The organism is Micromonospora rubida (assembly GCF_009908295.1).
In the GTDB taxonomy this organism is placed as follows: Bacteria; Actinomycetota; Actinomycetes; order Mycobacteriales; family Micromonosporaceae; genus Micromonospora; species Micromonospora rubida.
On the sequence record NZ_JAAALO010000013.1, the window covers coordinates 1 to 115,343 of the forward strand.

The 115,343-nt window shown below is 73.8% G+C and carries 86 protein-coding genes, 5 tRNA genes and 1 pseudogene (1 of these 92 running past the window's edge); 46 read left to right on the forward strand and 46 right to left on the reverse strand.

Features of this window, described 5'->3' with window-relative positions:
* Positions 1-2 precede the first annotated feature (2 nt).
* The 4 genes from GVV04_RS29270 to msrB all read right to left on the reverse strand — a co-directional run bounded on the left by GVV04_RS29270 (position 3) and on the right by msrB (position 2,710).
* Positions 3-1,100, reverse strand: a complete 1,098-nt coding sequence (locus tag GVV04_RS29270) for a lytic polysaccharide monooxygenase auxiliary activity family 9 protein (RefSeq protein ID WP_161692250.1) — start codon at positions 1,098-1,100, stop codon at positions 3-5.
* A gap of 129 nt (positions 1,101-1,229) precedes the next feature.
* Entirely contained in the window at positions 1,230-1,685 is a 456-nt protein-coding gene (locus GVV04_RS29275; protein ID WP_161692251.1) for a GNAT family N-acetyltransferase, read from the reverse strand.
* Between the two features lie 129 nt (positions 1,686-1,814).
* Positions 1,815-2,075, reverse strand: a complete 261-nt coding sequence (locus GVV04_RS29280) for a Prokaryotic metallothionein (RefSeq protein WP_161692252.1) — start codon at positions 2,073-2,075, stop codon at positions 1,815-1,817.
* Between the two features lie 224 nt (positions 2,076-2,299).
* A complete protein-coding gene (gene msrB, locus GVV04_RS29285; RefSeq protein WP_161692253.1) occupies positions 2,300-2,710 on the reverse strand; it encodes a peptide-methionine (R)-S-oxide reductase MsrB in 411 nt (136 codons plus the stop codon).
* Between the two features lie 47 nt (positions 2,711-2,757).
* On the opposite strand from msrB, the gene ligD reads away from it, so the two are divergent.
* A complete protein-coding gene (gene ligD, locus GVV04_RS29290; protein WP_161692254.1) occupies positions 2,758-3,786 on the forward strand; it encodes a non-homologous end-joining DNA ligase in 1,029 nt (342 codons plus the stop codon).
* 77 nt (positions 3,787-3,863) lie between these two features.
* Here the strand turns inward: ligD and GVV04_RS29295 are convergent, their stop codons facing one another.
* Positions 3,864-4,160, reverse strand: coding sequence for a hypothetical protein (locus GVV04_RS29295; RefSeq protein WP_201754356.1), 297 nt, complete (start codon positions 4,158-4,160; stop codon positions 3,864-3,866).
* Positions 4,161-4,326: 166 nt separating this feature from the next.
* On the opposite strand from GVV04_RS29295, the gene GVV04_RS29300 reads away from it, so the two are divergent.
* The 4 genes from GVV04_RS29300 (at position 4,327) to GVV04_RS29315 (ending at position 12,079) form a co-directional block, all read left to right on the forward strand.
* Positions 4,327-7,515: an ABC transporter permease gene (locus GVV04_RS29300; RefSeq protein WP_161692255.1), complete on the forward strand. Its 3,189-nt coding sequence runs from the start codon at positions 4,327-4,329 to the stop codon at positions 7,513-7,515.
* A 151-nt stretch (positions 7,516-7,666) separates the two neighbouring features.
* A complete protein-coding gene (locus tag GVV04_RS29305; RefSeq protein WP_161692256.1) occupies positions 7,667-10,366 on the forward strand; it encodes an FtsX-like permease family protein in 2,700 nt (899 codons plus the stop codon).
* Position 10,367: 1 nt separating this feature from the next.
* Positions 10,368-11,360: an ABC transporter ATP-binding protein gene (locus GVV04_RS29310; RefSeq protein WP_161692257.1), complete on the forward strand. Its 993-nt coding sequence runs from the start codon at positions 10,368-10,370 to the stop codon at positions 11,358-11,360.
* On the forward strand, positions 11,357-12,079 hold the full coding sequence (locus GVV04_RS29315) for an ABC transporter ATP-binding protein (RefSeq protein WP_161692258.1): 723 nt from the start codon (positions 11,357-11,359) through the stop codon (positions 12,077-12,079). The genes GVV04_RS29310 and GVV04_RS29315 overlap by 4 nt, the downstream gene beginning before the upstream one ends.
* A gap of 141 nt (positions 12,080-12,220) precedes the next feature.
* Here the strand turns inward: GVV04_RS29315 and GVV04_RS29320 are convergent, their stop codons facing one another.
* The 4 genes from GVV04_RS29320 to GVV04_RS29335 form a co-directional block, all read right to left on the reverse strand.
* A complete protein-coding gene (locus tag GVV04_RS29320; RefSeq protein ID WP_161692259.1) occupies positions 12,221-12,625 on the reverse strand; it encodes a hypothetical protein in 405 nt (134 codons plus the stop codon).
* 86 nt (positions 12,626-12,711) lie between these two features.
* Entirely contained in the window at positions 12,712-13,164 is a 453-nt protein-coding gene (locus GVV04_RS29325) for a GNAT family N-acetyltransferase (protein WP_161692260.1), read from the reverse strand.
* A 150-nt stretch (positions 13,165-13,314) separates the two neighbouring features.
* Complete coding sequence (locus GVV04_RS29330; protein ID WP_407938856.1) at positions 13,315-14,877, reverse strand: alpha/beta hydrolase; 1,563 nt, start codon at positions 14,875-14,877, stop codon at positions 13,315-13,317.
* Between the two features lie 56 nt (positions 14,878-14,933).
* Complete coding sequence (locus GVV04_RS29335) at positions 14,934-16,046, reverse strand: ATP-dependent DNA ligase (protein ID WP_161692262.1); 1,113 nt, start codon at positions 16,044-16,046, stop codon at positions 14,934-14,936.
* A 135-nt stretch (positions 16,047-16,181) separates the two neighbouring features.
* Between GVV04_RS29335 and GVV04_RS29340 the strand changes: the two genes are divergently transcribed.
* Positions 16,182-16,400 carry a hypothetical protein gene (locus GVV04_RS29340; protein WP_161692263.1) on the forward strand — a complete coding sequence of 73 codons (219 nt, stop codon included), beginning with the start codon at positions 16,182-16,184 and terminating at the stop codon, positions 16,398-16,400.
* Positions 16,401-16,680: 280 nt separating this feature from the next.
* Positions 16,681-17,103, forward strand: coding sequence for an SRPBCC family protein (locus GVV04_RS29345; RefSeq protein ID WP_161692264.1), 423 nt, complete (start codon positions 16,681-16,683; stop codon positions 17,101-17,103).
* On the opposite strand, the gene GVV04_RS29350 is transcribed toward GVV04_RS29345, so the two are convergent.
* On the reverse strand, positions 17,078-17,572 hold the full coding sequence (locus GVV04_RS29350) for a GNAT family N-acetyltransferase (RefSeq protein WP_161692265.1): 495 nt from the start codon (positions 17,570-17,572) through the stop codon (positions 17,078-17,080). The genes GVV04_RS29345 and GVV04_RS29350 overlap by 26 nt on opposite strands.
* Between GVV04_RS29350 and GVV04_RS29355 the strand changes: the two genes are divergently transcribed.
* Positions 17,560-18,159: a DUF1990 family protein gene (locus GVV04_RS29355; protein WP_328822642.1), complete on the forward strand. Its 600-nt coding sequence runs from the start codon at positions 17,560-17,562 to the stop codon at positions 18,157-18,159. The genes GVV04_RS29350 and GVV04_RS29355 overlap by 13 nt on opposite strands.
* A 129-nt stretch (positions 18,160-18,288) precedes the next feature.
* On the opposite strand, the gene GVV04_RS29360 is transcribed toward GVV04_RS29355, so the two are convergent.
* The 7 genes from GVV04_RS29360 to GVV04_RS29390 form a co-directional block, all read right to left on the reverse strand.
* Positions 18,289-19,206: a DNA-3-methyladenine glycosylase family protein gene (locus GVV04_RS29360; protein WP_161692266.1), complete on the reverse strand. Its 918-nt coding sequence runs from the start codon at positions 19,204-19,206 to the stop codon at positions 18,289-18,291.
* A 127-nt stretch (positions 19,207-19,333) separates the two neighbouring features.
* Entirely contained in the window at positions 19,334-20,191 is an 858-nt protein-coding gene (locus tag GVV04_RS29365; RefSeq protein WP_161692267.1) for a spermidine synthase, read from the reverse strand.
* A 64-nt stretch (positions 20,192-20,255) separates the two neighbouring features.
* On the reverse strand, positions 20,256-21,209 hold the full coding sequence (locus GVV04_RS29370) for a hypothetical protein (RefSeq protein ID WP_161692342.1): 954 nt from the start codon (positions 21,207-21,209) through the stop codon (positions 20,256-20,258).
* A gap of 155 nt (positions 21,210-21,364) precedes the next feature.
* Positions 21,365-23,839: an AAA family ATPase gene (locus GVV04_RS29375; RefSeq protein WP_161692268.1), complete on the reverse strand. Its 2,475-nt coding sequence runs from the start codon at positions 23,837-23,839 to the stop codon at positions 21,365-21,367.
* A complete protein-coding gene (locus GVV04_RS29380) occupies positions 23,839-24,987 on the reverse strand; it encodes an exonuclease SbcCD subunit D (protein ID WP_161692269.1) in 1,149 nt (382 codons plus the stop codon). Before GVV04_RS29380 ends, GVV04_RS29375 begins: the two co-directional genes overlap by 1 nt.
* Positions 24,988-24,999: 12 nt before the next feature.
* Positions 25,000-26,751, reverse strand: a complete 1,752-nt coding sequence (locus tag GVV04_RS29385) for an ATP-binding protein (protein ID WP_161692270.1) — start codon at positions 26,749-26,751, stop codon at positions 25,000-25,002.
* Between the two features lie 1,025 nt (positions 26,752-27,776).
* A complete protein-coding gene (locus tag GVV04_RS29390; RefSeq protein ID WP_161692271.1) occupies positions 27,777-28,556 on the reverse strand; it encodes a pyrimidine reductase family protein in 780 nt (259 codons plus the stop codon).
* Positions 28,557-29,018: 462 nt separating this feature from the next.
* On the opposite strand from GVV04_RS29390, the gene GVV04_RS29395 reads away from it, so the two are divergent.
* From GVV04_RS29395 to GVV04_RS29415, 5 genes are all read left to right on the forward strand, one after another.
* Entirely contained in the window at positions 29,019-30,332 is a 1,314-nt protein-coding gene (locus GVV04_RS29395; protein ID WP_161692272.1) for an ABC transporter substrate-binding protein, read from the forward strand.
* Between the two features lie 151 nt (positions 30,333-30,483).
* A complete protein-coding gene (locus GVV04_RS29400) occupies positions 30,484-31,470 on the forward strand; it encodes a carbohydrate ABC transporter permease (protein ID WP_161692273.1) in 987 nt (328 codons plus the stop codon).
* Between the two features lie 12 nt (positions 31,471-31,482).
* Positions 31,483-32,382 carry a carbohydrate ABC transporter permease gene (locus GVV04_RS29405; protein ID WP_161692274.1) on the forward strand — a complete coding sequence of 300 codons (900 nt, stop codon included), beginning with the start codon at positions 31,483-31,485 and terminating at the stop codon, positions 32,380-32,382.
* The gene (locus tag GVV04_RS29410) at positions 32,379-33,812 is read left to right on the forward strand and encodes a GH1 family beta-glucosidase (RefSeq protein WP_161692275.1); all 1,434 of its coding nucleotides are present in this window, start codon (positions 32,379-32,381) and stop codon (positions 33,810-33,812) included. The genes GVV04_RS29405 and GVV04_RS29410 overlap by 4 nt, the downstream gene beginning before the upstream one ends.
* An 85-nt stretch (positions 33,813-33,897) precedes the next feature.
* Positions 33,898-34,944, forward strand: coding sequence for a LacI family DNA-binding transcriptional regulator (locus tag GVV04_RS29415; RefSeq protein WP_161692276.1), 1,047 nt, complete (start codon positions 33,898-33,900; stop codon positions 34,942-34,944).
* A gap of 49 nt (positions 34,945-34,993) precedes the next feature.
* On the opposite strand, the gene GVV04_RS29420 is transcribed toward GVV04_RS29415, so the two are convergent.
* Together GVV04_RS29420 and GVV04_RS29425 are read right to left on the reverse strand one after the other, a co-directional pair.
* Positions 34,994-36,205 (reverse strand): acyl-CoA dehydrogenase family protein, encoded by a 1,212-nt coding sequence (locus GVV04_RS29420; protein ID WP_161692277.1) that lies wholly within the window; start codon positions 36,203-36,205, stop codon positions 34,994-34,996.
* The gene (locus GVV04_RS29425; RefSeq protein WP_161692278.1) at positions 36,205-37,308 is read right to left on the reverse strand and encodes a phosphotransferase family protein; all 1,104 of its coding nucleotides are present in this window, start codon (positions 37,306-37,308) and stop codon (positions 36,205-36,207) included. Before GVV04_RS29425 ends, GVV04_RS29420 begins: the two co-directional genes overlap by 1 nt.
* A gap of 148 nt (positions 37,309-37,456) precedes the next feature.
* Here GVV04_RS29425 and GVV04_RS29430 point away from each other — a divergent pair, with 148 nt between their 5' ends.
* Complete coding sequence (locus tag GVV04_RS29430) at positions 37,457-38,164, forward strand: ACT domain-containing protein (protein ID WP_161692279.1); 708 nt, start codon at positions 37,457-37,459, stop codon at positions 38,162-38,164.
* A gap of 134 nt (positions 38,165-38,298) precedes the next feature.
* Positions 38,299-39,435, forward strand: coding sequence for a GNAT family N-acetyltransferase (locus GVV04_RS29435; RefSeq protein WP_161692280.1), 1,137 nt, complete (start codon positions 38,299-38,301; stop codon positions 39,433-39,435).
* Positions 39,436-39,572: 137 nt separating this feature from the next.
* Here GVV04_RS29435 and GVV04_RS29440 read toward each other — a convergent pair whose 3' ends face one another.
* The gene (locus GVV04_RS29440; protein WP_161692281.1) at positions 39,573-41,138 is read right to left on the reverse strand and encodes an aldehyde dehydrogenase family protein; all 1,566 of its coding nucleotides are present in this window, start codon (positions 41,136-41,138) and stop codon (positions 39,573-39,575) included.
* Between the two features lie 339 nt (positions 41,139-41,477).
* Between GVV04_RS29440 and GVV04_RS29445 the strand changes: the two genes are divergently transcribed.
* Positions 41,478-44,393, forward strand: a complete 2,916-nt coding sequence (locus GVV04_RS29445; RefSeq protein ID WP_161692282.1) for a glycoside hydrolase family 9 protein — start codon at positions 41,478-41,480, stop codon at positions 44,391-44,393.
* Positions 44,394-44,459: 66 nt separating this feature from the next.
* Here the strand turns inward: GVV04_RS29445 and GVV04_RS29450 are convergent, their stop codons facing one another.
* From GVV04_RS29450 to bioB, 4 genes are all read right to left on the reverse strand, one after another.
* Positions 44,460-45,419: a PDDEXK family nuclease gene (locus GVV04_RS29450; protein ID WP_161692283.1), complete on the reverse strand. Its 960-nt coding sequence runs from the start codon at positions 45,417-45,419 to the stop codon at positions 44,460-44,462.
* Positions 45,420-45,714: 295 nt separating this feature from the next.
* Positions 45,715-46,224 (reverse strand): GNAT family N-acetyltransferase, encoded by a 510-nt coding sequence (locus tag GVV04_RS29455; RefSeq protein ID WP_161692284.1) that lies wholly within the window; start codon positions 46,222-46,224, stop codon positions 45,715-45,717.
* A 4-nt stretch (positions 46,225-46,228) separates the two neighbouring features.
* Positions 46,229-46,420, reverse strand: a complete 192-nt coding sequence (gene bsaP, locus GVV04_RS29460; protein WP_161692285.1) for a biotin synthase auxiliary protein BsaP — start codon at positions 46,418-46,420, stop codon at positions 46,229-46,231.
* Between the two features lie 11 nt (positions 46,421-46,431).
* A complete protein-coding gene (bioB, locus tag GVV04_RS29465; protein WP_161692286.1) occupies positions 46,432-47,427 on the reverse strand; it encodes a biotin synthase BioB in 996 nt (331 codons plus the stop codon).
* A 259-nt stretch (positions 47,428-47,686) separates the two neighbouring features.
* On the opposite strand from bioB, the gene GVV04_RS29470 reads away from it, so the two are divergent.
* From GVV04_RS29470 to GVV04_RS29485, 4 genes are all read left to right on the forward strand, one after another.
* A complete protein-coding gene (locus tag GVV04_RS29470) occupies positions 47,687-48,823 on the forward strand; it encodes an 8-amino-7-oxononanoate synthase (RefSeq protein ID WP_161692287.1) in 1,137 nt (378 codons plus the stop codon).
* A 41-nt stretch (positions 48,824-48,864) separates the two neighbouring features.
* On the forward strand, positions 48,865-49,569 hold the full coding sequence (gene bioD, locus GVV04_RS29475; protein WP_161692343.1) for a dethiobiotin synthase: 705 nt from the start codon (positions 48,865-48,867) through the stop codon (positions 49,567-49,569).
* Positions 49,570-49,658: 89 nt separating this feature from the next.
* On the forward strand, positions 49,659-51,206 hold the full coding sequence (locus GVV04_RS29480; RefSeq protein ID WP_328822643.1) for a sensor histidine kinase: 1,548 nt from the start codon (positions 49,659-49,661) through the stop codon (positions 51,204-51,206).
* Complete coding sequence (locus tag GVV04_RS29485; RefSeq protein WP_161692288.1) at positions 51,203-51,892, forward strand: response regulator transcription factor; 690 nt, start codon at positions 51,203-51,205, stop codon at positions 51,890-51,892. Before GVV04_RS29480 ends, GVV04_RS29485 begins: the two co-directional genes overlap by 4 nt.
* Positions 51,893-51,895: 3 nt before the next feature.
* On the opposite strand, the gene GVV04_RS29490 is transcribed toward GVV04_RS29485, so the two are convergent.
* From GVV04_RS29490 to GVV04_RS29505, 4 genes are all read right to left on the reverse strand, one after another.
* Positions 51,896-52,696, reverse strand: a complete 801-nt coding sequence (locus GVV04_RS29490) for an ABC transporter permease (protein ID WP_161692289.1) — start codon at positions 52,694-52,696, stop codon at positions 51,896-51,898.
* Positions 52,693-53,652, reverse strand: a complete 960-nt coding sequence (locus GVV04_RS29495; RefSeq protein ID WP_161692290.1) for an ABC transporter ATP-binding protein — start codon at positions 53,650-53,652, stop codon at positions 52,693-52,695. The genes GVV04_RS29490 and GVV04_RS29495 overlap by 4 nt, the downstream gene beginning before the upstream one ends.
* 211 nt (positions 53,653-53,863) lie before the next feature.
* Positions 53,864-55,027 (reverse strand): cytochrome P450, encoded by a 1,164-nt coding sequence (locus GVV04_RS29500; RefSeq protein ID WP_161692291.1) that lies wholly within the window; start codon positions 55,025-55,027, stop codon positions 53,864-53,866.
* Between the two features lie 9 nt (positions 55,028-55,036).
* Positions 55,037-55,705 carry a class I SAM-dependent methyltransferase gene (locus tag GVV04_RS29505; protein WP_161692292.1) on the reverse strand — a complete coding sequence of 223 codons (669 nt, stop codon included), beginning with the start codon at positions 55,703-55,705 and terminating at the stop codon, positions 55,037-55,039.
* Positions 55,706-55,902: 197 nt separating this feature from the next.
* On the opposite strand from GVV04_RS29505, the gene GVV04_RS29510 reads away from it, so the two are divergent.
* The gene (locus GVV04_RS29510) at positions 55,903-57,213 is read left to right on the forward strand and encodes a fatty acid desaturase (RefSeq protein ID WP_161692293.1); all 1,311 of its coding nucleotides are present in this window, start codon (positions 55,903-55,905) and stop codon (positions 57,211-57,213) included.
* 424 nt (positions 57,214-57,637) lie between these two features.
* Here the strand turns inward: GVV04_RS29510 and GVV04_RS29515 are convergent, their stop codons facing one another.
* Positions 57,638-58,309, reverse strand: a complete 672-nt coding sequence (locus GVV04_RS29515) for a TetR/AcrR family transcriptional regulator (RefSeq protein ID WP_161692294.1) — start codon at positions 58,307-58,309, stop codon at positions 57,638-57,640.
* 424 nt (positions 58,310-58,733) lie between these two features.
* Between GVV04_RS29515 and GVV04_RS29520 the strand changes: the two genes are divergently transcribed.
* From GVV04_RS29520 to GVV04_RS29545, 6 genes are all read left to right on the forward strand, one after another.
* Positions 58,734-58,806 (forward strand) — tRNA-Gly (locus GVV04_RS29520).
* A gap of 34 nt (positions 58,807-58,840) precedes the next feature.
* A tRNA-Cys gene (locus tag GVV04_RS29525) sits at positions 58,841-58,911 on the forward strand.
* A 14-nt stretch (positions 58,912-58,925) separates the two neighbouring features.
* Positions 58,926-59,000: transfer RNA gene (locus GVV04_RS29530), tRNA-Val, on the forward strand.
* Between the two features lie 634 nt (positions 59,001-59,634).
* Positions 59,635-69,417 carry an RHS repeat-associated core domain-containing protein gene (locus tag GVV04_RS29535; RefSeq protein ID WP_161692295.1) on the forward strand — a complete coding sequence of 3,261 codons (9,783 nt, stop codon included), beginning with the start codon at positions 59,635-59,637 and terminating at the stop codon, positions 69,415-69,417.
* Between the two features lie 35 nt (positions 69,418-69,452).
* Entirely contained in the window at positions 69,453-71,831 is a 2,379-nt protein-coding gene (locus tag GVV04_RS29540; protein WP_161692296.1) for a hypothetical protein, read from the forward strand.
* Positions 71,832-72,192: 361 nt separating this feature from the next.
* Positions 72,193-74,190: a tachylectin-related carbohydrate-binding protein gene (locus tag GVV04_RS29545; protein WP_161692297.1), complete on the forward strand. Its 1,998-nt coding sequence runs from the start codon at positions 72,193-72,195 to the stop codon at positions 74,188-74,190.
* A gap of 49 nt (positions 74,191-74,239) precedes the next feature.
* Here the strand turns inward: GVV04_RS29545 and GVV04_RS29550 are convergent, their stop codons facing one another.
* On the reverse strand, positions 74,240-77,134 hold the full coding sequence (locus GVV04_RS29550) for an AfsR/SARP family transcriptional regulator (RefSeq protein ID WP_161692298.1): 2,895 nt from the start codon (positions 77,132-77,134) through the stop codon (positions 74,240-74,242).
* Positions 77,135-77,398: 264 nt separating this feature from the next.
* On the opposite strand from GVV04_RS29550, the gene GVV04_RS29555 reads away from it, so the two are divergent.
* Both GVV04_RS29555 and GVV04_RS29560 read left to right on the forward strand, forming a co-directional pair.
* On the forward strand, positions 77,399-80,773 hold the full coding sequence (locus GVV04_RS29555) for a BTAD domain-containing putative transcriptional regulator (protein WP_235967211.1): 3,375 nt from the start codon (positions 77,399-77,401) through the stop codon (positions 80,771-80,773).
* Between the two features lie 193 nt (positions 80,774-80,966).
* Positions 80,967-81,986, forward strand: coding sequence for a ParB/RepB/Spo0J family partition protein (locus tag GVV04_RS29560; RefSeq protein WP_161692300.1), 1,020 nt, complete (start codon positions 80,967-80,969; stop codon positions 81,984-81,986).
* A 66-nt stretch (positions 81,987-82,052) separates the two neighbouring features.
* Here the strand turns inward: GVV04_RS29560 and GVV04_RS34635 are convergent, their stop codons facing one another.
* On the reverse strand, positions 82,053-82,292 hold the full coding sequence (locus GVV04_RS34635) for a DUF6458 family protein (RefSeq protein ID WP_161692301.1): 240 nt from the start codon (positions 82,290-82,292) through the stop codon (positions 82,053-82,055).
* 207 nt (positions 82,293-82,499) lie between these two features.
* On the opposite strand from GVV04_RS34635, the gene GVV04_RS29570 reads away from it, so the two are divergent.
* The 3 genes from GVV04_RS29570 (at position 82,500) to recQ (ending at position 84,665) form a co-directional block, all read left to right on the forward strand.
* Positions 82,500-82,572, forward strand: a tRNA-Gly gene (locus GVV04_RS29570).
* Between the two features lie 62 nt (positions 82,573-82,634).
* Positions 82,635-82,709, forward strand: a tRNA-Val gene (locus GVV04_RS29575).
* Between the two features lie 120 nt (positions 82,710-82,829).
* On the forward strand, positions 82,830-84,665 hold the full coding sequence (recQ, locus tag GVV04_RS29580; RefSeq protein WP_161692302.1) for a DNA helicase RecQ: 1,836 nt from the start codon (positions 82,830-82,832) through the stop codon (positions 84,663-84,665).
* 119 nt (positions 84,666-84,784) lie between these two features.
* Here recQ and GVV04_RS29585 read toward each other — a convergent pair whose 3' ends face one another.
* Both GVV04_RS29585 and GVV04_RS29590 read right to left on the reverse strand, forming a co-directional pair.
* The gene (locus GVV04_RS29585; RefSeq protein ID WP_161692303.1) at positions 84,785-85,600 is read right to left on the reverse strand and encodes an alpha/beta fold hydrolase; all 816 of its coding nucleotides are present in this window, start codon (positions 85,598-85,600) and stop codon (positions 84,785-84,787) included.
* 155 nt (positions 85,601-85,755) lie between these two features.
* The gene (locus GVV04_RS29590) at positions 85,756-86,421 is read right to left on the reverse strand and encodes a DUF4097 family beta strand repeat-containing protein (protein WP_161692304.1); all 666 of its coding nucleotides are present in this window, start codon (positions 86,419-86,421) and stop codon (positions 85,756-85,758) included.
* 238 nt (positions 86,422-86,659) lie between these two features.
* On the opposite strand from GVV04_RS29590, the gene GVV04_RS29595 reads away from it, so the two are divergent.
* A complete protein-coding gene (locus tag GVV04_RS29595; protein WP_161692305.1) occupies positions 86,660-87,415 on the forward strand; it encodes a helix-turn-helix domain-containing protein in 756 nt (251 codons plus the stop codon).
* 117 nt (positions 87,416-87,532) lie between these two features.
* Complete coding sequence (locus tag GVV04_RS29600; protein ID WP_161692306.1) at positions 87,533-88,534, forward strand: Rossmann-fold NAD(P)-binding domain-containing protein; 1,002 nt, start codon at positions 87,533-87,535, stop codon at positions 88,532-88,534.
* A 430-nt stretch (positions 88,535-88,964) separates the two neighbouring features.
* Here GVV04_RS29600 and GVV04_RS29605 read toward each other — a convergent pair whose 3' ends face one another.
* On the reverse strand, positions 88,965-89,939 hold the full coding sequence (locus GVV04_RS29605) for an Acg family FMN-binding oxidoreductase (protein WP_161692307.1): 975 nt from the start codon (positions 89,937-89,939) through the stop codon (positions 88,965-88,967).
* A gap of 189 nt (positions 89,940-90,128) precedes the next feature.
* On the opposite strand from GVV04_RS29605, the gene GVV04_RS29610 reads away from it, so the two are divergent.
* Positions 90,129-90,767, forward strand: a complete 639-nt coding sequence (locus GVV04_RS29610) for a response regulator (protein WP_161692308.1) — start codon at positions 90,129-90,131, stop codon at positions 90,765-90,767.
* Positions 90,768-91,509: 742 nt separating this feature from the next.
* Here GVV04_RS29610 and GVV04_RS29615 read toward each other — a convergent pair.
* On the reverse strand, positions 91,510-92,076 hold the full coding sequence (locus GVV04_RS29615) for a TetR/AcrR family transcriptional regulator (RefSeq protein ID WP_161692309.1): 567 nt from the start codon (positions 92,074-92,076) through the stop codon (positions 91,510-91,512).
* A gap of 81 nt (positions 92,077-92,157) precedes the next feature.
* Between GVV04_RS29615 and GVV04_RS29620 the strand changes: the two genes are divergently transcribed.
* Positions 92,158-93,708: an MFS transporter gene (locus GVV04_RS29620; protein WP_201754357.1), complete on the forward strand. Its 1,551-nt coding sequence runs from the start codon at positions 92,158-92,160 to the stop codon at positions 93,706-93,708.
* 182 nt (positions 93,709-93,890) lie between these two features.
* On the opposite strand, the gene GVV04_RS29625 is transcribed toward GVV04_RS29620, so the two are convergent.
* From GVV04_RS29625 to GVV04_RS29635, 3 genes are all read right to left on the reverse strand, one after another.
* The gene (locus GVV04_RS29625; protein ID WP_161692310.1) at positions 93,891-94,490 is read right to left on the reverse strand and encodes a pentapeptide repeat-containing protein; all 600 of its coding nucleotides are present in this window, start codon (positions 94,488-94,490) and stop codon (positions 93,891-93,893) included.
* A 149-nt stretch (positions 94,491-94,639) separates the two neighbouring features.
* Positions 94,640-96,340 carry a sensor histidine kinase gene (locus tag GVV04_RS29630; RefSeq protein ID WP_161692346.1) on the reverse strand — a complete coding sequence of 567 codons (1,701 nt, stop codon included), beginning with the start codon at positions 96,338-96,340 and terminating at the stop codon, positions 94,640-94,642.
* A gap of 88 nt (positions 96,341-96,428) precedes the next feature.
* Complete coding sequence (locus tag GVV04_RS29635) at positions 96,429-97,433, reverse strand: Acg family FMN-binding oxidoreductase (RefSeq protein ID WP_161692311.1); 1,005 nt, start codon at positions 97,431-97,433, stop codon at positions 96,429-96,431.
* A gap of 366 nt (positions 97,434-97,799) precedes the next feature.
* Between GVV04_RS29635 and GVV04_RS34160 the strand changes: the two genes are divergently transcribed.
* Positions 97,800-97,931, forward strand: a complete 132-nt coding sequence (locus tag GVV04_RS34160) for a hypothetical protein (protein ID WP_268926378.1) — start codon at positions 97,800-97,802, stop codon at positions 97,929-97,931.
* Here GVV04_RS34160 and GVV04_RS29640 read toward each other — a convergent pair.
* The 4 genes from GVV04_RS29640 to GVV04_RS29655 form a co-directional block, all read right to left on the reverse strand.
* The gene (locus GVV04_RS29640) at positions 97,910-98,785 is read right to left on the reverse strand and encodes a universal stress protein (RefSeq protein WP_161692312.1); all 876 of its coding nucleotides are present in this window, start codon (positions 98,783-98,785) and stop codon (positions 97,910-97,912) included. The two genes, GVV04_RS34160 and GVV04_RS29640, sit on opposite strands and share 22 nt — an antisense overlap.
* A gap of 39 nt (positions 98,786-98,824) precedes the next feature.
* Positions 98,825-101,245 carry a phosphoketolase family protein gene (locus tag GVV04_RS29645; protein ID WP_161692313.1) on the reverse strand — a complete coding sequence of 807 codons (2,421 nt, stop codon included), beginning with the start codon at positions 101,243-101,245 and terminating at the stop codon, positions 98,825-98,827.
* Positions 101,246-101,366: 121 nt separating this feature from the next.
* On the reverse strand, positions 101,367-102,227 hold the full coding sequence (locus GVV04_RS29650) for a universal stress protein (RefSeq protein WP_161692314.1): 861 nt from the start codon (positions 102,225-102,227) through the stop codon (positions 101,367-101,369).
* 213 nt (positions 102,228-102,440) lie between these two features.
* Complete coding sequence (locus tag GVV04_RS29655) at positions 102,441-102,659, reverse strand: helix-turn-helix transcriptional regulator (RefSeq protein ID WP_201754358.1); 219 nt, start codon at positions 102,657-102,659, stop codon at positions 102,441-102,443.
* 492 nt (positions 102,660-103,151) lie between these two features.
* Between GVV04_RS29655 and GVV04_RS29660 the strand changes: the two are divergent.
* The 7 genes and pseudogenes from GVV04_RS29660 to GVV04_RS29690 all read left to right on the forward strand — a co-directional run.
* Positions 103,152-103,355 (forward strand): annotated as a pseudogene (locus GVV04_RS29660) (hypothetical protein); the annotation flags it as partial.
* A 132-nt stretch (positions 103,356-103,487) separates the two neighbouring features.
* The gene (locus tag GVV04_RS29665) at positions 103,488-103,724 is read left to right on the forward strand and encodes a helix-turn-helix domain-containing protein (RefSeq protein ID WP_161692315.1); all 237 of its coding nucleotides are present in this window, start codon (positions 103,488-103,490) and stop codon (positions 103,722-103,724) included.
* A complete protein-coding gene (locus GVV04_RS29670) occupies positions 103,724-104,302 on the forward strand; it encodes a Clp protease N-terminal domain-containing protein (RefSeq protein WP_161692316.1) in 579 nt (192 codons plus the stop codon). Before GVV04_RS29665 ends, GVV04_RS29670 begins: the two co-directional genes overlap by 1 nt.
* Before the next feature lie 152 nt (positions 104,303-104,454).
* Positions 104,455-105,441 (forward strand): diacylglycerol/lipid kinase family protein, encoded by a 987-nt coding sequence (locus tag GVV04_RS29675; protein ID WP_161692349.1) that lies wholly within the window; start codon positions 104,455-104,457, stop codon positions 105,439-105,441.
* A complete protein-coding gene (locus GVV04_RS29680) occupies positions 105,434-106,435 on the forward strand; it encodes a YihY/virulence factor BrkB family protein (RefSeq protein ID WP_161692317.1) in 1,002 nt (333 codons plus the stop codon). The genes GVV04_RS29675 and GVV04_RS29680 overlap by 8 nt, the downstream gene beginning before the upstream one ends.
* 81 nt (positions 106,436-106,516) lie before the next feature.
* Complete coding sequence (locus GVV04_RS29685) at positions 106,517-108,007, forward strand: phosphatase PAP2 family protein (protein WP_161692318.1); 1,491 nt, start codon at positions 106,517-106,519, stop codon at positions 108,005-108,007.
* 20 nt (positions 108,008-108,027) lie between these two features.
* Positions 108,028-108,819 carry an endonuclease/exonuclease/phosphatase family protein gene (locus tag GVV04_RS29690; RefSeq protein ID WP_407938855.1) on the forward strand — a complete coding sequence of 264 codons (792 nt, stop codon included), beginning with the start codon at positions 108,028-108,030 and terminating at the stop codon, positions 108,817-108,819.
* 821 nt (positions 108,820-109,640) lie between these two features.
* Here the strand turns inward: GVV04_RS29690 and GVV04_RS29700 are convergent.
* On the reverse strand, positions 109,641-109,826 hold the full coding sequence (locus tag GVV04_RS29700) for a hypothetical protein (RefSeq protein WP_201754359.1): 186 nt from the start codon (positions 109,824-109,826) through the stop codon (positions 109,641-109,643).
* Between the two features lie 81 nt (positions 109,827-109,907).
* Positions 109,908-110,870, reverse strand: a complete 963-nt coding sequence (locus tag GVV04_RS29705; RefSeq protein ID WP_161692320.1) for a TIGR03557 family F420-dependent LLM class oxidoreductase — start codon at positions 110,868-110,870, stop codon at positions 109,908-109,910.
* Positions 110,871-111,424: 554 nt separating this feature from the next.
* Here GVV04_RS29705 and GVV04_RS29710 point away from each other — a divergent pair.
* Entirely contained in the window at positions 111,425-112,783 is a 1,359-nt protein-coding gene (locus GVV04_RS29710) for a cellulase family glycosylhydrolase (RefSeq protein WP_161692321.1), read from the forward strand.
* Positions 112,784-112,974: 191 nt separating this feature from the next.
* Here the strand turns inward: GVV04_RS29710 and GVV04_RS29715 are convergent, their stop codons facing one another.
* The gene (locus GVV04_RS29715) at positions 112,975-114,231 is read right to left on the reverse strand and encodes an RNA polymerase sigma factor (RefSeq protein ID WP_161692350.1); all 1,257 of its coding nucleotides are present in this window, start codon (positions 114,229-114,231) and stop codon (positions 112,975-112,977) included.
* 3 nt (positions 114,232-114,234) lie between these two features.
* Positions 114,235-114,636, reverse strand: a complete 402-nt coding sequence (locus tag GVV04_RS29720) for a YciI family protein (RefSeq protein WP_161692322.1) — start codon at positions 114,634-114,636, stop codon at positions 114,235-114,237.
* Between the two features lie 315 nt (positions 114,637-114,951).
* Between GVV04_RS29720 and GVV04_RS29725 the strand changes: the two genes are divergently transcribed.
* A protein-coding gene (locus GVV04_RS29725) for an SDR family NAD(P)-dependent oxidoreductase (RefSeq protein WP_161692323.1) crosses the window boundary here: on the forward strand, positions 114,952-115,343 show its 5' portion. The gene runs 367 nt beyond the window's last position; the window shows 392 of its 759 coding nt (coding positions 1-392); it begins with the start codon at positions 114,952-114,954; its stop codon lies off the right edge, out of view.

Consider the following 115,343-nt stretch of genomic DNA (forward strand, 5'->3'; position numbering starts at 1 on the left):
GGTCAGGTGGTCGCCGTGCAGGTCGGCGTGGGCGCGGTGTTGGTGCCGGTCGAGGAGCCGAGGAAGCCGAAGGCGGTCTTCGCCCCGGCGGGAAGCGTCCCGTTGTACGCGACGTTGCGGGCGGTCACCGTGGGCCCGCTGCTGGTCACGGTGGCGTTCCACGACGAGCTGACCTGCTGGCCGTTGGCGTACGTCCAGGTCACCGTCCAGCTCTTGATCGCCGACGTGCCGGCGGTCACCTCGACCTCGCCCTGGAACCCGCCGGCCCAGGAGTTGGTGACGCGGTAGGTCGCCGTGCACCGACCCGTCGCCGGGGGCGTGGTGGGCGGGGGCGTCGTCGGGGTGGTCGTCGGCGGCGGCGTGGTGGGCGGGGTGGTGGTCGGCGGCGTGGTCGGGCCGCCACCGCCGAAGTCCACGTCGCTGCACAGGTAGTACGACTGGTCCAGGTGGCTGGCCTGCCAGATGGTGTAGACGATGTGCCGGCCGGTGCGGCCCGGCGCGTTCGCCGGCACCTGGATCGACACGCCCTGCGCCTCCGGCGTCCACTGCGACGCCGGGGTGTTGCCGATCTGGCCGGCCAGTTCCAGGTCACTCCAGGCCAGCGGCTTGGTGAGCGCGTTGAAGCCCTGCTTCGTCACGTACACCCGAATGTAGTCGGCGCCGTGGCTGGCCTGGTCGTAGAACTTGATCCGGAAGTTGTTGGTCACCGGTGCGGTCTTCCACGCGCCGACGGTGTCGAGCGCGTTGTACCGGCCGCTGGAGGAGCGGCCGGCGCTGCACAGTTGGCCGTCCGGGATGGCGGCCTGGTGGTTGCCGGCGACGCCCTCGCGGAACAGGCCGTTCCAGTTCCACATGGCGTTCGGGTCGGCCTGCCAGGCCTGCCAGCACATCGGGTCCAGGGTGGCCATGTTCGGGTTCTGGAAGTCGCTGCCCCAGCGCTGCCAGCAGCCGTAGTTGCGGGAAGCGGGGTCGACGACCGAGCCGTGGGCGGACACGGAGTTCGCCAGGGCGGTGGTGAGCAGCAGCGCGACGACCGCGCCGACGGCGAGCAGCCAGGCAGCCAGGCGCGGCGTGGAACGCCTGCGGACGGGGGTGGACATGGGGAGCCTCCGGGTGAGAGGTCGGACTGCGACGACGCCCGGACGGCGGGAGTTGCCCCTCCCGTGCCGGCTCGTGCTGATCCCGCAGCGGCTCCTGCCTGCGCAGATTTCCACACCAATTCGCCTATGTCAATGGATGGCGCTTTCCCGGCGCATCGGGGTGTGCGGGATGCCGTCCTCGACGTACTCGGGCCCGCTGACGGCGAAGCCGTGCCGGGCGTAGAAGCCGGTCAGGTGGGACTGCGCCTCCAGCACGCACGGCCGGTCGCCCACCACGGCCAGGGCCTCGGCCATCAGCCGCCCGGCGTACCCGCCGCGCCGGGCGTCCGAAGCCACCACCACGCGGCCGATCCGCGCCACGCCGTCGGGGTCGGCCAGAATTCGCAGGTACGCCAGGACGGCGCCGTCGCGGGCCAGCCAGAGATGCCGGGTGCCCGGCTCGACGTCCCGGCCGTCCAGTTCCGGGTACGGACACGCCTGCTCCACCACGAACACGTCGATGCGGAGTCGGAGCAGGTCGTGGAAGGTGCGGGCGTCCAGCTCGGCGAAGGAGGCGAGTCGGGCCTCGACGGTCTGCGGCGGCATCCGGCGATGGTAGGCGCCCGCGCCAGCCGGGGCGGGGTGGCCCCTCCCGGCGGCCGGTGTCCTCCGGTGTCAGTGAAGGCGGGCGGTCTCTGTCACCGGTCAGTGAACGCGGGCGGTCTCTGTCACCGGTCAGCGGGGGCGGGCGCCGACGGCGTCGCGGATCTCCGCGCCCCGGTCGCCCTCCTCCTGCCGGGCGCAGTGGGCGCAGCAGAAGAAGCGCCCCGAGACCTCGACCCCGTGGCCGACGATCTTGACCTGGCAGTGCTCGCAGATCGGTGCCAGCCGGTGCGCCGCGCATTCGAAGCAGTCGAAGGTGTGCACGTCGCCGCTGACCGTGCGCACCTCGAACGCCATCCAGTAGTCGTTGCCGCAGACCTCACACGTCGCCATGGCCGGACCCCCCGAGAAAAGGAACATCTGCCCCACAGCGTGCGGCAGCGGCCCGATCCGGATGGCCGGAACGGCCGAAGCCGACCGTCGCGGCGGCGTGTCGGGCCGGCGTGTCGGGCGTTGTGCCTGGTGGAAGCCTCGGAGCGAGCCCGCCGACCGGGTGGACGGGCAGGGCAGCCTGCTGCTGCTCTGACCCGTCCCGACCGGCCTGCGGCATCCGTGCCTCAGCCCCGCGCCGGCTCCAGCCGGACGGAGATCGAGTTCACGCAGTGCCGGGCGTCCTTCGGGGTGAACCCCTCGCCCCGGAAGACGTGGCCGAGGTGACTGTCGCAGCGCGCGCAGCGGATCTCCGTACGCCGCATGCCGTGGCTGTTGTCCTCGATCTCCCGCACCGCGCCCGGGATCGCGTCGTCGAAGCTCGGCCAGCCGCAGTGCGAGTCGAACTTCGTGTCACTGGGGTACAGCTGCGCCCCGCAGGCGCGGCAGTGGTAGACGCCGGGCGTCTTCGTGTCCACGTACTCGCCGGTCCATGCGGGCTCGGTGCCGGCCTCGCGCAGCACCCGGAACTCCTCCGGGCTCAGCCGGACCCGCCACTCGTCCTCGGTTCGGGGCAGTTCGTTCTCGTCAAGACTCACCCGACAACGGTACGTCGGGTGTCGGTGCCGTGGCATATGGTCTCGGGATGGGCGGCACCACGAAGGCAACGGCCACCGAGATCGAGGTGGCCGGCCACATGGTTCGACTGACCAGCCCGGACCGAGTGATCTTCCCGGAGCGGGGCTTCACCAAGGCGCATGTCTTCGGCTACTACGCCGCCGTGGGCGAGGGCATCCTGCGCGCCCTGCGGGACCGCCCGACCACGCTGCAACGCTTCCCCGACGGCATCGCCGGTGAGAGCTTCTTCCAGAAGCGGGTGCCCACCCGGGGCGTGCCGCCGTGGGTGCGCACCGCCCGGATCAGCTTCCCCAGCGGCCGGACGGCCGACGAGCTCTGCCCGGCCAACCTCGCCCATGTGGCCTGGGCCGCCCAGATGGGCACCGTCGTGTTCCACCCGTGGCCGGTGCGCGCCGACCACGTCGACCACCCCGACGAGCTGCGGATCGACCTCGACCCGCAGCCGGGCACCGACTTCGCCGACGCGGCGACGGCCGCCGCCGAGGTGCGGGCCCTGCTCGACGAGCTGGGCGCGACCGGCTGGCCGAAGACCTCCGGCGGCCGGGGCGTGCACGTCTACCTGCGGATTGCGCCCCGGTGGACGTTCACCGAGGTGCGGCGGGCCACCATCGCGCTGGCCCGGGAGCTGGAGCGCCGCCGCCCCGACCTGGTCACCACCGCCTGGTGGAAGGAACAGCGGGGCGAGCGGGTCTTCGTCGACTACAACCAGATGGCCCGGGACCGCACGATCGCCTGCGCGTACTCGCTGCGGGCCAACGCCCGGGCCACCGTGTCCACCCCGGTCACCTGGGACGAGCTGCCCGACGTGGACCCGGACGAGTTCCACCTGGGCAGCGTCCCGGCCCGACTGGCCGAGCGGGGCGACCCGCACGCCGGCATCGACGACGCCCCGTGGGACATCACCCCGCTGCTGGAGTGGGCCGACCGGGACGCCGCCGCGGGCCAGGGCGACATGCCGTACCCGCCGGACCACCCCAAGATGCCGGGCGAGCCGAAGCGGGTCCAGCCCTCAAAGGACCGTGACCGCCCGCGCTGACCGCCCGCGCTGAGCAGACGGGCCGCTCGCGTCGCCGGGCGGTCGCTCGGCGCTCGTGTCGCCCGGCCGTCGCCGGCTCAGCGGCGCGGGCCCATCATCGCCGCCACGGCCTCCGTGGCCGTCCGCAGGTCCACGCCCGTCGCAGCCCGGTACGCCCTGACCGCCTTGACCTTCTCGCCCCGGGCCAGGTGCTCGCGGACTCCGGGCGGCATCGGACACTCGTCCACCACCCCGAGGTGGTTCATCACCAGTTGCAGGCGCCGCTCGATCTCGGCCAGCCGTCGTGGCGTGTTCCGGTCCTGCCGCGGGGCGGCGAGCTGGGCGACCAGCAGCAGCACGACGACGATGGTCAGCACGGTGAGGATGATGTCCATGACCGCCATCCAAGCATGTCGACACCCCGACCGGCGGCCACGGACGGGGTGGGACGGGCCACCCGTCGCGTGGCCGCCATAACGGTCGGATAACGGGCGCGAACCTTTCCGGACCCGCAGCGAGTCATTGTGATCGTCGGCCCGCTGGGCCCAGGAAGGCGGCGCGATGGCGATGGTGTGGAGGCGGGCCCGGGCGGCCCGGGGGCTGCTGCTCGCCGCGGTGGTGGCGGCCCTGGTGGCGATCGCCCTCGTCACCGGGTTGGCCGACTACAACCGGCGGGCCGTCGACGCGGGGCAGCGGGCGGTGTTCGCCGCGTCCCCCGCGCAGGAGCGGAGCCTGCTGGTCAGTGGCTCCGGTGGCGCGGACCGGGCCGCCTACGCCGCCCGGGACCGGGCCGTCCGGGCCCGTTTCGTCGACGGGCTCGGCGGGGCGTCCGTGGCGGTGAGCGGGGCCCGCTACGGCACCGGACGCGAGCTGACCGGCGACCTCGGGGCGGCCCGGGTCGGCACCGATCCGGTCTTCGCCGAGCTGACCACCCTGGAGGACCTGACCGGCCACGCCGAACTGGTCGCCGGGCGGCAGCCCGAGCGCGGGGCCGAGCCGTTGCAGGCGCTGCTGCCCGAACGGGTCGCCGGCCTGCTCGGCCTGACCGTCGGCGAGCGGGTGCCGCTGCGGGACCGGGCCACCGAACGGACCAGCCAGGTGGAGGTGGTCGGGATCTTCCGGCCCCGGGAACCGGCCGGTTCGTACTGGCGGCTCGCGCCGGGCGCCGTCGCCGCCGGCTCCGCCACGTCGTACGGGCCGTTCCTGCTCGACCCGGCCGACTTCGACCGGACCTTCCCCGCCACCACGTCGGCATCCTGGCTGGTCGAACCCGACCTGGTCGCCGTCGAGCCGAGCCGGCTGGGGGCCGTGAAGCGGGCCGTCGCCACCGAGGTCGCGGAGCTGCCCGAGGCGACCGGGCTCGGCTCGTCCGCCCGGAGCGTCACCACGATGGACCGGCTGATCGACCGGCTCAGTCGCGCCGACCTGGTGGGCCGTTCCTCGCTGCTCACCCCGCTGCTGCTCATCCTGGTTCTCGGCGGCTACGCGCTGGTGCTGGTGGCCGCCCTGCTCAACGAGGATCGTCGCGCGCAGACGGCGCTGCTACGCGCCCGGGGCGCGGCCCGGCGACAGATCGCCGGTCTGGCCGCCCGGGAGGCGGCCCTGGTGGTCCTCCCGGCCGCGCTGCTCGGGCCGCCGCTCGCCGCCGAGGCCCTGCGCCACGTCGGCCGGGACCAGACGTGGTCCGACCCGTCGGTTGCGGGCAGCACGCTCACCTGGGCGGTCGCCGCCGCCACTGCCGCCGGTTGCCTGGTGGCCATGGTGCTGCCGGCGATGCGCCGGGCCGGCACGTACGTCGCCGACCTGGCGGCCCGGTCCCGGCCGAGCCGGGCCGCCACGGCCCAGCGGGCCAGCGCCGACCTGGCCCTGGTCGGCCTGGCCGTGCTCGCCTGGGTCCAGCTGCGGCAGTACTCCTCCCCGCTGGCCGGCGCGGGCGGTCGGCTCGGCATCGACCCGCTGCTGGTGGCGGCGCCGACGCTGGGCGTGCTGGCCGGTGCCGTGCTCGCGTTGCGCCTGCTACCGCCGGCCACCCGGTTCGCCGAGCGGTTCGTGGACGCCCGCCCCTGGACCGCCACGATGCTGGGCATGTGGCAGGCCGGCCGGCGTCCGCACGCCGGCCCGGTGCTGCTCCTCGCGCTCGCCGTGGGCGGCAGCACCCTGGCCTGGTCGCTGGTCACCACCGGGGAACGGTCGCACGTCGACCAGGCCGACCACAGCGTCGGCGCCGACCTGCGGCTGGTCGAGCGCTCCGGGGCCGCACCGGCCGATCGGGCGGGCCGGCTGGTCGGGGCACCCGGCGTCGACCGGGCGCTGCCCGCCTGGCGCGACGACATCCGGGTGGGGCGCGAGGACCTGCCGGTCAGCGTGCTGAGCATCGACGCGGCGGCGGCGCCGGGCGTGGTCCGGCTCAACGACCGGCTCCTCGACGAGCCGGGCCGGGCACTGTTCGACCGTCAGGTACGCGGCCGGGTCGCGCCCACCGGCGTCGAGCTGCCCGCCGGCACCCGACGGCTCACCGGCACCGTCCGTACCCCGGTCACCGGCGCCCTGCGCCCGCACCGGGTCGCGGTGTCCGTGCTGCTCACCACCGCCGACGGCACCGCCTGGACGCTGCCGCTGGCCACCGGGGGCAGCGACGGTCGGCCGGTCCCGGCGGCGGTGGAGCTGCCCGACACCGGTGGCCGGGCCTACCGGCTGGCCGGCTTCGAGGCCACCGGCGGCCCGCTGTCGGGCTCCAACTACGGGCTGGAGGTGACCGGGCTGCGCGCGGTGGATGCCGCCGGGACGACGAGCCCGGTGCGGCTCACCGGCGACTGGGTGACCCTGGTGGACGAGCCGAAGCAGGCGGAGCCCGTCCGGCTCGACGACGACGGCGGGCTGCGCACCGGCCGGTGGGGCGCGATCATCGAGGGCGGCCGGTTCGCGTCGCAGCCGTCCAGCCGCTTCGCCGTCGTGCCGGCCGGGGACAATCCGCCGGTGCCGGCGTTGATCACCCCGCAGGTGGCCCGGGCGCTGAGCGTCGGCCGGGGCGACACGATGCAGGTCAGCCTCTCCGGGGCCACCCTGTCGGTCCAGGTGGTGGGCGAGGTCGAGGCGGTGCCGGCCACCGGATCGGCCGCCGGCATGCTGCTGGACCTGCCCGCCGCGGTCGACTGGCTGATCCGCGCCAAGGGGGCGGTCCGGCCGGTCTCGGAGTGGTGGGTGCGCACCGACCCCGGCGGGTATCCGGAGGCGGCACGGGCGGTCGCCGACCTGCCCGGGGTCACCGTGCTGGACCGGCGGGCGACGGCGGCGGAGGCCGACCGCGACCCGTACTGGCTCGGCACCCGCACCGGCCTGCTCGCGGCGGCGCTGGGCTCCCTCCTGCTCGCCCTGGTCGGGCTGGGCGTGGACGTCTGGGCCACCGCGCGTCGGCGGATCGGGGAGCTGACCGTCCTGCACACGCTGGGCGCCACGCCACGGCTGCTGGCCCGCGCCCTGCTCGCCGAACAGGCCTTCCTGGCCGGGATCGGCGTCGCCGTCGGGCTGCTGGTCGGCGCCGGGGTGAGCGCCACCATGGCCCCGCTCGTGGTGCTCACCCGGGCGGCGGACCGACCGGTGCCGGAGGCGGCCTTCGCGCTGCCCTGGCTGCCGGTCGTCGGCACCGCCCTCGGCCTGCTGTTGGCGGCGCTCGCGTTCAGCACGGCGATCGCCACGGGCATCCGCCAGCGGCTGGCGGCGGCGCAACTGCGGCTCGGCGGTGACCAGTGAGGAGCGTCGGCAGGATCGCCGGCCGGCGGGGATCAGTCAACGGCGTCGGCGCGGTCGCGGTCCGGCGCGGGCCGGTGGGCCGCGGCGGCGCGGCCACGGATCGGGGGAGAGCAGTGAGTGCAGTGACCGTGCGTCCCGGGGCGGGCAGCCGATGATCGGGGCCGCCCGCCGGGTGCGGGCCTTCGGCGGGCAGTTCCTGCTGCTGGGCGTGCTGGCCCTGGTGGCCGTGCTGCTGGTCACCGGGATTCCCCGCGTCGCCGACCGACTCGTGCAGCAGGGCCTTCGGGAGTACGTGGCCGGCCGCCCGGCCGCCGAGCGGGACCTGACCCGGAGCACCGAGGAGGTGCCGGTCGAGGAGGGCCAGGGGTCGATCAGCGCGACGCGGGGCCGCGACCTCGACGCGTTCGAGGCTGCCATGCCGCCCCCGGTCCGGGCCGCCGTCCAGAGCCGCTGGTACGTCGCGGAGACCGCGTTCGGCGGGCTGACCGGGCCGGACCTGGCGGCGAAGAATCTCTTCGTCAAATCCCGGCTGCGCGTGATGCCCGGCGTCGCGGAGGCGGCCACCCTGGTCGAGGGACGCTGGCCGGCCGAGGCGACCGGGCCGGGCCGGCCGGTCGAGGTCGCGCTGGGCGCCGACACGGCGCGGAAGGTGAACCTGCGGGCCGGCAGCCGCCTGGGCTGGGCTGAGAACAAGGGGGACGCACCGCTGTCGCTGCTCGTGGTCGGGGTCTTCGAGCCGACCCGACCGGCGGACGGGATCTGGGACACGCTGCCGCCGGTCCTGCGGGTGACCGAACCGGCCGGCGACGGGCAGCCGTACGAGATTGTGGTGGTGACCGGCGGCGCCGGCCTGGACGCGGTGGCCGCCACCGGCGGGCCGGTCCGGTTCTCCTGGCGGTACCGGCTGGGCGGCGACGGCATGGACGTCGCCGACGTGCGCGGCGTCATCGACGGCGTGCGGCGGCTGGTCCGCGACTCCCCGCCAGGGCTGAGCGTCACCCAGGCGATGGACGTCCCGTTGCAGCAGTTCCTCGACGCCGTCTCCGCCGCGCGGACGCTGCTCGCGGTGATCTCCGCGGGGGTGCTCGCCACGCTGGCCGGGTTGATCGGGCTCGCCGCCCGGCTCGCGGCCCGCCGCCGGGAGACCGAGTTCGCCCTGCTGGTCGCCCGGGGCGGCGCACCGGCCGGTGGCGCGCTGCGCAGCCTCGCCGAGTCGCTGCTGGTCGTCCCGCCGGCCGCGGCGATGGGCTGGCTGCTCGGCCGGCTGCTGCCCGGCTCCGGCGGCGGGGCGGTCTGGGTGGCCCTGGTCACGGCAGCCCTGGCCACCCTGGCCCTGCCGCTGGCCACGCTGGCCGTCTCGGCGGTCTCGGCAGCCCCGGGCGGCCGGCGCGACCTGGTGACCGCCCGCCCGGGTGGCCGCCGGCTGACCGTGGAACTGCTGGTCGTGGTGCTGGCCGTGCTGGCCGTCGTGCTGCTGCGGCGCCGGGGCCTGACCCCGGGGTCGGTCGATCCGCTGCTGATCTCCGTGCCGGTGCTGCTGGCCGTCGCGGCGGCGGTGCTCACGCTGCGGATCTATCCCTGGCCGCTGCGGCTGCTGAGCCGGGTCGCCGCCCGGTTGCGGGGCAGCGTGACGTTCCTCGGCGCCGCCCGGGCGAGCCGGTCGGCCGCCACCGCGCCGGTGGTCGTCGTGGTGGTGGCGATCGCCACGGCGGCGTTCTGCGCCGTCGTGGCCACCGGCATCGAGGCCGGTCGGGACCGGACGGCGACGCTGGCCGTGCCGGCGTCCGCGCTGGTCGACGGCGAGCGGCTCGCCCCCGACACCGGTGCCGCGCTCCGGGCCCTGCCCGGCGTCCGGCAAGCCACCCCGGTCGTGCGGGACACCGCGCTGCGGATCGCCCAGCCGCGCGGCGCCGACGCGGGGCTCGCCGCCGTCACCGTGCTGCTGGTCGACGGGCCCGGGCTCGCCGAGGCGGCCCGGGACGCCGGGCTGGCGGTGTCGGTGCCCCCGCAACTTCGGGGCGGCCCAGCCCAGGGGCCGGCACCCGCGCTGGTCTCCCCGGCGCTCGCCGCCGACCTGGCCCGCAAGGGTCTAGACGGCTCGGCCCTGGTGTCCGTGCAGGGACGCGGCTACCTGTTCCGGGTGGCCGGCACGGCGGACGGCTTCCCGCTCGTCCCGTCCGCCACCGACCGGTTCGTGGTGCTGCCCTGGCAGGCGCTGCCCGGCGCGGACCCGACCGGCCCGGTGCCGACGGCCTTCCTGGTCTCCGGCGACGGGTTCGACGTGGAGGCGCTGCGGCAGGCGGGCGACGAGGGGCAGCGTCGCTACCAGACCGGCGGCACCGTCGTCGCGGGGGAGCGACCGCGCGGCGCCGAGGTGACCACCTGGCGGGGCGCCCGCGACTCCCTCGGCGAGGGCGGCGCGAACGGACTGCTGTTCTTCGGTTTCGCCGCCGGGGCGGGCGGCGGGGCCGTCCTCGGCCTGCTGGCGATCGCCTTCGCGGTGCTCGCCGGGGCGCGGGCCCGGGGGCAGGTGCTGTCCCGGCTGCGCACCCTCGGCCTGTCCCGCCGCCAGTGGCGCGCGTTGCTGCTGGTCGAGCTGACGCCGCTGGTCGCCGCCGCGCTGCTCACCGGCGCGGTGACGGGCGCGCTGCTGCCCCTGCTGCTCACCCCGGTGCTCGGGCTGGCCGCGTTCACCGGGGGCACACCGGTCCGGGTCGCGTTCTCACCCGGGCTGGTCGCCGCCGTGCTAGTGGTCGGCGCGGTGGCGCTGGCCCTCGCGGTGACCGTGGAGACGCTGAACAACCGCCGGCTGCGCCTCGGTGAGGTGCTGCGGCTCGGAGAGGAGAGCTGAGATGACAGCCACCGTGGAGGCGTCCGCCGTACCGGACCTGGCCGCCCTGCAGCAGCGGGCCGCGCAACGCGCGGCCGAGCGGGCCGGCGGACAGGACCGGCTGCGCGGGCACATCGTCTGCGACGGCCTGGTGCGGATCTTCAAGTCCGACGGCATCGAGGTGGTCGCGTTGCAGGGCCTCGACCTGGTCATCGACCGGGGCGAGCTGGTCGCGATCGTCGGGGCGTCCGGGTCGGGCAAGTCGACCCTGTTGAACATCCTGTCCGGGCTGGACACCCCGACCGCCGGCATCGCCCGGGTCGCCGAGTACGACCTGCTCGCCCTCTCCGCGCGCCGCAGGCTCAGCTACCGGCGGGAGATGGCCGGCTTCGTCTGGCAGCAGACCGGGCGCAACCTGCTGCCCTACCTGACCGCCTTGGAGAACGTCGAGCTGCCGATGAAGCTGGCCGGGCGGCGCGGGCGGCGGGTCCGCCGGGACCGGGCCCGGGAGCTGCTCGACACGGTCGGCGTGGGCCACCTCGCCGACCGGCGGCCGGGGCAGCTCAGCGGCGGGGAGCAGCAGCGCTGCGCGATCGCGGTGGCGGTGGCCAACGACCCGGAGGTGCTCTTCGCCGACGAGCCGACCGGCGAGCTGGACGAGGCCACCGGCGCCGAGGTCTTCGCCGCGCTGCGGCAGATCAACGCGGAGCTGGGGGTGACGGTGGTGGTGGTGACCCACGACCACGCCGTGGCCACCCAGGTCCGCCGGACCGTCGCGATCCGCGACGGCCGGACCTCCTCCGAGGTACGCCGCACCGCCCGGATCGGCGCGGACGGCGCCACCGAGCTGGTCAGCGAGGAGTACGCGGTGCTCGACCGCGCCGGCCGGATGCAGCTTCCGGCGTCCTTCGTGGACACGCTGGCCCTGCGCGACCGGGTACGACTCAGCCTGGAACCCGACCACATCGAGGTGCGGCCGGGCGACCGGGCCGACGCCGAACGGAGTGACGCATGACCGAGCAGCCGTTTTCACGTCCGACGGCCACCGTCACCACCATCGAGGAGGTGGTGCGGGTGACCGGTTTGAGCCGTACTTTCGGCCGGGGCGAGCGTGCCGTGCACGCCGTCCGGGACGTCTCGTTCACCGCCGGCAAGGGCGAGCTGGTCGCCGTGCAGGGGCGGTCGGGTGCCGGCAAGACCACCCTGCTGAACCTGGTCGGCGGCCTGGACCGGCCGGACTCCGGGCAGGTCCGGGTGGCCGGGCACGACCTCGGCGCGGCCGGCGAGCGGGAGTTGCTGCGGCTGCGCCGGGGCACCATCGGCTTCGTCTTCCAGACCTTCGGGCTGATTCCGATCCTCTCCGCCGCCGAGAACGTCGGGGTGCCGCTGCGGCTGGCGAAGGTGCCCGCCGCCGAGCGGGAGGAGCGGGTGTCGGTGCTGCTGGAGCTGGTCGGGTTGGGCGGGCACGCCGCGCAGCGCCCGTACGAGCTCTCCGGCGGGCAGCAGCAGCGGGTGGCGCTGGCCCGGGCCCTGGCCAACGAGCCGGACCTGCTGATCGCCGACGAGCCCACCGGCCAGCTCGACTCGGAGACCGGCCGGTCGATCATGGATCTGCTCCGGGCGGTGGTGCACGCGCGCGGGATGACCGCGCTGGTCGCCACGCACGACCCGGCCCTCATCGAGCTGGCCGACCGCACCCTGACCCTCCGCGACGGCCACCTCCTCCCCACCTGACCCAACTCCACCCCCCGGCCCTCACCCTCACCCTCGCCCTCGCCCTCGCCCTCACGATCTTGCGCTTGCGGCCCTCAGGATGGGTGTTTCGCCCCATGTGTCGGGGCCGCAAGTGCAAGATCGCGGCGGGAGGGGGCGGGGTCAGTGGGCAGTGGGGCTGGGCGGGAGCGAGCCGGTCAGCGGGACCAGCAGGCAGCCGAGCAGGGCGAGGAACAGCCCCGCACCGGGACCGGAGGACACCACGCCGTGCTCCGGGGCGTACGGGTCGGTGGCCGTGAGGAGCCAGCCCACCCCCGTGAGGCTGCCGCAGCTCAGCGCGTTGCCGAGCAGGAACCCCCGGCTGGCCTGCCGCCAGGCGGACCGCGCGGGGAGAGCCAGCGACGCCACCGAGGCGAGGCCGCCGCCCAGCGCCAGGGGCAGCACGACGAACGACAGCTCGAAGCCGAGTCGCAGCGTCACCTGGTCCGGGTGGACCGTGCGCCAGAAGGGCAGCACCATCGCGGCGCCCACCGCGCCCCAGCCCCCGAGGAGCAGGACCCCGCCCACAGGGCGGTAGTCGAGGCTGGCCGGAGACGCATGAAGGTCAATGTATCGGGTGGGGCGTCCGGTCGCGGTCCGCCGACGGTGGACCGTCAGAGGGCGAGCTTCATGCCCTCGTGGCTGGCGACGAAGCCGAGGTTGCGGTAGAAGCGGTGGGCGTCCGCGCGGGTCTTGTCCGTGGTGAGCTGCACCAGCGCACAGCCGCGCCGCTCGGCCTGGTCGATCGCCCAGCGCATCATCTCCCGCCCCAGCCCCTGTCCGCGGCGGTCCGCGCGCACCCGCACCGCCTCGATGAGCGATCGCTCGGCCCCGTGCCGGCCGAGCCCGGGGATGTAGGTGATCTGCATGCAGCCCACCAGTGCTCCGTCGTCGTCGGCCACCACGAGGTGGTTGCGGGGGTCGGCGGAGATGTCCGCGAACGCGCTCTCGTACGCCTCGTCGACCTCGGTGAAGTCGCGGGCCTTGCCCAGCACGTCGTCGGCCAGCAGGGCGATGATGGCCGGCAGGTCGGCCCGGACCGCCTCCCGGAAGATCACGGTATGCATGTCGTCAGCCTGGCACAGCGACCCGGGGCGATGCCCCGGCGGCCTGGTTGCCGGCAGGGGCAGCATGAGGAAAGCCGACGTGCGATGGATGCGGGCGCTGCTGAAGGAGCGACAGGATGACCTTGCCGTAGTCGGACTGCTTGCGAGCCGTCAGCGGGCCGGGCAGCGCAGCCCCTCCCGGGGCACCGTCAGCGAGATCAGGTACGCGTCCACCGCATCGGTCACGCAGCTCGTCTGCGGGTACGCCGTGTGCCCCTCGCCCTCCCAGGTCAGCACCCGGCCCACGCCCAGCATCGAGGCCAGCTTCGGGGTCTGCTCGTACGGCGTCGCCGGGTCGCCGGTCGTGCCCACCACCACGATGGGCGGCGCGCCGACGGCCTTGCCGGTCGGGTACGGGTCCCGCCCACCCGGCCACTCGACGCAGCCGAGCATGCCCACGGCCAACGCCGGGCCGAACAGCGGGTACTTCTCCCGCCACTGCGACTGGAGCTCACGGACCCGCTGCAGGGTCGGCTTCTCCGACTCGTCGGTGCAGTTGACCGCGAGGTTGGCGTCGAACAGGTTCGAGTAGCGCCCGTCGTCCTCCCGCCCCGCGTACGCGTCGGCCAGCTGGAACACCTCGGTCGGGTCGCCGCCGTCGAGCCGGTCGATCGCCTGGGCCAACTCCTGCCAGCCCGACTCGGTGTAGAGCGAGGAGATGACCGCGTAGAAGACCCAGCCCGCGGTGGCCTCCCGGCCGTCCGCCGCCTTAACCGGGGAGGCCTTGGCCTTGTCGATCGCCGAGGTCACCGCGGCCCGGGCGTCCGGGGCGAGAGGGCAGCGCCCGGTGTTGGCCGTGCACCACCGGGTGAAGTTGTCGAACGCTCGCTCGAAGCCCTTCGCCTGGCTCTCCGAGCCGGCCACCAGATCCTGCGTCGGGTCCACCGCCCCGTCGAGCACCAGGGCCCGGACCCGGGACGGGTAGAGCTGGGCGTACGTCGCCCCGAGCAGGGTGCCGTAGGAGTAGCCGAGGTAGGTCAGCTTGTCGTCGCCGACCGCCGCGCGCACCGCGTCCATGTCCCGGGCGGCCTGCTCGGTGCCGTAGAGCGGGAGCTGGTCGCCGTACTTGTCGCCACAGCCGCGCCCGATCCGCTGGTTCAGCGCGACGAACCCGTCGAAGGACGCCTGGGACTCCGGGTCCGGGTCGTAGCCGAAGCTGGCGTCCAGGTCGGCGTCGGGGATGCACTTCACCGGGCTGGACCGGGCCACCCCACGCGGGTCGAACCCGACGATGTCGAACCGCTCGGTGACCGACGGGGGCAGCCCCCCGAACGCCGAGCCGAAGGAGAGGTAGACGGCCGTGTCCACTCCGGAGCCACCGGGGCCGCCCGGGTTGATCACGAGCGAGCCGATCCGGTCCCGCTGCTTCGTGGACCGGGCCCGCAGCAGGGCGATCTCGAAGGTCTCCCCGGTGCCCGGGCCGGCCGTGGCGCCGGTGCCGGAGCCCCAGTTGCGCGGCACGGCGATCCGCGTGCACTCGTACCGCATGTCGGGTGCGCCCCGGCCCACCAACTCGTCGGCCACCTCCGGGCAGGCCCGCCAGGTCGGCGCGACACCCGTCGGCGCGGCCTCGCCCTCGGTCTCGGTGCGCGGTGCGAACGCCGGCATCGTGCAGCCGGCGGCGACCACCGCCGCCGAGACGAGCCCGGCGAGGGTCAGCCGGACTCGGCGGATCCGGTCGGGAAAGCGGGTCACCGGCGCGCCTCTCGTGGTCGGGTCGACGGCTCAGGCTACGCCCGGCCCGGGACGGCCTCGGCGGTTGCCGCCGGATCGCCGCGCAGGACCTGGTCCACGTCGTACCTGATCGGGCGGTCGAGCTGGTCGTAGCCGCAGGACCGGGGGTCGCGGTCGGGCCGCCAGCGGACGAACCGGGCGGTGTGCCGGAGCCGGTCACCCTCCATCGCGTCGTAGCCCACCTCGGCCACCAGCTCCGGGCGCAGCGGCTCCCACTCCAGGTTCTTCGCCCCCGTCCACCGGCTCACCCCGCCGGGGATGCGCTGGCCGCGCTCGTGGTCGCCATGCGCCCAGGGGTGCTCGTCGCCGACCTCCCGGTAGGGGGCCAGCTCGTCCAGCAGCTCCGCGCGACGGGCCGCCGTGAACGAGGAGCTGACCCCGATGTGGTGCAGGACGCCGGCCTCGTCGTAGAGGCCGAGCAGCAGCGAGCCGACCACCGGCCCGGTCTTGTGCCAGCGGAATCCGGCCACCACCACGTCGGCCGTGCGGGCGTGCTTGACCTTGAACATCAACCGCTTGCCCGGCTCGTACGGCAGGTCGGCCGGCTTGACGATGAGCCCGTCGAGCCCCGCGCCCTCGAACACGTCGAACCAGCGGCGGGCCGTCTCCGGATCTGTGGTGACCTGGGTGACGTGCACCGGCGGGCGGACCCCGGCCAGGGCCTGCTCCAGCCGGGCCCGGCGCTGCGGATACGGCTGGTCGGTCAGCAGCTCGTCGTCGAGGGCGAGCAGGTCGAAGGCGACGAAGTCGGCCGGGGTGGTCTCGGCCAGCAGCCTCACCCGGGACGCGGCGGGGTGGATGCGCTGGGCGAGCAGCTCGAAGTCGAGCCGGGGCTGGCCGTCCGGGCCGTCGCGCCGGATCACGATCAGCTCGCCGTCGACGGCGCAGCGCTCGGGGAGCTGCCGCAGCGCCTGCTCGACCACCTCGGGGAAGTAGCGGGTCATCGTCTTGCCGCCCCGGCTGGCCAGCTCCACCTCGTCGCCGTCGCGGAACACGATGCAGCGGAAGCCGTCCCACTTCGGCTCGTACGTCGTGCCGGGGTCGGTGGGCAGCCGCGACACGGCCTTGGCCAGCATCGGTTCGACCGGCGGGTTGATCGGCAGGTCCACGGCGACAGTCAACCAGACGCCACCGACAGTCGTGAGGCGGATCACCGGGGGTGAGGGGGTGGCCTGTCCCGGCCCGTCCCGATCGTGCCCCGGGGACCGGATGGTGTTTTCGCAGCTCGGAGCTAGTTTCGCCGGATGCGGGAGTGGATCTGCGGGTGCTGCGGACGCTGGCGGGTCAGCGTCGAGCTGATCCACGGCCGGTACCGCTACCGCCTGGTGCGCCGCTACCCGGCCCGGTTCGGCGGCGGCAAGGACGTGCTCGGCGAGGTCGGCACGGTCGTCGAGCTGGACGACCTGCTGCGCCGCCATACCCCGCTCACCCTCGCCGACCTGCACGAGACCGAGGCGGCCTGACCCGCCCCACGCCGCTCCCCACCGGGCTCCGCTCCGTTGCGCCGCGCGGCCCTGCCGGGTTGCCCCACGCCGTCCTGGGTGCACCGGCTCGCCGTCGTGCCGGCGACGCACCGCGTCGTAGAGGCGCGGTGCCCACGGGCGCGGGACCACACCGATCCGGTGAAGCTGTGCGGCGCGTCGGTGGCCGAAGGAACGGACACCAGTCGTCGTGGTGGTGCGGGCCGCCGGGGTCGCCGACGAGGATCATCGAGCGGTAGGTTCCGACGACAGGGGAGGGACCATGCGCTTCGATGCAGTCACGGAGATCGACGCCGACGCCGAGCGGGTCTGGAGGGTGCAGTCCGACATCGACAGGTGGCCGGAGTGGACCGCCTCGGTGTCCCGCGCCCGGCGGCTGGAACCGGGGCCGTTGGCGGTCGGCTCGACCGCGCGGCTGGAGCAGCCGCGGCTGCGTCCCGCGGTGTGGCGGGTCGTCGAGGTCGAGGCCCCGTACCGCTTCGTCTGGGTGTCGAACGCCCCGGGCGTCCGAAGCCGGGGCGACCACCGGATCGTCCCGCTGCCGGACGGCCGGGCCCGGGTCGAGCTGACGCTGGAGCAGTCCGGCCCGCTCGCCGCCGTCGTGGGTTGGCTCTACGGCGGACTGACCCGCCGGTACCTCCGGCTGGAGGCCGACGGCCTCAGGCGTCGCTGTGAGCGGCCTTGACCAGCCGCTTCTCCAGCACGGCGAGGGAGATCCCGTTGGCGTCCGGCCGGTTGCCGACGATCTCGTAGCCGTGCCGCCGGTACAGCCGCAGGTTCCGTTCGCTGGCGGCCCCGGTGAACAGCACGAAGCGGGATACCCGATCGGCGCAGGCCGCCTCCACCGCCCGCAGCAGCAGGGGCCCGATCCCCCGGCCCTGCTGGTCCGGGGCCACGGCCAGCCGACCGACGTGGGCGGTGTCGTCGGCGACCCGCGCCCGGACCGAGCCGATCAGCCGGTGCCCGGCCCGGGCGACCAGCACCGTCTCCGGGCCGGCCAGCGCGGCCAGGATCTCTTCGAGAGTCTCGGTGAGCGGCGGCAGCAACGGGTCGGCGTATTGCTGGGCCTCGGTCACGTAGGCGGCCCGCTGCACGGTGAGGATCTCGCCTGCGTCGGCGAGGGAGGCCGGGGCGATCAGTGGTGGCGTGGTCACGGCCCCAGCTCACCACACCGCCGGTGCGCGGCGCGCAGGGCCGTACCCTGGCGGTGTCGCGGACCCCAGGAGAGGCGGCGATCGTGCCCGAGCTGACCTACCCGCACGTCGGAGCCACCGACGCCGGCGAGCTGCCCGCGGGCTGGCGGCACGTCCGGCACCGGGTGCGGCTGCCGGACGGCTGCTTCGCCACGGCCGGCGCGGCGGTGCTCGGCTGGCGGCTGCACCGGGCCGCCGGGATCCGGATCGACGCCGACGCGCCCCGGGCCGCGCCCGGGGTCACCGTCGTCTCCCGGTTGGGCGTCGGCCCGCTGCGGCTGGCCGCGCCGTGCGCGGTGGTGTGGGCCGCCGACGACACCCACCGGGCCGGCTTCGGGTACGGCACGCTGCCCGGCCATCCGGCCCGGGGCGAGGAGGCGTTCGTGGTGAGCCGGGACGACACCGGCGCCGTCTGGTTCGAGGTGCGCGCGTTCAGCCGGCCGGACCGCTGGTTCATGCGCGCGGCCGGGCCGGCGGGCCGGGCCTTCCAACGCGGGTACGCCTGGTGGCTCGGCCGGACCCTGCGCCGGCTCTGCGCCCGGCCCTGACCCGGATCTGCCGCTCGCCCGTCCCTGCACCCGGCCCCGGCCTCCGCGTCAGGGCTGGGCGTTTCCGGCCCTGACCCGCCCGCCGGACGCGCAGCACGCGCCGACCGGGGCGGCGGGCCGGGGGAGGGTTCAGTACCGGGCGAAGGAGCGGATCGGCATCCTCGGCCCGTACCTCGGGGCGTGCACGCCCTCGGCGGTGAGCAGCAGGCAGACCCGGCCGCGGTGGCCCCGGAACGGCTCCAGCAGCGCGAGCATCCGGGCGTCGTCGCCGCGCGGCTCCCCGGCCAGGGCCCAGGCCACCGTGTTCGGCACGTGGTAGTCGCCGACGCTGACCGCGTCCGGGTCCCCGAACGAGATCCGCACCACCTCGGCGGCGGTCCACGGGCCGATCCCCGGGATCGCGGTGAGGCGGCGGGTGGCCTCGGCGGAGTCGACACAGCGTTCCAGCCGGTCGGCCTCGGCAGCGGCCCGGCGCAGCGTGTCGGCCCGCTTCTGCTCCACCCCGAACGGGTGGAAGACCCAGTACGGCGCGGCGGCCACCGCCGCCGGCTCCGGGGGCAGCAGCAGCGGCTGCAACGGCCCCGGCGCCGGCTCGCCGAAGTGGCGCACGGTCGCCGAGTACGCCCGGTACGCCTCCGTGCCGGTGACCTTCTGCTCCAGGATCGCCCGCAGCACGCGCGGGAAGAGCTGGCCGGTGGCTGGCATCCGCAGCCCGGCGTGCCGCGCGGCCAGCCGGGCCACCAGCGGGTGCGCGTTGGCCAGCTCGGCGAAGCCGGTGAGGTCGTCGCGCAGCCCGGCGACCGCCTCGGCCCGCTGGACCGCCCAGTCGGCGCCGGGGCCGTACCCCTCGGCGATCAGGTCACCGCCGCCGCTCGGGCGCAGCGCCAGGGTTGCCGGGCCGGCGGGGGTGCGGGTGGCCCACCAGAACGTGCCGGCGGCGATCCGGGCACACGGGTCGTACGTGCTGAACGTGAGCGACCGGACCGACGCGGCCAGCCGGTAGCCGGCCGGCGGGCGCAGCGTCCGGCGGGCGGCGGGTTCGGTCACCCCGACACTCTGCCACGACACCCGGCCGGGACGGACCCCACCGCAGGCCCGCGGGCCTCCGGGTGTCCGACGACACCAGCCCGTCCCCTCTTGAAGCCCGGTCGCCCGGTGGTGCGGAGCCACCGGATCAGCGGCGGACGGAGAAGATTCCCGGCGGCGGCGGGGTGGAGTCGGTGGCATCGGCGTCGCGCACCACGGCGGCCCCGCCGGCGAACCGGTCGAGCTCGTCCCCGGCCACCACCCGGCCGGGGAACCAGTCCCCGGCCGCCCGGCGGGTCAGCTCCGGCACGGGCGGCTCGACCCGGCCCGCGACCAGCACCAGGTTGCCGTAGCGCCGGCCGCGCAGCACCGCCGCGTCGCCGATCAGGCAGGCCCGGGGCAGCACCGCGCGGACCGTGGCGACCTGGGCGCGGGCGTGCCGCAGCGGCGGGCCGTCGGCGATGTTGGCCAGGTACCAGCCGCCGGGGTGCAGCACCCGGGCCACCTCCGCCGCGTATTCCACGCTGGTCAGGTGGGCCGGGGTGCGGGCGCCCGCGAAGACGTCCGCGACCACCACGTCGTAGCTGCCGTCCCTGGCGGATTCCAGGGTGGCCCGGGCGTCGGCGACGCGGACCTTCAGCCGGGGGTCGGCCGGCCAGGGCAGCTCCCGGCGGACCAGGTCGACCAGGGCGGCGTCCACCTCGGCCACCCGCTGGGTCGAGCCGGGGCGGGTGGTTTGCACGTACCGGGGCAGGGTCAGCGCGCCGCCGCCCAGGTGCAGCACCCGCAGCGGCGCACCCGCCGGTGCGACCAGGTCGAGGGCGGCGGCCAGCCGCCGGACGTACTCGAACTCCAGGTGGGTGGGGTCGGCGAGGTCCACGTGGGACTGCGGGGCGCCGTCGAGCAGCAGGGTGAACGAGCGCGGCCGGTCCGCGTTCGGGACCAGTTCGGCCTCGCCGGTGTCCACCCGCGCGACGATGCGGTCCGCACCCCGGCGGCGGCCCATCAGCGGCGCCCCGTCCGGATGGGGACTTGGCGGCGGCTCCGCAGCCGGGTGGTGAGGCGGCCCATCAGCGGAGGGGGCCGCGGCCCCGGGCCGCGGCGGTCAGCGCCCGGTGCAGCAGGCGGGCGTCGCCGAGCAGCGCCCGCAGGCGGCGCTCCAAACCGGCGATCGGGATCAGGTTCTGCGGGGCCCTCGGGTCCTTGTACGGGGTGGACGCGAACCGGGGGAGGGTGACCAGCGACAGGTCGGCCAGCGCGATCGCCTCGGCCTCGGCCAGCTCGGCCGAGCACTCCACCCGGACGATGCCGGCCCACGGCGCGCCGCTGGAGATCGGCAGCCGTAGGTACCAGGAGTATCCGCCCCAGGCGGTGACGAGCCGGAACACGGGGGAGCGCTGGCCGGCCCGCAGCTTGGTCACCACGGCGGTCAGCCGGGCGTCGAGGTACTGGCTGTGCTGGGTCTTGACGTAGCCGAGGGTGCGGGGGAGCTGCCGGCGGCTGCGCAGCGGGCCGTCGACCACCAGCAGGTCCCCGTCGATCCGGGCCGCCCCGGAGACCTCCACCTCCAGCGCGGTCAGCGGTCCCTGCACGGCGGCCTGGAGCTTGTTCAGCTCGCCGGTGCCGCTCACCCGGTGCACCGGGTAGCGGACCGTCCCGGCCCGCACCTCCCGGGCCGACGGGCTGGCGGTGAACAGCCCCCGCCGCACCTGCGTCCCGGCGAGCCGCGCCGCGCCGCGCTCCAGGTCGCAGCGGACCACCCCGGCGGCGTACGAGGCGGCCACGCCGGGGAACGACGCCCCGTCGGACTCGGCCGTCCACACGCTGGCGTCGATCCGGCGGACCCCGTCGACCAGCAGCACCACGTCCGGCGCCTGGACCCCGGGCCGGACGTCGATGGCCCGCCAGTCCACCGCGGGCAGCTCCACCTCGGCGTCAACCTGCTGGCGGCTCGGCGCGGCCGGCCCGCCCGGCACCGCCTCGAAGGACGCGCCGTAGCCCGGGTCCCAGGCGTCGACGAACAGCTCCGGGGCCGGGCCCTGGGCCGCCGTCCCGCCCGGTCCCGTTCCGGCCGTCCCCGTCCCGCCCGGTCCCGTCCCGCCCGGTCCCGTCCCGCCCGGTCCCGTCCCGCCCGGTCCCGTCCCGCCCGGTCCCGTCCCGCCCGGTCCCGTCGGCCCCGTCACAGGCCGGTCCGTTCCACGCGGGCGGAGCGGGCGTCCTTGCGGACCTCGTACCGGACCGGGATGCGCTCGGCGAGGGCCGGCACGTGGGTGACCACCCCGACCATCCGGTCCCCCCGGGCGGCCAGGCTCTCCAGGGTGGCCGCCACCGTGTCCAGGGTGGCCGCGTCCAGGGTGCCGAATCCCTCGTCCAGCACGATCGACTCCAGGCTCGCCGCCGTGGTGGACATCCCGGCGAGCTGCTCCGACAGCGCCAGCGCCAGGGCCAGCGACGCCTGGAACGTCTCCCCACCGGACAGCGTGCGCACCCCGCGCCGCAGCCCCGCGTCGTGGTGGTCGATCACGAAGAACTCGCCCTTGTCGTGCACCAGGTCGTACTGGCCGCCGGACAGCTCGCGCAGGATCCCCGACGCGCCGTCGACCAGCAGGTCCAGCGCCTCGGCCAGCAGCCAGCGCTCGAAGTTGTTGGCCCGCAGGTGCCCGGCGAGGGCCCGGGCCACCCGGGCCTGCTGCTCGTGGCCGGCCCGCTGCCCGCGCAGCTCGGCGGCCTGCTCGCGGCGCTCCACCAGCCGTCGGTGGGCCGCCTCGGCGCGCTCCACCGCGACGGTGGCCGCCCGCACCGGATCGTCCCCGGCGGCCAGCCCGGCGGCGGCGAAGACCCCGCCGATCCGCTCCTCCACGGCCGCGGCGGCGGCCTCCGCCCCGGCGACCGCCTCGGCCAGCCCCACCCGGTCCGCCCGACGCCGCAGCGCCTCCGCGTCGGCCCACCCGGTCAGCGTCGTCCAGGCCCCGGCCACGTCGTCGCGGTCGGCGGCCGGCGGGCCGAACCGGGCCAGCCCGTCCCGGGTCGCGTCGAAGTCCCGCCACGCGGCGCGCAGCCGCTCCTCGGCTGCCTCCAGCGCGGCCCGGGCCCGCCGGGCGGCGTCCCGGCCGCCCCGCACCCCGCCCGCGGCCTCGTCCAGCTCCCGGCGCAGCCGGGTGTGCTCGGCCAGGTCGTGTCGCAGCGCCTCCGGGGCTGCGGCCCCGGTGAGCTGGTCGTCCAGCTCGGTCAGCCGGCCCCGGAGCTGGTCGTGCTGGGCCCGGGCGCGCAGCAGCACCCGCTCCAGGTCCCGGGCCGCCGCGTCGCGCTCCTGCACCGCCTGCTGCGCCTGCTGGGTCGCCGCCCGGGCCGCCTTCCCGGCGGCAGTGGCCCTGGCCACCGCCGACCCGGCCGGCACCGCCGGCACCCGGGGCACGACCTGCTCGCAGACCGGGCAGGCCGCCCCGTCGACCAGGTGCGCCCGCAGCGCCACCGCCTGGTCGGTGGCCTTCGCCTCCTCGTGCGCCCGGAACGCGGCGTCCAGCTCGACCTCGGCCCGCCCGGCCGCCGCCCGCGCCGCGGCCAGCGCGGCCACCGCCGCGTCGTGCTCGCGCTGCGCCCCGGTCACGGCCGTGGCCACCGACCCGACCTCGCCGGCCAGCCGGTCCCGGTCGGCGTGCGCCTTGAGCAGCAGCCGCAGGGCGCTCTCGTCGCCCGCGCCCGCCAGCTCCCCGCGCAGCTTCTCCTCGCGCTCCTCGGCCAGCGCCACCCCGGCCGCAGCCTCGTCGGCGCCGGACCGCGCGGCGGCCACCGCCCGGGCCACCTCGGCCACCCCGTCGGGCGCCCGCACCGCGCCGAGCCCGGCCAGCTCGGCGTCGAGGGCGGCCAGCGCCGCGTGCGCGTCCCGCGCCGCCGCCCGGGCCCGCTCCCGCTCCGGTACGGCCGCCGCGACCGCTTCGGCCAGCTCCTGCGCCCGGCCGACCTGGGCCTGCGCGTCGGCCAGCGCCGCGTCGTCGACGTCGGCGAGCCCGCCGAGCATCCGGTCGACCGCCTCCAGCTTCGCCTCGGCCTGACCGGCCCGCTCGGTGGCCCGCTTCTGCACGTTCTCGTAGACGCCGAGGCCGAGCAGGTTGACCAGGATCTGCTGCCGGGTCGCCGGCCGGGCGTGCAGGAAGTCGGCGAACTGCCCCTGCGGCAGCACCACGCAGCTGGTGAACTGCTCGTACGGCAGCCCGACCGCCTCCAGCACCGCCCGGTCCATCTCGGCCGGGGTGCCGGCCACCACCTCGCCGAGGTCCTCCGGGCTGAGCCCGGTGTCCAGCTTGGTGACGTCGAACCCGGCCGGCATGAGCTGCAACCCGGCGTTGGCCGTCTTGACGTTGCCCCGGCCGTCCCGGCGGACCACCCGGGTCGCCACGTAGCGGTCCCCGGCCGACTCGAAGACCAGCCGGACCCGGGCCTCGGTGGCCGACGGGGCGAGCGCGTTGGCCAGCCCCCGCGTCCCGCCCCACCGGGGCACCGTGCCGTAGAGGGCGAAGCAGATCGCGTCCAGCACCGTCGACTTGCCGGAGCCGGTCGGGCCGACCAGGGCGAAGAAGTCGGCGTCGGTGAAGTCCACGGTCGTCTCGTCGCGGAAGACGGTGAAGCCCGCCATGTCCAGCCGCATCGGGCGCATCAGCGATCCGCCTCCTCGAACAGCTCGTCGAACAGCTCCCGGACGTCGGAGTCGGCGTGCCCCTTGCTGTCCAGGTAGTCGGCGAACAGATCACGGGGCGACCGACCGGCCCGCTGGGCGGTGCGCGTCCCGCTGCCGGGGGCCGGCACCAGCTCCGGGTCGATCCGGATCTCCAAGGCCTGGGGGAGCAGCTCCTGCACCTCCTCGCGCAGCCCCGCCCGGGGCTGCTCCCGGACGAACACCCGCAGCCAACCCTCCGGCGGGGCGGCCTCGGCGAGCTGGGCCAGGGTGCCGCGCACCGTGCGCAGCGGCACGGCCGCCGTGACCGGCACCTCGCGGATGCGCGCCGCGCTCGTCGCCGTCACCTCGACCATGGTGACCGACGGGACGTTCTCCTGCTCGCCGAAGTCCACGGCGAGAGGGCTGCCGCTGTAGCGGATGGGGCAGGGGCCGGACACCCGCTGCGACCGGTGCAGGTGGCCCAGCGCCACGTAGTGCGCGGTGCCCGGGAACACCGTCGCCGGTACGGCGTACCCGAGGACGGTGTGCGCGTCCCGCTCGCCGCCGCCGGTGGTCGCCCCGACCACGGTGAGGTGGGCGGTGACCAGGTGCACCCGGTCCGGCTCGGCGAAGCCCTCGGTCAGCCGGCCGAGCACCCGGCCGAGGTGGTCGGCGTACGTCTGGGTGGCCTCGGCGGCGGTCAGCTCGTACATCTCCACGGCGCGGATGGCGTACCGCTGGGACAGGAACGGCAGGGCGGCCACCCGCCACCGCTCGCCGCCCGCGGTGACCCCGTCGATCACGTGCTCGTCCGGGTTTTCCCGGACCCCGCCGCGCAGGGTGATGCCGGCCGCCTCGGCCCACGGCCGCAGCGCGTCGAGGGCCTGGCCGTTGTCGTGGTTGCCGCCGATGGCCACCACGTCCGCGCCGGTGCGGCGCAGCGCGGTCAGCGCCCGGGTGACCAGCCGGGTCGCCTCCGGGGTGGGGGCGGCCGTCTCGTACAGGTCCCCGGCGACGATCACCAGGTCCGGCTGCTCCTGCCGGGCGACGTCGATCACCCCGGCGAGGACCTGCTTGTGCTCCTCGGCCCGGGACTGCCCCTTGAGCACCTTGCCGACGTGCCAGTCCGAGGTGTGCAGGATCTTCACGGGTTCAGCTCCCTAGAACGGGATGTCGTCGTCGGCGCCGCCGCCCGAGCCGACCACCGCGAACGGGTCGGCCGCTCCGGTGATTGACCGTAGCGTCTCCGAGGGTGCCCGGCCGGCCTCGGAGACGCGGGTGGCCCACGCCGGGAACGGGAACTCCAGGCAGAGCGGGACCGGGATGTCCGGCTGGTTGACGAACATGGTGCCCGGCTTGGCCAGCAGCGCCCGCTGCCGCTGGGCGGGCGGGAGGAAGCCGTACTCCGGGCGGGACGCCTCGGCCGGGTCGAGCCGGCCGACCACCCGGATCGCCGAGTTGGTGACGATCCGGCGTTCCACCTCGCTCGCCGTCTGCTGCGCCCCGATCAGGATCACCCCGAGCGAGCGGCCCCGCTCGGCGATGTCCAGCAGCACCTCCTTGATCGGGGAGGAGCCCTCCCGGGGCGCGTACTTGTTCAGCTCGTCGAGGACGACGAAGAGCAGCGGCTTGGCCGTGCCGGCCTTCTCCTTGCGCTCGAACTCGCTCTTGAGCGTCACGCCGACCACGAACCGTTGCGCCCGGTCGGGCAGGTTGTGCAGGTCGACGACGGTGACCTGGGCGCTCTCGGTGGTGTTGATCGAGTGCGGGCGGCGGGTGGCCAGGTCGCCCCGGATCAGCCGGCCCAGGTCCTTCTTGCTGCCGATCAGCCGCCGGGCGAACGCGTTGACCGTGCCCAGGCCGACCGCGCTGCCCGCCCAGTCGCCCCGGGTCTCGTCGTCGTTGAGCTGCTCGACGATGTGGTCGACCAGGTCGGTGTACGAGCCGAGCCGGACCCCGTCGACGCTCACCCCGCCGTCGGCGGGCTGGGCGTAGCGGGCCAGGTGGGCGGCGACCGAGTGGACCACCATCGTGTACTGCTGGCGCTCGTCGTCGGCGTCGGCGAAGACGTACGGCAGGAGGCGGTCGGCGCAGAACTCGCTCAGCGTCCAGTAGAAGCTGTCCACCCCGGTCAGCCGGCTGCTCACGTCCGGCGTGCCGGAGGAGTCGCCGGCCCGGGGCGGAGCGTAGACCCGCACGTCGGGGAAGGCCCCGGCGTCCAGCCCGAGCCTCGCGTAACCGGCCCGGGTGGCGTCGTCGAGGCGGGTGTTGGGGTGGTCGAGGAACAGCAGGTCCTCGCCCTTGACGTTGAAGATCAGCGCCTTGGCGTTGACGGCGTCGCCGCCGAGCACCCCGGAGCGGAAGACCGAGTAGAGCAGGAAGGTGGCGAAGCTGGTCTTGGTGGCCACCCCGGAGATGCCGGAGATGGAGACGTGCGCGCCCCGGCTGCCGTCGAGGAAGTCGGCGTTGAGGTAGACCGGCACCCCGTCGCGGCCCATCCCCATCGGGATCCGTCGTTCCATCCGGTCGAAGTGCAGCGCCCGGTCCCGGGCCTCGCCCTCGGCCCGGTGCACCACCGCGCCCGGGGTCGGCGGCACGTAGAGCTCCGGGTCGACCCGGGTGGTGGTGATCTCGGCCGCCTCCTGCACCATCGCCGGCAGGGTGCCGTCGGCGATGGCGAAGACGTCCGAGTCGAACTGGGCGCCCTCGTGCCGGGCCCGCACCTGGGTCACCACCCCGGCGATGGTCACCGGCTCCCGGTCGGGCAGCTCCCGGCGGGTCACCACCACGTCGTCGAGCTGGAGGTAGCTGCCGGGGGCCACGGCCGTCCAGAACGTCAGCGGGGTGGCGTCGGCGGTGCCGAGCACCCGACCGACCCCCTCGCCGGGGCCGTCGAACTCGTCGTCGGTCATCCGCGCGCTCCGGTCAGCTGGTCGTCTCGGTCAGGGCCCACGGGGTGCATCCTGCCCGAGGGATGCGACAGGTTGCCACGCGACGCGGCGGACGCCACCCGCCGCGCCCGACATCATGGCGCAGCGCGTCCGTCCAGGCACGGACGGTGGCGAGCGGGCCGTCCGCCGCCGGGTTGGCCGCGATACCTGCCGCTGCCAGTTGCGCTGTCCACGCGTCCACGCGTCGACTGTGGGAGCAGGCAGGTGGGCCAGGCCCCGGAGCGGCATCCACCGCATGGGGGTAAGCGCGGTAGCTGCGGCTTGATCGATGGATTGCGGCGAAGATCCTGTTCATGTTGTGGGTCCTGGCCGTTGTGGGTGGGCGGGTGAGGTGGGACAGGGGGCCGGCCGTCCGGCGGTCCGAGCGGCTGGGGTGTCGGGCGGGTGGTGCCACCTCGCCTCCTTTGCTCTGCTGCCGCCACCGCAACACCAGCACCGCCGTGCAACGACCAGCACCGCCGTGCAGCACCAGCACCGGCACCGGCGTCGCGTAGCCGCTTCGCGTCGGGTGCCGGCACGAGAGGCCGGCACGAGAGGTCGGCAGAATCGTCACGCTCCGCGAGCGTTGCACCGGGGGCAGCAGAGCAAAGGGGGCGCTGTGGGGTTGCCCGCCGGTCAGCGACGACATCAGCGGCGGTGTTCCCACCCCGCCCCCTGGGGTGGGATTTCACGATCGTCTGCTGATTTTGGGGAACTCGCCCGGCGTGTCGTCTCACAAATCAGCAGACGATCACGCCACGACAGGCTGCCCTGCACCCCGACGCCACCCGTGCACATCGTCGCCACCAGAGGGGGCGTCGATGACTCCGACACAGGCCCTGAGGGGGCCGGAGGGTGAACCCGCCCGACCGGGCCCACCCCCGCCCAGCGTGGCCGCCGACCCGTCAACCAGCGCCCGGGCTGAGGCACCACGCCGCCCGGGCTGAGGCACCACGCCGCCCGGGCTGAGGCACCACGCCGCCCGGGCACCGGGGACACCGCCGGGGCTACGCGCCGGGCTGCGCGCCCGGGGCGGGTGCCCCGTCCCGGGCGTACCGGAGCATCAGCGTGCCGTCCGTGGCGGCCAGCACGTGCCGCAGCGGCAGCTCCCGGTGCGGGCCGGGGTCCCCGGCGGTGATCCGGCCCGGGCCCGCACCGGCGAGCAGCGGCGCGACGGTGAGGCAGACCTCGTCGACCAGGTCGGCGGCGGTGAGCGCGCCGAACAGGTGCGGCCCGCCCTCGCAGAGGAGCTGGCCGAGGCCCCGCCGGCGCAGCTCGGCGAGACCGGCGGCCAGGTCCACCCGGTCGGTCCCGCAGCGCACCAACTCGGCCACCTCGGCCAGGCCGGGGGGCGCCTCGGCGGCGGCATGGGTGAGCACGACCGGCCGCACCGGCGCGTCGGCGAACGCGGTCTGCGCCGGGTCCAGGTCCAGTGAGCCGGAGACCACGACCAGGGTCGGGTACTCGGCCAGCCCCTGCGCGCGACGCCAGGCCCGGCGGGGCCCGCTGAGCCGTACCGCGTTGTAGCCCTCGTGCCGCAGGGTGCCGGCGGCCACCAGCAGGCCGTCGCAGAGCATCCGCAGCAGGCCGAACACCCGCTTGTCCGGCTCGCCGGAGAGTCCGGCGGAGTAGCCGTCCACGGTGACCGCGCCGTCGACGCTGGTCACGAAGTTCACCCGCAGGTGGGGACCGGCGGCCCGGCCGTAGAGGGCGGTCAGCTCCGTGTCGTCCAGCGGCGTCGGCGACGGGGCCGGCCACAGCCGGGAGATCGGGCTTCCGGCGCTCATTCGCCGGCCGGACCGGTGACCGGAGGGGTGGGCTCGGGGGTGCGGTGCTGGCAGTCGCACCATTTCCGGCCCGGGCAGGCGTCGTGCCGCCGCTCCCGGCAGGCTCGGCAGATCATGCCGGCAGCCTATGCCGGGGAAGGACCGGGCAGCGCCTGGCCCGGCAGATCCTCCCACCGTCCCAGTAGGTGGACGAAGGGGCGGCACCGACAACCGGGCAGGGCGTGCCGGCGACCCGGCGGTGGGGGTTCGATACACGGCGGTAACGATATGGGAACGCTCCCATAGGGTTATTGACACCTCTGAGGCTCGCCGGCAATCTCATGGGAGCGCTCCCGGCATGTGTCGCGGATCTCCTTCCCGAGCACGCCGGGTGTCCTCCGCGGGCCCAGTCCCCCGGCGGCGCGCGAGTGCACAGCACCCCCACCACACGACACAGCCTCACCACTGAAAGAGGGGTCTCGGATGAGCGTCCCAATCCGTCGTCGGCGGCTCGCGGCCATCGCGCTCGCGTCCGTCGCGGTGATCGCCACCGCCTCCGCCTGCGGCGACGACTCGTCGGAAACGAGCAGCGGCGACGGCCCGGTCACCCTGATCGTCGACGTCTTCGGCGACCAGGGCTTCGGCTACGACGAGCTCTACAAGCAGTACGAAGCGGAGCACCCGAACGTCAAGATCCAGGAGCGCGGCAAGGGCCTCGGCCTCGGTGACTACAACACCCGGCTGACCCAGCAGATCACGGCGGGCTCCGGCGCGGGCGACGTGGTCGCGCTCGAAGAGGGCACGATCGTGCAGTTCTACGCGCAGTCCGACAAGTTCGTGAACCTGGCCGACCACGGCGCGAACGACCTCAAGGCCAACTTCCTGCCGTGGAAGTGGGAGCAGGGCACCACCCCGGACGGCAAGGTCCTCGGCCTCGGCACCGACGTCGGCTCGATGGCGCTGTGCTACCGCAGCGACCTGTTCAAGGCCGCCGGCCTGCCGACCGACCGCGAGCAGGTCGCCACCCTCTGGCCGACCTGGGACGAGTTCATCGCCACCGGCCAGAAGTTCGCCGCCGCCGACAAGAAGCACAAGTTCGTCGACTCGGCGACCAACTTCTACAACGTCGTGCTGATGCAGATCGCCGGCTCCGGCACCGGCTACACCTACTACGACAAGAGCAACAAGCTGGTCGTCGGCGAGAACGCGGACGTCAGGACCGCGTACGACCTGACCACCAAGATGATCTCCGCCGGCCTGTCGAACAACCTCCAGTCGTTCTCGAACGAGTGGAACGCCGGCTTCAAGAACGGCACCTTCGCCACCATCGCCTGCCCCGCCTGGATGACCGGTGTCATCAAGGGCCAGGCCGGTGACGCGGCGGCCGGCAAGTGGGACGTCGCCAAGGCCCCGGGCAACGGCGGCAACTGGGGCGGCTCCTTCCTGGGTGTGCCGAAGTCCAGCAAGCACGCCAAGGAGGCCGCCGAGCTGGCGAAGTTCCTGACCAGCGCCAAGGGCCAGACCGAGGCGTTCAAGAAGGTCGGCAACCTGCCCTCGTCGCCGCAGGCCCTGACCGACCCGGCCGTGGCCGACTCGGTCAACGAGTACTTCAGCAAGGCCCCGGTCGGCAAGATCTTCGCCGCCGGCGCGACCGACCTGAAGCCGGTCTACCTCGGTCCGAAGAACAACGCGGTCCGCACGGCCGTGGAGAACACCCTGCGCGCCGTCGAGCAGGGCAAGTCCGCCGGCGAGCAGTGGCAGTCGGCGCTCAAGAACGGCGCGGCCGCCGGTAAGTGACCGGCCGAACCGACCCGGGTGGCGTCGACAGTGCGACTGTCGGCGCCGCCCGCGGTGTCCGGTAAGCCCCGGCGCCGCCCGCGCGGCCGGCCGGTAAGCCCCCGGCGTCGCCCGCGCGACGGGTCACGCCGACCGACGAGAAGGACCGTCGATGAGCTTGGACCTCCACACCGCAGCGCCCCCCGGCGGGGGTGGTGACCCCGCCCGCCCGGCCCGTGCCGCGCACCGTCGCCCGGCCTCCCTCACCCGGCTGGACCTGAAGTACTCCCCGTACCTGTACGTCCTGCCGTTCTTCGCGATCTTCGCCGTCTTCAGCGCGTACCCGATCGGCTACACCATCTGGATCGCGCTCACCGACCGGTCGCCGCTGAACGCCACGATCAGCTTCGTCGGCCTGGACAACTTCGTCGAGCTGTTGACCGAGGACCCGCAGTTCTGGAACGCGGTGGTCAACACGTTCGGCATGTTCCTGCTCTCCACCGTGCCGCAGCTGCTGCTGGCGCTGGTGCTGGCCAACGCGCTGAACCGGAAGCTACGCGCGCAGACGTTCTTCCGGATGGCCATCGCGATGCCGATCATCACCTCCACCGCCGTGGTGGCGCTGATCTTCTCGATGCTCTACGCGAAGGAATTCGGCCTGGTCAACTGGCTGCTCGACCTGGTCGGCCTCGGCCCGATCGACTGGCGGGCGAACCGCCTCGCCTCCTGGTTCGCCATCTCGACCATGGTCGACTGGCGCTGGGTCGGCTACAACGCCCTGATCTACCTGGCCGCCATGCAGTCGATCAGCAAGGACATGTACGAGGCCGCGGCGCTGGACGGCGCTTCCCGCCGCCGCCAGTTCTGGTCGATCACCATCCCGCAGCTCCGCCCGACGATCATCTTCACGCTGATCGTCTCGACCATCGGCGGGTTGCAGCTCTTCACCGAGCCGCTGCTGTTCACCAGCGGCTCCGGGGGGATCTCCGGCGGCTCCGAGGGGCAGTTCCAGACGATCACCATGTACCTGCTCGACGTGATGAACACCCGGTTCCGCTGGGGGTACGCCGGCGCCGTGGCGCTCGTGCTGTTCCTGCTCATCGCGCTGGTGTCGCTGGTGAACTACCTGCTCGCCCGTCGCATCAGTTCCGACAAGTGAGGGTTGCGCCAGATGACGACCACGACGCTCCGCCCACCCGTACGCCGGACCCCGAAGGCGCCGCGCGACACCCACAAGGCCGACCGGCTCTGGAAGGCCACCCCGCTGACCTGGGTCGGGCTGGTCCTCGGCGTGATCCTCTCCCTGTTCCCGTTCTACTGGATGATCGTCATCGCGTCCCGGACGAACGACGCCGCCAACTCCTGGCCCCCGCCGTTCCTGCCCGGCGGCAAGCTCGGCGAGAACATCGCGCGGGTGCTGGAGAACGGTGACGCCAACATCGTCAAGGGGCTGATGAACTCGTTCCTGGTCTCCGGGACGATCACCATCGCCACGGTCTTCTTCGGCTCCCTGGCCGGCTTCGCGTTCGCCAAGCTGCGCTTCCGCGGCAAGAACGCGATGCTGCTGGTCATCCTCGCCTCGATGATGGTGCCGATCCAGCTCGGCGTGCTGCCGCTGTACATCCTGATGGCGAAGCTCGAATGGCTGAACACCATGCCGTCGGTCACCGTGCCGTTCCTCATCGGCGGCTTCGGCATCTTCATGATGCGCCAGTACGCCGAGCAGGCCGTCCCGAACGAGCTGATCGAGGCGGCCCGGGTGGACGGCTGTTCGACCTGGCGGGTCTACTGGCACGTCGTCGTCCCCGCGCTGCGGCCGGCGGCGGCCGTGCTCGGCCTGCTCACGTTCATGGAGCAGTGGAACCAGTTCTTCTGGCCGTTCGTGGTGCTCGCCGACCCCGCCAACCCGACCGTGCAGATCTCGCTGCGCAGCCTCAACACGGCGTACTTCGCCGACAACTCGCAGATCTTCGCGGGTACGTTGATCGCCACGCTCCCGCTGTTCATCGTGTTCGTCCTGTTCGGCCGCCAGATCATCGGCGGGATCATGGAAGGTGCCGTCAAATCGTGAACGATCCGATCCGTCCGCCCGCCGTCGGCGTCCTCGACCACGGCCCGGCGCCGATCTTCCCGCCCGGCTTCCTGTGGGGGGCCGCGACCGCCGCCTACCAGATCGAGGGCGCGGCCACCGAGGGCGGACGCGCCCCGTCGATCTGGGACACCTTCAGCCACACCCAGGGGCGGACCGTCGCCGGGCACACCGGCGACGTCGCCTGCGACCACTACCACCGGATGCCCGACGACGTGCGCCTGATGGCCGACCTCGGCCTGAAGTCGTACCGGTTCTCGGTGTCCTGGCCCCGGGTGCAGCCCGGCGGCTCGGGGGCGGCCAACCCCGAGGGGCTGGACTTCTACCGGCGGCTGGTCGACGAGCTGCTGGGCCACGGCATCGAGCCCTGGCTGACCCTCTACCACTGGGACCTGCCCCAGCCGCTGGAGGACGCCGGCGGCTGGCCGGCCCGGGACACCGCGGCCCGGTTCGCCGACTACACGGGGCTCGTCGCGGACGCGCTCGGCGACCGGGTGCGCTACTGGACCACGCTCAACGAGCCGTGGTGCTCGGCGTTCCTCGGGTACGGCTCGGGCGCGCACGCGCCCGGGCGCACCGACGGGGCGGACGCGGTCCGGGCCGGGCACCACCTGATGCTCGGGCACGGCCTGGCCGTCCAGGCGCTGCGGGCGGCCCGCCCCGACGCCCAGCTCGGCATCACGGTGAACCTCTACCCGGTCGACCCCGCCAGCGCCGCGCCCGCCGACGTGGAAGCGGCCCGGCGGATCGACGGGCTGGCCAACCGGTTCTTCCTCGACCCGGTGCTGCGCGGCGCGTACCCCGACGACCTGCGGGCGGACCTGGCGGCGGTCACCGACTTCGGGCACGTGCGAGACGGCGACCTGGAGACCATCTCGACCCCGCTCGACCTGGTCGGGATCAACTACTACAGCCGCCACGTGGTGGCCGCCCCGGTCGAGGGGGAGCCGCCGCAGGACTACTGGCGGGCGTCGACCTGCTGGCCGGGCAGCGAGGACGTCCGGTTCGTCACCCGGGGAGTGCCGGTGACCGACATGGACTGGGAGATCGACGCCCCCGGGCTGCTGGAGACCCTGGAGCGGGTGCACCGCGAGTACACCGACCTGCCGCTCTACGTGACCGAGAACGGGTCGGCGTTCGTCGACGCGGTGGTCGACGGTCGGGTCGACGACGCCGACCGGTTGGCGTACTTCGACTCCCACCTGCGGGCGGCGCACGCCGCGATCGCCGCCGGGGTGCCCCTACGGGGCTACTTCGCCTGGTCGCTGTTGGATAATTTCGAGTGGTCCTGGGGGTACACCAAGCGCTTCGGCATGGTGTACGTGGACTACGACAGCCAGACCCGCATTCCCAAGTCAAGCGCCAGGTGGTACGCCGAGGTGATCCGACGCAACGGTCTGGCCGCACAATAGGCGGGGCCAGCCAGTGACGGGCGGACCCGGCGCACCCCCCCGACGGCGGGGGCGCGTCGGGTCGTCCGATGTCGGAGGAGCAGAAATGACAACGCAGCGCACGCGGTCGCTCGGACGTCCGACCCTGGACGCGGTGGCCGCCCGCGCCGGCGTCGGGCGCGGCACGGTCTCCCGGGTGGTGAACGGCTCGCCCCAGGTGAGCCCCGAGGCCCGGGCCGCGGTGCAGCAGGCCATCGCGGAACTGGGGTACGTGCCCAACCGGGCGGCCCGGGCACTGGTCACCCAGCGGACCGACTCGGTGGCGCTGGTCGTCTCCGAGTCCGGTGACCGGGTCTTCACCGAGCCCTTCTTCGCCGGAATCGTCCGGGGGGTCAGCTCCGGCCTGCTGGAGACGCCCCTGCAGCTCTGGCTGGCCATGGTGCAGTCCCCGATCGAGCGGGAGCGGGTCGAGCACCACCTGACCAACCAGCACGTCGACGGCGTACTGCTGCTCTCCCTGCACGACGCCGACCCGCTGCCGACCCTGCTGGAGGAGCGCGGCCTGCCGACCGTGCTCGGCGGCCGGCCGGCCCGGATGCTGCAACCGGGGGCGCAGCCGGCGCACTACGTCGACGTGGACAACGTCGGCGGCGCCCGGCACGCCGTGGAGTACCTCTTCGCCTGTGGGCGGCGGCGGATCGCCACCATCGCCGGCACCCAGGACATGGGCGCCGGCGTGGCCCGCCTGACCGGTTACCGGGAGGCGGTCCAGGCCACCGGGGCCGGGCTCAACCCCGACCTGATCTCGTACGGCGACTTCAGCGAGGGCAGCGGGGCGGCCTGCATGCGCCGGCTGCTGGAGGTCTGCCCCGACCTCGACGCGGTCTTCGTCGCCTCCGACCTGATGGCCTTCGGCGCGCTGCGGACGCTGCGCGAGGCCGGCCGGCGGGTGCCGGAGGACGTGGCGGTGGTCGGCTTCGACGACGCCCCGGTGGCCCGGCAGGCCGACCCGCCGCTGACCACGGTCTTCCAGCCGGTCGAGGAGATGGGCCGGCAGATGGCCCGCCTGCTGGTGGCCCGCATCCGCGGCGACGACCTGCCGGCCAACCACATCCTCCTCGACACCCACATGGTGCGCCGCGCCTCGGCCTGACCCCCTCGCGCCTCGCCGCCCACCGTCCCCGGGCGACGGTGGTGGGGGTTCAGAGCCAGCGGCGGAGTTCGCGCTTGGCCAGGGACGAGCGGTGGACCTCGTCGGGGCCGTCGGCCAGGCGCAGGGTGCGGGCCTGGGCCCAGAGGGCGGCGAGCGGGGTGTCCTGGCTGACGCCCGCGCCGCCGTGCCCCTGGATGGCCTTGTCGATCACCCACTCCGCCATCGTCGGGGTGGCGATCTTGATGGCCTGGATCTCGGTGTGCGCGCCCTTGTTGCCGACGGTGTCCATCAGCCAGGCGGTCTTGAGCACCAGCAGCCGGGCCTGCTCGATGCGAACCCGGGACTCGGCGATCCACTCCCGGACCACGCCCTGCTCGGCCAGCGGCCGGCCGAACGCGATCCGCTGGTTGGCCCGGCGGCACAGCAGCTCCAGGGCCCGTTCGGCCATGCCGATCAGCCGCATGCAGTGGTGGATGCGGCCCGGGCCGAGCCGGGCCTGGGCGATGGCGAAGCCGGTGCCCTCGGCCCCGACCAGGTTCTCCGCCGGCACCCGGACGCCCGTGAAGTCGACCTCCGCGTGCCCGCCGTGCGACGCGTCGCTGTAGCCGAACACCGTCATCCCGCGCCGCACGGTCACCCCCGGGGTGCCCCGGGGCACCAGGATCATGCTCTGCTGGCGGTGCCGGTCGGCGTCGGGGTCGGTCTTGCCCATCACGATGAGGAGCTCGCAGCGCGGGTCCATCGCCCCGGACGACCACCACTTGCGGCCGTCGACCACGTACTCCTCGCCGTCGCGGGTGATCCGGGTGGCGATGTTGGTGGCGTCGGAAGAGGCCACCTCCGGCTCGGTCATGCAGAACGCCGAGCGGATCTCGCCGTCGAGCAGCGGCTTCAGCCAGCGCTCCCGCTGCGCCTCGGAGCCGAACTCCGCCAGCAGCTCCATGTTGCCGGTGTCCGGGGCGGCGCAGTTGACCGCCTCCGGGGCCAGGTGCGGGCTGCGCCCGGTCAGCTCCGCCAGCGGCGCGTACTGGAGGTTGGTCAGCCCGGCGCCGTAGCGCGGGTCGGGGAGGAAGAGGTTCCACAGGTCGCGCCGACGCGCCTCGGCCTTCAGCTCCTCCAGCACGGGCGACCGCGACCACGGGTCGCCGGCCGCCGCGACCTGCTCGGCGTGCACCGCCTCGGCCGGGTAGACGCACTCGTCGAGGAACGCGGTCAGCCGCGCGCGCAGCTTCTCGGTGCGGGCGTCGAACTGGAAGTCCATCACTTCTCCCTGACTGCGCGCAGCCCGTGCTCGACCAGCGGCGCCACCAACTCGCCGATCCGGTCGAAGCCCCCGCCGAGCGTCTGCCCGAGGGTGTGCCGGTAGTGGATGCCCTCGCAGATCACCGCGAGCTTGAAGCAGCCCAGGGCGATGTGCCAGTGCAGCGGGCCGACGTCGACGTCGCTGCGGCCGGCGTACCGGTCGATCAGCTCGGCCCCCGAGGGGAAGCCGGCGCGCGGGCCGAGCCCGTCGGCGATCGGATTGCCGACGGCCGCGTCGCTGTCGCCGAGCACGGACCAGTACGTCAGCAGGAGCCCGAGGTCGGCCAGCGGGTCGCCGAGGGTGGCCATCTCCCAGTCCAGCACGGCCCGCACCGACACCGGGCCGGGTGCGGTCGGGCCGGTTCCGACGGTGGCGAGGAGATTGTCCAGCCGGTAGTCGCCGTGCACGATCCGGCCCGCGTTCGCGCCGCCCTCGGGGACGGAGCCGGCGAGCGCGTCGCGCAGCTCGTCGACGCCCGGCAGCGGACGGCTGCGGGACTGGTCGAGCTGGCCGGCCCAGCGCCGGACCTGCCGGCCCAGGAAGCCCTCGGGGCGGCCGAAGTCGGCCAGCCCTACCGAGGCGGGCTCGACCGCGTGCAGGGCGGCCAGGGTGTCCATCATCGCCGTCGCCAGGTCGCGCCGCTGCCCGTCGGTCAGCGGGTCGGTCTGCGACCGGCCGCGGAACACCTCGCCGTCGACCTTCTCCATCAGGTAGAAGGGCGCGCCGATCACGTCGGTGTCGGGGCAGAACAGCAGCGCCTCGGGGACCGGCACGGCGGTCGGGGCGAGCGCGGAGATGATCCGGTGTTCCCGGGCCATGTCGTGCGCGGTGGCCAGCACGTGCCCGAGCGGGGGCCGGCGCAGCACCACCTCGTGCCCGCCGGAGCGGAGCAGGTAGGTCAGGTTGGACTTGCCGCCGGCGATCAGCCGGGCCCGCAACGGCGCGGCGGCCAGCTCGGGGCGACGCGCGCCCAGGTAGGCGGCGAGCCGGTCGAGGTCAAGCCCTCTCGGAGCACCCGCGCCGGCACCGCCGCCCGTGTCGGCTACGGCCGAATCGGTCATCCGAATAGTTGATGGCACCTCAGCCGTCCTGTCAAGGCGGGTTTTTCCCCGGGGACATCCCACGGCAACGGGGGTGAAATGGTCAACCGGCAGGCTGTGCCCAGCCTGCCGGCCGTCAGGGGTCGGCCCGTCCAACGGAGGGACGACCATGTTGCTGAGAGTTCGGGTGACCCTGCCGGACCGTCCCGGCACCCTCGGCCAGGTGGCCCGCACACTCGGGGTCTCCGGTGCCGACATCGTCCAGGTCGTCGTCCTGGAGCGGCTCGGCGGGCGGGCGGTCGACGACTTCACCGTGGTCTGGCCGGGGGCCGCCCGGGTGGAGCGGCTGCTGGCCGGCCTGGCCGCCATCCCGGGGGTCCGGGTCGACGGCGTCTGGCGGGCGATCGGCGCGCCGACCACCACCGGGCAGGACGCCGAGCTGCTGGCCCAGGTCGCAGGCAACCCGGCCGACGGGCTGGCCACCCTGGTCGACGCCGGGCCCGGGCTGCTCGCCGCGGACTGGGCGGTGGCGGCGGTGGTCCCGCTGGACTGGGCGTCGCGCACGGGCGCTGCCGGCGGCGACGCCACCGTGGCGTACGCGAGCTGGCGGACGCCCGTTCCGCCCGCGCTGCCCGAGGTCACCCCGTTGCGGGCCCGCGCGCTGACCGGCACCGACGGCACTCACTACGCGATCGCGCCGTTCGGCCGGGCCGGCCTGGTGCTCGTGGTGGCCCGGGACCAGACCGGGATGCTGACCCCCGCCGCGTTCCACTCCACCGAGGTGGACCGCCTCGCCCAACTGGTCCGGGCCAGCGCGGTGATCCTCGGCGACCGGCTGGACCTGGTGGCTGCCCCGCCGGTGGTGGCCGGCGGTTGAGCGACCGGCCCGCGCCCGTGGCGGTGGTCACGGCCTGTGGTGAGGGTCATGCGGCGGTTCCCCGGTCGTCACCGCCGGGCAACGGCCCGGCAACAGCGGCCCGGCATCGTCGTGGACGGGGAAGGGAGACAATCATGGCGCTGTGGCGGATTCGTGCCACCGTGGACGACCGGCCGGGTTACCTGTCGGTGCTCACGGCGAGCCTCGCGTTGCGCGGGGTCAACATCCTCACCGTGCAGGTGCACACCACCGAGGTGGGCGCGGTCGACGACTTCCTCGTCGACGCACCCGACTCGCTCGACGAGGCGGAGCTGGTCGCCGCCGTGGAACGGGGCCGGGGGCGGGACTGCTGGGTGGCGCGCAGCGAGGCGCGGGGCCTCGCCGACCAGCCCACCCGGGTGCTCGGCCTGGCCACCCGGCTGGTCCGGGACCCGGACGCGACGGGGGAGGTGCTGCGCACCCTGCTCGGCGCCGACGAGGTCACCTGGCGACCCACCCCGGTCCGCGGCGGTGTCACCGGCACCACGATGGCGCTGCCCGACCCGACCGGTGGGTCGTACGAGCTGAGCCGGGTCGCGCCGATCTTCACCCCGGCCGAGTACGCCCGGGCCCAGGCGCTCGCCGAACTCGCGGCGACCGCGGCCCGCCGGACCGCCGACCAGGTCACCCTGGTCCTGCCCGACGGCGCCGAGCTGGTCGTCCGTCCGTCCGGCGCCGACGACCTGGCCGGCGTGCTGGAGCTGCACGAGCGCTGCTCGGCGCGGACCCGGCAGCGCCGGTACCTCAGCGGGGCGGCACTTCCCGCGCCGGCCCGGCTGCGCCGGCTGCTGGAGCCGACCCAGGGCCTGACCCTCGTCGCGACCGCGACCGCGACCGGCTCCGGCGCGACCGCGACCGGCTCCGGCGCGACCACGACCGGCTCCGGCGGTGCGGTGATCGGCTCCGGCGGGGCGGCGGAGCCGGTCGTCGCGATGGCGAACCTGCTCGCCGAGGGGGACGAGGCCGAGGTGGCGCTGCTGGTCCGCGACGACTGGCAGCGGCGAGGGCTCGGCACGGCCCTGCTGCGCCGGCTGGTGGGCCACGCCGAGCGGGCCGGTCTCGTGGCCCTGCAACTGCACGTCCAGGCGGAGAACGTGCCGATGCTGCGCACGCTGGCCCGACTCGCCCGCCCGACGGCGGCGGAGCGGGACGGCTCCGTGGTCACCGTCACCGTGCCGCTCGCCGCCGCCCCGGTGCCGGTGCCCCCGGTGCTGCCCGCCCAGCGTCGCTGACCGGCCAGCGCCCGGGGCCAGCGTCCCGGGGCCAGCGTCCCGGGGTCAGCGTCCCGGGGCCAGCGTCCCGGGGTGAGCTGTCGGCGGGCGGGCCCCTGCCGCGCCCCGGAGGCGGTCGGCAGGGGCCCTGCCGCAGCTCAGGTGGCGGGGTAGCTGTTGTAGTCGGGGAAGTTGCCGTACAGGCGGTCGTCGCCGCCGACCGTGACGGCCTGCACCAGCAGGTCCCCGCCGACGAAGGCGCCCTTCCAGGAGGCGCCCCGGCCGCCGAACGACTCGTCCCGGTCGCCGCGCGAGCGCGGCTTGTTGATGCCGACCTTGAACGCCTGGAGGTCGACCGCGAGCTTGCCGGCCAGCTCCTCGTCGTCGCAGGCGAGGCTGGCGACCAGCGCGCCGTTGGAGGCGTTCATCGCGGCCAGCAGCTCGTCGGTGGTGTCCACCACCACGATCGTGTCGACCGGCCCGAACGGCTCGGCGTGCATCAGCCGGGACCGGCCGGGCGGGGCGAGCAGCACCGCCGGGGCCACGTACGCCGAGGTGTCCTGGCCGGCGAGGAACGGCGCCCCGGTCAGCTTGCCCCGGTGCAGCGGGACCGCGCCGCCGCGGACCGCCTCGTCGACCTTGCGGCGCAGCTCCTCGGCCTTGGCCCCGCTGATCAGGGGGCCGAAGTCCAGCTCGGGCAGCGGGTCGCCGGCCCGCCAGTCCTCGTCCACCGCGAGTGGATGGCCGAACCGGATCGAGCGGACCACCGGCAGGTACATGTCGAGGAACTCGTCGACCAGGTCGCGCTGGACCACGAACCGGGGGTACGCGGTGCAGCGCTGCTTGCCGTACTCGAAGCCCTTCCTCAGGTGCCCGGCGAGCAGGTCCCACCGGGAGAAGTCCCAGATCCCCCAGGCGTTGAGGCCCTCCTGCTCGATGAAGTGCCGCTTGTCGGAGTCGAGCAGCGCGGCGGCGACCTTCCCGCCGTTGGACCGCCCGCCGACGAACGCCACCGCGCCGATCTCCGGGGCGCGCACCAGCACCTCGGACAGCTCCTCGCCGCCGCCGGAGACCAGGGTGGCGGGGAGCCCGGCGCGGCGCATCAGCGCGTGCGCGACGGTGAGGCACACCGCGCCGCCCTGGGAGGGGGTCTTCGCGATCACCGCGTTGCCGGCGAGCAGCTGCACCAGCTCGGCGTGCACCAGCACGCTCATCGGGTAGTTCCAGCTGGCGATGTTGCTGACCGGGCCGGGCAGCGGCTCCCGGCCGTCGGCCAGCATGCGGTCGATCTCACCGGCGTACCAGCGGACCCCGTCGAGGGCCCGGTCCACGTCGGCGCAGGCCAGCCGCCACGGCTTGCCGATCTCCCAGACGAGCAGCAGGGCGAGCAGGTCGCGGTGGGCGGTGAGGGCGTCCAGGGCGTCGGTGACCCGGGACTTCCGCTCGGCCAGGGGGGTCTGTGTCCAGTCGCGGTGCGCGACGGCGGCGAAGGCGACCGCGGCGCGGGCGGCGTCGGCGTCCAGCCGGGGCAGGTTGACCAGGACCGTGTTGTCGACCGGGGTGCGAACGGGGTGCGGCACACCGCCCGCCCGCCAGTCGCCCTCGACGAGGTTGCGCAGGGTGGTCACGCCGTCCGCCTCGGGCCCGAAGGCCTCGGGCGCGGCGGCCACGGCGCGGGCGAGGGTGTCGGTCCAGGCGGTTCCGTCGGCGAGTCGTAGAGCCATCGGGTCTCCTCAGGGTGCACCGGGGGAGCGGCGGCGTCGATGGCACCGCTGGTGGCCGTACTGTCCCGTGCCGATGTGCAAACGGCAACAGTACGTTCGTATCCCAGGACGCGAGTCGCCGCGTGAGCCGCCCGCTCCGCACCCGCCGATCGGTCGTCCCAGTCCGCGGGTCTTCCCAACGGCGCGATCCGCTCGATACATTGTCGAGCATCCATGGGAGCGCTCCCGCGCCTCCTTGGCCCCCCACCACCACCCGCCGTCGGCGGCGCCGACCCGAGCCCGACGCCCGTTCCGCGTCCGGTCGGCGCCGCCGTGGCACCATCCGTCAGGAGCCCGCACATGCGTCACCCGATCCGGCCCTCCCGGCCGCCGTCGCCCGCCGGGGACCCGCCGCGGCCCGCCCGCCGCAGTCGCCCCTGGCTGCGTCGACTGCTCGCTTCCGCCGCCGCCCTGGTCGGCGGCCTCGCCGTGGGGGTCGCCGCGCCCCAGGCCGCCCCCGTCGCCGCCGCGCCCGCCTTCAACTACGCCGAGGCGTTGCAGAAGTCGCTGTTCTTCTACGAGGCCCAGCAGTCCGGGAGGAAGCCGGCCTGGAACCGGGTCTCCTGGCGCGGCGACTCCGCGCTCACCGACGGCTCCGACGTCGGCGTGGACCTCACCGGCGGCTGGTACGACGCCGGCGACCACGTGAAGTTCGGCTTCCCGATGGCGTTCAGCACCACCATGCTGGCCTGGGGCGCGGTCGAGTACCGCGCCGGGTACGTCGCCTCCGGGCAACTCAGCTACCTGCTCGACAACCTGCGCTTCGTCAACGACTACCTCGTCCGGGCGCACCCCGCGCCGAACGTCCTCTACGGGCAGGTCGGCAAGGGCGACGACGACCACAAGTGGTGGGGCCCGGCCGAGGTCATGCCGATGGCGCGGCCCGCGTACAAGATCGACTCTAGCTGCGGCGGCGCGGACCTGGCGGGGGAGACGGCGGCCGCGCTGGCCGCGTCGTCGATGGTGTTCCGGCCCACCGACGCCGCCTACGCCGACAAGCTGCTCGGGCACGCCAAGCAGCTCTACACGTTCGCCGACACGGTGCGTAAGAGTTACCACGAGTGCATCACCGACGCGACCAGCTTCTACCGCTCGTGGAGCGGCTACCAGGACGAGCTGGTCTGGGGCGCGATCTGGCTGCACCGGGCCACCGGCGACGCCAGCTACCTCGCCAAGGCCGAGAGCGAGTACGACAAGCTCGGCACCGAGAACCAGACCACCACCCGGTCCTACAAGTGGACCATCGCCTGGGACAACAAGCAGTTCGGGGCGTACGTGCTGCTGGCCAACCTGACCGGCAAGCAGAAGTACGTCGACGACGCCAACCGCTGGCTGGACTGGTGGACCGTCGGGGTGAACGGGTCAAAGGTCAACTACTCGCCCGGCGGGATGGCGGTGCTCGACTCCTGGGGCGCGCTGCGGTACGCCGCGAACACCTCGTTCGCCGCGCTGGTCTACAGCGACAGGACCACCGACGCCACCCGCAGGGCGCGCTACCACGACTTCGCCGTACGGCAGATCAACTACGCGCTCGGCGACAACCCGCGCAGCTCCAGCTACGTGATCGGGTTCGGGGCCAACCCGCCGCGCAACCCGCACCACCGCACCGCGCACGGCTCCTGGTGGGACAGCCAGACCGTGCCGACCGAGACCCGGCACACCCTCTACGGCGCGCTGGTCGGCGGCCCGTCGACGGCCAACGACGCGTATACCGACAGCCGGTCCGACTACGTGATGAACGAGGTCGCCACCGACTACAACGCCGGCTTCACCTCCGCGCTGGCCCGGCTCTCCTCCGAGTACGGCGGCAGCCCGCTCGCCGGCTTCCCGGGCACCGCGACGCCCGACCTCGACGAGCTGACCGTGGAGACCACGGTGATGCAGGCCGAGCCCCGCGCCACCGGGCTGAAGGCGATCATCTACAACAAGTCGGCGTTCCCGGCCCGGGCGCTGACCAACGGCAGGTTCCGCTACTACTTCCGCCCCGACGGCACCGGCCCGGTGCAGGTCACCCCCGGCTACACCCAGGGCTGCCCGTCGCCGGCCACGGCCAAGCAGTACAGCGGCGACATCTGGTACGTCGAGGTGGACTGCACCGGGCACACCATCGCCCCGGCCGGCCAGTCGCAGCACCGGATGGAGGTCCAGTTCAAGGTCGGTGTGCCGGAGGGCGGCACCTGGGACCCGACCAACGACCCGTCGTACCAGGCGACCGCCGGGCCGAACCGCAAGGTGCCGCTGTACGCCGGAACCGCCCGGGTCTGGGGCGAGGAGCCGACGTCGACGCCCACCGACACCACCCCGCCCACCGCGCCCGGCGCCCCGGTCGCGTCCGCGCTCACCCCCACCTCGGTCACGCTGACCTGGCCCGCGTCCACCGACACCGGGGGCAGCGGCCTGGCCGGCTACGAGATCACCCAGGAGACCGTCGGCAGTGACGCGCTGGTGCTGCACCGCAGCACCACCAACAGCCTGACCGTCCCGTCGCTCGCCCCGGCCCGGAACTACCGGTTCTGGGTGAACGCCCGCGACGGCGCCGGCAACCGCTCGACGTCCTCGCCGACGGTCGCGGTGGCGACCCCGGCCGGGGGTGGCCCCGACACCACCCCGCCTACCGCGCCCGGCACCCCGACCGCGTCGGCCGTCGGCCCGACCGGGCTCACCCTCACCTGGGGGCCGTCCACGGACGACGTCGGGGTCACCGGCTACCGCGTCTACCAGAAGACGTGGCCGGTGGACACCGCTCTCGCCACGGTCACCGGCACCACGTATGCGGTCACCGGGCTGGCCCCCGCCACCGCGTACGGGTTCTACGTCGTCGCGCTGGACGCCGCCGGCAACCCGTCGACCCCGTCGCCCGCCGTCACGGTGACCACCGGGACGCCCACGCCCACCGGTTCCTGCAGGGTCGGGTACGCGACCAGCGACTGGAGCACCGGGTTCACCGCCAACATCACGATCACCAACACCGGCACGACGGCGCTCACCGGCTGGACCCTGGCGTTCGCCTTCCCCAACGCCGGGCAGCAGGCTGGCCAGGCATGGTCGGCGAACGTCACCCAGACCGGCACCGCCGTGACCGCCTCGAACCTGTCCTACAACGGGGCGCTCGCACCGGGGGCCTCCACCAGCTTCGGCTTCAACGGCACCCACCCCGGCACCAACCCGAAGCCCACCGCGTTCACCCTGAACGGCTCCCCCTGCACGATCGCCTGACGCCACTCCCGCCCCATTGAGACCTTGGACGGTTACCGTCCCCACGGGACGGTAACCGTCCAAGATTCATGTTGCGGGGCGCCAGCCCGCCGCCAGGAGGGCGCGGCGGAGGGTGGATGCGACCTCGTCGGGGCGGGCGCGGACGAGCCAGGCGGGGAAGCGCAGGATCCGGTCGCCCGCCGTCCACACGTCGTTCTGCCGCCGCATGTCGGCCGCCCACTCGCGTACGTCCATGTGGTGCGAGCCGTCGATCTCCACGTGCACCCCCCACTCCCGCCAGTACGCGTCCAGCCAGCGGGCCCGCCCGCTCGCGTCGGTGCGCCGGTGCTGGAGACTCGGGCGGGGCAGGCCGTGCCGCCGGCACAGCCCCAGAAAGCTGATCTCCGACAGGGCCTCCGCGCCCCCGGCGATGTCGTCGACGGTCCGGCGGACGAGGTGACGCCGGTGTGCCCGGGGGAGCGCGTCGATCACCGCCCGGATCTCCTCCGGCGACACCCGCCGCTGCTGACAGCCGGCGGCCAGCATCGCCCGGGCCTCGTCGACGGTGCGCGCCCAGCCGGCGGCGTCGACCAGGGCACGGGCCGTCGTCGTCCGGGGTGGCCGGGCGAGCTGGAGATGTGCCTGCGGCAGCACCGACGTGCGGTGCACCACCACCGCCGCCATGTCGACCGGCAGCCGCCGCAGCACCGTCCGGCCGGCCCGACGGGTCGCCGGCACCAGGACGTGCAGCGGCTCCCGTCGCAGCCCCCTGACACCGGCCTCGGCCGCCGCGGTGGCCCCGGCCAGCACCGAGCGGGGACCGGTGGCGAGCACCGCCACCCACAGTTGCTGGTCCCGGGTCAGCAGGCCGTTGCCGGTGAGCAGGACGCCCCGGCAGACCGAGCGCCACCGGCCGGATCGGACCCGCCTCCGGACGACGCCGGGGCCGAGTAGGCCCGTCGCCTGGGCGGTGGTGAGGACGCCGGACTGCGCGAACGCCAGCCAGCCAAGCGGGTCCTCGCCGTCGTCGGGAATCGTGAGCACCATCCCGTGACCCTGCCCGCCCCACGCCGACCACGTCCGCCCCGTCCGGCCCTGCGGGGTGTTCCCGTCCAAATCTTGGACACCTGCCGTCGTCAGGGAACAGCAGGTGTCCAAGAACCGGCGTGTTCCCGGAGGCGGCGCGACGGGTCCTGCCGCCACCGGGGTTTGGTCGGGCGCTCCGTCGCGCCAGCGACCGGCCTCGGCCGTCGGCTACCGGCGCAGGTGTCGGCTACCGGCGCAGGTGTCGGCTACCGGCCCCGGTGGCGGGACCGGTGGCGGGACGAACGGCGGCCGGACGTCAGTCGGCCAGGTCGTCGGCGAGGAGGTCCATCAGCAGGCCGTCGTGCCAGCGGCCGTCCTCGCCGCGCTCGTAGCGGCGCAGCACCCCGACCGGGCGGAAGCCCACCTTCGCGTACGCGCGGATCGCGGGGGTGTTGGCCGCCGCCGGGTCGATGGTGAGCCGGTGGTGGCCGTGCTCGTCGATCAGGTGCCGGGCCAGGGTGCGGACGGCGTCCCCGCCCAGCCCGCTGCCGCGTACCCCCGGGTCGAGGAAGAGGTCGAGGCTGGCGTGCCGGTAGTCGGGGTCGCTCTCGGCGTACCACTGGATGGCGCCGACGACCCGGCCGTCGTGCTCGATCGCGTACACGGTCAGCACGTCGTCGGCCAGGTCGGCGCGCACGGCCCCGGTCAGGTCGTCGCCGCCGCGCCACCAGCGCCGCACCTCGGGCGTGGACCGGATCGCCGCGAGGAGCGGCACGTCGGCGTCCGTCGCCGGTCGAAGCGTGACCGCCCTGCCCTGTAGCTTCACCGGCTCAACCCCGTAGCTCGCCGTGCTCGACGCAGGCCGCGGCCCAACCCACCGGCAGCACCTGCACCTTCATCCGCCGCCGGCAGTGCGCGCAGAACCGGGGTGGCTCCAGCTCCCGCGCCGCCCGGCACGCCGGGTGGCCCCCGGCGTCCGCCGGCTCCCCGCACCGGTCGCACCACACCCGCGTCGTGGTCATCGGCGTCGGCGTCACAGCGTCGCGGAGAGCGCCTTGACCGGCATCTTCAGGTCGTCCAGCAGCGCCAGGTCGTCGGTCGCCGGCCGGCCCAGCGTGGTCAGGTAGTTGCCGACGATGACCGCGTTGATGCCGCCGAGCAGGCCTTCCCGGGTGCCCAGGTCACCGAGGGTGAGCTCCCGGCCGCCCGCGTACCGCAGGATGGTGCGCGGCATGGCCAGCCGGAACGCGGCGATGGCGCGCAGCGCGTCCTTGCCCTCGACCACCGGACGGTCGCCCAGCGGGGTGCCCGGGCGCGGGTTGAGGAAGTTCAGCGGGACCTCGTGCGGGTCCAGCGAGGCGAGCTGCGCGGCGAACTCCGCGCGCTGCTCCACCGTCTCGCCGAGGCCGAGGATGCCGCCGCAGCAGACCTCCATGCCGGACTCGCGGACCATCCTCAGCGTCTCCCACCGCTCCTCCCAGGAGTGGGTGGTGACGACGTTCGGGAAGTAGGAGCGGCAGGTCTCCAGGTTGTGGTTGTAGCGGTGCACGCCCATGTCGACCAGCTCGTCGACCTGCTCCTGGCTCAGCATGCCGAGCGACGCGGCGATCTGGATGTCGACCTCCGCCCTGATCGCGGCGACGCCCTCGCGCAGCTGCTTCATCAGCCGGGCGTCGGGGCCGCGCACGGCGGCCACGATGCAGAACTCGGTCGCCCCGGTCGCCGCGGTCTGCTTCGCCGCCTTCACCAGGGAGGGGATGTCCAGCAGGACCGAGCGGACCGGCGAGGTGAACAGCCCGGACTGCGAGCAGAAGTGGCAGTCCTCCGGGCAGCCGCCGGTCTTCAGCGAGACGATGCCCTCGACCTCGACCTCCGGCCCGCACCAGCGCATCCGCACCTCGTGCGCGAGCTGTAGGGCGGCGGGGAGGTGCTCGTCGGGCAGGTTCAGCACGGCGAGGACACCGGCCTCGTCGAGGCCGACGCCGTTCTCCAGCACCTGTTTCCGGGCCTGGTCGAGGATCTCTGGCATGGCTCGTACCCTACAAGGCCACCCCGGCCCGGAGAAGCGCCCGATCCCGCCCGCCCGGATGGCCCGACCAGCCCCTGCCCGTTCCCGGGTCCCCCGGCACCCGCCCCCGTACATGCTCCGGATCCACCCCGCGCGGGACCACCGGCGGTCCCGCGTGCCGGGCCGCGCCACGCCGGGCCGCGGGCCACGGGTGGTAACTTCGCCCGGGCGTGAGCGGCCGTGGCGGACGGCCGGGGTCGACGGACGTGGGGAGCGTGGCGTGGCGGACTGGCTGGCGGCGCTGCACCGCCGTGCCGAGCTGCGGGCGAAGGCGGGACTGACCCGCAGGCTGCGCCCCCGGTCCGCCGGCGAAGCCGTGGTCGACCTCGCCGGCAACGACTACCTCGGCCTGGCCACCCACCCGGAGGTCACCGCCGCGGCCGGGCGGGCCCTCGCGGCGTACGGGCTGGGGGCGACCGGCTCCCGGCTGGTACGCGGGTCCACCGACGTGCACCACGGGCTGGAGGCCGCCCTCGCGGACTGGCTCGGCACCGACGGCAGCCTGGTCTTCTCCTCCGGCTACCTGGCCAACCTCGGCGCGGTCCGGGCGCTGGCGCAGCCGCGTACCCTGCTCGTCTCGGACGCCCACAACCACGCCTCGCTGATCGACGGCTGCCGGATCTCCGGCGCGGAGACCGTGGTCACCCCGCACGCCGACCCGGCGGCGGTGGCCGCCGCGCTGGCCGCCGCGCCCGGCCGCCCGGCCGTGGTGGTCACCGAGTCGGTCTTCTCCGTCGACGGCGACCTCGCCCCGCTGGCGGAGCTGCACGCCGTGGCCCGTCGGCACGGCGCCCTGCTGCTGGTCGACGACGCGCACGCGCTCGGCGTCACCGGCCCGGCCGGCGCGGGCGGGGTGGCCGCCGCCGGGCTCGCCGGCGAGCCGGACGTGGTGGTCACCGCGACCCTGTCCAAGGCGCTGGGCGGCGCGGGGGGCGTGGTCGCCGGGCCGGCCGAGTTCGTGCGGCACCTGGTGGAGACCGGCCGGACCTTCATCTTCGACACCGCCCTGCCGCCGGCCGTGGCCGCCGGGGTCCGCGCCGCGCTGGACCTGGCCCGCGCCGGCGACGACCTGCGCGCCGAGCTGGCCGAGCGGGCCGCGGAGACCGTACGCCGGCTGCGTGCCGCCGGGCTGACCGTCTCCGCGCCGGACGCCGCCGTGGTGTCGGTGACCGCCCCGGGCCCGGAGGCGGCGACCGCCTGGGCCGCCGGCTGCGCCGACCGGGGGGTGGCCGTCGGCTGCTTCCGCCCGCCGTCCACCCCGGACAGCCGGTCCCGGCTGCGGCTGACGATCAGCGCCGGGGTGCCCCGGGCGGACTTCGAGCGGGCCCTCGACGTGATCGTGGAGTGCGCCCCGTGACGGGTAGAGGTGACGTCGTGAGCGGGGCGTGGACCGGGCCGGTGCTGGTCACCGGCACCGACACCGAGGTCGGCAAGACGGTGGTGACCGCAGCGGTGACGGCCGCCGCGCAGGCCGCCGGCCTGCGGGTCGCCGTGGTCAAGCCCGGTCAGACGGGCACGGCCACCGGCGACCCGGGCGACATCGACTCGGTGACCCGGCTGGCTGCCCCGCTCACCGGCCGGACCCTGGCCAGCTACCCCGACCCGCTCGCCCCGCTCGCCGCCGCCCGGGTGGCCCGGTTGGAGCCGCTGGAGCTGTACGACGTCGTCGACGCCGTCCGCGAGGAGGCCGACAAGCACGACCTGGTGCTGATCGAGGGGGCGGGTGGGCTGCTCGTACCGATGGGGCTGCGCCCCTCGGGGGAGCCCTGGACGGTGGCGGACCTGGCGGTGGCGCTCGGCGCCCCCGCCGTGGTGGTGGCCCGCGCCGGGCTGGGCACCCTCAACCACACCGCGCTGACCCTTGAGGCGCTCCAGCGGCGCGCGGTGCCGGCCGGAGTGGTGATCGGCGCCTGGCCGGCGACGCCGGAGCTGGTGCACTGGGCGAACCTGACCGACCTGGTGCCCAACCTGTTCGGCGCGCTTCCGGCGGGCGCCGGGGCGATGGACCCGGGGGTGTTCCGCCGGTCCGCCCCGGGCTGGCTCACCCCGGCGCTGTACGGGGTGCTCGACGACTGGCGGGCCTGGGCCGAGGACAGCAGCTGACCACCGTTTGACCGGCACGCACGCCGGCCGGGCAACCACCTGACTTTCGTCGGTGCCGGGGCCCGACCACCGTCGGTAGCCTGGCCGACGTGCGGTGGGAGCGGTGGGAGTGGTGGCGTGGCGGCGTCCGGGGCGGGTTGCTGCGGGACGGGCTGCTCTGGGCGGTGGTCGCGGCGCCGATCGGCTTCGCCCTGCTCACGCCGCCGTACGACGGGAACTCCGTCCCGCTCGGGCTCGGCGCCCTGCTGCTGCTCGCCGCCGCCGTCCGGCTGGGCCACCGCCGACCGCTGACCGCGCTGGTGCTGGTGGTGCTCGGTTCCCTGCTCGACGGCAACTTCGTCTTCGCCATCCCGGTGTTCAGCTACCTGGCCGGCCGGCGCAGCCCCGGGACGGCCCCCGCCACGGCCGTGTTCGGGGTGATCGCCGTCGGGGGCACCATCCTGAACCTGGCACTGCTCGGCACCGACGCCACCACCTGGTTCCTGCTCGCCTCGGTGCTGTCCTTCGCCGGGGTGTTCCCCTGGCTGGCCGGCCGGTACTGGCGGCAGCAGCGGGAGCTGGTGGTGGCGGGGGACCGGCACGCCGAGGCGGTGGCCCGGGAGCGGCGCGGCGAGGCCGAGCGGATCCGGCTGCGGGAGCGGGCCCGGATCGCCCAGGAGATGCACGACTCCCTCGGCCACGAGCTGAGCCTGATCGCGCTGCGCGCCGCCGCCCTCGAACTCGCCGGCGACCTGCCGGCCCGGCACCGGACGGCGGCCGGTGAACTGCGCGTCAGCGTCGCCGGGGCCACCGAGAGGCTGCACGAGATCATCGGGGTGCTCCGGGAGGAGGTCGGCGGCCCGGCGTCCACCCTGCCGGCCGGGGAGAACGTCGCGGAGCTGGTCGACCGGGCCCGGGAGGCGGGAATGGCGGTGCGGCTGGACGGCGACCCGCTCGACCTGCCCGCGTTGGCCGGGCACGCGGCGCACCGGGTGGTCCGGGAGGCGCTGACCAACGCCGCCCGGTACGCCCCCGGCGCCCCGGTCACCGTCACCCTGGCCCGCCTCGGTGGCCGGGTCGAGGTCGGCGTGGCCAACGCCCCGCCGCCGGCCGGCCCGCTGCCCGGTCCGCCGTCCAGCGGCTCGGGCCTGCTCGCCCTCCGGGAGCGGGTACGCCTGGCCGGCGGCACGCTGACCGCCGGCCCGGGGGCGGCGGGCGGCTTCACCGTGCTGGCCCGCCTCCCACTCACGCCCACCCCGCCGCTCGACCCCCCACCGGCACAGCCGGTCGAGGGACAGCCTGTCGACGGACAGCCGGTGGAGGCGGAGCGGCGGCTGCGCGAGGCCCGTCGCCGGGTCCGGCGCAGCCTGGCCGCGGCGCTCGGCGCCCCGCTGGTCCTCGGGCTGGTGCTGACCCTGGTCTACTACCCGTTCGCCACGGCGGGCGCGGTCCTCGACGCCGTGACCTTCGACCGGCTGCCGCTGGGCGCCGCCCGGCAGGAGCTGACCGGCCTGCCGCGCCGCCAGGCGGAGCCGCCGGCCGGGGCGCGCTCCGGCTGCGAGTACTACACCGACGGCAACTTCCCGCTCGCGCAGGCCACCTGGCGGCTCTGCTTCTCGGACGGGCGACTCGTGGGCAAGGAGCGGATCGACCGATGACGGACCGATGGGACGACGGGCCGGGGGACGCCCGGCCGGTGCGGGTGGTGCTCGCCGACGACGAGGCGTTGATCCGGGCCGGGATCCGGGCGATCCTCGGCGCGGACCCGGGCATCGAGGTGGTCGGCGAGGCCGGTGACGGCGTGGCGGCCGTCGACCTGGTCCGGGCGCACCGGCCGGACGTGGCGCTGCTGGACATTCGAATGCCCCGCCTGGACGGGCTGGCCGCCGCCGCCGAGATCCGCCGGCTGGCACCGGGCACGGCAACGGTCATGCTCACCACGTTCGGCGAGGACGACCACGTGGCCCGGGCGCTCGGGCACGGCGCGAGCGGCTTCCTGCTCAAGGCCGGCGACCCGCGGGAGCTGATCGCCGGGGTGCGGGCGGTGGCCGGCGGCGGGGCGTACCTGTCGCCTCGGATCGCCCGGCGGGTGATCGAACTGAACGGCGCCCGGCTGGCCCGCCGCCCGGCGGCGCGGGACCGCACCGCCGGGCTGACCGACCGGGAGCGGGAGGTGCTGGCCCTGGTCGGCGCGGGCCTGTCCAACGCCGAGATCGCCCGCCGCCTGCACCTGGTCGAGGGCACCGTGAAGAGCTATCTGACCAGCATCTTCACCCGCCTGGAGGTGCGCAACCGGGTGCAGGCGGCGATCCTCGCCCACGAGGCCGGCCTCGTCGGGACGTGATCGTCAGGCGTCGCGGTGGCGCAGGGCGACCCGGCCGGCGGCCAGCGCGGCGGCGGCCCAGCCGGCGAGCAGCAGCAGCCCCACCACCGGCGGGTACGGGTCGGCGTCCCCGGCGAGGAAGTGGCCCCCGGCGACGCCCGGGAAGCCGTCGGCGATCCGGGTCAGCACGGCGATGCCCGGCTCCTGGAGCGACAGCGGCACGACCATCAGCACCGCGATCAGGACGATCACCGTCAGCACCGCGCTGCGCAGCACCGCGCCGAGGCCGAGCGCCAGCACCCCGACCAGCGCCAGGTAGGCCGCCGACGCCAGCACGTCGCGGACCGTGCCGCCGAGCGGGGCGTGGCCCCACTCGCCGAGCACCGCGCCGGCCACCAGCGCGCCGACCCCGCCGAGCAGCAGCCCCGACCCGAAGGTCACCGCCCCGGTCACCGCGGCCTTCGCCAGCAGTACGCGACCGCGCGACGGCGTGCAGCGCAGGGTGGTCCGCAGCGTGCCGGTGCCGAACTCGGCGGTGACCGCGAGCAGGCCGATGGCCAGCACGGCGTACTGGGTGAGTTCCAGGGAGCCGATGACGACGCTGCCGAGGGTGACCATCCCCCGGTCGTCGGCCGGGTCGTCGTTGGTGTTGTCGTTGGCGGCGTAGATGGCGAGCTGGCCGGCGGCGGCGGCCGTCAGCAGCACCGCCGACAGCAGCGTCCACCAGGTGGACCGCACCGACCACAGCTTGGTCCACTCGGCGGCGACCGCCCCGGCGAGCGGGCCGGCGGTCGGTGCGGTGCGGGTGGCGGGCTGGGCGTTCATCGGGCCTCGATCCGGTGGTGGGTGGTGGGGGAGTCGGCCGGGGCGGCGGCGTACTCGACGCTGCCGTCGGTCAACGCCATGAACGCCTGCTCCAGCGACGCGGCCACCGGGGTCAGCTCGTGCAGGGCCACCCCCAGCTCGTACGCGAGGTCGCCGACCCGGTCGACGGTCAGCCCGGTGACGGTCAGCCCGTGCGGTCCGTCGGCCTCGACGACGCCCCCGTCGCCGGCCAGCCGCCGGGCCAGTTCCGCCAGGCCGGCGGGCTGCGGGCCGCGTACCCGCACCGAGGCGGCGGCGGAGCCGCCCGCGATCACCTCGGCGGTGGGCGCGTCGGCGATGAGCCGGCCCCGGCCGATCACCACGAGGTGGTCGGCGGTCTGCTGCATCTCGCTCATCAGGTGGCTGGAGACCAGCACCGTCCGGCCCTGCGCGGCGAGCGAGCGGGTGAGCTGTCGGATCCAGCGCACCCCGTCCGGGTCGAGGCCGTTGACCGGCTCGTCGAACAGCAGGACCGGTGGGTCGCCGAGCAGCGCCCCGGCGATGCCGAGCCGCTGGCCCATGCCGAGGGAGAGGGTCCGGCCGGGCTTCGCGGCGGCCCGGTCGTCCAGGCCGACCAGGGCCAGCACCTCGTCGACCCGGCGGCGGTCGATGCCGTTGCTGCGCGCGGTGGCCAGCAGGTGGGCCCGCCCGGGCCGGGCCGGGTGGATCGCCCCGGCGTCCAGCAGCGCGCCGACGGTGTGCAGCGGGTGCCGCAGCTCCCGGTACGGCCGGCCGTCGACCAGGGCGCGGCCGGCGGTGGGCCGGTCCAGGCCGAGGATCATTCGCATGGTGGTGGACTTGCCCGCGCCGTTCGGGCCGAGGAACCCGGTGACCCGTCCGGGTGCGATGTCGACGGTCAGGTCGTCGACGGCGGTCGTCGGGCCGAACCGTTTCGTCAGGCCACGTAGTGTGATCATGGGTCGACGGTAGGGATCAGGGTGGCCCGCCCGCTGCTGCCGATCGGCGACGAACCACCCCCACCTTCGTCAGGTCCACCCGCCCACCCGACCTCGACGAGGTCCGCCCGCCCCGCCCCGCCCCGCCCCGCCCCGGTGTCCGGCCCGCCGACGCTTCGCCTACCTGGCGACTGGCCGGCATCCAGTTCAGTCCGCTCGACTCAACCTGAGGTCAGGGGCGGGCGATCACGAAGGCGTCCGGCATCCGGAAGGTCAGGTTGTCCGGGTACCAGGGCGGGCGGACGACGCGTACCCCGTCGAGCAGCGGCGCGGCCTCGGAGACCACCACGGCGGCCTCCAGCCGGGCCAGCTGGGCGCCGACGCAGCGGTGCGCCCCCGCCCCGAACGCCAGGTGCCGGCGGGAGCCGCGCTGCCCCGGGCGGAACTCGCCCGGGGCGGGCACCACGTCCGGGTCCCGGCCGGCGCGGGCCAGCCAGAGCACCACACCGGTCCCCGCCGGCACCGCCGTCCCGCCCAGCGTGGCGTCCACGGCGGCCACCCGCCGCCAGGTGACGATGGGCGGCTCCAGCCGCAGCCCCTCCTCGACCACGTCGGCGACCGCGACGCTGCCGTCGTGCAGCCCGGCGCGCACCGTCGGCTCGCCGGTCAGCCGGTGCAGCAGCAGGGTGAGGAACTGCGAGGTGGTCTCCTGGCCGGCGACCAGCAGGAAGAACAACGCCCCGACGACCACGTCGGGCGAGTGCCCGGCGGCCCGCAGCCGGGCGGCGAGGCCGCCCCCGGTGGCGGCGAAGCCGCGCAGCACGGTGTGGAAGCGGCCCACCTCGGCGGCGAGCGCCCGCTGCCGCGCCTCGTCGAGCGGGGCCCAGAACAGCTCCAGCGCCGCGCGGGCGAACTCCTTCACCGCGCTGACGGGGGCGTCCGGCAGCTCGACCAGCCGGGCCAGCACCAGCAGCGGCAGGTCCGCGGCGAAATCGGCGTGCAGGTCGACCGGTACGCCGGCGTCGAGCGCCGCGCGCAGCTTGGCCACCCGCTCGCGGACCAGCCCGGTCAGCCAGGGCCGCTGCGCGGCGACCCGGGTCGGGTGCAGCGCGTCGGCGACGATGCCACGGATTTGCGGGTGGCTCGCCCCGCCGTTGTTCGCCAGGGTCGGCGGCAGCCTGAACCGGTGCCCGGCGAGCAGCCGCAGGGCGGCCACCGGCAGCGGGGTGACCGCGTCCAGGGCGTTGTCGGGCCGGAAGGTCACCGGGTCGGCGAGCACCTGCCGGACCAGCGCGTGCCGCGTCACCACCAGGTGTACGACGCCGACGTGGTCGACGGCCGTCGCCACGTCCGGCCACCGCCCGCCGAGGGCGTCCCCCCATCCCCGGAACAGCACGGCGTCAACCTAGCGGGCGGCTCCCGGCGGGGCCGGGTCCAGCTCCCACACGGTGGTGCGCTTCACCCGCACGCTCTCCAGCGCCTCCGGCACCGGCACGTCGTAGGCGGCCAGCTCGCGGAACCGCTCCCGGGGCAGGAACGCCCGGCCCGGGTCGCCGACCAGCACCAGGGCGCCGGCCCGGGCGGCCCGGAGCAGGAAGCGCAGCATCCGCCGGGCCATCGCCTCGCTGTAGAAGACGTCCCCGGCGAGCACCACCTCGGCGTCGGCGGCGTCGCCGTCGAGGATGTCGCCCAGCTCGGCGTCGACGCGTACCCCGTTGGCGCTGGCGTTGAGGGCGACCGCGGCCACCGCGCGCTCGTCGACCTCGACGGCGCGCACGGCCGCCGCGCCCGCACGGGCGGCGGCGATGGCGACCAGGCCGGAGCCGGACGCGAGGTCGAGCACCCGGCGGCCGGCCACCAGCTCGGGGTGGTCGGTGACGTACCGGGCGAGGCCCTGCCCGCCGGCCCAGGCGAACGCCCAGAACGGCGGCGGTTGGGAGCTGCGGAACTCGCCCTCGGTGAGCTCCCACAGCCCGATCGGCTCGTCGGCCTGGTGCAGGCGGACCTCGGGGACGAAGGTCACCGGGGTGAGCCGCGCGTGCAGCTTCACGAAGGCCGTGGAGAGTTCGGACACGCGCCGATTCTCCCCGGTCGCCCCGACCGCCGCCGGTCGGGGCCGGCAGCCGCGCGGCGGTCATCGGAAGCCCCGCCGAGGCGGGGGCAGCGGCCGGGCCATAAATCTACAGCAATCTATTTTACAAAAACTCGTCACTTGTAAAACATCTTGACCCGTGCCACAGTCGGGGCGTATCCGGAGATCGGAGGTCGCCGATGGCCGCGCGTGCCGAATCGACAGTCCCGCCCGCAGCGCCAGCCCCCTCCGGCGCCTGGCGCGACCCGCGCAGGCGGCTCTGGCCGCTCGCCCTGCTGGTGCCGGCGCTGCCCTTCCTGGCTTGGCTGACCTGGCGGGGCGGGGTGGGATCGTGGGCCTGGTGGCTCACCCCGGTGGCGGTCTTCGGCATGATCCCCGTGGTCGACCTGCTGATCGGCGACGACCGGCGCAACCCGCCGGAGGAGGCGGTGCCGGCCCTGGCCCGGGACGGCTACTACCGCTGGCTCACCTACCTCTACCTTCCCGCCCAGTACGCCGGACTGGTTCTCGGCTGCGCGCTCTGGGTGTCGGGCGACCTGCATCCGTTGGGCGCGGCCGGGCTGGTCGCCACCCTCGGCGTGGTCGACGGCATCGCCATCAACACCGCGCACGAGTTGGGTCACAAGCGGGAGCGGCTGGAGCGCTGGCTGTCCAAGGTGGCCCTCGCCCCGACCGGGTACGGGCACTTCTACGTCGAACACAACCGGGGCCACCACGTCCGGGTCGCGACCCCGCCGGACCCGGCCAGCTCCCGGCTCGGGGAGAGCTTCTACGCGTTCTGGCCGCGTACCGTCTGGGGCAGCCTGCGGTCGGCCTGGCGGCTGGAGACGGCCCGGTTCCGCATCCGGGGCCGCAGCCCGTGGACGTACCGCAACGACATCCTCAACGCCTGGGCGATGACCGCCGTCCTGTTCGCCGTCCTGGTCGCCGCGTTCGGGTCGGGCGTGCTGCCCTTCCTGCTGCTCCAGGGCGTCCTCGGGTTCTCCCTGCTGGAGGTGGTCAACTACCTGGAGCACTACGGCCTGGCCCGGCAGCAGACCCGGGCCGGCCGGTACGAGAAGGTCGACCCCCGGCACAGCTGGAACAGTGACCGGACGGTCACCAACGTCTTCCTCTTCCAGCTTCAGCGGCACAGCGACCACCACGCCAACCCGCTGCGCCGCTACCAGACGCTGCGCAGCTTCGGCTCCTCGCCGCAGCTTCCCGCCGGGTACGCCACCATGGTCGTCGCCGCCCTGGTGCCGCCCGTGTGGCGGCGGGTGATGGACCGCCGGGTGCTCGCCCACTACGGCGGCGAACTGGACCTGGCCAACGTTCACCCACCGGCCAGGGCCCGGCTACGGAAGCGCCTGGGCCAGCCGGCTCCCGGCCTTCCCGATGCTCCCGGCGCCCCCGGCGTTCCTGGCGCTCCCGATGCTCCTGGCGCTCCCGATGCCCCTGATGCTTCCGGCGCTCCTGGCGACCTCGGGCCCGCGCCGACCTCCCGCTGACCGCCGCGTGGCGCCGCCCGGGCGGGCTGCGCCCAGTCGGGTCCGAAGGCCTCCTGGTACGACCGGTGACCGCCACGGGACGGGCCCGGTAGCCCCGGGCGACGCGGCCGGTCGGTCCGGTGGTCTCGTCGGCGGTCGGGCACTGGCCGTCGGGCAGCGGCGTACGGTCGTTCTCGGCGGTCGGGCTGCGGCGTATGTTCAGTCTCGGCCGTCGGGCTGCGGGCGGTGCGGTCAGCGCACGCGGTCGGGCTGCGGGCGGTGCGGTCAGCGCACGCGGTCGGGCTGCGGGCGGTGCGGTCAGCGCACGCGGTCGGGCTGCGGCGTACGGTCAGTCTCGACCGTCGGGCAGCGGGCGGTGCGGTCAGCGCACGCGGTCGGGCTGCGGCGTACGGTCAGTCTCGACCGTCGGGCAGCGGGCGTGTGGTCAGCCCACGCCGTCGGGCTGCGGTTGGGGCTGCTCGGCCCGGCGGGAACGCTCCTGCGCCGGGGCGGACCAGTCGAGCTGGGCCGGGTCCAGCCCCAGCTCGCGGGAGGTCACCAGCCGGATCCACTCGGCGAACTGGCGGCGGGAGATCACCCGCTCGTGGACCGCGAGCTGAACGGCGAGGCCGTCCATCACGGCGTTGATCCGCCAGGCGGCGCCGGCCGGGTCGGCGCACTCGAAGATGCCCTCGCGCACCCCGTCGCTGATCACCGCCGCGAGATCCTCCCGCCAGCGCAGATCCAGCCGGCGGGAGAGCTTCTCCAACTCCGGGGCCCGCAGTGACTCCGACCAGCCGTCGATCCACATCGGCCAGGAGGTCGACCGGCCCGTCGGGGTGTAGAGCTTGAGCATCCTGCGGAGCTTGACCAGGGGGGAGCCGGACGACCGGACCACAGCGTCGAGCCGGGCGAGGTCCTGTTCCACCGCGTACTCGAAGGCCTGGGCGAGGAGCCGTTCCTTGGTGGCGAAGTGGTAGAACACGAGTGCCTGGCTGACCCCGGCGGCCTGCGCCACGTCGGCCGTGCGGGTGTTGGCCAGCCCTCGTTCCGTGATCACGTCACAGGCCGTGCGCAACAGGGCATCCAGGCGGATCTCGGCGGCACGTCTCGTCACGCCGCTACCGTAACCTATCCGTTCGTACACAAACAGTTACCGCTGCGGTTGATTCACACCAAGAGAGTCGGAAATCGGACAGTTTTCCCCTCTTGCCAGGCATGCCCCAAGTGCTCCCACCCAGGCTCCTAGGAAGCTCCCACGCCGAGACCACCGCCTCACCCCCGCGCTGCCCCTGATGGGCCGGGGTGGCGAGCGCAAATTCCGGGAATTAGTGGCCTTGCAGCTGGCCGAGGCCACTAATTCCCGGAATTTGCGCGGGGGCGTTCGGGTGGGGCGTTCGGGTGGGGTGGGGTGGGGTGTGGGGGGTTGGGGGCGTGGGGGTGGGCGGGGGGTGCGGGGCGCGCCGGGTGGCCCCCGAGTTGGCAACCGTTCCCGGACTCGGCTAAAGTTCTCATCCGTCACCGGTTAACGCCGGAGACAAGCGGACGTAGCGCAGCTGGTAGCGCATCACCTTGCCAAGGTGAGGGTCGCGGGTTCGAATCCCGTCGTCCGCTCGGAGCTGCCGCCATGCATGTCGGAGGCAACCTCGGTGGAGTGGCCGAGAGGCGAGGCAACGGCCTGCAAAGCCGTGTACACGGGTTCAAATCCCGTCTCCACCTCGGCAAGTTGACGAGGGCGATTGGCGCAGTGGGAGCGCGCTTCCTTGACACGGAAGAGGTCACTGGTTCAAACCCAGTATCGCCCACCAGTAGTTGACAGGCTGTGCGACCCGTTACCGGAGTTTCGGTAGCGGGTCGTTTGCTGTTCGGGTCGGTACGCGGGGGCGTGGCCCCAGGGCTCGCGGTCGTTTCCTGGGGATGAGCGCCTCCGGGCGTCCCGCTTCCGCTCCAGTGGAGCGTTTCTGGCCGCCGACGGTTGTCGCCGTGCTGTCGGTGGAGCGGGCGCGTAGACGGGGCAGCTCCACAGGGGCCGAAGGGCATGTCCCCGACCCGGGAATGGGGCGGCGACCTCCCGGGGCATTCGCGGGAGAGGGGACACAGCGCAAGACCGAGGCCCTGCCCCCGGATCTCGGGTCAGCCTCAAGGAGCGGAGCGGGATTCCCAGAGGGTGGATGAACTTCGGGCGGGATCGGACGCTCCGCGACTGTGCCGGGGCCCAGGGCCAGGAGAAACCGTGCCGGCCGGGAGAAACCGTGCCGGCCGGGAGAAACCGTGCCGGCCGGGAGCGCGGCCGTTCAGCCGGATACCGGCAGCGGTTGAACGGTCGCTGTGGATAACGGTTCCATATAGCTGGCGATGTGCCGCAGTGTGCCGCGATATCCATCTGGCGGCATCGCGGAGCCGCGATGCGGGGTAGCAACTCGCGCGTCACGGAGGTCTGCGATGCACGACGGCAACATGAGCGCGTCAGGTGGCCGGACCGTGGACCTGCTCCGTGCGCGCCCGCCACTGCGTCGAACACTGGTCGGGGCGCTGGCCGCGACGATGGCGCTCGTCGTCCTGGTGAGCGGGACGGGGGATCTGCCACGGCCGCTCGAAGGCCAGAATGCGGCGTCGCGTACGGGAGCCGAGTCGGCCCGGGGCGACGGTGGCGGCGCGGCGGACGCAGCCGCGCCGGAGCAGCGGTGGGACGGCCCGTCGAAGGCCGGCGCGGCCGCGCAGCAGCGGGTGAACCGGAAGATCCCCGCCTCCCAACGATCGCGCTATCCGCAGCACTCGCTGCCGCAGCAGTCAACCGCCCCGGCCAACACCGCCTCGCTGGGGCAGCCGTCGAAGGCGCCGGTGCGTGGCTACCAGCCGACCAGCAGCCGGGAGTTGGCGCAGCAGCGCGACGCCTACCAGCAGGTGTACGACAACGCCGACGGCACCCAGACCACCGTGTTCTCCACCGCGCCGATCAACTATCGGACCCCCGGCGGCGGTTGGGCGCCGATCGACCCGAAGCTGACCGCCGACACCGCTTCGGGCTGGCGCAACGCGGCCGACGCGGTGGGGGTCCGGCTCGCCGCACGGGCCGACGCCCCGGCCCTGGCCCGCTTCGCCCTCCCCGACGGCAAGGCCGTGTCGTACGGGTTGGCCGGCGCCGCGCCGGTGTCCGGACGGGCCGACGGGTCGCTGGTCGTCTACCGCGGGGTGCTGCCCCACGTGGACCTGGAACTGGAGTCGCGCCCCGGGGCACTGAAGGAGACCCTGGTGCTGCGCTCGGCGAATGCGCCGCGGGTGTACGACTTCCCGCTGCGCCTCGAAGGGCTCACCGCGGCGGTGCACGACGGCGCGGTGCGGCTCTCCGACGCCGCCGGCACGGTGCGGGCCGTCTTCCCGCCGGGCTACGTCGTCGACGCCGCACCCGTTCCGGTGACCTCGACGGCCGTCAGGTACCAGCTGCTCGGCGTCGGTGGCAGGCCGACGCTGCGGGTTTCCGTGGACGACGGGTGGCTGCGCGACCAGGCCCGGGTCTACCCGGTGCGGCTGGACCCGACGGTGGAGCTGCCGGTGGCGGAGGGCGCCGCTGATTCGGCCATGTACGTGCACGGCTCCGGCTCCGCCGCGGGCGGCACCGAGCTGCGGGTCGGCACGGTGAGTGGCACCAACGCCGCGTCGTACGTCAAGTTCGGTGGTCTGGTGGACCGGCTGCGCTACCACACGATCTTCGGCGCGCAGCTACAGGTGGTCAACTACGACTCCGACTCCTGCCAGGCGCGGGAGGTGACCGTGCACCCGGTGACGGCCGGGTGGTCGGCCGGCGGCGGCTACTCCTATCCCGGCCCGGCGGTCGGCGCGGCGTTGGCCGGCGAGTCGTTCGCGCACGGCTACGTCGCGTTCGGTCAGAGCCAATCGGCCTGCCCGGCCGCGGCCGAGGCGTTCGACCTGGGCGGCGCCGGTGCCGAGCTGGTGCAGCGGTGGGTCAACGGGGAGCAGGCCAACAACGGCCTGTCGCTGCGTGCCTCGGCCGATCCGCTCAGCGGGAAGCGGTTCGCCGGCAACGGAACGGCGAACCCGCCGAGGTTGTACGTGACGCACAGCCCGTACAACGCCTCGTACCAGATCCCGAAGCCGGTGCCCAACCCGCCGGTGTTGCAGAACCAGGACGGCCGGGTCGCCGTGACGGTGACCAACCTCAGCGCCGAGGCCTGGGCGGTGGGCAGCTACTACCTGGCCTACCGCGCCTACAACGCCCTGACCGGCGCGGCGGTCTCCCAGCAGCGCGCGGCCAACCTGACCGCCCCGGTGGCCCGTGGTGCCCAGGTGACCCTCGACGCGACCATCAAGGCCATGCCGCCGGGCAGGTACTTTCTCGACTTCACCATGGTTCGTACCGGCGGCGTGGTCTTCACCGACCACCAGGTGCCGCCCGCCCGGATGGTGCTCGAGGTCATCGACATCCCACCGGTCGTGCAGGAGCTCTACCCGCCGAACGGTTACCCCGCACCGACCCTGTCCCCGCAGCTGTGGGCGCGCGCGGTGGACATCGACGCGCCCCCGGGATCGTCGCTCACCTACAAGTTCGAGGTGTGCGAGCAGACGGCGTCGGGTGGCACCACCGGCTGCTTCGACTCGGGTTTCCAGGCGAAGACCGCCTGGACGGTGCCGGCCGGCCGGCTGTCCTGGAGCAAGGCCTACCAGTGGCGGGTGATCGTCAAGGACGGCGGCAACGAGGTGTCGTCGCCGGGCTCGACGCTGCTCACCTCCGTGCCGCAGCCGGAGATCACCTCGCGGATCGCGGGCGCGACGACTGCGGCGCGTGAGCGCGAGTTCGACGCGCAGACCGGCAACGTCTCCACCACCGCGATGGACGCCACGGTCACCACGGTCGGTCCGGAGCTGAATCTGGTCCGCACCTACAACAGCCTCGACCCGCGGCGCGACGGCGCGTTCGGGGCCGGCTGGTCGACCCGGTACGACATGCGTCTCGTCGCCGACGCGGACGGCTCCGGCAACGTGCTGGTCACCTACCCGGACGGGCAGCAGGTGCGCTTCGGCAGGAACCCGGACGGCACCTTCGCCGCGCCGTCCGGCCGCACCGCGTCGCTGACCTGGAACGGCACCGTCTGGACGCTGGTGGACAAGGCGAAGATGGCCTACCAGTTCTCCGCCGCCGGCCGGCTGACGAAGATCACCGATGCCGCCCTGCGGTCGATCGTGCTGACCTACAGCACCGCCGACGGGAAGCTGGCCCGGGCCCGGGTCTCCAACAGCCAGACCAACACCGCCGGCCGGTCGTTGGCCTTCACCTGGTCCGGCGCGCACGTGGTCAGCGTCGCCGCGGACCCGGTCAACGGCACGGCGCCGACGTGGACCTACACCTACAGCGGTGACCTGCTCACCTCGGTCTGCGCCCCGGGCAACGTCTGCACCCGGTACGGCCACGCCGCCGGGTCGCACTACCGCACCGGGGTGCTCGACGCGAAGCCGGAGTCGTACTGGCGCCTGGGTGAGGCGCAGGGCACCGCCGCCGGCAGCGAGGTCGCGGTCAACCTCGGCAAGGACGCCGGCACCCACGCGAGCGTCACCCTCGGCGCGGCCGGCGCGCTGACCGGCACCGGCAACACCGCGGCCGGCTTCAACGGCACCTCCTCCGTGGTCGAACTGCCCAAGGGGGCGGTGAAGAAGCCCCGCGACGGCGCGGTCGAGCTCTGGTTCAAGAACAGCGTCACCGGCAGCGGCGGCCCGCTGCTGGGCTACCAGGACAAGGCGCTCGGCGCCGAGTCCACCACCGGGGTGCCGGTGCTGTACGTGGGCACCGACGGCAGGCTTCGCGGCCAGTTCGGCGGCCCCACGATCGCGCCGCTGACCTCGACCGCCGCCGTCAACGACGGGCGCTGGCACCACGTCGTGCTGTCGGCCATGGGCGACGTGCAGACGCTCTACCTCGACGGTGCCAAGGCGGCCGAGCGCACCGGCGCCACGGTCGAGCATTCGCTGCTGACCTTCAACCAGCTCGGCGCGGCGTACGCGACCTCGCCGGCCTCCTGGCCGGCCTGGGGCACCACGGCGCGGCGGTACTTCACCGGCGCGATCGACGAGGTGGCCGTCTACTCCCACCCGCTGGGCCAGGCGGCGGTCACGGAGCACTACCGGTACGCCGCCGGCGCCAACCAGTTGACCACGGTGACCCTGCCCAGCGGCAAGGTCGCGGCGCAGTTCACGTACGACACCGCGGCCGACCGGGTCACCAGGCACACCGACCGGCAGGGCGGCACGTGGAGCATCGGCGCGCCGCTGGTGTACGGCGGCGACACCGACCTGCGCCGCAGCGTGCAGGTGCTGGACCCGGCCAACCGGCCGCACCTGTACGAGTACGACGCGCTCACCGGGCAACTGCTGCGCTCGGGCACCCCGCTCGGCCTGGAGACCCGCGAGGAGGACCGGCCCGGCTCGCCCACACCGTCGCCGTCGCCGTCGCCGCCGACCAAGGTGTGCTCCACCCCCGACCCGGGCGACCCGGCGTTCTGCACGATCATCCCGGGTGACGCGGGCGGTCCGGTGTTCGTGCGGCACCCGCTGGACGGGATGGCGATCCGCACGTTCGAGTACGACGATCGCGGCAACCAGAACGTGGTCACGAACGAGAACGGCGACGCCGTACGGATGACCTACGACGAGCGCGGCAACGTCACGTCGAAGCGGACCTGCCGCACCACGAGCGTCTGCAGCACCACCTACACGACCTATCCGGCGACCGTGACGGACCCGCTCGACCCGCGTAACGACCGGCCGACCGAGTCGCGGGACGGACGCTCGGCCAGCGCCACCGACAACACCTACCGCACCACCTACACCCACACCTCGGCCGGTGAGCTGGCGACGCAGGTCAACCCGGACGGCAGCACGGTCAGCCACACGTACACCACCGGCGGCGAGGCCGCGTACGGCGGCGGCAACGTGCCGGCCGGACTGCCGCTGAGCAGCACCGACGCGCGCGGCAAGGTCACTCGCTACGCCTACTACCAGAACGGCGACCTGTACCGGGCCACGCAGCCGTCGGGCGCGGTCACCAGCTACACCTACGACGCGCTCGGTCGCACGCTCACCACCACGGAGACCTCGAACGCCTACCCGGCCGGGGTGGTCACCAGCTCCGCCTACGACGCGCTGTCGCGGCTGGTCGGCACCACCGGGCCGGTCACGACCGACAAGGTGACCGGCCAGGCGCACCAGAAGCGTTCCACGACCGTCTACGACGTGGACGGCAACGTGACGCGCATCGACGTCGACGACGTGCGCGGCGACGACGAGACCCGCACCACCACGTGGGAGTACGACCAGCACAACCGGCCGACCAAGGTCACGGATGCGGAGGGCAACGAGACCGTCAAGAACTACGACCGGTTCGGCAACGAGACCACGGTCGTGGACGCCAACGGCAACCGGTACGACTACGCCTACACCGCGCGCAACGCGTTGGCCGAGGTCCGGCTGCGGGCGTACGCCGGTGACGGGGGCCCCAGCACCGGCGACTACCTGGTGCTGCACACCTACTCGTACGACTACGCCGGGCGGATGGTCAGCGACACCGACGCGATGGGTCGGCGGTTGGAGTACCAGTACCAGGGCGACGACCAGCTGCACCGCATCGTGCTGAAGAACTTCCGCAACCCCGACGGCACCACGCGCGACTACGTCGTGGAGGAGAACACCTACGACGGCGCCGGCAACCTCACCCGGCAGGCAGCGGCCAACGGCACCTCGGTCACCCAGCAGACGTTCACCCGGACGGGCCAGGTCGCCAGCGTCGTGGTCAACCCCGGTGGCGCCGCGCTGACCACGTCGTACACGTACGACGCGATGGGCAACGCCACCCGGGTGATGCGCACCGGCCGGGCGTCCAACGTGCCGTGGACCATGTCCACCGCCCCGGAGCAGGTCGACTACGCCTACGACGACAGCGGCAACCCGATCCGCCAGACGGTCACCGCCGGCTCGGTCGCCCGGGTCACCACCAGCGCCTACGACCAGCGCGGCCTGCTGACCGCCAGCACCGACCCGGCGGGGCGGACCACCAGCTACGACTACGACGAGTTGGGCCGCCAGGTCAGGGCGACGGTTCCGGCGGTGGCCGCCGAGGAGAACGGCGGCGCGCCGACCACGGTCGCGCCGACCACGGTCACCGGCTACAACACCTTCGACGAGACGGTGCACGTGGCCGACGCCCGGGGCAACGTCAGCAGCTATGCCTACAACCGGTTGGGCCGCCAGGTCGGCCGCGCCGCCCCGACGTACTGGCCGCCGGCGGGGGTGAGCGCGCTGCAACCGACCACGACGGCCCGCTACGACGCCGGGGGCAACGTGGTCGAGACCGTCGACGCCCGGGGCAACGCCACCCGGTACCGGTACGACCAGCTCGGACGGCTGGTCAGCCGGGACGAGCCGACCGGCGTCACGGATCGGGCCGTGACCCGGTACAGCTACACCCGTACCGGCCAGATGCTGTCGGCGACCGGCCCCACCGGAGACCGGACCGAGGCGACCTACGACGACCTCGACCGGCAGCTCACCACGACGGTGTTGGAGCGGTATCCCACGGCCCGCACCCTCACCACGCGGTACCGCTACGACGACGCCGGCAACATCACGTCGATGGCGTCGCCCGGCGGCGCCACCACCTCCAACGTGTACGACACGCTCGGTCAGGTCACCCGCGTGGTCGACCCCGCCGGGGTGTCCACCAGCTACGGGTACGACTACGCCGGCCGGCAGGTGCGCGCCAGCGACGGGTTGGGCCGCACCGAGCGGGTCGACTACGACCCGCTGGGGCTGATCACCGCCGAGTCGGACGTGGCACCGGACGGGTCGGTCCTGCGTACCCAGACCTACGGCTACGACGCCGTGGGCAACATGGTCTCGGCGACCAGCCCGGGCGGCGTGACCACGACCTACGAGTACGACGCGCTCGACCGGCCGACCCGGCAGGTGGAGCCCGTCACCGCCACCACCTCGGTCACCACCAGCTTCGGTTACGACGCGGCCGGCAACCGCACCCGCTACACCGACGGGCGCGGCAACCGCACCATTTCCACCTTCAACAGCTGGGGGCTGTTGGAGTCGCAGGTCGAGCCGGCCACCACCGCGCACCCGAACGCGACCGACCGCACCTGGACGGTGGCGTACAACATCGCCGGGCAGCCGGGCCGGCTCACCGCGCCGGGCGGGGTGACCCGGATCCGCAGCTACGACGCGGCGGGCCGGTTGACCGGTGAGACCGGCGGCGGCGCCGGCACCCCCGAGCGCACCCTCGGCTACGACCTGACCGGCCGGCTGACCCGGGCCACCGCGCCGGTCGGCACGGACACGTTCAGCTACGACGACCGCGGCAACCTGCTCACGTCGACCGGCCGGGCCGGCACCGCCACCTTCGGCTACGACGCCGACGGCCAGCTGACCAGCCGGGCCGACGCCGCCGGGGCGTCCGCCTACACCTACAACCGGGGCCAGCTCACCGCGATCCGCGACGGCATCGCCGACGTGACCCAGAGCTACACCTACGACGCCGCCGGGCAGGTGACCGGCATCGACTACGGCTCCGGGCGCGTCCGCGCCTTCACCTACGACGATCTGGCGCGCGTCACCAGCGACGTCACCCGCAACTCGGCCGGGCAGTCGGTCAGTTCGATCGGCTACACCTACAACCTCGAGGACAAGCTGGTCGGCAAGAAGACGACCGGAACGGTCGGGGCGGGTAACCACACCTACGCCTACGACCTGGCCGGGCGCCTGGTCTCGTGGACCGGCCCGCAGGGCGCGGTGGCATACGCCTGGGACGCGTCCGGCAACCGGACCCGGGCGGGCGCGAAGACCGCCACGTACGACGAGCGCAACCGCCTGGTGTCCGACTCGGACTACACGTACACCTACACCGCGCGGGGCACGCTCGCCTCGCGGACCAGCTCCGGCCTGACCGAGACGTACGCGTTCGACGCGTTCGACCGGCTCACCGCCGCCGGCTCGGTGGGCTACACGTACGACGCGTTGGACCGGGTGGCGACTCGCGGCGGGGTCTCGTTCGGCTACGCGGGCACGGCGGACGACGTCGTCACCGACGGCGCGGGTCGCTACTCCCGGGGGCCGGCCGGCGAGGTCGTCGCTGTCGGAACCGGTGACCAGGAGCTGCTGGCCGTCACCGACGGGCACGGCGACGTGGTGGCCGGCATCGACCCGGCCGACACCGCCCTGACCGACGTCACCGACTCGAAGGCGTACGACCCCTTCGGCGAGGTCGTCGCCACCGAGGGTGACACGGGTGACCTGGGCTTCCAGGGCGACTGGACCGACCCGGCCACCGGCCAGGTCGACATGGGCGCGCGCTGGTACGAGCCGGGCACCGGGGCGTTCGTCTCCCGCGACACGGTCGGATACCGCAGCGGCGACGCGATCCTGGCCAACCGGTACACCTACGCGGCGGGCGATCCACTGGCGCACACCGACCCGGACGGGCACTGGCCGTCCTGCGGTTGGTGCAAGTCGGTGATCAACAAGGTCAAGAAGACCGCCTCCAGCGTCTGGTCCGGGGTGAAGAAGGCCGCCAGCTCCGCCTGGTCGGGGGTGAAGCGGGTGGCCAGCGCGGTCTGGTCCGGGGTGAAGTCCGTGGCCAGTTGGGTCGGCTCGGCGATCAAGAGGGCGGCCAACGCGATCTCCAGCGCGGCGAAGGCGCTCTACAACAAGGCCCGGGCGGCCGTCAGCTGGGTCAGCGGGAAGATCAGATCCGCGGCCACCTGGGTGGCCGGCAAGGTGTCCCGCGCGATCAAGGCGGTGAGCAAGGCCACCGCCGGCGCGGTGAACTGGGCCAAGCAGAAGGCCGCGCAGGCGCGGCAGGCGATCTACGTGGCGAAGCAGAGGATCACCGAGACCGCGCGACGGGCCATCGAGTACGCGGTCCAGCACAACCCGATCAGGGCTTTGGCCGCCGTGCTGAAGCCGGTGATCTCCACCATCAAGACGGTGGTGTCGGTCGCGGCGCACATCCCGGCCGCGGTGGTCGCCGTCGTCCGGGACGTCGTCGTCGACACGGTCCAGGCCACCAAGGTCATCTACGAGGCGGCTGTCGAGGCGGCCGGCGTGGTCGTCGAGGCGGTGTCGAAGGCGACCGAGGCGGTGGTGGACTTCGCCCAGGCGGCGGCGCCGTACGTGCAGAGCGCGTTGAGCGTCGTCGCCGACGCCGTCGGCGTCACCGACCTGGTCAGCTGCGTGACCAAGGGCGACCTCGAGGCGTGTGCCTGGACTGCGGCGACGATCGCCGGCTACGCCCTCGGTGGCGCCGGCGGCGGCGCGGTGCGCGCGGCGCGGGTGGGGAGCCTGGCCGTCAGGCACGCCGACGAGATCGCCGACGTCGCCCGGGGCGGATCGAAGCTGGTCAAGGACGCCAAGCACAGCATGGACAACGTCGCCGACGTGGCCTCCTGCGCCACCGGCAACAGCTTCAGCGGCGAAACCCTGGTCCGGATGGCCGATGGCTCGACCAAGCCGATCAGCAAGATCAAGGTTGGCGAGAAGGTGCTCGCCACCGACCCCACCACCGGCCGCACCGGCGCCTTCGCGGTCAACGCCGTCATCGTCGGCGAGGGTCAGAAGGAGCTCGTCGAGGTCGAGGTGGACACCGACGGCGCGGCGGGCACGGCGAGCGGCACGGTCACCGCGACGCAGGGTCACCCGTTCTGGTCGCCGGAGGGCCGGCGCTGGGTCGAGGCCGGTGACCTGGCGCCCGGCGACCAGCTGCGGACGTCCACCGGCGGCACGGCGACCGCGCTGGCCACCAGGGAGTGGACCGAACGCAAGCGGGTGTACAACCTCTCCGTCGACACGCTGCACACGTTCTTCGTGATCGTCGGCGGCCTGGACATGTTGGTGCACAACACCGACCCGGCCTGCCCGGTCCACGGCCCGGCCAACCTGTCCGCCGTGCTCGACAAGGCACCCAGCCCGTGCACCTGCCCGGGGGGCAGGGGCGACATCGTGAACGACGGCACCGACATCATCAGCGGCACCCTGGAGCGTCGGGACCGGTTCAGCAACGCGGTCGACGCGGTGGAAACCGCCCAGGGCGTCGGCGACAACTTCGTCCCCGGCGAGACCGTCCTCGACCCTCTCCTCTCCGTGACCCTGAGCGTCGGCGCACTCGGTCACACGGGACGGCTGGTTGTCAGGACGCTCGCCGGCCGGAGACCTCGGTGATCTCGCGCATCGCCTTCAATCCGACAAGGAGTCAAATGTCCACAAAATACAGCCCCAGATCGCTCGGGGTGCGGCTGTTGGCGGTGCTGGGGCTGCTGCTGGCGGCGTCCGCGGTGGCGGTCGTCCGGCCGGCGCCGGCGTCGGCGGACGCGGCCGGGCTGGGCGGCGACTACGTCGCGCTGCCCAGCAACGCCGCGCTGCTCGACACCCGTTTCGGCATCGGCGGGCACACCGGCGCCGTCGGGACCGGCGGCGTGGTGACGTTCCCGGTCCTGGGTGTCGACGGCATTCCGTCCTCCGGGGTCAGCGCGGTCCTGGTCCGGCTGCTGGCTCCGGGCGGCACCGGCAACACCTACCTGCAGGCATATCCCGACGGCACCACCCCGAACGGGATCTCGATGGTCAACATCCAGCCCGGGGAGCAGATCTCCAACACCGCGGTCGTCCGCCCCGGCGGCAACGGCCGGATCGCCGTGCGCAACTTCGCCGGCGACTCGCACATCATCGCCACCGCGCAGGGCTACTTCCGCTCCACCGCCGGCGGCGGGGGCGGCGGGTTCGTCCCCGTCGCGCAGGACAAGCTGGTCGACACCCGGGACGGCACGGGGACGGCCCTGGCGAAGATCCCCGCGCAGGGCACCCGCACGGTGACGCTGACCGGTGCCGTGATCCCGAGCACCGCGACCGCCGTGCTGGCCGACGTCGTCGCGGTCAACGTGACCGTGTCCGGCTGGCTCGGTGTGACGCCGGCCGGTGGCGGCGCCCCGGGGCACTCGGCGCTCAACTTCGAGGCGACCGGGAACCACTCGCACGTCGTCTCGCTGCCGCTCTCCGCGGCCGGCCAGGTCACGTTCACCAACAGGAGCGGTGGCGCCGTCGACCTGATCGTCGCGCCGTACGGCTACATCACCGGCAGCGCCGGCGAGGGGGCCGGCTTCCGGCACCTTCCGGCGACCCGGCTGTACGACAGCGGAACCCCGGTCGCGGCCGGCGGCGTGGTCGACGTGCAGGTGGCCGGCAGGCTCGGGCTGCCGACCCGGGGGGTGGCCGGGGTGGTGCTCAGTGTGATCGCCTCCGCCCCGAGCGCCGCCGGCGGCGTCAAGGTGTGGCCGACCGGCGGCGCCGAGCCCAACGTCAGCCAGGTGCACGCACGCGCCTCCCGCGACACGGCCGCCCTGGTGATCGTCCGACCCGGCACCAACGGCCACGTCCGGCTCAAGAACAACACGGGCGGAACCGTCCGCCTCGTGGTGGACATTCAGGGGTTCTTCACCGATCCGATTCCGTCGGCGCCGGTGGAGTCGTACGCGGCGTCGGTGGGTGCGCAGGCCGGCCCGGCGGCGGGCGCGTCGTTGGGGATGGTGGAGTACGCGTACACGGACAACATCGGCCGGGTGCTGATCGGCCACCAGCCCGATGTGGACAACTTCGGCACGGTGCAGTGGACCGTGGTGTCGGGTAGCGAGGCGTTCTCGGGTCGACCGTCGCTGGGTGTGTCGGGCGACGGCCGGGTGCAGGTGGCGGCCCGTTACTCGGACTCGGACGTGTGGGCGCGCACGCAGACCGCGGTGGGTTCGGCGACGTGGGCCCCCTGGGCTGACTTCGGCGGTTCGATGGCCGCGGCCCCGGCGCTGGCGCTGCTGCCGTCCGGGACGATGGCGGTCTTCGCCGTGGACGTCGACGGCAAGCTGTGGGTCTACCAGCAGACCGGCACCGTTCCGGGCTGGCAGGCTCTGATCGACCGGGACTTCGTCGGCACCCCGGTCGTCGCGCAGACCCGCACCGGTGTGCGGTTGTTCCTTCGTACCGTGTCCGGCACGGTGGAGACGGCCGAGTACGTCGACGGCACCCTGTCCGGGTGGACGAACCTGGGTGGGACCGGCACCGGCGTGCCGGCGGTGGTGGTGTACCCGGGGTACCGGATGCGGGTGTTCGTGCGGTCCCTGAACGGGACGATCGCGACGAAGTACCAGGACGCGGCGGGGACGTTCCCGGCGGCCTGGACGTCGCTGGGGTCGTACGTGTCGGCGGGCGCGCCGGCGGCGGTGCTGGATCCCGTGCTGGGTCGTACGGCGGTGGTCACGCGTAGCCCGTCGGGCGAGGTGATGCTGTCGTGGGAGACGACGCAGGGTTCGGGGGCGTTCGGCGGTTGGTCGGCGGCGATTCCGGATCTGTTCGAGTCGACGGCGACGGATCCGACGATCGTGCCGGTGAACAACAGCGCGGGACAGACCTGGCTGATCCTGTTCCGCAACGCGAACAACGCGAGCCGGGTCTACGAGCGGCAGCCGGTGGCGGGCCTGGCCGCGGCGACCGGTCGGGACCGGGCGACCTCGGTGGGGATCGCGGGTCTCGGCGCGTCGGTCGCGCGTGGCGTCTTCGCCGCGCGCACCCTTCCGGCCCCGCCGGCGTAGCGCACCCACCGGGTGGGCGCGGCGTCGTCGCGCCCACCCGGTCGGCGTGGGCCGGAGTACGGGTCCGAGTACGGGATGTGCGGCGTCGCCGATGTCCCACCGGTACTGGTTAGCGTCACCCCGACGCCGTGACACGGCGGCGCGGAAGGGGCGCACATGCGATTCACAGCGGGCTCCGGAGTCCCACGATCGGTGGTCGGCTGCGGCATCGGTGACAGGAAGTGGGATCTGCTCGCCGTCAGCGAGGCCGGCACCACCAACTCCTCGTATTGAACAGTCGACCATATATCGGGTCGTCGCCGGCACCGTCCACCTGTGACGGGCGACGACCCGCATCGTCGGCATGATCGAAAGGATTGCCATGAATCCGTCACGATGGCGTGCCGGGCTGGCCGCCGCGCAGGTCGCGGCGCTGGCCGCGACCCTGCTGGCGATGGCCCAGCCGGCACCCGCGCGGGCCGCCGACACCGTGAGCTGCGTCGCCCAGACGTCGGTCTTCGGAGCGGACGCCGGCGGCACGATCTGGCGCTACGCCCTCAACGCGCCCGGCAGCGGGAACTCCACCTTCTCGGCCCCCTACTCCGGCGGTACGGGCTGGCAGACCTTCGGCCGGGTCATCGGCGGCCCGGGTGGCCGGGTCTACGGCATCAACGCCAGTGGCCTGTACCGCTACCGCTGGACCAGCAGCGGCTGGGAGATGACCAACGGCGTCGGCGGTCAGCTGATCAGCACCAGCTTCACCCAATATGCCACCGCCGGGTTCCGGGACAAGATCACCGTCGACGAGCGGGGCGACTTCTACCTCGTCGACGGCGAGGGAAGGCTGCGCGTCCACCGGTACGACGAGGCGGCGGGCAAGTGGATCTTCTCCGGCCGGCTGCTCGACACCGGCTGGGGTCGTTTCGACCTTGTCGTCGCCGCCGGCCCGGGTGTGCTGTACGCCCGGGACGCCACCGACGGCAGGCTCTTCCGCTACCGCTACGAGCCGGACAGCCAGCGTTGGCTCGAGTACCAGGAGGCCGTCGGCACCGGCTGGGACGTGTTCGGCAGGGGCATCTTCTCGGCCGGCGGCGACACCCTGTTCGGCCTCGACAACGGCGGGATCCTGTCGCAGTACCGCTTCCGCGAGGACGATCGCACCTGGGCGATCCACCGGCGGACCGTCGGCAACGGCTGGAACATCTTCAGCAACGTGGCCGCCATCACCGACGCCTGCACGCTGACCGCGTCGCACGTGCCGGCCCGGCCGGCGGTGCCGGTGGTCCCGCACGCGCCCGCGGCCGTGACGCAGGCCACCTCCAACAGCATCGAGCTCGCCCACTCCGACAACATCGGCCGGCTGTTGCACGGGCGGATGAATCCGGACAACTTCAGCTCGCTGCAGCTCACCGCGGTCTCCGGCAGCGAGGGGTTCAGCGGGGTGCCGGCGCTGTCCGAGACCACGCAGAACCTGGTGCGGGTCACGGCTCGCAACATCAACAGCGATGTCTGGACCCGCACCCAGTCCGTCGCCGGCAGCCCCGGCTGGGTCGCCTGGACCAACCTGGGTGGCCGGATGGCCTCCGGTCCCGCCGTGGTGCGACTGTCCGACGATCGTGAGGTGGTGTTCGCGGTGGACGCGGGCGGCTCCCTGTGGGCCCGCTGGCAGGACCCGGCGCACCCGGACCTGCTGGCCTGGCGCAAGCTCGGCGGCACCGGCCTGACCGGCACCCCGCTGGCGGTGCCGCTGGACGACGCGAGCGCTCTGGTCGTCGTCGCGGACAGCACCGGCACGCTGCGGGCGGCCCGGTACGCGGGCGGAACGCTGCAGGCGTGGGCCAGCCTCGGCGGCAGCGGCTTCACCGGCACCCCGGCCGTGGTGGTGCTGCCCGGCTACCGGATGCGGATCTTCGCCCGGAACGGCGCGGGCCGGATCATGGCCACGGAACGCCGCGTCGACGGCACCTTCACCGGGGCGTGGACGCCGGTCGGCGGCTCCGGCCCCGTTGCGGCGGGTGCGCCGAGCGCGGTGCTGAGCCCGGCCACCGGCCGGATCGGGGTCTTCGTGCGCGGCTCCGACGGCTACATCCACTACGCAGCCGAGACGACGCAGGGCAGCGGCGCCTGGAGCGACTGGATCCCGGCCCAGGACGCGTTCGAGACCTACGCCGCCGATCCGACGGCATTTAGCTTCATCAACGCCAACGGTCCGAATCTGGCCTACCTGACCCGGACCGCCGGCGGCACGCTGCGGCTGTACACCGTCCAGGAGCCGCTCGCCCGGGTGGGCGACGCCGGTCGGGCCCGTGGGGCCACCGGTTCCGTCCCGCGCCCGGTCTTCCTCCGGCACGTACTTCCCGATCCGCCTGCCCCCCGCTGATCGGCGGCCGGAGAGGGGGCGTGGGCGCCCCCTCTCCGGCGCACGGGGGTCATCGACCGAAGAAGCTCTCGTACATCGGCGAGCGGTAACCCGACAGCCGTCGCGGGTCCGCCGCTGACCCGGTGTCCGGCCGGTGTCCGGCCGGCGATTCCCCCTCGGCCGTGGTGGCCGCCACCATCGCGCGGGCGGCGACGGCCCGCAGATAGCGGTCGCCGATCCGGCTGGCGAGGTCGCGGGCCGAGACGGCGTCGTCGAGCGCCCGCCGAGGCCACCCACCGGCCAGCCGCGTGGCGCACCGAGCCAGCGCGGCCTCGCACTGGGTGGGCAGATCGCCGGTGGCGGCGGTGCGGGCGATGGCCTCGGTCAGCGTCCGCTCGGCTGCGTCATGGTCGCCGGCCCGGCACTCGAGCTGGCCCAACATGGCCAGAGCGGCGCCCTCCAGGCCGGTGGCACCGATGCGGCGGGCGATGAGCAGCGCCTCGCGAGCGCCGGCGAGCGCCTGCTCCGGCTGCCCGGCATCGAACTGCGCGTCGGCCATGTTGCTCAGGCTGCCGCCGACGTGAAGCGGTGTCCCGTGCTGTCGCCGCAGCGTCAGGGCCTGTTCGTGGCGGCGCAGCGCCCGGACCGGGTCGCCGGTGAGGTAGTGCAGGTTGCCCAGCGCGTCGAGGCAGGCCGACAGGCGCAGGTGATCCTGGAGACCCTCGGCCACCTTCGCGCCGGCGAGCAGATCCGCCTCGGCGCCGGCCGGGTCACCGTCGGCCTGCCGCAGCTTCGCCCGGTAGTAGAGGGTCACCGCGTACTCGGTGTGCAGCGCGAGCGCGGCGGTCAGGGCCAGGCCGCGATCGATCAGCGCGAGCGCCTCGGCGGGGTAGCCGCTGCGCCAGAACAGCGCGTAGCTCAGCCACGCCAGGCGCACCGCCAGGCGGGCCGGCTCGCCGCCGGTCTCGCTGGCCCGGGCCACCGCCGCCGCGATGTTGAGATGCTCGGTGTCCAGCCAGCCGCTGACCTGCACCGCGGTCTCCGGCCAGGTCTGCCACGGCCCGACGGCGTCGGGCAGCGGGTCGGTGGGGGTCCAACCGGCGTTGGCCAGGGCGGTGGCGCGCTCGGCCGCCACGATGTAGGTCTCGACCAGCCGCCGTAGCGCGGCGGCGCGATCGGCCCCGCTCTCGTGCGCCCGCGCCTGTTCGTACGCGAGCAGGCGCAGCAGGTCGTGCATCTCGTACCGGCCGGGCTGCCGGGGCTCCAACAGCCGTTGGTCGGCGAGGGTCTCCACCACCGCGTGCGCCTCCTCGGGCCCCCGGCCGAGCAGGGCCGCGACCGCGCCGACGCTGATCACGGCCAGCGGCACGGCGCCGATGAGCCGGAACGCGCGGGCGCACAGCCGCTCGTGTGCGTCCCCCTCGGACAGCGCCTCGTACGCCAGGCGCAGGGTGCGCCGGACGCCGAGGTCGTCGTAGGACAACTCGTCGAGGCGTCGGGCGGGGTCGGCGAGCCGGTCGGCGAACGCCGCCAGCGGCCAGCCGGGCCGGCTCGCCAGCCGGGCCGCGGCGACCCGCAGCGCCAGCGGCAGGTTGCCGCACAGCAGGGCCAGGCGGTGCGCGGAGGCGGGGTCGGCGGCGATCCGTTCGCCCGCACCGGCTCGGCCCAGCAGGTCGACCGCGTCAGGAACGGGCAGCACGTCGATCGGCAGGTGCCGCCCGCGGGGCAGGGTGGCCAGGTGTCGGCGGCTGGTGATGACGGCGGCGCTGGGCGGGCCCGCCGGCAGCAGCGCCGCGACCTGGGCCGCGGTGTGCGCGTTGTCGAGGATCACCAGGATCCGCCGGCCGGCGACGTACCGGCGGTAGACGGCGGTCGCCTCGGCCTCGTCGACGGGCGCCGCGCCGCCGGGTACGCCGAGCGCCCGCAGCAGGCGGCCGAGGGCGTCGATCGGGGGCGCGGCGGGTGCCGCGCCGCGCAGGTCCAGGTAGAGCACGCCGTCGGGGAAGTGTTCGGCGCTCAGGTGGGCCAGGTGCACCGCGAGCGCGGACTTGCCGACCCCGCCCGGACCGTGCAGCGCGATGACAGCCCCGGTGCCGGCCTCCAACTCCGCCCGTCCGGCCGCGATCTCGGTCGTGCGCCCGACGAAGGGCTCCACCGCCGGCGGCAGGTCGTGGACGGTCGAGCTGGTCGCCCGGGGCGGAGCCATCACCGGGCCGCTCGGATCGCGGCTGTGCAGGATGTCCTCGTGCAGCCGCCGCAACCGCGGCCCCGGGTCCAGCCCGGTCTGCTCGGCCAGCGTCCGCCGGGCAGCGCGAAACGCGTCGAGGGCACCGTTGATGTCGCCGAGGCGATACAGGCCCAGCATCAGCTGCTCCCAGGCGCGCTGGCGCTGGGGATGACGCTCGAGCAGGGCGCGCAGCCGCCGCACCGTCTCGGCCGGGGTGCCGAGCTGCAACGTCGCCTCCGCCAGGTCCTCCTCGGCCAGCAGGTGTCGCTCGGTCAGCGCGGCGACCCGACCCGCTGTCAGCGGGGACAGCGGCACGTCGGCCAGCGGGTCACCGCGCCACATGTCGACCGCCACGGTCAGCTCGGCCTGTGCCATCGCGGCGTCTCCGACGGCCAGGCAGGACCGTCCCCGGGAGACGGCGGCATCGAACCGATCCACGTCGCGCTCCTGCTGGCGCACCCGCAGCAGGTAACCGCCCGCGTCGGCGACGATCCGCGGTGGCGTGTCGGGGGCGTCCAACAGGCGGCGTAGGCCGAGCACGTAGGTGCGTAGGTTGGCCAGGGCGGAGGCCGGCGGCTCGTCGCCCCACAGTGCCCCGATCAGCTGCGCCGCCCCGACGACCTCGTTGGGCATCAGCAGCAGGGTGGCCAGCAGTTGTCGCTGTTTTCCGGAGCCGAGCGGCACCGCCCGGTCGGCGGCGCTCTCGACGGTCAACGGGCCGAGCAGGTTGAACCGCATGTGACACGATCACCTTTCGCGCCTGTGGCCGTTGCGCAGCGGTCTCGGCGGCGGTGCGCGGCATACCGTCCACCTCTGGATCACCGTACCGTCCTTCCGCCGCCCACGGGTTGCTGCCAGCGCACGCCCGGGCGACGGCCCGCCGTACCACCCGAAGGTGCCGTAGCGGCCGGGTATGGGGAGAGCCAGATTGAAGTACCGTCTGCACTGTGATCGATGAGACCTTCCATCCGGCCTGGCACAGACGCTGATCCGGTGTCCGACATGGCCGGTCAGGGGAGCGGCGACGCGTCCGAGCCCGTTTCGGCGCAGCTGCGCCGGCTACGCGAGCAACTCGGCCTCACCCAGCGGGACCTGGCGGTGTCCGCGAACGTCAGCATCGCGGCGATCCGCGACCTGGAGCAGGGGCGCACCCGGGTGCCCCGCGCCGCCACCCTGCACGCGCTCGCCCGCTACCTCAGCGCGGCGGGGGCGGACGACGCCGCCATGCTGATGCAGGTGGCTCCGGCGGCGCGGTCCCGGCGGGCGCACCCCCCACCACCGGCCGGTGCCCGGCCTCTGACCGTGGCGGTGCTCGGCCCGCTGATCCTTCGGCGCGGCGGCATCGAGCTGCGGCTCGGTTCGGCGAGACACCGCTGTCTACTGGCCCGGCTGGCCCTGGCCGGGGGCGAGGTGGTGGGGCGCGACGAGTTGATGGGTTTGCTGTGGGGCGAGGATCGCCCGCCGTCCGCGCTGAACCTGCTGCACAGCTACGTCGGCCGGCTGCGCCGCCTGTGGGGGGCGGAGGGGGCAGGCGTCCTGGTCGCTGCCGGCAGCGGATACCGGCTGGCGCTCGACGCCGACCATCTTGACCTGCTGCGCTTCCGTGAGCTGGCCGAGGCCGGCCACACCGCCGACGACCCCGCGCGGGCGCTGGGGCAGCTGCTCGCGGCGGCCCGGTTGTGGCGCGGCGAAACCGACGTGGAGCAGTTGCGGGGAACCCCGCTGGTCGCCGCCCTGTTCGAGCAGTACGCGACGCTGCTGTGCCAGGCCGCCGCGCTCGGCCGCCAACTGGGCGAGCAGGAGCAGGTGTTGCCGCTGCTGCGAGAGCTGGCGGAGCGGCTGGAGCTGTACGAGCCGCTGCACGCTGAACTGATCATGGCGGCGGCGGCGTCCGGACGGCAGGCCGAGGCGCTGGCCGCGTACGACCGGGTCCGCCGGGCACTGATCGAACAGCTTGGCGTCGATCCGGGGCCGCAGCTCCGCTACGCGTACGAGGCGGTGCTCCGGCAGCAGTGGCCGCCGGCCGTCACCCCGTCGCCCCGGGGGACCCCGATCCGGCAGGTGCCGGCGGGGCCGTCCGATTTCGTCGGCCGCGAGCGGGAACTGGATCGGATCGGCGCGGCGCTGGCCCGTTCCGGCCCGGCGTCGATGCGGGTGGTGCTGATCAGCGGTTCGGCCGGGGTCGGCAAGACAGCGCTGGCCCTGACCCTGGCGCATCGGCTGCGGGGCGAGTACCCGGACGGTCAGCTGTACGCCGACCTGCGCAGCGGCACCAGCGGGCCGGCGACGCCGATGGAGGTGCTGGGACGCTTCCTGCGCGCGCTCGGGGTGCCGGCCGGCCGGATAGGGCCGGACGAGGAGGAGGCGTCGGCGCTGCTGCGCAGCGCCCTGGCCGATCGCCGGATGCTGCTGGTGTTGGACAACGCCCGCGATGCGGCGCAGGTGCGGGCGCTCCTGCCGGGCCCGGGCGGCAGTGACGCGCTGGTGACGAGCCGGCGCAGGCTGCCCGACCTGTCGCCCTGGCTGATCGTCGACCTGGCGACCCTGTCCGCTGCGGACGCCGTCCGGCTGATGGATTCGACCGTGGGCGCGGGCCGGGTGTCGGCCGATCCGGAGTCCGCCCGGGAGCTGGCGGCCGCCTGCGGCCAGTTGCCCCTGGCGCTGCGCATCGCCGCCGGAAGGCTGGCCAGCCGACCGGCCTGGACCACGGCGGAGCTGGCCCACCGGCTGCGCGACGAGAACCACCGGCTGACCCAGCTGAGTGCGGGCGACACCAGCGTGCTGGCCAGCTTCCAGCTCAGCTACCAGGACCTGAGCGAGTCGGTCCGTCGGGCGTTCCGGCTGTGTGCGCTGCATCCCGGGGACGACTTCGGCGTCGAAGCCACCGCGGAGCTGCTCGGCGTGGGCCAGGTGGAGGCAGACCTGGTGCTGGGCGAGCTGCTGGACGCCAACATGCTGTTGCAGTACACCGCCGAGCGGTTCCGCTTCCACGACCTCCTCGGGCTGTACGCGGCGCGGCTGCTGGGCGAGGAGGACCCGGTCGACGCCGACGCCGCCCGGAACCGGCTGCACTCCTGGTCGCTGCGGACGGCCACGGAAGCGGTCGAACTGCTCAACCCGGGCATGGTGCGGCTGGTCGCCAGTTCCGGCGGCGGACCCTTCGCCGACCAGGAGGCGGCGCTGCGCTGGTTGGACGCGGAGGCCGGGGCGCTGCTGGCGCTGGTCGAGCGGGCGGCGGACGGCGCTCGGCCGCAGTTGAGCTGGCTGCTCGCCGACCAGCTACGCGGGTACTTCCTGATCCGCCGACACGTCGACCGCTGGCTGCGTACCGCCGAAGCCGGGCTGCGGGCCGCCACCGCGGCGGCCGACCGGGCCGGCCGGGCGGCGATGCTGCTCAGCCGTGGTCAGGCGATGTGGGCGTTGGGCCGGCACGCGCAGGCGCTGGCCGACTACCGGGCCGGCGAGCGGCTGTCCCAGGGCTCGGACTGGCCGGCTGCGGCCCCGTACCTGTGGCACAACATCGGCGTGGTGCGGGCCGAGCAGGGGCGCCTGGACGAGGCGGAACGCGGGTACCGGGAGGCGCTGCGGCTGTGCGGCGACCGTACCGAACTGGCGGCGGTGCGGGCGCTGGCGCTCAACGGGCTCGGCGCCATGTACGCCGATCAGGGCCAGCTGGCGGAGGCGGCGGAGTGCCTGCGCGACGCCCTGCGGATCAACGCGGCCGCCGGTCGGACGGCGTCGGTGCTGTCCACCCGGGGCAACCTGGGCATGGTGTTGCGCCAGCTCGGTCAGGAACGCGCGGCCGAGAAGCACCTGACGGCTGCGCTGGCCGGCTACCGGCGGCGGTCCAACATGCACGGAGAGCTGTCCACCCTGGACGAGCTGAGCCAGCTCCACGCGCAGCGCGGTGACGCGGCGCGGGCACTGAGCGCCGCCCAGCAGGGGTACGACCTCGCGGTGATCGTCCGGGACCAGCGGGCGCAGGCGGCGCTGTTGTGCACGCTGGGGGAGGCGCGTCGGGCCGGCGGCGACCCCGCCGGGGCGCTGCGCTTCCTGCGACAGGCGCTGGACATGGCACGCCAGAACGGCTATCCCTACTTCGCCGCGCGCGCACAGGTGGGGCTGGCCGTCGTACACCTGGGCCTGGGAGCGCACGGGCTCGCCCGAGGCTGCGCGGCGGAGGCCCGTGAGCTGGCGACGACGCACGACTTCCGGATGGTCGAGGCGGATGCGCTGGCGGCGCTCGCCCGCTGCCTGGCCGCCACGGACGCCGACGAGGCGCCGGCGACGGTCGAGGCGGCCGTCGCCGCGTACCGTGCGGCCGGCGCGCAGGTGCTGGCCGACCGCCTCCGGGACCTGCTGGCGGCAGGCCGCTGACCGTCGTCCTGGCCCGCCGGATCGGCGGAACGTCTCTCGGCGGCGCAGCCGGGCACGGCCGGGCCTGTGAGGGGCCTGTACTGACCTTGTACGGAGTTTGTATCTACCCGCGGCGATGTCGCGATAGCTTCTGCCTGCCCACCTGAGCTGGGCGGATGTTCGGGTGGCTGTCGTCCGATGGGGAGCAGAAGCGATGGGTCCTGCACCGGTGGCAACGATCGACGTCGTGGCGCAGCCCGCCGTGCTGGCGCAGAGGCGGATCGAGGACGTGCTCGAGCGTGTCCGCAGCGAGATCGAATGGGTGGATGTCACCCTGCTGCGGGATGGGCTGTCTCCCCGGCTCGGCGGGATCGACGGCCCGTACGTCCGGCACCTGACCGGGCTGATGGAGGAACTGCCGCCGCTGGTGGTGCACCGGGACACGATGCGCGTGATGGACGGGTTGCACCGGCTGGCCGCGGCGCGCGGCCTCGGTCAGCGGCAGGTGCCCGTGATGTACTTCGAGGGAACCGGCGAAGAGGCCTTCGTCGTCGCGGTGCGGCTCAACGCGGTCCACGGCAAGACGCTGCGCGCGGGGGACCGCGCGGCGGCGGTACGGCGCATCCTCGGCACGTACCCCCACTGTTCGGACCGCTGGATCGCCTCGGTGTGCGGGGTCGCGCCGCGCACGGTCGCCACGTTGCGGCAGGAATCGGCCGACGGCCGCCAGCAGTTGGACACCCGGATCGGCCGCGACGGCCGACGCCACCCGATCTCCGCCCAGGAGGGGCGCCGCGCGGCCGAGCAGATCATGCGCGAGGAGCCGGGGGCGAGCCTGCGTGTGGTGGCCCGCCGCGCCGGCGTGTCCGTCGGCACCGCGCTGGACGTACAGCGGCGCATGCTGGCCGCAGGCCCCGAGGGGGTCCGGCGCACCGACGCCGGGGCGCGGCAGTGGGTCGCGGGGGACGCCGGGCAGCCCGCCGTGCCGAGGATTCGCGAGCAGTTGGAATGGTTGACCCGGGAGCCGGCACTGCGCTACACGGATCAGGGCCGGGCGCTGCTGAGAATGGTGTCAGCCACGCTGGCCTTCCTCGACCGCTCCGGCCCGACGGCGGACGCGCTGCCGGCGCACTGCCGGCGCTCGCTGGACGCGGTGGCGCGGGCCTGCGCCGGCGGCTGGCTCGACTTCGCCGACCAGCTCGGCGACGAGGAGGCCCCGCCGCAGGCAGCCTGAACGTCGCCGAGCGAACGCCGTCGTCCACGCCGCGATGATCCATCGGAGGGCGGGGCCAGTCGCCACCTACAGCGGCGGGGTGACGTCCCGGCGCTCCTCGACCCGGCGGTACTCCACCGGCTCCGTGGTGGTGACCACCTCGCGGCGGCGGCCCCAGACCAGCGTGGTCATGACGAGGCCGAGCACGCCGGCGGCCATCAGGATCCAGCCGACGACGTCCAGGTTGACGCCGCCGAGGTTGGCGTCGAGCGCGAACGTGAGGATCGCGCCGACCGCGATCAGGAAGATGCTTGTGCCGATACCCACGACAGCCTCCTTCGGGGGATGCAGTGTGCTGTCGATGGAAGGAAGTACCCCGTGGGCGAACCGGGTAATCGGCCCACTCGGAGGTGGGCCGCGCACGCTCCCCCCGGCGGTGTCTTGCGGTGGCAGCCGGCCGCCGGTGGGCCGGTGCCGTCGGCGATCTTGTCGTCGGGTACAGTTCACCCCGTCGCCGAGAGTGTTCGGCGACACGCGGACGTAGCGCAGCTGGTAGCGCATCACCTTGCCAAGGTGAGGGTCGCGGGTTCGAATCCCGTCGTCCGCTCGCGATCCGCCCCGTCGGGGCCGACCGCCGCCGGCCCCGACATGTCCGGGCCGGCTGCCCGCGGGCGATTGGCGCAGTGGGAGCGCGCTTCCTTGACACGGAAGAGGTCACTGGTTCAAACCCAGTATCGCCCACCAGAACGCACGGTCCTTATTCCTCTCTCTCGGCCACCGGCCGGCCGCACCCGTCACAAGGGCGGCCACGCCCAGGTCGGCGTGGGGCGGGACGGTGTCGGGGAGTCCTCGTAGACTCGCCCGATGACTTCCCCCAGCGACACGCTCACCGAGACTCCGCTGGGCGTGCTCCGCCGGGTCTTCGGCTACGACGCCTTCCGCGGCGAGCAGCAGGAGATCATCGACCACGTGGTCGGCGGCGGCGACGCCCTGGTCCTGATGCCGACCGGCGGCGGCAAGTCGCTGTGCTACCAGATCCCCGCGCTGGTGCGCGACGGCGTCGCGGTGGTCGTCTCCCCGCTGATCGCCCTCATGCAGGACCAGGTCGACGCACTCACCGCCGTCGGGGTGCGGGCCGGCTTCCTCAACTCGACCCTCGACTTCGACGCCCGGCGGCGGGTCGAGGCGGCGTTCCTCGCCGGCGAGCTGGACCTGCTCTACCTCGCCCCGGAGGCGCTGGGCAGCCGCGCCACCGTCGGGCTGCTGGAGCGCGGCCGGATCGGGCTGTTCGCCATCGACGAGGCGCACTGCGTGGCGCAGTGGGGCCACGACTTCCGCCCCGACTACCTGGCGCTGTCGATGCTGCACGAGCGCTGGCCCGCCGTGCCCCGGATCGCGCTGACCGCCACGGCCACCGCCGCGACCGCCGCCGAGATCGCCATCCGGCTCGACCTCACCGGGGCCCGGCACTTCGTGGCCAGCTTCGACCGGCCCAACATCCAGTACCGGATCGCCCCCAAGCGCGAGCCCCGCAAGCAGCTGCTCGACCTGCTCCGGACCGAGCACCCCGGCGACGCCGGCATCGTCTACTGCCTGTCCCGGGCCTCGGTCGACAAGACGGCCGACTTCCTGGTCGCCAACGGCGTCTCCGCGCTGCCGTACCACGCGGGCCTGGACGCGGCCACCCGGGCGGCGAACCAGAAGCGGTTCCTGCGCGAGGACGGCCTCGTCATGGTCGCCACCATCGCCTTCGGGATGGGCATCGACAAGCCGGACGTGCGGTTCGTCGCCCACCTCGACCTGCCCCGCTCGGTGGAGGGCTACTACCAGGAGACCGGCCGCGCCGGCCGGGACGGCCTGCCGTCGACCGCCTGGCTGGCGTACGGGCTCCAGGACGTGGTGCAGCAGCGCAAGATGATCGACTCCTCGGAGGGCGACCTCGCCCACCGGCGGGTGCTCGCCGCCCACCTCGACGCGATGCTGGCCCTCTGCGAGACCGTGGAGTGTCGCCGGGTGCGGCTGCTGAGCTACTTCGGCCAGGACAGCGGGCCGTGCGGCAACTGCGACACCTGCCTGGAGCCGCCCGAGTCCTGGGACGGCACGGTCGCCGCGCAGAAGCTGCTGTCGACGGTGCTGCGGCTGCACCGGGAACGCAACCAGAAGTTCGGCGCGGGGCAGTGCATCGACATCCTGCTCGGCCGGCGCACCGAGAAGGTGACCCAGCACCGCCACGACACGCTGACCGTGTTCGGCATCGGCGAGGAGCTGAGCGAGGCCGAGTGGCGGGGAGTCGTCCGGCAACTGCTCGCCCAGGGCCTGCTCGCCGTCGAGGGCGACTACGGCACCCTGGTCCTCACCGACACCAGCGCCGAGGTGCTGGGCCGGCGCCGGCCGGTGCCGATGCGCCGCGAGGCGGCCCGGCCGGCGCGGACCAGGTCGTCGAAGACCCGCCCCGGCGTGGCAGCCGTGGTCGAGCTGTCCCCGGCGGCCGAGCCGGTGTTCGAGCGGCTGCGCGCCTGGCGGGCGGCGACCGCCAAGGAGCAGGGGGTGCCCGCGTACGTGGTGTTCCACGACGCGACGCTGCGCCAGATCGCCGCCGAACCACCGTCGACGCTGGCCGACCTGGCCCGGTTCAGCGGGGTGGGGGAGGCCAAGCTCGCCCGGTACGGCGAGCAGCTCCTCGCCGCCCTGGCCGGCTGACCCGACCCGCCCGCCCTGGGCCGGGCGCACGCTGGGCTCCGTGGCCCCGGCGCGACCAGACGCGGTCGAGCTGGACGATGACGACGGCGTGTGTTGTCGTCAGTCCGCTGGTCGTGTCTTCAGCGCCTCCCGCGGTCGAGGGCGGCGACCTCGCGCACGGCCTCGGCGATGGCCGGGAAGTCCTTCTTGAGGATCGCGCCGTGGTTGCTGGCGACCTTCGCGCCGATCCGGATGTTCGGGTTACGGGCGGTCACCGCATCGAGGCTGGTGCGTATCCGTTCCTGCTCGTCACCGCGGCTTCCGAGGGACGTCCCCGAGGCGACCACGTACCGCACCGGGACGGTGATGGTGTCCAGCACGGGGCCCAGCTCGCGCTCGCGGGAGAGCCTGCCGAGCTCGATGTTGCTGTTCGCCTGCTGTTCGGCGGTCATCCGCGGGGCCAGGCCCGTCGGGCGCAGCAGCGGCAGGAACCAGCTCATCCGCCGGAACAGCGTCCGGATCCGCTGCTCCATGGCCTCGTCGAGCCAGTCGTACGGGAACGCGCCGTCGACCAGGACCGCGCCCAAGGCCCGCTCCGGATTCCGGCTGGCCCAGTGCGCCCCGACGACCGCCCCGTAGGACCAGCCCACCACCAGCGCCCGGTCCACGCCCCTGGCCGCGAGAACGGCATCGACATCCCGGACGGCTGCCTCGAAGGAGTAGTCCGCCGAACGCTTCGACTTGCCGCGGGCCCGCTCGTCGTAGGTGATGTGCCGCCACCCCGTCCCCAGCTCAGCCATGACCCGCCGCCAGTACCCCTGGGTGGCGAACTGGCCGTTGAGGTAGACAACAGGGGTGCCGGGACCGCCGGTGTCGGTGACGGCCAGGGCCGTGTCGTCAACCGGCATCATGCCGGTCCACTTCGACATGGCCGAGGAAGTGCTGTTCTTCGTCATGAGTTCCACCTGTTCGTGTTAGGCGTCTTGGGCGACTTCTCCGGGCCCTGCACGTGGCTCGCGGGCCCCTCGGGACGGACGGCCGCGTCGTCGGCGACGACCGACAGGGTCTCGATCGCGGGTAGTCCCGGCCGGGTTGTCCCGGTTCTGCTCCTTCAGAGGCTGTGGGCGGTGATGTCGCCGTGGGAGGTGGTGGCGCGGATGTCGAGTTCGGCGGTGCCATCGTTCTTGAGGGCGTTGCTGATGCGGCCGTAACCGGTGCCGGCGTCCAGGGCGGCCGAGATGCCGGCGGCGGCCGAGACCGAGATGTCGCCGGACTGGGTGTGGAGCACGACCGTGCCGCGCACGGCCTCGGTGATCCGGATGTCGCCCCTTGCGGTGCTGATCTCCGCGGGGCCGTTGAGCCGATCGACCTCGACGTCGCCGTCGATCGCAGTGAGTCGGACGCTCGCGGCCTCGTCGATCTTGATCTGGCGGTACGCGCCTTCGACGGCGACGTCGCCGAGGCGTCCGACGCCGCGGAACTCGGTGCTGGCGGCCTTGGCCTCGATGTGGGAGCCGGCGGGCAGTTGGACGGTGACCTCCAAGGATCCGGAGGGGCCGAAGAGCTGGTTGTCGGGGGCCGAGGTGGTGATCCGCAGGACGCCGTCGGCGTAGGCGACGGTGGTCTGCTCAGCGGCCCTGGTGTCGCGGCTCTTGGCGGGGTCGGCGGGCCGGACCTCGACGGTGGTGTCGGCGCGGTCGGCGGCGATGACCTGGATGCGTCCGGCCGGGACGTCCAGGACGGCGGAGACCGGGGCGGGGGTGTCGAACTTCTGCATCGTGCTCTCCCGTGCTCGCTCGTTGTTTCTGATACCGGAAACGCTACGTTGCTTTCCAGAACGAGGCAACATCTTCGTTGCGCAGAACCAGCATATTGCCGGGTCAAAGCACTAAAGCTGTTGCAATGATCCTGATAACAACGCAACGACGACCGCGCTGATCATTGCAATGAATGAGAAGTGAACGCTATAGTTGGGGGATCAGGGACCGCCATGAGGGATCACCGAGGAGATCGCGATGCCGGGAGGCAGACTCACCCAGCAGGAACGCCAGCAGATCGCGCTGGGGCTGGCCGACAGCCTCCCCTACGCCGAGATCGCCCGACGCCTCGACCGTCCGACGTCGACGATCACGCGTGAGGTGATGCGCAACGGCGGCCCCACCGCCTACCGCGCCGACCTGGCCCACCGCGCCGCCGAACGCCGCGCCCGCCGGCGCAGGCCCCCCTCGGGACGAGGGGCGGAGTCGGTCCCCCAGCCACACGGGCGCGACGCCGAGGCTGTGGCCGAATACGAGGAGACGTTCACCACCGTCCTCATGGCTTCGGGCCTGGCCAAGATGGCGGCCCGGGTGCTGACCTGCCTGTTCACCACCGACGAGGGCAGCCTCACCGCGTCCCAACTCGCCCAGCGCCTCCAGGTCAGCCCGGCGTCCATCTCCAAGGCGATCGCCTTCCTGGAGAGCCAGAGCCTCGTCCGCCGAGAACGCGACGAACGCCGCCGCGACCGCTACGTCGTCGACGACGAACTCTTCTACCAGGCGACGATCGCCAGCGCCCGAGCCAACGACCAGCTCGTCGAAACCGCCCGCCAAGGCGTCGCCATCCTCGGCTCCCAAACCCGCGCCGCCACCCGCCTGGAGAACATCGCCCGCTTCCTCGACTTCATCAGCGAGAGCATCACCCGTGCCGCCGAGCAGGCCCGTGAACTCCTCCACACCGAACCCGAGACAACCTCAAACGACACCGCCCAGCCAGGTCCGGACCACGGATAGGCAACCGGCTGGCTCCGCGCCGCGCGACCCGGCGGGCCCGGTCGGCTTCTGCCGTCGGCAGATCCGCTGCCGGTGAACATCGTCGACGCCGCGCCCCGGCGGCGGCAGGCTGGGCCGATGAGACTTCTGGTGCTGGGCGGGACGGGCTTCGTGGGCGGCGCGACGGTCGGCGAGGCGGTACGGCGCGGCTGGTCGGTGACGGTCTTCAACCGAGGGGTCAGCGGCGGCATGCTGCCGGCGGGCGTGCGCCGGTTGCGGGGTGACCGGACGGTGCCCGACGGCCTGGCCGCGCTGGCCGGCGGCGAGTGGGACCTGGTGGTCGACACCTGGGACGGCGCGCCGCGCGCGGTGCGGGACGCGGCCCGGGCGCTGCACGGCTCGGTGGGCTGGTACGGCTACGTCTCCAGCGGCTCCGTCTACGCGCCGCCGTTCTCGCTCGGTGCGGCCGAGGACGCGCCCGTCGTGGCCGCCGAGCCGGACGCCACCGGCGGCGGGTACCCGGAGCTGAAGGCCGGCGGCGAGCGGGCCGCGGTGGAGGTGTTCGGCGACCGGGCGCTGCTGGCCCGGGCCGGGTTGATCCTCGGGCCGGGCGAGGACATCGGGCGGCTGCCCTGGTGGCTGACCCGGATCGCCCGGGGCGGCGACGTGCTCGCCCCCGGCCCCACCGACCTGCCGGTGCAGTACGTCGACGTCCGTGACCTGGCGATCTGGCTGCTGGACCGGGGCGTGGCGGGCGACGGCGGGGCGTACAACGTGGTGTCGCGGACCGGGCACGCGACCATGGGTGAGCTGCTCGACGCCTGCGTCGCGGCCACCGGGTCGGCGGCCCGGCTGCGCTGGACCACGCCGGAGCCGATCCTCGCCGCCGGCGTGGAGCCCTGGAACGACCTGCCGATCTGGGTCCCCGTCGGGCACGAGTACCGCATGCTGCACGAGCGGGCCGTCGAGCGGGCGTACGCGACGGGGCTGACCTGCCGGCCGGCGGCCGAGACCATCGCCGACACCTGGGCCTGGCTGTGCGAGGTGGGGACGGTGCCGCCGCGCGCCGGCCGCCCGCCCCGGCAGGCCGTGGGCCTGGACCCGCAGCGGGAGGCGGCCCTGCTCGCCGCCGCCCGCTGATCGGTACATGCGAGCTCTCATCTCGCGGCTTCTTGAGGAATCTCCTCTGGCCTCGGAGAATGTGATAGCCGGCGTTCGCCGAGGGGAGAGGTCGGGCGATGAATAGCATTGGTTGGACCGTGCTCATCGTGTTACTGCTTACCGCTTTCGCTCTGTTCCGGGTCCGGAGGGCGTCGGCACGTCGACGTGACGAGGCGGTGGAAGGCCGACTAGCCATCAAGCGACTGGCGGATGAAAGAAAGAAGCGCGACCGTGGGACGATCCGGGGCGCGGGCAGTGAGGGAGACCGCAACCTGCCCTATCAGGCTTGGCTCGGCTCGGACACGAGCAGCGGCACCTGAACGGTGTTGATTTTCAAGCGACCCTCCGGAAATTTCGCCGACCCGTTACCAGGCCGTTGTCCGACGGTGAACAGCGGCGGCCGGGCGGCTCAGGCCCGGGCTACCGGCAGGTCGAGCACCTCGTCGACGCTGCGGCGCGGCGTCGGGGAGCCCGGCTGGCCGTACCCGATGCGCATCACCATCTGCGGGGTGCCGAACCGGCCCAGGGACAGCCGCAGCGCCTCCCGTGCCCCCGGCACCTCGATCGGCTGGGAGAGCATCGACACGCCCAGCCCGGCGTCGGTGGCGGTGAGCAGCACCCGTTGCAGGGCCTGGCCGGCGATCACCTGGTCGGTGGTGGTGTTGCCCGTCGCGCCGAGCACGGCGACCAGCGGCTCCGGCTCGAAGTCCCGCCCCGGGGCCCGGTCGCGCCCACCGAAGCCGCGGCTGGGCAGCAGGTCCTGCGGTTCGCCCAGCGGGCCGCCGGCGGCGGCCGGGATTCCGTCGGGGGCGGGCGCGGTGCGTACCCAGTCGGCCAGTTCGGCGCGGTAGGCGGGGTCGCGCTCCAGGACCCGGTTGGCGCTGCGGGCGATCTCGGCGAACGCGTTGACGGCGCTGACCCCGATCACCAGTTCCAGCCAGCCCTGCTCGGCGCGGGCCGCCTCGCCGAGCCGCCAGCGGGCGTCGGCGGGCACCGGGTCGGGCCAGAACGGGGTGCGGTGGCTGAACCGGTGCGGGATGGCCGCGTACAGGCTCCGCTCCGCCGGGGTCGGGTGGCGTGGCACGTCGGGGGTGAGCCGGGCGAGCACGTCGGTCTCCGTCGGGTACGGACGCAGCCGGACCTTCGCCGGGGTGCCCGCCACGGCCAGCGACAGCCGCAGGTTGAACAGGGCCGCCCCGCAGGCGATCCGGGCACCCCAGCCGCTCGGGTCGGTGGCCGGCAGCCGGCGCTCGCGGTCCACCGCCACCTCGATTCCGCCGTCGCGCAGGCGGAACCGCCATGGCTGGGTGTTGTGCAGCGACGGCGCCCGGACGGCGTCCGCCGCGGCGGCCCTGAGCTGCTCGACGGTGAAGTCGGTCTCCATGGTGGTGCTCCTTCCCGTGGCAGTTCCTGCCGCCCCGTTTCGGTCCACCTCCACGGTGCGTGATAGGGGCGGTGTGCGGGCAGGGCCGGATGTCCCCTCTGCCCCGGGACCCCCTGCCCAGGCGGCCCCCGGTCGGCGTCGGGACCTTCGGCCCGTGCGAGGGGCGGCGCGAGGGGGTAGAAATGGGGGATGATCCGGGTGTTCCTTCTCGACGACCACGAGGTCGTCCGTCGTGGCCTTGCCGACCTGCTCACCAGCAGCGGCGACATCGAGGTGGTGGGTGAGTCGGGCTCCGCCCAGGAGGCGGCCCGTCGCATCCCCTCGCTGCGGCCCGACGTGGCGATCCTCGACGCCCGGCTGCCAGACGGCAACGGCATCGACGTGTGCCGGGACGTCCGCGCCGTGGACTCGTCGATCAAAGGGCTGATCCTCACCTCGTACGAGGACGACGAGGCGCTGTTCGCGGCGATCATGGCCGGCGCGTCCGGCTACGTGCTCAAGCAGATCCGCGGCACCGACCTGGTCGACGCGGTGCACCGGGTGGCCGCCGGGCAGTCGCTGCTCGACCCGGCGATCACGACCCGGGTGCTGGATCGCATTCGCAGCGGCGTGGAGCAGCCCAACGAGCTGAAGGCCCTCACCGAGCAGGAGCGCCGCATCCTGGAGTACGTCGCCGAGGGGCTGACCAATCGGGAGATCGCCGGCAAGATGTTCCTGGCCGAGAAGACGGTGAAGAACTACGTCTCCAGCGTGCTGGCCAAGCTGGGCCTGGAGCGCCGTACCCAGGCCGCCGTCCTGGCCACCCGCCTCCTGGGCCCCCGCCACTAGCTAGGGCCCCGGAGCGGCATCCACCGCATGGGGGTAAGTGCGGTAGCTGCGGCTTGATCGATGGATTGCGGCGAAGATCCTGTTCATGTTGTGGGTCCTGGCCGTTGTGGGTGGGCGGGTGAGGTGGGACAGGGGGCCGGCCGTCCGGCGGTCCGAGCGGCTGGGGTGTCGGGCGGGTGGTGCCACCTCGCCTCCTTTGCTCTGCTGCCGCCACCGCAACACCAGCACCGCCGTGCAACGACCAGCACCGCCGTGCAGCACCAGCACCGGCACCGGCGTCGCGTAGCCGCTTCGCGTCGGGTGCCGGCACGAGAGGCCGGCACGAGAGGTCGGCAGAATCGTCACGCTCCGCGAGCGTTGCACCGGGGGCAGCAGAGCAAAGGGGGCGCTGTGGGGTTGCCCGCCGGTCAGCGACGACATCAGCGGCGGTGTTCCCACCCCGCCCCCTGGGGTGGGATTTCACGATCGTCTGCTGATTTTGGGGAACTCGCCCGGCGTGTCGTCTCACAAATCAGCAGACGATCACGCCACGACAGGCTGCCCTGCACCCCGACGCCACCGTGCACATCGTCGCCACCAAAGGGTGGCTGCGTCGACACACGCCAGGCACGCCCGGGGTGAGTGTCGTCAGGTCAGGCCAGCGGCCAGCGGCCAGCGGCCGTAGGCGGTCAGGGACCGGGCGACGGCTGGGCGGTGGTCCGGCTGCGCCGGATGACGACGGTCATCGCGGCGAGGTGCTCCGTCACGCACTGGCAAGGAAGGCGTGGGCCAGTGTGTGGCCGAGCAGTTGACCGGCTTCCTCGGCGGTTCTGCGCCCGACAAGAACTTCCTCGTTGGCGGCGCGGCCGAGGCCGTGGATCATCGCGTACACCCACTCGGGTGGGAGGTCGGTGCGGAGTTCACCCCGGTCGGCGGCGTCGGTCAACCACACCAGTAGCGGCTCGTCGGCCGCAGGGCGGCGCAGCGGCGCGTCGGTAGCCGCGCCACGACGGTTGTCGAGGAAGCGGTAGCGTTCGCCGACTCGGATGATCCCGGGGCCAAGACGGTGGAAGACCGTCGCGGCCGTGGCCCCCGGTGTGATCGCGGTCGTGACGACGGCCCTCTCCTCGTCGACGACGAGGTGGATGAGCGCCTGAATGAGGTGCTCCCGCGTAGGAAAGTGCCGGTAGACGGTGATTCGCGCCACGCCGGAGGCCTCGGCGATCTGCCGCATGCTCGCCTCGGGGTCGGCCGCGAGCAACCGGATGGCCGCGGCGATCACGGCGTCCCGGTTGCGTCGAGCGTCCTGCCGCATCCCATGGTCGGCCACGTTGAGCTCAGTAGCGTCACCCACCCAATAAATGATACAACCTGTCGCAACTGATACAGCGTGTTTCACTTGGAGGGCTGCGTGGGCGTGATCGAGGCAGTAGACCCGGGCCTGTCGAGGCGGAAGCGACGGTTGACCCTCGTCGCGGTGGCGTTGGGCGTGGTGATGGTCAGCCTGGACGGAACCGTCGTCCACATAGCCAACCCGACGATCGCCCGCGAACTCGGCTCGTCGATGACCGGTCTGCAGTGGGTGACCAACGGCTACCTTCTCGCCCTGGCGGTGACGTTGATCGTCGGCGGCAAGCTCGGCGACAGGTTCGGCCGGCGCCGGATCTTCGTGATCGGAGTCGTCGGTTTCGCCCTCGCCTCTCTCGGGTGCGGTCTGTCGCTGTCGACCCCGGCACTGATCGCCTTCCGGGTGTTGCAGGGATTCGCCGGGGCGTTGCTGGTGCCGAACACCCTTGCGATCCTGAGGTCGGCGTTCCCGCCGGCCGAGCTGGGCCGTGCCATCGGAACGTGGGGTGCGGCATCGGCGTTCGCCGCAGCCGCCGGACCGATCGTCGGTGGGCTGCTGGTGGAGTACCTGTCCTGGCCGGCGATCTTCCTGCTGAACGTGCCGATCGGAATGCTCGCCGCCGTGCTCGCGGTTCGCTGGATCGACGAGAGCCGCGCCCCGGGCCGCGCTGACCGCTTCGACATCGTCGGTGCCAGCATGCTGGCTGCGGCGTTGTTCGTGCTGGTCTGGGCGCTGACCGGCGCGCACGGCCGAGGGTGGGGGTACGGGGCCGCGAGCGTGGCCACGGCCCTGATTCTTCTCCTGGGGTTCGTGGCTCGACAGCGCAGCGCTCCCGCTCCGCTCCTTCCGCTGTCGCTGTTTCGTTCCCGCGCTCTGTCGGTCGGTGTCGTCCTGCTCGTAACGGGCAACCTCGCGCTGTACGGGGTGCTGTTCTCCATCGGCCTCTATCTGCAGAACGTGCACGGCTACACGCCGCTGGAGACCGGTGTTCGCCTGCTGCCGCTGATGGCGGTGTTCATGGTCAGCTCGCCGCTGGGGGGACGCCTGACCGAGAGGCTCGGGGCGCGCTGGCCGTTGGTGCTCGGGATGGCGCTGCTCGCGGCCAGCTTCTTCGGGCTGGTCGGCCTGTCGGCGGACTCCCCCTACAGCCAGCAGTGGCCATGGTTGATCCTGCTGGGGTCCGGCATGGGAATCGTCGTGGTCGCCGGGACCGAGACCGTCATCGGGACGGCGCCCGCCCGACACAGCGGGGTGGCGGGCGGTTTGCAAACCACCGCGAACCAGCTCGGTGGTGTGCTCGGCACCACGGTTTTCGGGACGGTGATCGCGACGATCGTCGCACGGACGCTACAGTCCGAACTGCATCGCGCAGATGTCCCTGACGCGATCGCCGAACAGGTCGTCGCGCACACCGGCCTGGCCGAGCAGGGAATCGCTCCACTCGCCGCGCGGACGAACGAGCTGGCCGCGGCGGCGATCACGACGGCAACGGAACGCGCGTTCATGTCCGGCATGCACGCGGTCATGTGGATCGGCGCCGGCATCGCGCTCCTCAGCGCACTGCTGGCGCTGCTGATCCCAGCACCCCGCTCGGGCAGGAACGGCGGCACCTGAGCCGATCGAGGTCGACTGGCGGGAACCGCGGCACCTGAGCCGACCGAGGTCGACTGGCGGGGACGCGGCCGATGGCTTTCGGCCGCCACGTCCACCTGCCCGACTGCCCGAGCGCGGCGGGCGGGGCGGGCGGGGCGGGCGGGGCGACCGCCGAGCGCCCCGGGGACAGCGCCGGCAGGGCGTCAGTCGACGACCGCGCCATGGGCCTCGGCCAGTACGACCGCACCCGTCAGGTCCAGCTTGGTGTTGCGCAGTCGTGCCGCCCCCAGGTCGACGCCCGCCAGGTTCGCGCCGCGGAGGTCCGCCTCGTGGAGGTTGGCGTTGCGCAGGGTCGCGCCCGAGAGGTCACAACCCCGTAGGCAGGCGTGGCTCAGGTCCGCTTCCGACAGGTCGGCATCCTGTAGCGGCACGCCGGTGAGGTCCTGCCTGGCGAGTTCGGCGCCACGCATGACGACCCCTCGCCACTGGCCGCCGGTCACCGAGATCGGACGCAGCTTGCATTCGACGAAGGTGCTGCCGCTGAGCTTGCAGCCGGTGAGGGTGGCGGTGAACAGTGAGGTGCGCCGGAACTCGCAGGTCACGAAGGCTGATGCGGTGTGGGTGGAGGCGTTCAGCCGGCAGTTGGCGAAGACGCACGACTCGAACTGCGCCCCGGTGCTGGTCGACTCGGTGAGGTCGACCTCACGGAAGACGCACCTGCGGTAGCGATGCCCCGACAGGTCGCGGCCGTACCAGTCCAGACCGACGAACTCTTCCTCGGTCCACGTCTCCGCATGGCGCATCGGTGGCTCCTCCGCTGGCGGCAGTCCGGATAAGTGATACAGACCGTATCACTTCATCGCGACGCCATCGGAGGCGTCGCGACAGCCGGCGCGATCGCGGAGCCGAGGGGCACGGGCCGAGGGGCAGGTCACGGGCCGAGGGGCGGGGGTCAGTCGCGGAGCGGGACCGACCAGCGCAGTTCCGTGCCGTGCGGGATCGCCGGGCGTACCTCGAAGTCGCCGGCGTGGCGCTCGGCGCGCTCGCGGAGGTTGACCAGGCCGCCCCGGGCGGCGGCCGGGTCGCAGCCCCGGCCGTCGTCGGTGACGGTGACCGTGACCCAGCCGCCGTCGACCCGGACCGCCACCGCGACGCGGCTGGCCTCGGCGTGGCGGACCGCGTTGGACAGCGCCTCGCGCAGCACGGCGGTCAGGTCGGGCCGGATCGGCTCGGGGACGGCGCTGTCGATCGGCCCGGTCAGCTCCAGCGTCGGCCGGAAGCCCAGCGACCCGGCGGCCACGTCGACCGCCTCGCGGATCTCGGTGCGCAGCGCCGCGCTCATCGGGGTACGCAGCTCGAAGATGGTCCGCCGGATGTCCCGGATGGTGGCGTCCAGGTCGTCGACGGCCGCGTTGATCCGCTTGGCCACCTCGGGGCGGGCGTTCATCGCGCCGCTCTGCAACTGCAGGCCGGTGGCGAACAGCCGCTGGATCACCACGTCGTGCAGGTCACGGGCGATACGCTCGCGGTCCTCCAGGACCACCAGCAGCTCCCGCTCCTCCTGCCCCCGGGCCCGCTCCATGGCCAGCGCGGCCTGCCCGGCGAAGCTGCCCAGCAGCGCCACGTCGTCGTCGGTGGCCCCGCCCCGGTCCGGCCCGTACGCGATCACCAGGACGCCGTGCAGGGTGTCGGCGGCGGCCAGCGGGGACACCACCGCCGGCCCGGCGGTCACCGGGGCCGGCCAGGGGGCCGCCTCGGCCAGGTTCTCCACCAGCTCGTGCCGCCGCCCGGTGACCGACCCGGCGAAGGCGGTCTCGGCGGCCGGCAGCACCGCCCCGACCAGCTCCCGGGCCCGCTCGTCGGCGCCGTCGACCACCTCCACGGTGAACTCGCCGGCGTCCTCGTCGTAGAGCAGCACCACGGCCAGCTCCGCCTCGGCGACCTCCCGGGACCGGCGGGCCACCAGGGTCAGCGCGTCGGTGCGCCGCACCTCGCCGAGCAGCACCGAGGTGATCTCGGCGGTGGCGGCCAGCCAGCGCTCCCGCCGGTGGGCCAGCGCGTACAGCCGGGCGTTCTCGATCGCCACGCCGGCCGCGGCGGCCAGCGCCACCACGATCTCCTCGTCGTCCTCGGTGAACTCGGCGGCGCCCTGCTTCTCGGCCAGGTAGAGGTTGCCGAACACCTGGTCGCGGATGCGCACCGGCACGCCGAGGAAGCTGTGCATCGGCGGGTGGTTCGGTGGGAAGCCGTACGACTGCGGGTGCTTGGTGATGTCCGGCATCCGCACCGGGTGCGGGTCGTCGATGAGCAGCCCGAGCACGCCCCGGCCGTGCGGCAGCTCGCCGATGCTCGCGTGCAGCTCGGGGTCGATGCCGTGCACGACGAAGTCGTGCAGCAGCCGGTCGGAGCCGATCACCCCGAGCGCGCCGTACCGGGCGCCGGCCAGATCGCAGGCGGACTGCACGATCCGTTGCAGGGTGCTGCGCAGGTCCAGGTCGGTGCCGATGCCGACCACCGCGTCGAGCAGCGCGCGCAGCCGTTCCCGGCTGGTGACCACCTCGCCCACCCGGTCCAGCATTTCCTGGAGCAGCTCGTCGAGCCGGACCCGCGACAGCGGGCTCAGCCCCAGCGACGGGGTGACGTGATCGTGCATCGGGTTCGGTGTGCTGCTGGCCACCGACCGATGCTATCGCCCGTGGCCTCGCGGCTCATGGCCCCGGTGGCCGGGCGGGGCCTGGCCCTCACGCGTCCGTGGAGCGCACCGCGGAGGTGTCCACGACCTGCTCGGTGGGCAGCCGCGGGGTGTGCGGCGGGCCGGCGTGCGCCGGGTCCGCGATCCCCATCCGGAGCACCAGGTACGGGTACGCCATCCCGGCGAGCACCTGGCGCAGGGCCTGCCGGGTGCCCTCCACCTCCACCACGCCGGACAGCGGCACCATCGACACGCCCAGCCGGGTGGCGGTCAGCCACGCCGCGGAGAGCGCCTCACCGGCCCGAAGCCAGCTGTCCCGCTCGTCCTCGTCGCCGAAGAGCAGCCCGTACACCGCCGTCCGGTCGTGGCCCTGGCCGACCGGCAGGCTGCCGGGACGGCCGAAGTCCCGACCCGGCACGGTGGTCTGCGGCGCCTGGTCGGGCAGCACCTCGGGGGGCAGACCGGTGCCGGTGCCCGTACGGCTCGTCCAGTAGGCCAGCTCATCGCGCAGCTGCGGGTCCTCCGCCTCGACCGACCCGGCGCGCGACGCAGCGGCGGCCAGCTCCATCACCTGGTCGGCGTTGAGGATCTGCAACTGGGCGCCCTCGGCGGCGGCTGCCTTCGTGATGTCGTCGACAACCGGGGTCGGCACGGGCTCGTCGCTGACCGGCCGCCGGTCGGTGTGCCGGACCTGCATGCACTGCACCGTGTGCATGGCGTCCGGGTCCGCCCCGGCGCGCTTGAGGCCGGTGACCCGGGCCAACAGCTCCGGATCGGTCGGGTCGGAGATCCGCTCGACCACGAAGGCCCAGCCCTCGGCCGCCAGTGCCACCCGGGCGTGGTGCAGGGCCGCGCCGCAGCTCAGCGCGACCAGCCGGCCCTCCGGGTCGGCGGCGCTCAGCTGGCGTTCCCGCACGACGCGCAGCTCCAGGGCGTCGGGCAGGACCCGCCAGCGCCACGGCTGCGTGTTGTGCACCGAGGGGGCGTGACCGGCCATCGCGGCGGCCTCCGCGAGGGCGGTGGTCAACGCACGGTCCGGCGTCTCGTGGCTCATCGTCACGACCTTTCGTCTCTGCCCATCGTGCCCCAGCCCGGCGGTGCTCCGGGCGGGGTTGCCGCTCCATCCTGCGGCACGGGCTGCCCGGACGCACGGGACGCGGGCCTCGTCCCGTGCGGGCGCTTCGCCTCCGCCGATCATGGCAGGTCGGACGGATGATTCGTCCGTTGGCATCCTCGCCGGTACCCGTCGTTGAGAGGATCCGCAGGTGGGCACCGAGGCGCGGGAGTGCGTGCCGGAGCAGCCGGTGCGGCGGCACTGGGCGCGGGGGCGCGAGTGGGGGCCGCTGACCGCGCTGACCGTGGGCGTGCTGGCCGGGGCGGGGCTGTGGCTCGCCGGCCGACGCACCGCGGCGGACTGGCTGTGGGCGGCGGCGACGGTGGCCGCGCTGGCCCCGGCCGCCTGGGCCGTGGGCACGTGGAGATCCGCCGCCTGGTCGACGGGATCGGCGGGCACCTGGCGCAGGAGGAGGACTACTTCTCGCTGCGCGACTGACGGCGCTCGCGGATCACCGCGACCGGGCAGTAGGCGTGCTGGATGAGCTGTTGGCCGACTGAGCCGAGCAGCATGCCGCGCAGCCCGCCCCGGCCCCGGGTGCCGACCACCACGAGCTGGGCGTCCCGGCTCGCCTCGATCAGCGCGCGGGCCGGGCGGCCGGTCACCACGTCGACGGTCACCTCGACCTCGGGGAACGTCCTGCGCCACTCGGCCAGCGGCTCACCCAGCGCCGCCCGCTCCGCCGCCACCGCGTCGTCGGGGGCGGGGCCGCCGTCCGCCGTCGGCTCCCAGGCCCGCACCACGTGCAGCGGTACGTGCCGTTGGGCCGCCCGCTCGACGGCGAACCCGAGGGCCAGCAGCGACGTCGGCGACCCGTCGACCCCGACCACCACCCGCCCGGCGCGGCCTGCGGCGGCGGCGTCACGGACCACCACCACCGGGCAGTGGGCGTGTGCGGTCACCGACACGGCGGTGGAACCGACGAGCAGCCCGCCGAATCCGCCGTGACCCCGGCTGCCGAGCACGAGCAGGCCGGCCTCGGCGGAGCGTTCCTCCAGCACGAGCGCCGGGGGCCCGTCGAACACCTCGCCGTGCACCGTCACCCCGGGCCGCGCGGCGGTGGCGTCGGCGGCGGCCTTGCGGACCAGCTCCTCCACCTGCCGCCGGGCGGTCTCGTCGGGCCAGATGCCGGGGGCCACCCCGGGGCCGATCCACCCGGCCACGGTCACCCACTCGAAGACGTACGCCAGGCGGACCGGCCGTCCGGTGCGCTCCGCCTCGTCCAGCGCCCAGTTCAGGGCGACGGTGGCGTCGGCGGAACCGTCGTAGCCGACCAGGATCTCGTCACTCATCGGGTCCGCCTTTCGTTCGCGACTGCGGGGCTCGCAAGCTCACTCCTCGCGCTCACCGGGTCCGCCTTTCGTTGCCTCGGGGGCCGTCTCCCGGATCCAGCGCCACTCGGCGACCCGCGGGTCGTCCTCGCCGAAGCGGCGGGTGTGGTCGCGGCAGGCCTGCCGGGCGTCCACCATCTCCTGGCGCAGGCGCGCGGCCCGGGAGGCCAGGCCCGGCGTCCGGTCGATCACGTCGATCACCAGGTGGAACCGGTCCAGGTCGTTGAGCATCACCATGTCGAACGGCGTGGTGGTGGTGCCCTCCTCCTTGTACCCGCGCACGTGCAGGTTGTCGTGGTTAGCCCGGCGGTAGGTGAGCCGGTGGATCAGCCACGGGTAGCCGTGGTACGCGAAGATGATCGGCTTGTCGCGGGTGAAGATGGTGTCGAACTCGTTGTCCGGCAGGCCGTGCGGGTGCTCCGACGGCGGCTGGAGGCGCATCAGGTCGACCACGTTGACCACCCGCACCTTCAACCCGGGCAGGTGCTGGCGGAGCAGCTCGGCGGCGGCCAGGGTCTCCAGCGTCGGCACGTCCCCGGCGCAGCCGAGCACCACGTCCGGTTCGTCGCCGTCGTCGGTGCTGGCCCAGTCCCAGATGCCCAGGCCGCGCCGGCAGTGCTGGACCGCCTCGTCCATGGTCAGCCAGTTGGGCGCGGGCTGCTTGCCGGCCACCACCACGTTGATGTAGTGCCGGCTGCGCAGGCAGTGGTCCATCGTGGACAGCAGGGTGTTGCCGTCCGGCGGCAGGTAGACCCGGACCACCTCGGCCTTCTTGTTCATCACGTGGTCGATGAAGCCCGGGTCCTGGTGGGAGAACCCGTTGTGGTCCTGCCGCCAGACGTGGCTGGAGAGCAGGTAGTTCAGCGAGGCCACCGGCTGCCGCCACGGGATGGCCCGGGTCACCTTCAGCCACTTGGCGTGCTGGTTGACCATCGAGTCGACGATGTGGATGAACGCCTCGTAGCTGGTGAAGATGCCGTGCCGGCCGGTCAGCAGGTAGCCCTCCAGCCAGCCCTGGCACAGGTGCTCGGAGAGCACCTCCATCACCCGGCCGTCGGGGGAGAGGTGGTCGTCGTCGGCCGTGGTCTCGCCGACGAACGCCCGGTCGGTGACCTCGAAGGCCGCGCCGAGCCGGTTGGAGGCCACCTCGTCGGGGCCGAACAGGCGGAACGTCTGCGGGTTGGCGGCGATCACGTCGCGGACCCAGTTGCCGAGCACGCCGGTGGCCCCGGCCGTCGGCTCGCCGGGCCGCTCGACGTCGACCGCGTACTCCCGGAAGTCCGGCAGGGTCAGGTCGCGCAGCACCGTACCGCCGTTGGTGACCGGGTTGGCGCTCATCCGCAGGTCGCCCTTCGGGGGGAGCGCGGCCAGCTCGGCGACCGGTGCGCCGGTGGCGTCGAACAGCTCCTCCGGCCGGTAGCTGCGCAGCCAGCGCTCCAGCTCGGCCAGGTGCTCCGGGTTGTCACGCACCTCGGCGATCGGCACCTGGTGGGCGTGGAACGTCCCCTGCACCTGCTTGCCGTCGACCTTGTCCGGGCCGGTCCAGCCCTTCGGCGTACGCAGGATGATCATCGGCCAGCGGGGGCGCTCGACCGCGCCGCCGGAGCGGGCCCGGCGTTGGATGTCGGCGATCTCGTCGACCGCCCGGTCCAGGGTCGAGGCGAGGAGCTGGTGCACGGTCGCCGGGTCGTCACCGGCGACGACGTACGGCTGGTAGCCGAAGCCGCGCATCATGTTCAGCAGGTCGTCGGTGGGGATCCGGTCCAGCACCGCCGGGTTGGCGATCTTGTAGCCGTTCAGGTGCAGGATGGGCAGCACCGCCCCGTCCCGGGCCGGGTTGAGGAAGACGTTGGACAGCCAGCTCCCCGCGAGCGGGCCGGTCTCCGCCTCGCCGTCGCCGATCACGCAGGCGACCAGCAGGTCCGGGTTGTCGAACGCGGCACCGTACGCGTGGCTCAGCGCGTATCCCAGCTCGCCGCCCTCGTGGATCGAACCCGGCACCTCCGGTGCGACGTGGCTCGGGATGCCACCGGGGAAGGAGAACTGGCGGAACAGCCGCTGCATGCCCGCCTCGTCGCGGGTGACCGAGTGGTACAGCTCGCTGTAGGTGCCCTCCAGCCAGGTGTTCGCCACCAGGGCGGGGCCGCCGTGCCCGGGGCCGGTGATGAAGATCGTCGGCAGCTTCCGGTCGACGATGACCCGGTTGAGGTGGGCGTAGAGCAGGTTCAAGCCGGGGCTGGTGCCCCAGTGGCCGAGCAGCCGCGGCTTGACGTGCTCGGGCCGCAACGGCTCCCGCAGCAGCGGGTTGTCCAGCAGGTAGATCTGCCCGACGGTCAGGTAGTTGGCCGCCCGCCAGTACGCGTCCAGCCGGCGCAGCTCGTCATCGGTCAGGGGACTGTGCAGGTCTACAGCGGTGTCCATGCTGCGTTACCCTCTCGCGAATCGGGGATTTTCGCATCCGGTGTCCCGGCTACCCGGCGCATTCAGCCTCGTCGCCCAACCGGGGAGCGGGCAGGGCCGTTGGTCCCGGGACCTGCGGGCGTCATGCCCCGTCCGGCGTGGTGGGAACGAGTCCACGGACGACGATGACCGGGGCGGGGGAGTGGTATAGCAGCGACTGGCTGACCGCGCCGAGCATCCCGCGCAGCGGTTCGTCCCCCCTGCCGGCCACGATCGCGAGCTGCGCCGAGCGGGACCGGTCGACCAGGACGTTCCCGGGGTCGCCGAGGACGCTGTGGCACTCGACCGGCACCGAGGGGTGCCGCCGTCCGTACCGGGCCACCGCCTCGACCAGTTCGGCGCGGGCGTCCTCGGCGGACCCGGCCGGGTCGCCGCCCCCGACCGTTCGCGCCGGCTCGGTGACCTGGACGGCGAGCAGCGGGGCCGACCGGCGGGCGGCGCAGTCGAAGGCGAACCCCAGCGCCGCCCGGGAGCTCGCCGACCCGTCGACGCCGACCAGCACCGGGCCCGGCGGCGGCGGCTCGGGGCGCACCACGAGCACCGGGCAGCCGGCCTGGGCGGCGAGCTGCACCGCCAGCGCGTCGGCGGGGATGCAGTCCTCGCAGCGGGACATTCCACCGTCACCGACGGCGACCAGGAACGCCGACTCGGAGCGACGGATCAGCGCGCCCAGCGGGGAGCCCTCGACGATCTCCCCGCTCACGGGCAGCGCCGGTTCCACCTCGCCGGCTGCGGCGGCGGCCCGTTCGAGCAGGTCCTCGGCCTCGGTGCGTGGGCCGGCCTCGGAGGGGGCCTCCAGGGCCGCCGCCCAGTTGAAAGCGTGCAGCAGGCTGAGCGGGCGGTTGCGGCTCGCGGCCTCGCGGGCCGCCAGCCGGACGACCTGGAGGGTGTCGTCCGACGAACCGATCGCGGCCACCACCGGCGCGTCGGCGGTTGCGGCCATCCGGCCTCACCTCCCCGCGCCACGATGCCTCTGTGACCGAGCGTAGTGGCGTGGATGAGCGCGCGGGGCCGGATCGGTGGGGTCACCGGGGGCGCGAGCTCATGGCCGTCTGTGTCGTAGTGATGGTCCTGATCGTCGGCGTGCTGGTATCTCTCCCCGAGCCATCTGAGCCGCGGAGCCTGAAGCCGTCGCCTCCCGTATGGGGGGCGTTGGTCAGCCCGGGGTGTCCTCGTCCGCTGGCGGCTGGGGCTGGCGGTACTTCTTGATCCACGCCTCGACGTCCTCGGCCAACCAGACCTTCATGCCGCGCAGTTCCCGGTACGGCCTGGGGAAGGTGGGCCGGTTCACGATCTGCTGAAACCGGGACCGGGAGACGCCCAGACGTTGGGCGATCTCGTAAGGGCCCATCAGGTCGCCCGGTCCAGCAGCCATGGTCTGAACGTATGCACGGTCTGATCTCCCCGAACGGCGATCCCGGATTGGGGGTCCCCAATTTGACACCTGGGCAACTGGCGGTGTGTGAGTACCCCCGCCCTGGTGGAGCTGGGCTCGGCGGGGCGGGGTGCCGCAGAAACCGGACCCCGTGGGAGGCACCGATGGCGCTGCAAGACGCCCGACACCTCGAACTCGTGAAGCTGCGCCAGGACTTTCGGTGGGACTCCTGCGTCTCGTGGATCTGGAGGGGTCGGGACCGGCTTGACCTCGCCCGGGCGGCAGGCACGTCCGGTGCGGCCGGATCGGTCGTACGCCGGGCCAGGGCGCGGTGACTGCGCGTCGGCTGCCCCTGTTGATCCTGGATGCCTGGCGTGCCCTCGACTGGCATAAGCACCGGCGGTGTGCCGCTTGTCGCCCGAGCGGCGGGTGTCCCCTGGTCGAGGTGGCCAAGGCCCGGATCAGGGCATGGCGACGCTACTGCCCTCGCCGATGATCGAACTCAAGGCCGGCGACGTCCTTCACGTAACCGCCGCGTGCAGCGTGCAGTTCACCAAGCCGATCATGTTCCGCCTGATCAAAGTTCGGCACGACCTGGTCACCTACGACCACTGGATCTGGCTCGACGGCTACCAGCTCGACGCCAAAGGCGAGGCCGTGGCCCGCCGGGAGATCTTCGTCCAGCCGGCGGGGGTGACGGTCCAACGATGAACCGCCCCGGCGCAACCAGGGCGGTCCAGATCGAACGTGAGGGCCTGGCAGGGCGCGGGGGTGCACCGAGTGTCAACTTTTGTTGACACACTGGCGCTGTCAATGTAAGTTGACGACATGAGTCAGGCAACGGAACTCGCGGCGGCAGCCGGCAGCACCGATCCCCGGGTCGGTCTGCGCGCCGTGCGCGCCCTGCGCCGGCTCCTCGAACGGCTGGAGGTGGTCCAGGTGGACAACGCCCGACGGCAGGGCTGGTCCTGGCAGGAGATCGCCGACGTCCTAGAGGTCAGCCGGCAGGCGGTCCACAAGAAGCACGCCGGGCGACCGGCGACCCCGAGCTCTTGGGAGGCGTGATGTTCGAACGGTTCACCGACCGGGCCCGCGAGGTGGTTCGCGCGGCCCGCGACGAGACGCGGGCCGCGGGCCAGCGCCAGATCGACACCGAGCACCTGCTGCTCGCCGTCCTCGCCGACGCCGACAGCCTCGCGGCACGGTTGCTGCGCGACGTCGGCATCCGCGCCGACGACCTACGCTCCGCCGTCGCCCGGCACACCGCCGACGGCGGGGCTGGGCTCGCCGAGGTCGACGTCGCCGCGCTTCGCGAGATCGGCATCGACCTCTCCGCCGTCGTCGCCCGGGTCGAGGAGTCCTTCGGCCCCGACGCGCTGCGCGAGGCCACCCCCGGCCCACGCCGCCGCTGGCTCCGCCGGCAGCAGCCCGGCGGAGTGTTCTCGCCACGGGCGAAAAAGGTGCTGGAGCTGGCGGTGCGGGAGGCGCTCGGGCTGAAGCACCGGCACATCGGCACCGAGCACATCCTGCTCGGCCTGCTCCGCGAGGCCGGCGGGACGGCCGCCCTGGTGCTCACCGAGGCCGGTCTCGACCTGGCCGACCTGCGTCGCCGGGTGGAGAACGCCCTGCGGATGGCGGCCTAAAAAGGGAGGGAGGAGCCTTCTCGGCCGCCAGGTGGGCAGAAGCGGCACCTCCCTCCCGCAAACCTGATTTCGGTGCGCGCAACCTCACCGGTTGCCGGGTCGCCGCCCGGTCGGAGTTGCTGCACACTAGCGCCGTGGATGCTGAGCAGGACATGCGTTCGACCCCCACCGACGGCGGGTTGCGCTCCGCGGTGGTGGTCAACCCGGTGAAGGTGACCGATCTCGACGAGCTACGCGAGACCGTCGACGCCGCCCTCACCGCCGCCGGCTGGCCCGAGCCGCTGTGGTTCGAGACCACCCCCGACGACCCGGGCCGAGGTCAGACCGAGGAGGCCGTCAAGGCGGGCGTCGACGTGGTCTTCGCCTGCGGCGGGGACGGCACCGTGATGTCCTGCGTCAGCGGCCTGGTCGGCACCGACGTGGCCCTGGCCGTCCTGCCCCAGGGCACCGGCAACCTGCTCGCCGCCAACCTCGGCCTCTCCACCGACCTGGCCGCCGGGCTGGAGGTGGCCGTCGAGCGGGGGCGCCGGCAGCTCGACGTCGGCGAGGTCGAGGACAACTACTTCACCGTCATGGCCGGGATGGGCTTCGACGCGCAGATGCTCGACGCCACCTCGGAGACCACCAAGGCCCGCATCGGCTGGCCCGCGTACGTCGTGGGGGCCGCCCGGCACCTGCGGGACCGGCCGATGAAGGTCTCCATCCGCATCGACGACCGGCCGCGGTTGCGCCGCCGGGCCCGCTCGGTGCTGGTCGCCAACGTCGGCCGGCTCCAGGGCGGGGTCACCCTGCTCCCCGGCGCCGAACCGGACGACGGCTGGCTCGACGTCGCCGTGCTCACCCCGCGCACGCTGCGGCACTGGCTGGCCATGGGCTGGGCGCTGGCCCGCCGCCAGGGCAGCGTGCCCCGGATGGAGGTCTTCCGCGCCCGCCGGGTGGAGATCACCAGCAACCGGGCCCAGCCGCGCGAGCTCGACGGCGACCTTATCTCCCCCGGGCGGCGGCTCGTGGCCGAGATCCGTCCCCGCGCCCTGTGGCTCTGCGTGCCGCAGCCCGAGGAGACGCCCGACCTGGCCGTCGACGCCTCCGCAGCCGGAGAGCGGGGCGAGGAGCTGGTCGAGGAGGCCCGACGTGAGTAGCACCAGGATGGTGCCGGAGACCCGGCTCATGACCGACGAGGAGCTGTCGGCCGACGACGCCTGGCACACCCTGCGCCGGCAGGGCGGCTGGTGCCTGCTGCGGGACGCGTTCGTCCGGTTCCGCTACGGCGACGGGTTCAGCCACTCCCGGGCGTTCGCGTTGCAGCTCTGTCTCGCCGTGGTGCCGTTCCTGATCGCCCTCACCGGCCTGATCACCGACCTCGGCGCCGGCGCGGGCGGCGAGGTGGTCGCCGACACCGTCCTCGCCCTGACCCCCGGGCAGAGCGATGCGATGGTGGCGGATCTGCTGGTCGACAGCGAGCGCACCGAGGACGCCGGCGAGTTGGCACTGACCCTCGGCCTACTCACCGGCCTCTTCGCGCTCACCACCACCATGGCGCAGATCGAGCGGGGCGCGAACCGGATCTACGGCGTCGAGCGGGACCGCCCGGCGTTGTGGAAGTACCTGCGCGCCGCCGTGCTCGCGGTCGTCGCCGGCGTCCCGGCGCTGACCGGCTTCCTGATCCTCGTCGGCGGCGGGGCGATGGGCGACTCGGTGCGGCGGCACTACGACTGGGGCGAGTTCGCCCACGGCGCGTGGGAGTTGGTCCGCTGGCCGTTGAGCCTCGGGCTGACCGTGCTCGCCGTGGCCATGCTGTTCCGGCACGCCCCCCGGCGCAAGCAGCCCGGCCTGTCCTGGCTGTTCTTCGGCGCCGGCATCGCCACCGCGCTGTGGTGGCTGGCCAGCCTGCTGCTCGCCGTGTACGTGCAGGTCAGCGAAGGGTTCGGGCAGACGTACGGGGCGCTCACCGGGATGATGGCGCTGCTGCTCTGGGCCAACCTCACCGGGATGGCGCTGTTCGGCGGGCTGGCCTTCGCCGCCCAGTTGGAGGCGATGCGGATCGGCGTACGGGAGCCGGCCCAACCGGACCGGTGGCAGCCCGAGGCCGAGCGCGAGGAGATCCACGACACCGGCGAGATGACCTCGCTCTGACCCCGTCGGCGACACCCCACGGTGTACGCGACCCGCGAACCGGGTAAACCGCCTCGCCAGGACAGACAAGGGAGGTGCGGGATGACCGCGGTCAAAGAGGCGGTGCGGCGACCACTCGGCCATTTCGCTGAGCGGAGCATCGCCGGGCTGGTGGCCGTCGGCGGCGCGGGGGTCGCCTTCGGCCTGCTGCTGATGCTCGTACGCTTCCACTGGAGCCCGCTGAACGACGCCGACCACGAGGTCGCGGAGTGGTTCAACGGGCTCGTCGCGCCGCACGGCGCCCTGGTGACCGTGCTCCAGGCGGTCACCGATCTCGGCGGGCGGCCGGTGCTGATCTGGCTGGTCAGCGTCGCCGTGATCGGGCTGCTGATCCGGCGCCAGGCCCGGCTGGCCGTCTACCTGATCATCACCGGGGTCGGCGGGCTGATCCTCGACCCGTCGCTGAAGGCCGTGGTCGGTCGGCTCCGCCCGGTGGTGGACGTGCCGATCGCCAGCGCCCCCGGCAACAGCTTCCCCAGCGGCCACGCCCTCGGCTCGTTCGTCGCGTACGGTGCGCTGCTGCTGGTGTTCCTGCCGGCCATGGCGCCCCGCTGGCGCAAGCCGGCGATCGCCATCGCCGCCGCGCTGGTGGCGCTGGTCGGGCTGACCCGGATCGCGCTGGGCGTGCACTACGTCTCGGACGTGATCGGCGGCTGGCTGCTCGGCGCGGCCTGGTTGGGCATCACCGCGTACGCCTTCCGGCTGTGGCGGCGCGAGCGCGGCCGGCCGGTGCCGCCGCTGACCGAGGGCCTGGAGCCCGAGGCGGGGCACGACATCGCCCCCGCCCCGGCCGAGGAGCACGTGCTGGACCACCCCCGCTCCACCGTCGCCGAGCTGCTGGTCGGCTGGGTGCTGGTGTTCGGCGCGCTGTACGCCTTCGGCACGTTCGTCAGCTACCACGCCAAGGACACCTTCTTCGGCACCCTGGACACCGAGATCCCGCGCTGGTTCGCCGAGCGGCACACCGACACGCTGACCGACGTGAGCTGGTGGTGGAGCAAGCTCGGCGACACCCACGCGATCCTGATCGTCTCGCTGGTGTTCTGCCCGCTGGTGCTCGCCGTGTGGCGACGCTGGCGACCGGTGCTCTTCGTGGCGCTGGCGATGTTCGGCGAGCTGACCCTCTTCCTCGCCTCCGCCCACGTCGTCGACCGGCCCCGCCCGCCGGTGGAGAACCTGGACGGGCAGATGCCGACCTCGTCGTTTCCGTCCGGGCACATCGCCGCCACCATCTGCCTCTGGCTCGCCATCGCGGTCATCGTGTTCCCCCGCACCGACCGCTGGTGGCGGTGGATCTTCGTGGCCCTGGCCGTGATCATGCCGGTCGGCGTGGCCACCTCTCGGATGTACCGGGGCATGCACCACCCCACCGACTTCATGGGCGCGATCCTGCTCAGCGCCCTGTGGATCGGCCTGCTCTACTGGGCGATCCGCCCCAACGCCGACCTGGCCGAGGGCAACCAGCCGGCCATCAACTCCGAGCAGGTCGACGAGCTGGACGACGAGCTGGCCAAGGCCGGCCGGCCGGACTGACCCGCGCCATGCTGCGGCTGATGACCTGGAACATCAAGACCGGCGGCCGGGACCGGACCGGTCCCGGCCGGCTGGACCGGGTGGCCCGGGTCGTCGCCGCGCAGCGGCCGGACCTGCTGGCCGTGCAGGAGCTGCGCGGCTTCGACTCCGGCGACGTGCTGGCCGGCTTCGCCGCCGAGGTGGGCATGTGGCCGTACCTGGCCCGGTCCTGCCTCGGCCAGCCGGTGGCCGTGCTGGTCCGTCCGCCGCTGCGGGTCCGCGCGGCGGGCCCGGTCCGCCGGCCGTTCCACCACGCCGCCGTACGGGTCACCGTGGCCACCGACGCCGGGCCGTTCACCGTGCTCGCCGCCCACCTCGACCCGTACACCGGGCTGCGGAGGCGGGTCGAGGCCGGCTGGCTGGCCGCCGCCGTCCGCCGGGCACCCGGGGAGCTGGCGCTGCTGGCCGGGGACCTGAACACCCTCGACCCGGGCACCGACCACACCGCCCGGGTCGCCCGGCTGTCGTCCGCGTACCGCCGCCGTCACCTGCGCCGGGACGGTCGCACGGTGGAGACCCGGGCGGTGGCCCGACTCGCCGCCGCCGACCTGGTCGACCTGCACGCCGCGCTCGCGCCCGGCGACGAAGGGCTGACCGCGCCCACGCGACACGGCGGCGGTGCCGAGTTCTCCGGCATGCGGCTGGACTACCTGTTCGCCACCCCGACGCTGGCCCGGCTGGTCCGGTCCTGCGAGGTGCGGCGCGGCGGTGAGACCGAGTACGCCTCCGACCACTATCCGGTGCTCGCCGAGCTCGACCTGAACCCGGCCTGACCAGCACGCGCCCCGGCCCCGGCCCTCGGCCCCCGGCCCGGCGTGCCCTTCCGGAACGATCACTATCGCCGGAGCCTTCTACGTCGTGCCGTCGCCTTCTCGCTGCCGGCGCTCTCGACGCTCGGCCCGTGAACGCCGCCCCGACCGGGCAACTGAAACCGCATGCGCTGCTCGCCGTGATCGCCCGGGGCGTGGCCCCGGCCGTGGTGCTGCCCGTGCAGCTGCCCGGGGAACCGCTGGCCGCCTCCACCGGTCGCCGCACCGTCAACCTCCCCTACGGGCTGCTGCTCCGTCCGGCCACCCACCCACCCCGCCCCCTCTCCACCCCCCGTACCCCGTCGATCTTGCACTTCGGGCCCCGGCGGCTCCGTACCCCGTCGATCTTGCACTTCGGGCCCCGGCGGCTCCGTACCCCGTCGATCTTGCACTTCTGGCCCGCTGGCCCCGGATTCCGTCGATCATGCACTTCTGGCCCGCTGGCCCCGGATTCCGTCGATCATGCACTTCGGGCCCCGACCAAAGGGGCAAAAACCCCATTGCCGGGGCCGGAAGTGCAAGATCGCGGTGAGCGGTGAGCGGTGAGCGGTGAGCGGTGAGCGGTGAGCGGTGAGCGGTGAGCGGTGAGCGGGGTGTGGGGTGCGGGGGGTGAGCGGGGTGAGCGGTGAGCGGGGTGGGGGTGGGAGTGGGGTTAGAGGAGGAGGTTGAGGAGGACGGTCAGGGCGATCGAGGCCAGGACCGAGAAGAGGATCATCAGGAGGCAGCCGAGGCCACCGCCGAGCGGGCGGATCTCCGTGTTGCCGATGCGCATGGCGGTCCTTGTCCTAGTGCGAGGCGAGCAGGGCGCGTACCGCTGCGGCGACCTCGGACGGGGCGGTGGTGGCGACCCAGACGTCGCGGAGCAGGATCGGGGCCTGCAACGGCGCCTCGCGCAGGGTGTCGACCAGCCAGCGGCCGAACTGTGCTAGCTGGGTGCGGGCGGCCGGGTCGCTGGTCGGCCCGGCCAGCACCAGCGCCCGGACCCGCCCGGGGTGGGGAGAGCCGCACCGGCGGGACCGCAGCGGACGGGCTCCTCGGCCGGACCGTGGCCGTCACAGCTCGCGGAGCCGGGGCAGCAGCTCCTCTCGGGCCCAGTCCAGGAACATCGGCTGGGTGTCGCCGCCGATCTGGACGAGCGCGACGTGGGTGAAGCCGGCGTCGACGAACTTCTTGAACGCCTCCACGTGCCGGTCGACGTCCGGGCCGCAGGAGATCCCCTCGGCGACGTCCTCCTCGCTGACGAACTGGGTCGCGGCGGCGAACGAGTCCGGCCCGGGCAGGTCGGCGTTGACCTTCCAGCCCATCCCGAACCAGCGGAACTGGTCGTGCGCGATCTTGCGGCACTCCGCCTCGTCCGGGCCGTAGCAGATTGCCACCTGGCCGTACCGGGGCTGGCCCGCGCCGCCCGCCTCGTCGTACATCTGAATGATGTGCGGGTCGGGTTCGGTGGCGACGATCCCGTCCGCGTAGTCGGCCGCGAGCGTCGCCGACTGCCGGCCGGACGCGGCGACGGCCATCGGCACCGGCTGGCCGGGCCGGTCCCAGACGTACGCGTCGGGCACGTCGTAGTGGTTACCGGAGAAGGTCAGTGTTTCGCCGTTGAGCAGCGGCCGGATGATCTGCAACGCCTCCTCGAACATCTCGTGCCGCTGCTGCACGTGCGGCCAGCCGCCGACGACGTGCTCGTTGAGGTTCTCCCCGGCACCCAGGCCGAGGGTGAACCGGCCGTCCGACAGAACCCCGATCGTGCTGGCCTTCTGCGCCACGACGGCGGGGTGGTAGCGGCGGATCGGGCAGGTCACGAAGGACATCAGCTCGGCCCGGCTGGTGGCGTGGGCGACCGCGCCGAGCACCGACCAGGCGTACGGGGCGTGGCCCTGGGAGTCCAGCCAGGGGTAGTAGTGGTCGGAGATCACGAGCTGGTCGAAGCCGGCGGCCTCGGCGCGCACCGCGTGGTCCACCAGTTCTTTGGGGCCGGCCTGCTCGCACATCAGGGTGTAACCGACGTTGACCATCGCGGCATCTCCTTTGCTCTCCCGATCGTCCCCGGATACCCCGACCGCCGGTCACCAACCCTCGAATCCTCTTCGCCCCCACCCCGCCCCGCCCCCACCCCGCCCCCGCCCACCCCGCCCCCGCCCACCCCGCCCCCGCCCACCCCGCCTGTGCCCGCGCTTTCTGAGAAAGAGTGGTCATTCCGGCGAGGATGGCCACTCTTTCCGTGAACGAGTGGGGTGCACGGAGGGCGAGGCTTAACCGGTTCAGGTGGATGGTGCAGCCTTTCCCGGTGGGGGCGGTGGTCTCCGGGGCGGGGGTGGGGTGTCTTGCGAGGGGTGCCGCTGGTTGTTCGGCCGGGCCCGGGTAGGTGTCGCAGGCGTGCGGGCCGCCAACGGGACTTGACCGTCGATCGGCCATTCACTGAACCGGTTGCTCCGGGCGGGTCATCGGCCTACGCTGATCCCTGCGCCGTCGGGAGCCGGACGGGCGGCTGACGGGCCAGTCGCCTTCCTGTCGTCACCACCACCGCACCCCCGCTTGGGCACGGGGGTGACCCTCCCTGAGGAAGGCCATGAGAAAACGTCTCTCCGTCGCGGGCATCGCCCTGCTGACGGTCCTCGCCGCCGTGTTCGCCTTCGGGCAGCCGGCGCACGCCGCCGCCGGCTTCTCGGTCGCCAACGGCAAGCTGTACGACGCCAACGGCAACGAGTTCGTCATGCGCGGCGTCAACCACGCCCACACCTGGTACCAGCAGCAGACCAGCTCCTTCGCCAACATCAAGGCGCTCGGCGCGAACACCGTGCGGGTGGTGCTGGCCAGCGGCGACCGCTGGGCCAAGAACGACGCCGCCGACGTCGCCAACGTCATCTCGCTGTGCAAGGCCAACAAGCTGATCTGCGTGTTGGAGGTGCACGACACCACCGGGTACGGCGAGCAGAGCGGCGCGATCACCCTGGACCGGGCGGTCGACTACTGGCTGAGCATCTCCAGCGCCCTCGCCGGCCAGGAGAAGTACGTCATCGTCAACATCGGCAACGAGCCGTACGGCAACCAGGGCTACGGCACGTGGGCGACCGACTCGGCCAACGCGATCAAGCGGCTGCGCACCGCCGGCCTGACCCACACCATCATGGTCGACGCCCCGAACTGGGGCCAGGACTGGTCGTTCACCATGCGCGACAACGCCGCGTCGGTCTTCGCGGCCGACCCGCAGAAGAACACCGTCTTCTCGATCCACATGTACGGCGTCTTCGACACCGCTGCGGAGATCAGCGACTACCTCGGCCGGTTCCGCACCGCGAAGCTGCCGATCGTGGTCGGCGAGTTCGGCTTCGACCACTCCGACGGCAACCCGGACGAGGACACCATCCTGTCGTACACGCAGGCCAACGGGATCGGCTACCTCGGCTGGTCGTGGAGCGGCAACGGCGGCGGCGTCGAGTACCTCGACATGGCCACCAACTTCAACCCGGCGGCCCTGACCACCTGGGGTCAGCGGATCTTCAACGGTGCCAACGGGATCAGGGCGACCGCGAAGGAGGCCTCGGTGTACGGCGGGGTCACCCCGACCACTCCGCCCCCGACCACTCCGCCCCCGACCACCCCGCCGCCCACCACGCCCCCGCCGACCGGCGGCTGCGCGGCGACGTACACGATCGTCAACCAGTGGCAGGGCGGCTTCCAGGGCGAGGTCAAGGTGACCGCCGGCTCCGCCGCGATCACCGGCTGGACGACGAGGTGGACGTACGCCAACGGCCAGACCGTCACCCAGTCCTGGAATGCCACGGTGACCAGCAGCGGGGCGGCCGTGACCGCCCGCAACGTGGCCTACAACGGCAGGCTCGGCGCCGGGGCCAGCACCAGCTTCGGCTTCCTCGGCAGCGTGGGCGGCACCAACGCCGTCCCCGCCGTCACCTGCACCGCGAGCTGACCGACCGAAGCCACCGGTGGCCGGGTCCGCACGGGCCCGGCCACCTCCCGTCCGGTACGCGGGCGGCGGCGAATCCCCCGCCAGGTCCTCCGGGTACGTCGACCGTCACCTCGGCGGCGGGGTGGGGCGCCCGGGCTCAGCCGGCCGGTCCGTCGAGGCGGGCGGCCCTGATCCGCGTGGGGCGCCCGGGCTCAGCCGGCCGGTCCGTCGAGGCGGGCGGCCCGCATCCGCAGGTAGTGCTGCTCCGGCAGGCTTGTCGTCCGGTCGGCGGCGGCCCGGTAGTGGGCCACGGCGCTTGGCGTGTCGCCGGCCAGCTCGTACAGGTGAGCCCGGGCCGCGTGCAGCCGGTGGTGCCCGGTCAGCCGGGGGTCGGCGTCCAGGACGGCGAGGGCGTCGAGCCCGACGGCCGGGCCGTGCACCATCGCGGTGGCCACCGCCCTGTTCAGCGCGACCACCGGGTTGCCGGACAGGCGCTCCAGCACCCCGTACAGGGCGAGGATCTGCGGCCAGTCGGTCGCCTCGGCGCTGGGTGCCTCGTCGTGCAGCGCGGCGACGGCGGCCTGGAGCTGGTACGGGCCGACCGGCCCCCGCGCCATCGCCCGGGTGACCAGCGCGACCCCCTCGGCGATCGCCGACGGGTCCCATCGACCACGGTCCTGGTCGGCCAGGGAGATCAACTCGCCGGACGGGCCGGTCCGGGCGGCGGCGCGGGCGTCGGTGAGCAGCATCAGCGCGAGCAGCCCGGCGACCTCGCCGTCGTCGGGCAGCAGTGCGTGCACCGCCCGGGTGAGCCGGACGGACTCCTCGGACAGGTCGGCCCGGCGCAGGTCCGGGCCGATGCTCGCGCTGTGCCCCTCGGTGAAGATCAGGTAGAGCACGTGCAGCACGGTGGCGAGGCGCTGCTCCCGCTCCGCCGGGTCCGGCAGCCGGAACGGAATCCCGGAGTCGCGGATGCGCTGCTTCGCCCGGCTGATCCGCTGCGCCATGGTGGCCTCGGGTACGAGGAACGCGCGGGCGATCTCGGCGGTGCTCAAACCGCCCACCGCCCGCAGGGTCAGCGCGATCGCCGACCCCGTCGACAGGGTGGGGTGGCAGCACAGGAAGAGCAGGACCAGGGTGTCGTCCCGGTCCGCGGTCGACGGCTCGTCGGCGGCCGGCGTGGCGTGGCGGTGGCCAGGCTCCCGCCGGGCCGCGCGGTCCTCCCGGTCGCGCCGGGCCGCCTCGGCGCGCACCAGTTCGATCATCCGGCGGTACGCGACCTGCACGAGCCAGCCCCGGGGGTGTTCCGGCAACCCCTCGGCCGGCCACTGCGTCGCCGCAGCGAGTAGTGCCTCCTGGACGGCGTCCTCGGCGGTGGCGAAGTCGCCGAACCGGCGGGCGAGCACGCCGAGGACCTGCGGCGCCAGCTCGCGCAGCAGGTCCTCGACGGTCCGGTCCGGTGCGGTCAGGCGTCACATCTCCTGCGGCGGGCCCGACATGATCGGGTGCACCTCGATCGGCATGTTCACCGGCCGGCCGCCGGGGCCGGGGGCGGTGGAGATGTGCGCGGCGATCTCCACCGCCCGTTCGGGGGTCTCACAGTCGACGATCCAGTAGCCGGCGAGGAACTCCTTGGTCTCGGCGAACGGCCCCTCGGTGATCACCGGCGCCCCGCCCGCGCCCGCCCGGACGATCCGGGCCTGCTGCGGGCCGGCCAGCCCCTGGCCGTCGACCAGCTCACCGTCGGCGGCGAGCTTGCCGTTGGTGTCCACCATGAACCCGATGTGCGCCTGGATCTCCTCCGGCGTCCAGGTGTCGATCGACGGGAAGTCGGTGTTCTGGGCGCTGAACTGCATCAACAGCATGTACTTCATGGTTCGCTCCTCATGCCTGCGCACCGATTCTCGGTGCTCGCACCCCGAGGTAGAAGCCGCCACTCCGGTTCTCGACAACGGCGGCGGAGATTTCCGCGAAGATCTTCCCGCCGGGACGTCCCCTGCTGGCCGGCGCGATACACCGGAGCTCTGCCGCGGCTGGGAGCCAAAGCGCAGCAGCGCCCTTCGCCTCCACCCGCCCGGGGCTTTCGGCCCTGCGGTCCAGCCTCTCCTGACAGCATGGTTAGGAGGGATTTCCCGTGCGGGACATGGACGGATGAGCCCGCCGCGGGGGCCGGGGAATGGAGAATGACCATGAGCGAGCAGCGCTTCGCCGGACGGGTCGCGGTCGTGACCGGAGCCGGATCGGGTATCGGGCAGGCGGTCGCCCGGCAGCTTGCGGTGGAGGGAGCCACGGTCGTCGGCTGTGACGTCGATGCCGAGGGTCTCGCCGCGACCGCCGAGCTGGTGGAGGAGGGCGGCCAACCCGGGACGATGATCGTCGCCGACATCACGGTGCAGGCCGACGTCGACCGGATCGTCGCCGCGCTGCCGGACCAACGCGTCGACCTGTTGGCCAACGTGGCGGGGGTCATGGACCACTTCCTCCCCGTCACGGAACTGGACGACGCCACCTGGGACCGTGTCCTGGCGGTCAACCTCACCGGTCCCATGCGGCTGTGCCGGGCCATGCTGCCGCTGATGAC

Excerpts from the sequence above, each read along its gene's own strand:
- GVV04_RS29340 (WP_161692263.1), top strand. The coding sequence starts at position 16,182 with ATGCGGGAGTGGATCTGCGGGTGCTGCGGACGCTGGCGGGTCAGCGTC.
- GVV04_RS29625 (WP_161692310.1), bottom strand. The coding sequence starts at position 94,490 with ATGCGCCATGCGGAGACGTGGACCGAGGAAGAGTTCGTCGGTCTGGAC.
- GVV04_RS29590 (WP_161692304.1), bottom strand. The coding sequence starts at position 86,421 with ATGCAGAAGTTCGACACCCCCGCCCCGGTCTCCGCCGTCCTGGACGTC.
- bioB (WP_161692286.1), bottom strand. The coding sequence starts at position 47,427 with ATGCCAGAGATCCTCGACCAGGCCCGGAAACAGGTGCTGGAGAACGGC.
- GVV04_RS29555 (WP_235967211.1), top strand. The coding sequence starts at position 77,399 with ATGGCCGGTCAGGGGAGCGGCGACGCGTCCGAGCCCGTTTCGGCGCAG.
- GVV04_RS29325 (WP_161692260.1), bottom strand. The coding sequence starts at position 13,164 with ATGCATACCGTGATCTTCCGGGAGGCGGTCCGGGCCGACCTGCCGGCC.
- GVV04_RS29375 (WP_161692268.1), bottom strand. The coding sequence starts at position 23,839 with ATGCGCCCGATGCGGCTGGACATGGCGGGCTTCACCGTCTTCCGCGAC.
- GVV04_RS29345 (WP_161692264.1), top strand. The coding sequence starts at position 16,681 with ATGCGCTTCGATGCAGTCACGGAGATCGACGCCGACGCCGAGCGGGTC.
- GVV04_RS29495 (WP_161692290.1), bottom strand. The coding sequence starts at position 53,652 with ATGATCACACTACGTGGCCTGACGAAACGGTTCGGCCCGACGACCGCC.
- GVV04_RS29540 (WP_161692296.1), top strand. The coding sequence starts at position 69,453 with ATGTCCACAAAATACAGCCCCAGATCGCTCGGGGTGCGGCTGTTGGCG.
- GVV04_RS29560 (WP_161692300.1), top strand. The coding sequence starts at position 80,967 with ATGGGTCCTGCACCGGTGGCAACGATCGACGTCGTGGCGCAGCCCGCC.
- GVV04_RS29270 (WP_161692250.1), bottom strand. The coding sequence starts at position 1,100 with ATGTCCACCCCCGTCCGCAGGCGTTCCACGCCGCGCCTGGCTGCCTGG.
- GVV04_RS29485 (WP_161692288.1), top strand. The coding sequence starts at position 51,203 with ATGACGGACCGATGGGACGACGGGCCGGGGGACGCCCGGCCGGTGCGG.
- GVV04_RS29415 (WP_161692276.1), top strand. The coding sequence starts at position 33,898 with ATGACAACGCAGCGCACGCGGTCGCTCGGACGTCCGACCCTGGACGCG.
- bsaP (WP_161692285.1), bottom strand. The coding sequence starts at position 46,420 with ATGACCACGACGCGGGTGTGGTGCGACCGGTGCGGGGAGCCGGCGGAC.
- GVV04_RS29535 (WP_161692295.1), top strand. The coding sequence starts at position 59,635 with ATGCACGACGGCAACATGAGCGCGTCAGGTGGCCGGACCGTGGACCTG.
- GVV04_RS29710 (WP_161692321.1), top strand. The coding sequence starts at position 111,425 with ATGAGAAAACGTCTCTCCGTCGCGGGCATCGCCCTGCTGACGGTCCTC.
- GVV04_RS29550 (WP_161692298.1), bottom strand. The coding sequence starts at position 77,134 with ATGCGGTTCAACCTGCTCGGCCCGTTGACCGTCGAGAGCGCCGCCGAC.
- GVV04_RS29450 (WP_161692283.1), bottom strand. The coding sequence starts at position 45,419 with ATGGTGCTCACGATTCCCGACGACGGCGAGGACCCGCTTGGCTGGCTG.
- GVV04_RS29420 (WP_161692277.1), bottom strand. The coding sequence starts at position 36,205 with ATGGACTTCCAGTTCGACGCCCGCACCGAGAAGCTGCGCGCGCGGCTG.
- GVV04_RS29665 (WP_161692315.1), top strand. The coding sequence starts at position 103,488 with ATGAGTCAGGCAACGGAACTCGCGGCGGCAGCCGGCAGCACCGATCCC.
- GVV04_RS29545 (WP_161692297.1), top strand. The coding sequence starts at position 72,193 with ATGAATCCGTCACGATGGCGTGCCGGGCTGGCCGCCGCGCAGGTCGCG.
- GVV04_RS29610 (WP_161692308.1), top strand. The coding sequence starts at position 90,129 with ATGATCCGGGTGTTCCTTCTCGACGACCACGAGGTCGTCCGTCGTGGC.
- GVV04_RS29295 (WP_201754356.1), bottom strand. The coding sequence starts at position 4,160 with ATGGACATCATCCTCACCGTGCTGACCATCGTCGTCGTGCTGCTGCTG.
- GVV04_RS29280 (WP_161692252.1), bottom strand. The coding sequence starts at position 2,075 with ATGGCGACGTGTGAGGTCTGCGGCAACGACTACTGGATGGCGTTCGAG.
- GVV04_RS29675 (WP_161692349.1), top strand. The coding sequence starts at position 104,455 with ATGCGTTCGACCCCCACCGACGGCGGGTTGCGCTCCGCGGTGGTGGTC.
- GVV04_RS29305 (WP_161692256.1), top strand. The coding sequence starts at position 7,667 with ATGATCGGGGCCGCCCGCCGGGTGCGGGCCTTCGGCGGGCAGTTCCTG.
- GVV04_RS29645 (WP_161692313.1), bottom strand. The coding sequence starts at position 101,245 with ATGGACACCGCTGTAGACCTGCACAGTCCCCTGACCGATGACGAGCTG.
- ligD (WP_161692254.1), top strand. The coding sequence starts at position 2,758 with ATGGGCGGCACCACGAAGGCAACGGCCACCGAGATCGAGGTGGCCGGC.
- GVV04_RS29720 (WP_161692322.1), bottom strand. The coding sequence starts at position 114,636 with ATGAAGTACATGCTGTTGATGCAGTTCAGCGCCCAGAACACCGACTTC.
- GVV04_RS29275 (WP_161692251.1), bottom strand. The coding sequence starts at position 1,685 with ATGCCGCCGCAGACCGTCGAGGCCCGACTCGCCTCCTTCGCCGAGCTG.
- GVV04_RS29390 (WP_161692271.1), bottom strand. The coding sequence starts at position 28,556 with ATGAGCGCCGGAAGCCCGATCTCCCGGCTGTGGCCGGCCCCGTCGCCG.
- GVV04_RS29315 (WP_161692258.1), top strand. The coding sequence starts at position 11,357 with ATGACCGAGCAGCCGTTTTCACGTCCGACGGCCACCGTCACCACCATC.
- GVV04_RS29310 (WP_161692257.1), top strand. The coding sequence starts at position 10,368 with ATGACAGCCACCGTGGAGGCGTCCGCCGTACCGGACCTGGCCGCCCTG.
- GVV04_RS29690 (WP_407938855.1), top strand. The coding sequence starts at position 108,028 with ATGACCTGGAACATCAAGACCGGCGGCCGGGACCGGACCGGTCCCGGC.
- GVV04_RS29705 (WP_161692320.1), bottom strand. The coding sequence starts at position 110,870 with ATGGTCAACGTCGGTTACACCCTGATGTGCGAGCAGGCCGGCCCCAAA.
- GVV04_RS29595 (WP_161692305.1), top strand. The coding sequence starts at position 86,660 with ATGCCGGGAGGCAGACTCACCCAGCAGGAACGCCAGCAGATCGCGCTG.
- GVV04_RS29655 (WP_201754358.1), bottom strand. The coding sequence starts at position 102,659 with ATGGCTGCTGGACCGGGCGACCTGATGGGCCCTTACGAGATCGCCCAA.
- GVV04_RS29430 (WP_161692279.1), top strand. The coding sequence starts at position 37,457 with ATGTTGCTGAGAGTTCGGGTGACCCTGCCGGACCGTCCCGGCACCCTC.
- GVV04_RS29670 (WP_161692316.1), top strand. The coding sequence starts at position 103,724 with ATGTTCGAACGGTTCACCGACCGGGCCCGCGAGGTGGTTCGCGCGGCC.
- GVV04_RS29490 (WP_161692289.1), bottom strand. The coding sequence starts at position 52,696 with ATGAACGCCCAGCCCGCCACCCGCACCGCACCGACCGCCGGCCCGCTC.
- GVV04_RS29445 (WP_161692282.1), top strand. The coding sequence starts at position 41,478 with ATGCGTCACCCGATCCGGCCCTCCCGGCCGCCGTCGCCCGCCGGGGAC.
- GVV04_RS29635 (WP_161692311.1), bottom strand. The coding sequence starts at position 97,433 with ATGAGCCACGAGACGCCGGACCGTGCGTTGACCACCGCCCTCGCGGAG.
- GVV04_RS29630 (WP_161692346.1), bottom strand. The coding sequence starts at position 96,340 with ATGCACGATCACGTCACCCCGTCGCTGGGGCTGAGCCCGCTGTCGCGG.
- GVV04_RS29435 (WP_161692280.1), top strand. The coding sequence starts at position 38,299 with ATGGCGCTGTGGCGGATTCGTGCCACCGTGGACGACCGGCCGGGTTAC.
- GVV04_RS29685 (WP_161692318.1), top strand. The coding sequence starts at position 106,517 with ATGACCGCGGTCAAAGAGGCGGTGCGGCGACCACTCGGCCATTTCGCT.
- GVV04_RS29300 (WP_161692255.1), top strand. The coding sequence starts at position 4,327 with ATGGCGATGGTGTGGAGGCGGGCCCGGGCGGCCCGGGGGCTGCTGCTC.
- GVV04_RS29600 (WP_161692306.1), top strand. The coding sequence starts at position 87,533 with ATGAGACTTCTGGTGCTGGGCGGGACGGGCTTCGTGGGCGGCGCGACG.
- GVV04_RS29605 (WP_161692307.1), bottom strand. The coding sequence starts at position 89,939 with ATGGAGACCGACTTCACCGTCGAGCAGCTCAGGGCCGCCGCGGCGGAC.
- GVV04_RS29425 (WP_161692278.1), bottom strand. The coding sequence starts at position 37,308 with ATGACCGATTCGGCCGTAGCCGACACGGGCGGCGGTGCCGGCGCGGGT.
- GVV04_RS29440 (WP_161692281.1), bottom strand. The coding sequence starts at position 41,138 with ATGGCTCTACGACTCGCCGACGGAACCGCCTGGACCGACACCCTCGCC.
- GVV04_RS29365 (WP_161692267.1), bottom strand. The coding sequence starts at position 20,191 with ATGGGCCGCCGCCGGGGTGCGGACCGCATCGTCGCGCGGGTGGACACC.
- GVV04_RS29585 (WP_161692303.1), bottom strand. The coding sequence starts at position 85,600 with ATGACGAAGAACAGCACTTCCTCGGCCATGTCGAAGTGGACCGGCATG.
- GVV04_RS29385 (WP_161692270.1), bottom strand. The coding sequence starts at position 26,751 with ATGACCGACGACGAGTTCGACGGCCCCGGCGAGGGGGTCGGTCGGGTG.
- GVV04_RS29650 (WP_161692314.1), bottom strand. The coding sequence starts at position 102,227 with ATGGCCGCAACCGCCGACGCGCCGGTGGTGGCCGCGATCGGTTCGTCG.
- recQ (WP_161692302.1), top strand. The coding sequence starts at position 82,830 with ATGACTTCCCCCAGCGACACGCTCACCGAGACTCCGCTGGGCGTGCTC.
- GVV04_RS29395 (WP_161692272.1), top strand. The coding sequence starts at position 29,019 with ATGAGCGTCCCAATCCGTCGTCGGCGGCTCGCGGCCATCGCGCTCGCG.
- GVV04_RS29640 (WP_161692312.1), bottom strand. The coding sequence starts at position 98,785 with ATGAGTGACGAGATCCTGGTCGGCTACGACGGTTCCGCCGACGCCACC.
- GVV04_RS29400 (WP_161692273.1), top strand. The coding sequence starts at position 30,484 with ATGAGCTTGGACCTCCACACCGCAGCGCCCCCCGGCGGGGGTGGTGAC.
- GVV04_RS29405 (WP_161692274.1), top strand. The coding sequence starts at position 31,483 with ATGACGACCACGACGCTCCGCCCACCCGTACGCCGGACCCCGAAGGCG.
- GVV04_RS29510 (WP_161692293.1), top strand. The coding sequence starts at position 55,903 with ATGGCCGCGCGTGCCGAATCGACAGTCCCGCCCGCAGCGCCAGCCCCC.